Consider the following 97290-nt stretch of genomic DNA (forward strand, 5'->3'; position numbering starts at 1 on the left):
TTTGATCGCCATGCCCGGATATCACGTTGGTTCTTTGGTGCACTCCTGAGGCAGGCCTTGCACTCCGCTTCCGGGGGCTCACCGCAATAGCTATGACCCGTACGGGTGAGGTTCACTCTCGGACAAATCGGGAAATAGTCATGGACCGTGAAATCGTAAACAACCCCCAGCGCCTGAGGCAGTCCATCGATTTGAGGGGGCACGTCCCTTAAGTGATGGAAGTGAATTCGGGTCACTTGCGCAAGTCGCAGAAAGTCGACCAGTTCTTGCCAATCATTTGGAAGTTGGAAATACAACCGAAGCGATTCACCATCCCTGTACCAGGAAACATCGACCTGGCCGTTGAGGCCAGGCGTCAGGCGAAGAAAGTTGGCTTCTTCCCTGAACAAGCGCGACAGTTCCTGCTCATGCTTGACCACCCCGCCACCGAGCCGGTGGCTGACCAGCAAAATGACCGGTTTCCCGTTGTCTACCAGGCGCAGCAGGTCAACGCGATGACGAAAATGCCTAGCGGGGTCTTGCGAAATATGCCGCTGAACTATGGCGGAGTACTTGGGGTAGCGCTCGATCACCAGCTTGAGGGCATTTGTCGTGAGTGCCTCCCTCTCACTGGAAAAACTGACTGAGCCCGCATGAAACACAAACGTATCCATGCATAACACATGACGCCATCCCTTGGCCGCGGCCCTCAGGCAAAAATCGTTTTCCTCGCCATATCCCCTGCCGAAGCGCTCTTCATCAAATGGCCCGGTTTGGTCCAGGCAATCACGCCTGATATACATGCAAAATCCAACCGCCGAAGGTATGTCCACAAACTGATTCGCATTGGCTTTGCCAAACAGTGCATCCAGTGTTGCGACGGAATACCCATGGGGCATCAAATTGTCTGAACAAAATTGGGGATAGCTGCAGATGGTGGCATTGTTGGAAAAGGGCGTGACGGTGCCGATCTCAGGTGCCGCATAGGCGCATCTCTGCAAACGTCCCAGCCAGCGGGCCGGCACTTCGGTATCGCTATTGAGCAGTACCACATCGGCTTGCGGCAGAAGCGCCATGCCGCGGTTGACTGTCGCGACAAAGCCAAGATTGACCGGGTTGTGCAATAAGGTGACCAAGGGCATCCCGGCGTACTGCTCGAGCAGCGGAAGCATTTCCGGCTCGGGAGAGGCGTCATTGATCAGTGTGACAAAAACATCTTCACCGAGTTCTGAGGCCAGAACACTTTCCAAACATCGACGTGTTTCATCAATGCCGCGGTAAATGGGGATGATGACGTTGACGCGTGGGCGACTTTCGTCGCTGTTCCCAGGCGCGGGCTGGCCATTCTTGTTTGCGTTAATGAGAGGTGGGCGGCTCACAATCGGGGCTCTTGGCAAATAGGAGTTTGGATAATATTTCAGGAAATACAAGAGGACGCCGTAAAGTCTTGGTCATCACGTCGCCTTGACCCGCATATCCTTTCCTTATCCGGCTGATCGGTGCCGAAAGCCGTTACTTGGCGCTTCGAGAAAGCCTGTTCCAGATAAACCGTAAGGGCTTGGTAATGCGCCAGGAGACGGTCGACTTCACGCGCGATAGTTCCTTGCTGAGTTCCGCTTCTCGAGCACTGAAGAACTTCGCGAGCCGGATGTATTGCCTATGTTGCATCAAAAGCTGATTGACGCCATTGGCAGGCTCCTTTTCAGAGGGCAAGATTCGGGGGTGAGCAAAGAGCGATATCAGATTTTCCCGTAGGTTAAGAAAACGTTCGGCAAAATTCAGGTGCACATCAAGTCTGTCAAGTGACTCGCGATATCCCTTGACAATCTCCTCCGCAATGGTTTCGGGTGTCTTTTTGAAAAACCCTCGGCCGGAGAAATTGTTCTGGCCGGCAAGGACGAAGTCTTCCTCACGTAGCCAGCCAGGCCCGCCAAAGTGATCGTAGCAATAAACAGGTACCTTCAAGGCAAAACAATACGGGACGGTCTTGCCAATGCTTATCACCACATCGTAGTTCAGCAGCAGACCGGGATTTATCAATACAGGGGTACCCCCTACGCCGATATGGGTGACGGCAATGCCTTGTTTCTTAAGAAGAGCTGTTGCTTCCAGCACTTCGGGAGGGGGGTGATTGCTGATGATCGCCACATGCTTCGCGGCAGAATTGTGAGACTTTTTGCGAGAGTCCCAGTAATTGCTGGGAACGGCATTGGGAAAAACGATAACCTGGCCGGCATCCAGTCCCAGTTCTCCTTGAATGTGATTTCCGTTCTCAAAGGAGTTGGCGAGCAGTAGATCGACCTTGGCTCTGTACTGAGGAACCACTTCAAGTGGATCAAAGTGGGAAAGGCTGGAGAAAACAATCGTGTCGGCTTCAATCTTCTGGACCAGAAAAAGCTCATACAAGACCGGGGCGTGATGAATCCACGCCAAGTCGAACTTGAGGCTGCCGACGGCAGATGGCTCCCCAAGCAAGTCAACAATTCGGAATCCATGCTTCCCAAATTCAGATGCCATAGGCTCACCCGTCAATAGGGCGGCAACCGAAACTTCCCAGCCCATGTCGCGCAACTCAATAGCAAGCTCCAGCGTTAACACCTCCGAGCCTGCATAGCCGACCAAGCTATGGCTGGCGACAATGGCGCGCTTGACGGGAGTAGTTTTCAATTGGAGAAAGGTCCAGCTTTATGGTTCTCTGGCAGGGCAGATGCAGCTTGGTCTATCCGGACTGAATTGTTGAAAAGATCGGCGCCCCATTCGAACAGCGGTCTCGCAAAATCAGATTGCGCATGCACTGCGCGCCCTTTGCGGGCTAGCCATTTCTGCCCATAGGTTTCGGGTGGGAAATGCCTTACATAGTAGTCGCAGGTTTCTTCCCATTGATCGATGGAGATCGCCTTGCCATAGTGCTGGCAGTAAAAATTGGTGATCACGTGATCGACCCCAGTGGGTTCTCTTGAATCTAACCCTGCGTATCGAACGACCGGAAGATTTCTCCATAGCATCAGGATATCTCTTTGTTCGGGACCGAAAAATCGCCGAAAATCTAGTAGGCGTTGTCCATGTACAAATGGGCTATGGTCATCCGCTGTCATATAAGCATCAAACAACCGGACCCGTATGCCATTGCATCTTGCGACGGACTCGCTGCCAATGAATTCGCGGAGATCGCCCGTAATTCGTTCATCTGCATCGAAGCAAAGGGTCCAGTCGAAATTCAGCTTTGAACGTGCAAGCTGAAGCAGAAGTCCTCTGTGCCTTGTTTCGGCTGAGAGGCGCGCAACTGTATCGCTCTCCCACAGGGTATTTCCGATCACCATCGCAACCTTGGGATGATTGAGAAGGATATCGAGCGTACCGTCGGTACTTGCATCGTCATACGCAACAATGGCGTCAACCTGCTCCCCGACATAGTCGAGGGTGTCGCCCAAGATAAGCGATTCGTTACGAACCCGGGTGATTCCCACCAGGCGGTGTTTTCCTGACAGGAGCGCTTTATTGCCAACCGCGAGAACTTCGGTTCTCCGCAAATGCCATTTACCAAAGCCAAGTATGCGCACAGGCAACCTCCCCTTCCCATCGAGGAATGCCCTTGAGGCTGAGCTCATTCACCACTTCGAACGACGCGCATCGCTCAAATTCATCGTAAGCGAACATGGCGTCGCGGTCGCAAACATTGGCTGAAACCCAATAGTGACCTGGTATAAATCCGATGCTAGGAACACAAAGACTAATATGTTGCACTGCTTCCGAGAGAAAGATATCGTCGCGAACGGTGTTGAAAATTGCGATCAATTTGCCCTGATCATTGTGGATCAGTACCCCCAGGCCGAATTTTCCCGGCCCAGGCGCCGATCCAGGAAACTGCAGCGAAAACCGCAGTACCAAACTGCCGCCCACCGCCAGGTGCTCGTTCTCTACGGCGGCCTTTGTAATTGCGATTATCTTGTTTCGCCTTGATGGCTGGCCGCTTTGGGTTCCTTCGTGGAGCGCATGCGAATCTTCCCTGGCTTGGTTTCTCCTGCGGACGTCTTGATGGATGTGTGCTTGGTAGGCGGCACAAACTATGGGTGCGTCGCCGCTTTGCATCACCTCCCCGCCATCCAGCCAGATTGCTCGCTGGCAGAAATTTCTGACTGCGGGCATTGAGTGGGTCACGAGAAGAATGGTTGTTCCGGTACTCTGCAAGCTTCTCATCCGTGTGATGGAGCGCTCCTGGAATTCCATATCCCCCACTGCCAAGGCCTCATCCACAACCAGAACGTCCGGATCGACGTTGACGGCCACAGCGAACGCAAGCCGGACAAACATGCCGCTTGAATAGATCCGCACCGGCTGGTCAATAAATTCGCCGATATCGGCGAAGGCCGCGATTTGGTCGAAACGCTCGTCAATCTCGGCTCTCTTGAGGCCCATCACTGCGCCCTGGAAGTAAACATTCTCCCGGCCCGTGAATTCCGGATTGAAACCCGCACCCAATTCCAGCAATGCCGAAATTCGTCCATTGATCTTCACCGAGCCCGCGCTTGGATTAAGAATGCCGCAAATCAGCTGGAGCAGTGTGCTCTTGCCGGATCCGTTGCGGCCGATGATGCCGACGGTCTCTCCTTTTTTTATCTCAAAAGAGACATCTTTCAGCGCGGTGAATTCGCGGTGAAAGCGTATTCGACCGAGCGTAAATGCTTGCTTGATCCGGTCGCCCGGGTGACCGAAGATGCGATAGGTTTTGGTCAGGTGGTTGGCGGAAATCACGACGTCAGAGTGCATCGGCGAATTCCTCCCGGCTGTGCTGGAAAAAAGCATACCCTAGCACCGACGCACCCAGGCAAACGCCCAGCGCCATGCCCCATGTGCTCCATTCAATCGGCCGGCCGGTGACTGCAGCGCGAGAGGCTTCGATCACTATTCCCAACGGGTTGTATTCGTAGGCGGGGCGCAACGCGGCCGGCACCGCACTGATGGGATAAAACACAGGCGACAGGAACATGAGCATCTGCACGAATACAGGAATAATTTGCGTCATGTCCTTGATAAAAACACCCCATGCCGCGACGAACCATGACAGCCCCAGTGCGAGTAACAACACGGGGAGCAACAAAAGCGGGAAAAGCACAATCTGGCCATGCAATCTCCCCGCCCAAGCCAGCGCGGCCACCAGTATGAGGAAATTGAATGTGCTATGGACCAGGGCTGCCCCCAAGGGAACGACGGGCAGGATGTGCACCGGAAAGATGATTTTTTTTACAAAACTCGAATAGCCGCGCACGGATACCGGGGCGCGGGAAACTGTTTCGGAAAAAATGTTGAAGGTAATCAGACCGCTGTAGAGCAGCAGCCAGAACGGCAGGCCGCTGTCCTGCTGGGGCCAGCGTGTCTGGAAGACCTGGCCGAAGATGAAGGCGAAGATCGCGAGCATCAGCAGCGGGCTGAGGAAAATCCACAACACGCCAAACATGGCGCCTCTGTAACGCAGCAGCACGTCCCGTTTGATAAGCTGGCCAAGGAGATAGCGGTGACGCCAGATATCGGACGCGATCCGAAGAGGGTTTAAAACAACCGCGCTCATGACTTGGCAAGCGCTCCATCGGTTAAGGTCGCAAGCCCGGCTCGAGTGAGCTTGGGTCGCGCTTGTTCGCAGGGGGTGTGCATATTTTTCGGTGATGGATGGCTGTACCGGCGCGAAAAGCCTTGTTCTTACAGGGTTGCAAGGCGTAACGGCACGATGCTAACGCATGGGAGCCTGAAAAGACGATGCTGTTGTGCTTCGAATGTCTTGCCGGTGCGAGCCGGCGGACCGGCGGCTGGGGATTGGCCTGATGGCCGTGCTTGCCATTCGCCTGCGCCGACGCAACCCCCCCCCCCGGCCGCCCGGATCAGTTAATCTCGCAAGCTTCGGTCTTGTTCTCATCGTTTCGGATAAGTGATCGCTTCGAGCCTTCCGGCGTCCTACCTTTATGCAATTGATCGCCATCCTTTTTCTGGCACTCCCCTGGCTTAACCCGCTTGCGCCCGGCCCCTCGCCAGGCGTGGTGCCCTGGCTGGTGTCGCTCGCCGCGGCGGCGGCCCTGGTGTGCCTGGCCCCGCTGCGCGCTGTTTCGGGCCAGCCCTCAAGTGAAGCTTCTTTTGCCCAGCGCTGGGTGGCAGCGGCGGCTTGGGCCTGGCTGCTTGCCGGCCTGCTCAGCAGCCTGGTAGGCTTGTTCCAATACTTCGGCGCCACGGCGGCGCTGGGGGCGTGGGTAAGCCAGACGCCAGTGCCCGGGGAGGCGTTCGCCAACCTTCGCCAGCGCAACCAGTTTGCCAGCCTCACCAATATCGCCCTGGCGGCTCTGATCTGGGTTGCCAGCCGGCGCAGTACAGACGGGCCTCGCCAGTGGCTGGTGTATCTGGGGGCTTGCTTGCTGGCGGCCGGCAATGCCGCATCTTCCTCGCGCGCGGGCTTGCTGGAGCTGGTCGTGCTTTGTGTCCTGGCCGGGTTGTGGGGTGCATGGCGCCAGCCACGCGTTTTGCGCCTTTTGCTCGCGGCGGTGCTGGCCTATGCCGTGGCGACGCTGGCGCTGCCCTGGTTGTTGGGGTTTGACCCGGCGGCGCACGGCATGCTGGCCCGGCTGCGCGGCGGCGAACTGGCATGTGCGAGCCGCAAGGTGTTGTGGTCCAACGTGCTGGACCTGATTGCGCTTAAACCCTGGCTGGGTTGGGGCTGGGGGGAACTGGACTATGCGCATTACGCCACTTTGTATGCCGGGCCGCGGTTCTGCGAGATTCTGGACAATGCCCATAACCTGCCTTTGCATTTGGCGGTTGAGCTGGGCGTCCCGGTGGCGGTGCTGGTTTGCGGCTTTGGCGGGTGGTGGATACTGCGGCGGCGGCCATGGCGCGAAACGGATGCAGCACGCCAGCTGGCCTGGAGCGTGCTGGCGGTGATCCTGCTGCACAGCCTGCTCGAATACCCCCTGTGGTACGGGCCGTTTCAGATTGCTTTTGGCTTGTGCGTAGGCTTGCTGTGGCGCAGCGGCGGCGACGCGCCGGCGTCTGGCGCGCCAGGAGCGCCTGTTTGGAGGCGGCTGCTGGCCGTGGCGGCGATGGTGTGCTGCGCCTACGCCGTATGGGACTACCACCGTGTCAGCCAGATTTACCTGGCTCCTCAGGACCGCGATGCGGCTTACCGTGACGGTACCCTGGCCAAGATCCGGGACTCATGGCTGTTTCGCAACCAGGTCAGTTTTGCCGAGCTGAACCTGACGCCCTTGACGCGTGACAACGCCCGGTGGACCTTTGATACGGCGACGGCCCTGCTGCACTATTCGCCCGAGCCGTCCATGATTGAAAAAGTGATTGAAAGCGCTGTCATGCTGGGGCTTGACGACGAGGCCCTGATGCATTTGGCGCGTTACCGGGCGGCTTTCCCGAAGGAGCACGCGCGCTGGGCAGCGGCAAATGCCGGTTTGCCCGACGGTGTTGAGCGTTTGCCTTAGCTCAGGAATTGGTGAAGCTGCCGGATTTCCCGCCGTGCTTTTCGAGCAGCTTCACGTCAGTGATGGTCATGGCGCGGTCGGCCGCCTTGCACATGTCGTAAATCGTCAGCAAGGCCACCTGTACTGCGGTGAGGGCCTCCATTTCCACTCCCGTGGGGCCGACGGTTTCCACGGTGGCGCGGCAGGCGACGCTGGAATCGCTCTCCTGCGGCAGGAAGTCGATGGCCACGCGGGTCAGGGCCAGCGGATGGCACAGGGGAATCAGCTCGCTGGTTTTTTTGGCGGCCATGATGCCGGCCACACGCGCGATGCCCAGGACGTCTCCTTTTTTGGCGTTGCCTTCAAGAATGATGGACAAGGTCGCCGGATTCATTACGATACGGCCCTGCGCAATGGCGACACGGTGTGTGGCCGCCTTGCCCGCCACGTCAACCATGTGAGCTTGGCCTTGGCCGTCAAAGTGGGTGAGTGCGGGAGGGGAGGCCATGCTTTTACGAAACCTTTACAACGGGCCCTCATCATAAGACCATGTTTGCGAGTCAAAGTCCCCTCAAGAGCCGTTTGCTGGCGGCGGGTGTGCATTTTGGTATCAGCCTGACCATTGCGGCTTTCGCGGCGGCGCTGGTTTTTGTCGTCTGGTATCCCTATCCTTACCGGGAAATCTCAGGCGGCCGCGAGTTGTTCATGATCGTGGTGGCCGTTGACGTGGTCATGGGGCCTTTGTTGACCCTGGCGGTGTTCAACATCAAGAAAGCCCCCAAGGTGCTGAGGCGCGATCTGATGGTGATCGGCCTGTTCCAGCTGGCCGCGCTGGCCTACGGCTTATGGACGGTGGCCGTGGTGCGCCCCGTGCACCTGGTGTTCGAAATAGACCGGTTCAGAGCCGTTCATGCCATTGAGGTACCCAGGGACGAGCTGGCACGGGCGCCGGCGGGTTTGGGTACGCTACCGCTGACGGGACCCACATTGCTCTCGGTGCGCGAGTTCAAGGACGACAAGGAGCGCTCCGATACGACTTTTGAGGCCCTGGCGGGCAAGCCCCTGGGCACGCGTCCCGGGTTCTGGCAGCGCTACGATCAGGGTAAGTCCCAGGTCTTGGCACGTGCCAAGCCACTGGAGGAACTCAAAAAACGTTTTCCGGCCCAGGGGGCCGAAATTGACGCCGCGCTGAAGTCAGCCTCCGGCGGGAGTGACAAGCCCAGGCCCATAGGCTATATCCCCATGGTGGGGCGCAAAACATTCTGGACGGTCTTGCTGGACACCAACACCGCAGAGGTCATCGCTTTTGTACCCATTGATTCGTTCTAGGAAAATCCGGCCGCCGAGGCGAGGCCCTGTTTTGGGCCGGCTGGCGCTGGCTGTGCTCGCATGGGTGGCTTCAGCCAACCTCTCGCTGGCCCAGGCGCCCGCCAGCGTGCCCGGCACCACGGCGGGCTCCTTGCCCTCGCTGGGTGAAACGTCTGAACTGGCGGCTGCCGCGGAGCGCCGGATCGGCGACCGCATCGCCGCGAGCATTTACCGGGACCCGGATTACATCGACGATCCGGTGCTGACCGACTACCTGCAAAGTATCTGGCTGCCGCTGGTGGCCGCCGCGCGCACGCGCGGGGAGCTGCATGCCGAGCTTGAAGAGCGCTTTGCCTGGCAGGTGTTCCTGATCCGGGACCGCAGCATCAATGCGTTTGCCTTGCCCGGCGGGTACTTCGGCGTGCACCTGGGCCTGATCGCCGCGGTCGGCAATGCGGACGAAATGGCCGCCGTGCTCGGCCACGAGCTCAGCCACGTCACGCAGCGGCACATTTCGCGCATGCTGACGCAGCAGTCGCGCCAGACGCCGTGGATGATTGCCGCCATGATCCTGGGCGCCCTGGCGGCCGGGAAAAACGGCGACGCCGCCAGCGCTGCCATCGTCGGCGGCCAGGCGGTCGCGGTGCAAAACCAGCTCAATTTCTCAAGGGACATGGAAAGGGAAGCGGACCGCATCGGCTTCGGCGTGATGACCGATGCCGGTTTTGAAAGCCGCGGCGTGACCACCATGTTCGAAAAGCTGCAGCAGGCCTCGCGCCTGAACGACAATGGCTCCTTTCCCTACCTGCGCTCCCATCCGCTGACCACCGAACGGATTGCCGCGGCGCAGGCGCGCGTGCAGCTGGCCTCCGCCGAGGCCGAGAAGCCTTCGCGTGAAAAGCTGGTCGAGGCCGGCAAGGCCCGTGTGCTGCACGCGATGATGGCCGCGCGCGCGCGCATTCTGGCGGCGCCCGGGGTTGACGCCCTGCGCTCCATGGTGGCGGAGGCCCAGCGCCGCACCGCGCCCCTGGTTTTGCAGTCGCCGGCCTCGGCCGACAACGTGCGCGATGCCGGCGTTGTGTACGCGGGCGCTTATGCGGCGGCGCAGCTGCGCGATTTCGCGGGCGCCCGAAGCCTGCTGGCAAAACTCAGGCCGCTGGTCGCGGAGGTGCCGCAGGCGGCCGGTGCGGCGGATTTGCTGGCCGTCGACATCGACCTGCTGGCCGGCGTGGTCCCGGCCACGGCCGCGAGCTTCGATATTTCAAAGGCGGCGTCGCGCGCGGAGGTCTTGACCCAGGCGCGCTCGCTGCTGGCCGCGCAGCGGGCCCAGGATGTGTCAGGCCGGTTGCAGACCTGGGTGGCCGCGCATCCCAAGGATGCGACGGCCTGGCAGCTGCTTGCGGTCGCCTACGGCAACCAGAACCAGAATGTGCGGGCGATCCGCGCCGACGCGGAAAGCCGGGCGGCGCAGTTGGACTATCCGGCGGCGCTGGACCGGTTCAAGGCGGCGCAGGCCTTGATGCGGAGCAACCCCGGCAGCGCCGATTATGTGGAAGGCTCCATCCTCGACACGCGAACGCGCCAGACGGAATCACTTATCAAGGAACAGGCGCTCCAGGACAAAGTCGATCACTAGCTGCAGCGCTGAATAAATCAGTGAGCCTATCAGCGCGGCGACGAAACCCGTGACGTTCATCAGGTTGCTGGTCAGGCCGGCCGCGGCCCAGAACATGAGCGCGTTGACGACGAAGAGGAACAGCCCCAGCGTCACCAGCGTCACGGGCAGCGTCAGCAGCACGAGGATGGGGCGCACCACCATGTTGAGCGCGCCCAGCACGGCAGCCGCGATCAGCGCGCCGGTAAAGCTGCTCACCACCACGCCCGAATACAGGTAGGTGACCGCGAGCAGGGCGGCCGCGCTGAAAATCCATTTGAGGATGAGTTTCATGCCCGAAGAATACCATCGGGCCGCCCAAAGAAAAATGCGCCCCTGGGGGCGCATTGGCAAGGGGCGGCAGCTCCCGTCAGTCGGTCGCGACCAGCAGGCCGGCGCCCGCCAGCGCGGTGGCGTAACCCAGCACCCCGTGGCTTTCCTGGGCTTGTGAGGCCGTGACCGGCTGCATGTCCTGGCCGAACTTCGGCCGGCGGGCATCCAGCACGCGTGCCGCGCCGTGCTGCTTGATCAGCGACTCGGTCTGGGCGATCAGGGTGGTTTGCGCCAGCTGGGTCAGCACCGTGTCGCCCTCTTGTTCCAGCAGGGGCATCAGCTGGGCGAAGACTTTTTCCGCCCACTTGCCGCGCCAGCTTTCGCGCGCGCTGTGCGTCACCCATTTGCTGACGCGGTGCGTCACGCGGGGTGCGCAGCCGACCACGATCCAGCGGGTGGGGTTGCGGGCGCCGCCCGTGGGCAGCATGGGTTGCAGCATCTGCAGGGCATATGCGGCGTCGTCAACGTACACGATGATGTTGTCCATGAAGTTCTCCTTGAGTTGTCGTCGTTTTAGAAAGCTTGCTGGTTGCGGGTTTCAGTGCGGGATCAGGTCTGCGTCGCGGGTGGAGCGGTTGCGCCGGGTGGCCCACCAGCCCGCGCCTAGCACGCCGGCCACCGCCACCGCGTAGGTGATCCACTGGGCGGCCGTGTGCAGGGTGGCGGCGGAGGGCAAGGCGCCGGGTCCGCCGTAAATCGGGTCGAGCAGCTGTTCGCTCACGATCATCTTGGCGGCGGTGAAGGCCAGCACGGCGGCGCCGATGTTGATGATGACGGGGAAGCGTTCCACCAGCTTGAGCACCAGGGTGCTGCCGAACACCACGATGGGGATGCTCACCAGCAGGCCGATGACGACCAGGTCGAAAGAGCCGTGCGCGGCGCCGGCCACGCCCAGCACGTTGTCAATGCCCATCAGGGCGTCTGCCACCACAATGGTTTTCATCGCGCCCCAGAAAGTGCTGGCGACGGGGCCGTCGTGCTCTTTGTCGCCCTGGTCGGCCAGCAGCTTGTAGGCGATCCACAGCAATCCCAGGCCGCCGACCAGCATCAGGCCGGGGATTTTCAGCAGCCACACCACGCCGACGGTCATGGCGGAGCGGACCACGATGGCGCCCACTGTGCCCCAGACGATGGCTTTTTTCTGCAGGTGGGACGGCAGGTTGCGCGCGGCCAGGGCGATCACGATGGCGTTGTCGCCGGCGAGTACCAGGTCAATGAGGATGATCGCCAGCAGGGCGGACCACCAGGGGGCGGTAAATAGTTCCAAAGCTCACACTCCATGTCAAGTTTCGACTTGGAAATCCGAACGGGCGGATTTCCGGGCTCGTGAAACCGGAACAGGTTTGTGGGTGGTTCGGGTCGGGTAAGGGTGCCGCGAACGCCTCGATCAAACCTGTTCAGGTTTCAATCGAAGGTCTGGCTCGACATGCAGTGTCGCTGCATGCCCAACAAGCCGGAAGTGTGAACTTCGTAATGACGACTTGCTGTTAGCGATTTTGCTGTGGTGTCTGTTATCGAATATTGCAGCAAAACGAGGGAGTTACTCCCCTTCGTCCGGATATTTGACAATAAAAATGGATTTTTTGCAAATCCCCCTGTTCATCCGGGCCTGGCGCGCCCTGCTCCTCCATCCGGGGGGTGACAGCAGCCCGCGCCGGGCTTAAGGTTGCTCCCGTTCCCCCACCCACGGCGAAGGAGCGCGTCCATGAACAGGCAATTGATCATCTGCTGCGACGGCACCAACAACAACCTGACCGGTGGCGCCAGGGACACCAACGTCACCAAGCTGTGCGGCCTGCTGGCGCCGGACGACAACGACCAGTTGCTGTACTACGACCCCGGCGTGGGCAACCCCGGCGAGCTGCCCGGCGCGTCTCTGACCGACAGCCTCAGCCGCATTTTCGAGCGGCTGCACGGCCTGGCCTTCGGCAAGGGCGTGTATGAAAACATCGCCGAGGCTTATGTGTTCCTGATGCGGCACTACCGGCCCGGCGACCAGATTTTCCTGTTCGGCTTTTCGCGCGGCGCCTTCACGGCGCGCAGCATAGGCGGGCTGGTGACGCAGTTCGGCCTGCTGCGCCCTGAGATGGAAGGCCTGGTGCCTACCCTGCTGCACGTCTATTTTTCGGACCGCGAGCGGGGCGCACGCAAATACACCGCGATCCGCGACCAGATCAGCCGGCTCTTTGCCTCCGAGCAGGCCCGCGCGGCGCCGGTCTGGTTTGTCGGTGTCTGGGAAACCGTGTCTTCAGTGGGCGCGCCCTTGCTGAGCCGCACCATCACCGCCTCGCCGACCATTGTTGGCAAGCGCTTTCACCATGTGCGCCAGGCGCTGGCCCTCGACGAATACCGCCGCTCTTTCGAGCCGCGTCCCTACTACGTGGATCCCGCGCACGACTACGCGGCCGGCGGGCAAAGCATTGCCCAGCTGTGGTTTTCGGGCGCGCATTGCGACGTGGGCGGGGGTTACGCCCAGGCCGAGTCACGCCTGTCGCGCGATCCGCTGTTCTGGATGCTGCAGGAAGCGGCGGCCTGCCAGCTGCGCTTGCGCGCCGGCCTGGTGGATGCCGCGAGCCAGCTCGACACACAGGCAGTGCTGGCCGCGCTGGCACCGCCCACCTCCGGCGGACCGCCTCCCCGGCCTCGCATCCACAGCGAGACTTATTCCACGGCCCTATGGGCGCTGGCCGGCCTGCAGCAGCGCAACCCGCATGTGGTGCTCGACGCCGGGAAGCCGCAGCGGGTGGTGCCGGTGGAGCACCCTTCGGTGGCGGCGCTGGGCCTGTCTTTTCCCGCTGATACGGTCTGGGCGCGCCGCCGGCCTGTGGCCGGGCTGCTGGTGGCGCTGGCCCTGGCCGTGGTTTTCTGGCTGCTGGCCGGCGGGCTGTTGAACGGCGGCATCGTGCCGGCCCGCATGACGCTGTGGGAGTGCCTGCTGGCCTTGGGCCGGGATGCCGGCCAGGCGGCGGCCGCCAACCTGGCGCTGGCGCGCTGGCAGATTGGCTGGGTGGCGTCCTGGGCCTATCCGCTGGCCACACTGCCGCAAGCGGCCGGCCGCGTGGCCGGCGCTGCATGGGCCGATTTCGGCCTGGTGGCCGCTTATGCCTTCATTCTTGCCCGCGCCGCGACCTGGGCGTTTGCCCGCATCGTGCGTGTGCAGCGCGCCGGGCACAGGCCGCCGGGCTCGCTCAATGCGCTGGGGCTGGCCGCCATGGTGGCCGTGCTGGGCGACGCGGCGGAAAACCTGCTGACGCTGGCCCTGGTATCGGCCTTTCCCTGGCCCTTGCTGGCCGGGGTGGAGCCGCTGCTGGGGCTGGCCATGACCGTGGCTGCGCTGGCCAAGTGGGTGGGGCTGCTGGGTTGTGGGGCCCTATTTCTCCGGGGGCTGGCCGCCAGATCGCCCTGATGGCGGCCAAACCCGCGCTGGGAAAGCGATTTTGCGGTCTGGCCGATAATGAACGGCCCGGCTCTGCGGCTTCGCGCATCCTTCTTCCTTGGCGCGGCCAGCCACCTAATTTGGTACTTTATTTCCCATGCCCGGCATCCACATCACCGATATCGAAGCCGCCATCAATTACTGGCGCGACAAAAAGCCCTCGCCCGACGGCGTGACCCTGGCGCCCGAACTGCGCGCCCTCGCCGAGGTTTATGCGCTCATGGTTTTCTACCATGAGGACGAGGCCGACGAAAAAACCTTCCCGCCCAAGGCGCTCGCGGCCTGGCGCGCCTGGTACGACACCACGGCCGACACGCCCTGCATCGCGATCTGCTCGACCAGCCAGGGCGACGCTCTGTGCAAGGGCTGCGGCCGCACTTTCGACGAGGTGCAGCGCTGGCCCGAAATGACACCCGGCGAAAAGCGCGCGACCTGGCGGCGCATCACACAGGAGGCCAGTGCCTGGCGCTTTGGCCGCTATGCCGACCGGGCCCTGGAGGGGAAAGCGCCGGCCCCTGCCGACGAGAAGGCCTGAGGCCGTCAGCGATTAATCTGGCAGCGGTGGGCGGCCGGGCGGGCTAAACTGGCTGCATGCTCAGACTGGCCCGCGCCCCCAATATCGCCATCGCCGCGCTATGGGTGGATGCCTTGCAACAGGCCGGTTTTGCGGCCAGTGTGCAGCGTTATTTCCTGGGCAGCGTGGCCGGCGAGTTACCGCCTGACCAGTGCCTGCCCGAAGTCTGGCTCACGCACGACCACGAGGAGGCGCGCGCGAAGGAGTTGCTGCACAGCTTGCAGAACATCCCGCAGCGGCGCTGGCTGTGTGCCTGCGGCGAAATGGTGGAAGGCGGCTTTGAGCAGTGCTGGCAATGCGGCGCCGACATGCCGGCGCCGCCTGCCGCGTCCGCCTAGACGCGTTTGGCGAGCTCGGCCGCCAGGCCGACATAGCTGCCCGGCGTCATGGCCAGCAAGCGGGTTTTCTCGGCTTCGGGAATTTCCAGCGAGCGGATCAGCGCATGCAGGTCTTCGGCCTTCACGGTCTTGCCGCGCGTGACTTCCTTGAGCTTTTCATAGGCGCCCTGCACGCCGTAGCGGCGCATCACGGTCTGTATCGGCTCGGCCAGCACTTCCCAGGAATTGTTGAGGTCGTCGCTGAGCGCTTCACGGTTCAACTCGAGCTTGTTCAGGCCCACGCTCAGGGAGTTGTAGGCCAGCACGGCATAACCCAGCGCCACGCCCATGTTGCGCAGCACGGTGGAGTCGGTCAGGTCGCGCTGCCAGCGGGAGATCGGCAGCTTCTCGCTCAGGTGGCGCAGCAGCGCGTTGGCCAGCCCCAGGTTGCCTTCGGCGTTTTCAAAGTCGATCGGGTTGACCTTGTGCGGCATGGTGGAGGAGCCGATTTCACCGTCCTTCAAGCGCTGCTTGAAGTAGCCCACGCTTACATAGCCCCAGATGTCGCGGGCCAGGTCGATCAGGATGGTGTTGGCGCGCGCCACGGCGTCGAACAGCTCGGCCATGTAGTCGTGCGGCTCGATCTGGATGCTGTAGGGCTGGAAGGTCAGGCCCAGGCCCAGCGGCTCGGGCGTTTCGATGACACTGCGGCTGAAGGCTTCCCAGTCGAAATCGGGCCAGGCCGAGAGGTGGGCGTTGTAGTTGCCCACGGCGCCATTCATTTTGCCCATCAGCTTGACCGCGGCGATCTTCTCGCGCGCATTGGCCAGGCGCACCACGACGTTGGCGATTTCCTTGCCGACCGTGGTCGGGCTGGCGGTCTGGCCGTGCGTGCGGCTGAGCATGGGCTCGGCGGCGAACAGATGGGCCATGTCGCGCAGCTGGGCGATCACCTTGTCGAGCGCCGGCAGCACCACCAGGTCGCGGCCGCTTTTGAGCTGCAGCGCGTGGCTGGTGTTGTTGATGTCTTCGCTGGTGCAGGCAAAGTGCACAAATTCGCTGGCGCCCTTGAGTTCGGGCCTGGCCTCGAATTTGGACTTGATCCAGTACTCGACGGCTTTCACGTCGTGGTTGGTGGTTTTTTCGATGTCCTTGATGGCCGCGGCGTCGCTTTCCGAGAAATTCTTGACCAGGCCCAGCAGATAGGTGCGGGCACCCGGGCTCAGCGGCTTGAATTCGGCGAATTTGGCGTCGGACAGCGCGATGAACCAGGCCACCTCCACCTGGACGCGGCGGTGCATATAGCCCTGCTCGGACATCAGGGGGCGTAACTGGGCAAGCTTGCCGGCGTAGCGGCCGTCCAGCGGGGACAGCGCGTTGATGGTGGAAAACGGGGTGGAAGAGCTCATCCTCCAATTGTAGGGGCGGCCCCGGGGGCCGGCCCGCGGGACTGTCCAGATTTGCGACGTTTGGAGGAGCCTGTCAGCCGGGGCCCGGGCTTACTCGATAGAATGCACTTCCCTCGGACCACGATCTCACACCACCATGAAACTCATCGGATCCGCCACCAGCCCCTATGTGCGCAAAGTGCGCATCGTAATGGCCGAGAAAAAGCTCGACTTCCAGTTCATCCTGGAAGATGTCTGGGCGGCGAACACCACCATCAGCGCGTCCAACCCCCTGGGCAAGGTGCCCTGCCTGGTCATGGAAGGCGGCGAAGCCGTGTTCGACTCCCGCGTGATCGTCGAATACCTGGACACCCTGTCGCCCGTCGGCAAGCTGATCCCGACCCAAGGCCGTGAGCGTGCCGAAGTCAAAACCTGGGAAGCCCTGGCCGACGGCCTTGTTGACGCCGCCATCCTGGCGCGCCTGGAAGCCACCTGGAGCGGCCGCAGCGCCAAGCAGCGCAGCGACGCCTGGATCGACCGCCAGATGGGCAAGATAGAGGCCACCCTCAAGGCCATGAGCACCGGCCTGGGCGACAAGGCCTTTTGCAGCGGCATCCACTTCAGCCTGTCGGACGTGGCGGTCGGCTGCGCGCTGGGTTATCTTGATCTGCGCTTCACGCAGGTCAACTGGCGCGAACTTTATCCCAACCTTGCCAAGCTGCAGGACAAGCTGATGCAGCGCCCCAGTTTCGCGGAAACAATTCCGCCGGGCTGATCAAAAACAGGGAGTAGCTTTCGCCCGGCCATTCGCCGCGGCGGGGCGAGCGCCCGGAGCCAAGGACCGCCACGCGCAAGGGCACGCCGCCTATGGGCGGGGCCTTGCTGGCTGGAATATAAAAATGCTGCGAAGCGCCCCGGCGCGAACGAGGGAGGGAGGGAGGAGGAGGAGCGCCCCGGGATTGCAGCTGAACCTGGACGGCTCAGAAGGCTTCGCAACAATGAAACTGTTTTGTGCCAGCGCTGCTTGCTTGTGACGGCAAATGCGCTTGCGTAAGTATGAGCGCACAAGCCGCCCGGAGTTCCCCCCGGCCGCGCTGCATCAGGTAAATTTTTGTTAACGACGCAGCGGCCGGTATGGCGAGCCGAAATGGCCGCGGATGGCATTGCGCTTCACGGCGCCACTGCCAGCTGTTTTTCGATCTCCTGGATGAAGGCTCGGCCGGCCGGATCAGCCGTGGAGTTGAAACTGGTGACGCTGCTGCCGTCCCGCGCGATCACGTATTTGTAGAAATTCCAGCGCGGCATGGTGCCTGTTTTGGCCGCCAGCTGCTTGAAAAGCGGATTGGCGTCTTTGCCGGTCACACTGGTTTTGGTGAACATGGGAAATTTCACCCCGAAGGTGTTTTCGCAGAAGTCCGCGATTTCCTTGTTGCTGCCGGTTTCCTGCGAAAAGTCGTTGGAGGGAAAGCCCAGTACCACCAGCCCCCGGTCCTTGTACCTGGCGTAGAGCGCTTCCAGCCCCTGGTATTGGGGCGTGAAGCCGCAAAAACTGGCGGTGTTGACCACGACCACCACTTTTCCCCTGTACTGGCACAGCGACTGCGGCTTTTCGTCCTGCAGGCGCAAAAAGTTTTGTTGCAAAAGAGCGGGGCAGGCCGCAGGCGTCGGGCCGGCCGGAGCGGCCGAGGCGAGGGAAGCGGCCAGCAGGGCGCCGCAATAAAACACGGCCCGCAGAGAGTTTCGGGGCTTGAAGGCGGGCATGGTTAAACTCACGGGCAATTGGGTGATGGGTGGACGGCGGCTCATTCTGGCGCTGTTCGGCTAGCGGCACAAATCGCCTGCGCGGGAGACCCCACAGCCGGCGCTGCGGCACTTGCGGAATTCAAGCCGCGTTTTGAGTGAACAATGCGGTCGAAATCGAACTCCACGTAGGCAAACATGCCGGAATAAGCCTGAATTTGCCTGATTTGCCGGTAAATTGCCGACAAATCGCAAGTTGTCACATTAGCCGCCTAAAATCACCCCCTAATACCCAGGATGCGCCCGGCAGCGTCCGAGGCAGATTTATCCGCGAATTCGATCGCGAAGGAGTTCTCAATGCTTTACCCCGAACTGTTCAAACAACTTGAATCCGTCCGTTGGGACATGGATAAGGACATTCCATGGGCCAGTTTTGACCCCGCCAAGCTGACCGATGAGCAGGCCCAGACCATCAAGATGAATGCCATCACCGAATGGTCCGCATTGCCCGCCACGGAAATGTTCCTGCGCGACAACAAGGATGACAGCGACTTCTCGGCCTTCATGTCGATCTGGTTCTTCGAAGAGCAAAAACACTCGCTGGTGCTGATGGAATACCTCAAGCGCTTCCGGCCCGACCTGGCGCCCACCGAAAAAGAGCTGCACGAAGTTCGCTTCGAGTTCGAACCCGCGCCCGCGCTGGAAACCCTGATGCTGCATTTTTGCGGCGAGATCCGCCTGAACCACTGGTACCGCCGTGCCAGCGAGTGGCATACCGAGCCGGTCATCAAGCAGATCTACACCCAGCTGAGCCAGGACGAAGCGCGCCACGGCGGCGCCTACCTGCGCTACATGAAACGCGCCATCAACAACTTCGGCAATGAAGCGAAATCCGCTTTCACCAAGGTTGGCGTGCTGATGGCCAGCGCCCGCCGCACGGCGCAGGCCTTGCACCCCACCAATCTGCACGTGAACAAGAGCCTGTTTCCGCGCGACACCATCCAGAGCCGCTTGCCCAACCCGGAATGGCTGGAGCACTGGCTGGACACGCAGATCAAGTTCGACGCGGTGTGGGAAGGCAAGGTGGTCGAGCGCATCCTGCACAACCTGAGCCTGCTGATGAACCAGAGCTTCAAGACCGTGCAGGAGCTCAACCGTTACCGCAAGGAGATCGGCAAGGAGCTTGCCGATTCCATCAGCGCCAAGCCGTCTCCCGCCGGGGCCTGATGCAGGACCTGCGCTGGCCGAGCAGCGCCGGCGGCCGAAGCCGGGTGGTCGCGCGCGGCGCGCAGGTATTCGCGGTGGCGAACGCCAGCGACCCCCTGCTGGATTTTGATGGCCAGCTTTCGCAGACGCTGGAGATGCTTGATGCCCACCTGGCGCATGTAGGCGCTTCGCGTGCATCGCTGCTGAGCGTGCAGATCTTCCTGCCCGACATGCGGCACAAGAAACAATTGGACGCCGTTTGGCGCGCGTGGGTAGGCGAGGACAGCGCCGCCTGGCCCCAGCGTGCCGTGGTGGGCGCCGAGCTGGACGGTGGCCTGCTGGTCGAGATCGTGGCCCAGGCCTTCCGTTAAAGTCTCGGGATGTCCAGCCATCCCCAGCCCCCCGAATTCCTGAAAAAAATCGTCTCCCGAGAGGAGGCGCCGCGGCGCCTGGCCGCGCTGCCCCGCCCTATCGTCTTTACCAACGGGGTGTTTGACGTGCTGCACCGCGGGCATGCCAGCTACCTGGCCCAGGCGCGCGCGCTGGGCGGTAGCCTGGTGGTTGCCCTGAACACCGACGCCTCGGCCCGGCGGCTCGGCAAGGGGCCTGACCGGCCGCTCAACAACGAGCAGGACCGAGCCGTCATGATGGCCGCGCTGGAGTCGGTGAGCCTGGTCACCTGGTTCGACGAGGACACGCCGCTGGAGCTGATTTCCGAGCTGCGGCCCGACCTGCTGGTCAAGGGTGGCGACTATGACATGGACAAGCTCGCCGAAACGGCGGTGGTCAGGGCCTATGGCGGCGACGCCCGGGCGATCCCGTTTGTGGACGGCTACTCCACCACGGCGCTGGTGAAAAAAATCAGGGCTGCAGGCGGCACTTGAGGCCGGTGCGGCAGCGTCAGGCCGTCTTGGCGATCAGCACGGCATTGGAGCCGCCAAAGGCAAAGGAATTGGACATCACCGCACGCAGGCCCTTGGCGCCGCGCGGCGTCAGCGGGACGTAGTCCAGGTCGCAGCGCGGGTCGGGCTGGTGCAAAAAGGCCGTGGGCGGCAGTTGCCCGGCGCGCAGGGCCATCACGCTCGCGATGAATTCCATGGCGCCGGCCGCGCCCATGGCATGGCCGTGCACGCCCTTGCTGGAACTGATGGGCAGGTCCCAGGCAAGGTCCTGGAAGGCCAGCTTGATGGCGCTGGTTTCCACCACGTCGCCTACGTCGGTCGCGGTGCCGTGGGCATTGAGGTAGCCGATATCGGAGGCCCGCATTCCCGCATCCGCCAGCGCCAACGTCATGGCGCGCGCCTGGCCTTGGGCGTCGGGCTGCGTCAGGTGATGGGCATCGGTGGTGGAGGCGTAGCCGCAGAGCTCGGCCAGGATGGTGGCGCCGCGGCGTTTGGCGCTTTCCCATTCTTCGAGCACCAGCATGGCAGCGCCTTCGGCCAGCACCAGGCCGCTGCGGTCGGAAGAGAACGGGCGGCAGGATGTTTCGGGGCCGTCGGCGTGGGGCTTGGCCAGGGTGTGCATGGCCTGCCAGGCCTTGATGGTGCCGCGGTTGAGCAGCGCTTCCGAGCCGCCGGCCAGCATGGCGTCGGCATAGCCATGGCGGATTTGCCGGAAGGCCTCGCCAATGGAAGCGGCCGAGGAAGCGCAGGCGTTGGAGATGGTGCTGCTCGGCCCCTTCAGGCCGAACTCCATCGATACATGGGCGGCAATCGCGTTATTCATTGCCAGCACCACGGTCATGGGGCGCAGGCGGGCAACCTTTTGCTCGAGCAAGGCCGTGTAAGCCACGTCGGTGGAGCTGGCGCCGCCGCTGCCCGTGCCCAGGGATACGCCAAAGCGCTCGGCGGCAAAGCTGTTGTGCACGGCGGCGGGGTCTCCCAGGCCGGCCTGCGACATGGCTTCGCGGCCCGCCACCAGCGCAAACTGGCTGACGCGGTCCATGGTCAGCAGCCGGGCGCGCGGGAAATGGGGGTCGGGATCAAAATCGATCGCGCCGGCCAGCACGCTTTCGGTGCCGGTGGGAAAGGGAATGTCGACGGCGCGGATGCCGGAGCGGGCGGTCAGCAGGGCGTCAAAAAAAGCCGGGGTGCCGGTCCCCACGGCGGAAATAACGCCCAGACCCGTGATGGCAACGCGACGCATGGATGTCCTGGGGCGCCCGCCAGGGGCTTAAGCGGCGGGCTTGCCCGATGGCAGCAAAGGCTCGATCAGCTGGACCATTTCGGCCAGGGTCCGGGGCGGATTGGCCTGGTCGGGAATCTGGATGCCGAACTGGTCTTCAATCTGGAAGAGGAATTCGATGACCGCCAGGGAGTCCAATCCAAGGCTTTCCAGCGTGGCATCAGGCAGCAGTTTTTCCTCGCTGATGCCAAATGTCTCGGCAAAAAGTTTGATCAAATCAGAATTCATCACCCAACCAGTACGTATATGCAAAGCGTCATTGTCCCACCATCGCCGTGACAGCTGACCTTTGTTCAAACCTCGAGGTTATTTTACAAAAGCGGTGGCGTTGTTTTTGTGCTTCAGGGGGTGTACATCTGCCGGACGGCATCCGACAGGCTGAACGTTCCCAGGAGCTCCCCTAAATAGCTGACAGGCGCCGGTGCAACGGCCGCCGCGCCGATTTCAGCGCGCAAACGGGCGTTGCTGAACACCGCATCGGCTGTCAAAAAAGGCAGGTAGGGTTGCAGTGCCTCGAACATCCAGCGCTGGCGGGCGAATTTGGGTGTCGGCACGAAGTCGCGCCCCCGCATCACCAGCTTGCCTATGCCCGGCATGGTGGCCGTCAACTCGTCGGCCAGCACTTTGAACGTCATGGAGTCTTCGCCGGTTGACACGTGGTAGCAGTCGTGGGCCAGTTCGCCCTTGAGCAGCATTTCGGCGAAAGCGCCGGCGATGAAGTCCACAGGCGCGAAATCGAGCTTGGCCAAGGGATCCAGGGGAACGTCCCCTAACTCGGCCATCACGGGAATCGACCACAGCATATTGCGGGAAAGCTTGGCGTCGTCAATGCCGCGCGACAGCACGATGCCGGGGCGCAGGCTGACAAAGGGGCTGCCGGCGGCGCGCAGCAAGGTTTCGGCGTCGCGCTTGGACCGGATGTAGTCATTGGCGTAGCCGGCGAATGGCATGTCTTCCGTGATCACGCCGCGCGGCTCGGTGGTAACCGCCGCGGTGCCGACAAAAAAGCCGCGCTGCGACGGAGCCAGGTTTTTAAGGATGCCGGAAAACTGCTCGGCGGCCTTGATGTTGATAGGGTAAACCCCTGCGCCGGGCTTGAAGGAGGTGCTGGCCGCCGAGTGCAGGATCACGTCGGCGGACTGCAGCACGGCCGTGCTCAGGCCGAAATTGGGCTCGATGACGTCGCCGGCTTCGGCGGACACCATTTCGGCGAATTCGGGTTTCCACAGAACGCTCTTTTTCAGGCGCTCCAGGAGGCGGTCACGGGCTTGGTTCGAATCGGCGGCGCGCACCACAGCGGTGCTGTAGACGCCGCGCGCGGCCAGAAGAAGCATTAACTCGCCGCCAATCAGGCCGGTTGCGCCCGAAAGCAGTACGCGTTTAGACATGTGAAGAAATGTAAAGCTGAACCAGTGAGTATAAGCCAGCCCATCTCAGGAGGCTACAAAACCCGGCTGGGCGAAACCGTCTAAATCAGCACAATCGCACGCCGGCCGGGCTTTTTTTGGCGAGCAGGCAAGAGCCCCCTCGCCGCACCCGGCTTATTCCCCGGCCTGCGCCGGAGCGGGGGCGTCGCCGTGCCGGCCGCGCAATCGCCTGCTGGTGCGCCGGACGAAGTGCTCCAGGTCGTCGATATAGGTGAACACCGCGGGCACCACCAGCAGGCTGAGCACGGTGGAGGTGATCAGGCCGCCGATCACGGCAATCGACATCGGCGAGCGAAAGCTCGGGTCGGCCGCGCCCAGGCCCAGCGCGATAGGCATCATGCCGGCGCCCATGGCCAGCGTGGTCATGATGATGGGCCGCGCGCGCTTGTGGCAGGCGTCCAGCAGCGCGTCCCAGCGCGACATATTGTGGTCGCGCCGCGCCACGATGGCGTACTCCACCAGCAGGATGGAATTCTTGGTGGCGATGCCCATCAGCATGATCAAGCCGATCAGCGAAGGCATGGAGAAGCTCTTCTGTGCGACCAGCAGGCCGACGAAGGCGCCGCCCAGGGACAGCGGCAGGGCCGCCAGAATGGTGACCGGATGCAGGAAGTCCTTGAACAGCAACACCAGCACGATGTAGATGCACAGCACGCCGGTCAGCATGGCCAGGCCGAAGCTGGCAAACAGCTCTCCCATGACCTCGGCATCGCCGATTTCCACCACCTTGACGCCCGCCGGCAGGTTCTTGATGGCCGGCAACTGCTTGACGGCCTCGGTGATGTCGCCCAGGGCCCGGCCCGAGAGCTCGATCTCGAACTTGACGTTGCGCGACCGGTCGTAGCGGTCTATGACCGCCGGCCCGCCGGTGATTTCCAGCGTGGCCACCTGGCCCAGCATGACCGGGCCGACGCCGGGCTTGACGCTGGGCACGGCCAGACGCTCGAGCACACTCAGGTCCTTGCGGGCCGCATCGTCGAGCTTGACGACGATGGGCACCTGGCGCTGCGAGAGGTTGAGCTTGGGCAGCGATTCCTCGTAGTCGCCGACCGTCGCGATACGCAGTGTCTCGCCCATGGCCGCGCTGGTCACGCCCAGGTCGGCCGCGCGCGCGAAGTCCGGCTTGATGGCGATTTCAGGCCGCACCAGGCTGGCGCTCGATGAAATATTGCCCAGGCCGGGAATGGTGCGCAAATCTTTTTCCACCGCCATTGCGGCGGCCTGCAGGGCGTTGGCGTCTTCGGCCGTCAGCACCAGCATATAGGCTTCGCCGGATCCGCCCAGGCCGACCTTGCTGCGCACGCCGGGCAAAGATTCCAGGGCCGCGCGCATCTTGTTTTCGATGCCCTGCTTGCGCGGGCGTTCGTTGCGCTCATCGAGCAGCACTGTCAGCGTGGCCTTGCGGGTTTCCGCCGCGCCCTGCATGGCAAAGGGGTCGCCGCCGGCCGTGCCTCCGCCTATGGTGGTGTAGACGTTCTTGACGTGCTCGACCTTGCTGATGAGCTGGCGCGCGTGCTCGGCCGAGGCCCTGGTCTGCGCCAGTGTCGCGCCGGGCGGCAGCTCCAGGTAAACCTGGGTCTGCGAGTTGTCGTCGGGTGGGATGAAACCCGTGGGCAGCAGCGGCACCAGCGCCACCGAGCCGAAGAAAAACAGCGTGGCCATGGCCATGGTCTTCACGCGGTGATGCAGGCACCAGGTGGCGGCCCGCATGTACCATCGCATCCAGCCCGGGTCGGTGTGCGTGCCCACCACGGGCTTGAGGATGTAGGCCGCCATCATGGGCGTGAGCACCCGCGCCACCACCAGCGAGGCGAACACGGCCAGCGAGGCGGTCCAGCCGAACTGCTTGAAGAACTTGCCGGCCACGCCGCTCATGAAGGCGGTGGGCAGGAACACAGCGATCAGGGTGAAGGTGGTGGCAATCACCGCCAGGCCGATTTCGTCGGCCGCTTCCATCGCGGCCTCATAAGGCGTTTTCCCCATGCGCAGGTGGCGCACGATGTTTTCCACCTCGACGATGGCGTCGTCCACCAGGATACCTATCACCAGCGAGAGCGCCAGCAGCGTGATCACATTGATGGAAAAGCCCAGCAGGTGCATGCCGATGAAGGCCGGGATCACCGACAGCGGCAGCGCCACCGCGGAGACGAAGGTGGCGCGCCAGTCGCGCAGGAACAGCCACACCACCAGCACGGCCAGGATGCCGCCCTCGTAGAGCAGGTGCATGGAGCCGTCGTATTCCTCTTGCACCGGCTTGACGAAGTTGAAGGCTTCCACAAGTTCCACGTCGGGGTATTGCCGCTTGAGTTCGGCCAGCGCGGCCTGCACGGCGGCGCCCACGGCCACTTCACTTTCCCCGCGGCTGCGCGAGACCTCGAACCCGACCACAGGTTTGCCGTCCAGCAGCGCGGCCGCGCGCGGCTCGGCGGTGGTGTCGGTCACGGTGGCGACCTGGTCCAGCCGTATGCGCCGGCCGTCGCTCAGGGCCAGCTCGATGCCGGCCAGTTCCGCGGCCGACTTCACCGTCGCCAGGGTGCGCATGGGCTGCTCGCTGCCGCCCAGGTCGGCGCGCCCACCGGCGCTTTCCGTCTGCACCTGGCGCAGCTGGCGCGAGATATCGGACGCCGTGGCGCCCAGGGCCTGCAGGCGCGACGGATCCAGCGCCACGCGCACCTCGCGCGAGACGCCGCCCACGCGGTTGACCGCGCCCACGCCGCGCACCGCCAGCAGCTTGCGCGAGACATCGTTGTCGACGAACCAGGACAGTGCCTCCTCGTCCATGCGCGGCGAGCGGATGGTGAAGGCCAGCACGGGCTGGCCGGCCAGGTCCATCTTGGAGACCACCGGTTCGCGCACGTCGGCGGGCAGTTCGCTGCGCACCTTGGACACCGCGGCGCGCACGTCGTCCACGGCTTCCTGCACGGGTTTTTCGAGCCGGAACTCGGCCGTGATGGTGGCGCCGCCGTCCTGCACCTTGGTATAGATGTGCTTGAGGCCCTGCACCGTGGCGATGGAGTTTTCCAGCTTGCGCGCCACTTCGGTTTCAAGCTGGGCGGGCGCCGCGCCCGGCAGCGAGGCCGACACCGTCACCGTGGGCAGGTCGATGTCGGGAAAGTTTTGCACCTTCATCGCCTTGAAGGACAGCATGCCGGCGAAAGTCAGCAGCACAAACAGCATGACCGCCGGAATCGGGTTCTTGATCGACCAGGAGGAGACATTCATGGGCCTGCTCCTTACTTGCTGGCGGCCGTCGCCGGCCTGGCGGTGGCCGGTGCGGCGGGGACGGCATCGCTGACCCTGACCAGGTCGCCGTCGTTCAGGAAGCCCGCGCCGCTGACGATGATGCGCGCGTCCGCGGCCAGGCCGGAGGTAATCTCGACCCTGTCGCCTGCCAGCCGGCCGGTCTGCACCTTGAGCTGGCTGATGCGGTTATCGGCATTGAGGCGAAACAGGTAGTTAAAGCCGTCGCGCACCACCAGCGCCGGCTGGGGCACGGTCAACGCGGGCGTCTCGCCCAGCTCGAACTCCCCGCGCGCGAACATGCCGGCCTTGGCCGGCGAGGCCATGCCGGCGGAAACCGGCAGGTCCACATAGACCAGTGCCGCGCGGGTTTGCGGGTCCACGCTGGGGGCGATCATGCGCACCCGGCCCTTGAGTTCGGCACCGCTGGCGGCCACCACCCTGGCCGTGGTGCCGGCCTTGATACGGCCCAGCTCGGCCGAGGTCACCTCCGCGCGCCACTCGAGGCGCCCGCCCCGTATCAGGCGGAACAACTCGGTGCCCTGGGGCACCACCGAGCCCACCGTCGCGGTGCGCGCGGAGATCACGCCGCTGTCGGGCGCCAGCACCTGGGTGTTCTTGCCGCGCAGCTGCTGCGCGTCGAGCACGGCCTTGGCCGCCTCGACACGCGCCTTGGCGGTCTGCTCGGCGGTGTTGTACTGGTTGATCTGCTGGTCGCTCAGCGCGCCCGAGCTGGCCAGGGTGCGCGCGCGCGCCGCATTGTCGGCCGCGTCGGCCGCGTTGGCCTGCGCCTCGATCAGGCTGGCGCGGGCCTGCGCGGTGTCGGCTTGCACGCTGTCGCCCGAGAACACCGCGAGCACCTGCCCGGCCTTGACCTGGTCGCCGACGTTGGCCTGCACCTGCACCAGCCGCAAGCCGTTGGACTCGGAGCCGATCACGGCTTCCTGCCAGGCCGTGATGTTGCCGTTGGCGCTGAGCTTGACCGGCAGGCTCATCTGCCGCGGCAGCGCCGTGGCGACGGTCAGGGCCGGCTTGGCGGTGGGCGGGGCATCGCCTTTGGCCTCCGAGCGGGAAAGGAAAAAGGCGGCGCCTCCCGCCACCAGCACGGCAGCGGCGATCAAGGCGATGGCAAAAGGGGTGGGCTTGAGTTTGGGCATGGTGTGCAAGGGCTCTGTCAAAGGTGGCGGAGTGATGGCGTGGCGGCCTCAGGGCGCGGTGATGGCGGCGGGGGTGAATGGGGCGGGCACGTCCGACACCAGGGGCGGCACCGGCGGCTCGGCCGTCGTCCAGCCGCCACCCAGCGCGCGGTACAACGCGACCCAGGCGCTGCGGCGCTCGCGCTGCAGCGTGACCACATTGCTTTGCGCCGCCAGCAGCGTGCGGCGCGCGTCCTCGAGTTCGACCAGGCTGGCCAGCCCGCTCTTGTAGCGGGCCTCGGTGCCGGTGAAGGAGGCGCGGTAGCCTTGCGCGGCGACCAGCGCGTCGTCGTTGCGCTCGGCGGTGCTTTGCAGCTTGACCAGCGCTTCCTCCACCTCCTGCACGGCTTTGCGCACGCTGGCACGGTACTGGGCCACGGCGTCCTCGTAGCGGGCCTTGGCAGCCTCCACATTGGCCTCGCTGGCGCCGCCGTCAAACAGCGGAACCGTCAGCTGCAGCGGCCCGACCGTCCAGGTGTCAAAACGCTGCGTGGAGGCGCTGGTGCGCGACTTGGTGGTGAACACCGAGCCGCTCAGGCTGAGCCTCGGGAAGCGTTGCGCGCGCGCGCTGCCCACTTCCAGGTGGGCCGCATCCACCTCGCGCGCCGCGTTGAAGATGTCGGGCCGCTGGGCCAGGACCTCGGCGGGCACGCTGATGATGGGCGCCATCGACTCGCGCGCCAGGTCGGCGGGCGCGGTGGCGAGTTTTTGCCGCAGGGCGGGCTCTTCGAGGGCCGTGAGCGCCACCAGTGACTTGATGTCCAGGTCGCACAGTGTGCGCTGCTGGATGGCGTTGCCGTGCCCTTCCGCGGCGCTGGCGCGGGCCAATGCCGCGGTGGCGGGTGCCTGGAAGCCGGCTTTGGTGCTCAGCTCGGCGAGCCGCGCGGTTTCGGCCCGCGAGGCGGCGTCGGCGCGCGCGACCTCCAGCAGTTTTTCGCAGGCGCGCAAGCTGTAATACTGCGTCGCGACTTCGGCAGCAACCGAGACGCGCGCCGCATGCCACAGGGCCTGCGAACCTTCGAGGCGCTGCTGGTCGGCATCCCGGCTGGCCGCGTACTGGCCGAACAGGTCGATTTCCCAGGACGTCTGCAGGCCCGCCTCCAGCGTCGTGGCGATCGGCGGCGTTGCCCGGTTCACCGGGGCCGAGCGCCCGCGGCTGGCGCTGCCGATGGCGTCCAGCGTGGGCAGCATGGCCGCGCCGGAAGCCACGCGCGAAGCCCGCGCCTGCTCGATGTTGGAGCGCGCCGTCGAGACGCTGGGGCTGGCGGCCTCGGCTGCCATGATCAGTTCCACCAGCAGCGGGTCGTTTTGCTGCTCCCACCAGCGGGACAGCCCGGCCAGGCTGCCGCTGTGGGGCAGTGCCGCGGTGGTGCCCGCCGCCGCAGCCGGCAAGGGCGCCTGCCATTGCGTGGGCACGGGGGCGGCCGGTGTGTTGTGAGGCAGGTCCGTGGCGCAGCCGGCCAGCAGCAGTGCACAGGCGGCCAAAAGCCCCAGCGCCGGCAGGCGGGACGGCGTGCCCCGGGAATCAGGTTTTTTCATGGCTTGCGGTTTTCAGGTGCGGCGTGCCGGCCGCGGGATGGTCGGGAAGGTGTTTGCGCCGGGCCGCTTCGACGGCGACCATGGCTTCGGCATAGGCCACCAGGCTGGCGGCCCACTGCTCAACGGCGTCGGGCGTGCCGAATAGCTGGGGCCGGATCGCATCCACCACCTCGCGGCTGATGAACATGTGGATGGCCAGGCCGGTGATGGAAAAGGCCAGCCTGTGCACCTCGTCGTCGGCCTTGGCGAGCCCCAGGTGGCGGCACAGCACCTTCACCAGGGCCGCGTGCGCGGGCTTGATGCCGTTGTCGATTTCTTCGGCCCACAGGCCCGTGGGCTCCAGCATTTCGCGAAAATGCAGCCGGGTCGACAGCTGCACCAATTCCCCCTGGCGCAAAGGCTCCAGGAAACCCGCGAAAAAACCTTCCAGCGACTGGCGCAGCGTGAAGCTCGGCTGGTCGTACAGCGCGATGTCGTCGCGCGCGCTGCCCAGCGGTTCGGTGAACACGGCGCGGTACAGCCCCGCCTTGTCGCCGAAGTAATAGCTGATGGCCGCCACGTTGGCGCTGGCGGCCTGGGCGATGTCGCGTATCGAGGTCTTGGCAAAACCCTTCTCGGAGAACAGGCGCAGCGCCGCGTGCAGCAGGTGCGCCCTGGCGTGGGCGCCGTCGGAGCGCTGCTTGCGGGTTTCGCCTTCAGTGCCGGCGGAGCGCGAAACTGTTTTGGGGCGTGGATCGGCAGTCATGTGCCCGCATTAGAGCACATGAGTCAAACAATTGATTGAATTAAATCAATCGTTTGATTTGAAGGTGGATATCCACAACTGCCGGATGGCGTCGCACTCGGCCTGCAGTGCCGGCGGGCTGACCTGGGTCGGCTCCTCGTTGAGGCGCGCGCGGTGCTGCACGCGCCGCAGTTCGCGGTAGGCGGCGGCCGCGCGCTGGCCCACGCCGGGCGGCAACAGGCCGGCGGCCTCGGCGCGCTGCAGCAGGGAGATGTTGCCCACGTTGGCGATCAGCTCCGGGTGCCGCGCGGATTCGGACAGTACCAGGAATTGCACGGCGAACTCGGCGTCCACCATGCCGCCGGGGCTGTGTTTCACGTCGAATTTGTCGCCCCGCACCGGGCGCGCGCTGCGCACCTTCTCGCGCATGGCGACGATTTCCCCGCGCAGCGCCGCGGTGTCGCGCGGGGCGGTGATGACGGTCTCGCGCACCTGGTCAAAGCGCTGGCGCAACGAATCGCCGCCGAGCACGCAGCGCGCGCGCGTCATGGCCTGGTGTTCCCAGGTCCAGGCGGTGTTGCTGCCGCGCTGCTGCTGGTAGCGGGTGTAGGCCTCGAAGCTGGTGACCAGCAGGCCCGAATTGCCATTGGGGCGCAGGGCCGTGTCGATCTCGAACAGGTCGCCTTCGCCGGTCTTGATGGTCAGCCAGTTGATCAGCTTGCGCACAAAGGCCGCATAGACCTCGGGCGCGCGTTCGTCCTCGTCCTCGTAGACGAAGACGATGTCCAGGTCGCTGCCGTAGCCGAGTTCCTTGCCGCCCAGCTTGCCGTAGGCAATGATGGCGAACTGCGGCGTTTCGCGGTGGCGGTTTTTCAGGCGCTGCCAGCACCAGCGCGCGGTGATGTCCAGAATCGCCTCGGCCAGCGCGCTCAGGTCGTCGGCCACCTGCTCGACCGTGAGCACGCCTTCGAGGTCGCGCGCCAGCGTACGAAAGACCTCGGCATGGTGGGCGCGGCGCAGCAGGTTCAGGCAGGTTTCCTCGTCGTCCTCGCCGGTGCTGCGCAGGGCCGCCAGCCGCTGCTCAACGTCGCGGGCGAAAGCCGCGCCGTCAAAGCGTTCCTTGAGCAGCTCATCGCTGGCCAACTCGTCAATCACGCCGGGGTGCTGCAGCAGGTAGCGCGCGGGCCATTTGGCCGCGCCCAGCAGGCGCAGCAGGCGTTCATGCACGGCCGGGCGTTCCAGCAGCAGCGCCAGGTAGCTTTCGCGCCTGAGCAGGGGTTCTATCCAGTCGATGATGCGCACCGCGGCTTCTTCCGTCACCGTGCCCTCGGCCAGCCAGGCGGCGGTGCGCTGCACCAGCCGCGTCAGGCGCGCGCGCGAATCCTCGCGCAGGCCCAGCACGCGGGGATGCTGGCGCCACAGCGCCAGGCGGGCGCGGAACTGTTCGGGCCATTGTTCCGAGAGCTGCTCCAGCAGGTCGTCAAGCTGCTGCGGCGCGGCCTTGGCCTTGCCGCTGCAGCCCTTGCAGTCGGCCTTGCCGCCCAGCAGCTTGTCGAACTCGCCGGCCACCAGTTCGCGGTGCGCGTCGAGCTCGCTGAGAAAGGGGCAGCAGTTGCCGTAGCCCAGTGTTTCCGCGATCCAGGCCAGGTCGTCGTCGCGTGTGGGCAGCACGTGGGTCTGCTGGTCGTCCAGGTACTGGATGCGGTGCTCTACCCGGCGCAGGAAATCGTAGGCCCGCGCCAGCGCGTCGGCCGTTTCCTGCGGCATCAGGCCCGCGCGGGCCACGCGCTGCAGGGCGTCCACCGTGGGGCGGGTGCGCAGCTCCGGAAACTGCCCGCCGCGCACCACCTGCAGCAGTTGCACGGTGAATTCGATTTCGCGTATACCGCCGCGCGACATCTTGACGTCGTTGGCGCGTTCGGGATGGCCGGCGCAACGTTTGGCCGCATGCTCGCGAATCTGCCGGTGCAGGGTGCGCAGCGCGTCGAACACGTTGTAGTCGAGGTAGCGCCTGAACACAAAGGGCAGCACCGGGCCGCGCAGCGCCTGCGCGGCGCCGCTTTGCACGCACGCCAGCGGTGCCACCACACGGCTCTTGAGCCAGGCAAAACGCTCCCATTCGCGGCCCTGCGCCTGGAAATATTCCTCCAGCGCGCTGAGCGAGACGGCGGCGGGGCCGGAATTGCCGTTGGGCCTGAGCGCCAGGTCCACCCGGAAAACAAAGCCGTGCTCGGTGGCGTCGCCGATCAGGCTGAAGACGGCCTTGACCTGGTGCGCGAAGTATTCGTGGTTCGAGATCTGCCCGCGGCCGTCGCTGCGCCCGGCGGTTTCGCCGTGGTGGTCGTAGACATAGATCAGGTCGATGTCGCTGGAGACATTGAGTTCGCGCGCGCCCAGCTTGCCCATGCCGACCACCCACATCCGGGCGCGCTCCCCACCGGGGGCTTGCGGCGCGCCGTGCTGGGCGTCTAGCATGCGCGCCGACTCCCGCATGGCCACATCGAGCGCCAGTTCCGCCAGCTCGGTCATGGCGCAGGTCACGACTTTCAGCGGCGCCTGGTCTTCGCTGGCGCCGTCGCAATCGAGCACCACCAGCCTTTCCATCACGAGCTGGCGCAGCACCCGCAGCGCGGCGCCGGTTTCCAGCCCCTGCGCCAGCAGGGCATCCAGGGCGGTCTGCATGCTTGCCCGAACTGGTGCGCCGGGGGGTAGCAGCGGGAGCCATTCGGCGTAGCGGCGGCGCACGCGCTGGACAAAGCGGGAATAACCTGACGCGGCCGGCCCGGCGGCGGAGGGAGAGTCAGGGCTGGCGGTCAGGGCAACGGTCATCACACTACTTCACAAAACTTCATGGTCCCCCGCCGGGCGGATAAGCGCCCCGGCGGTCATAATTCTCTGGTCAATGGAGCCAACGATTCCCAGCCTGTCCACCCTGCCGCCGCGCCGCCTGCACTGGCTTGCCTTGATCCTGCGCATCCTGTTGTGGCTTGTCGCCGCGGCCTGGCTGCTCTTTGGCCTGAGCTGGTTCGTGCTGCATGGCTGGATTGTGCCGCGAATCGGCGAATTCCGTCCGCGCCTGGAAATAGAGGCCAGCAAGGCCTTGGGGGTGCCTGTGCGCATAGGCGGCATCACCGCGCATTCCCAGGGCATGATCCCTTCCTTCGAGTTGAGCGACGTCACCTTGCTGGACGCGCAGGGCCGCGAAGCCCTGAGGCTGCCGCGCGTGCTGGGCGCCCTGTCGCCTTCCTCGATCTGGGGGCTGGGCTTTGAGCAGATCTACATCGACAAGCCCGAATTGGACATACGCCGCGCCGCGGACGGGAAAATCTATGTGGGCGGGCTGGACGTCTCGCAGGACCGGGCCGGCGGCCAGAGCGCCGCGGCCGACTGGTTTTTTTCGCAAACCGAATTCGCCATACGCGGCGGCACCGTGCGCTGGACCGACGAATTGCAGCGGGCGCCGCCGCTGGCGCTCACGCAGGTCGATTGGGTCATGCGCAACGCGCGTCGCCGCCACCTCTTGCGCCTGGACGCCACGCCGCCCCCCGAATGGGGCGACCGCTTCACCGTCAGGGGCATATTCCGCCAATCCCTGCTGTCCGGCAGCGCCGGCGACTTCGACGCCTGGACCGGGCAGCTGTTTGCCGAATTCGTCCGTGTGGACGCGTCGCGCATCCGCCAATACCTGAACATGGACACACTGGGCGTGGAGCTGGCGCGCGGCAACGGCGCGCTGCGCGCCTGGGCCGACGTGAGCAAGGGCCGTATCACCGGCGGCACCGCCGACGTGGCGTTGCAGGACGTGGATGCGCGCTTCGGCGCCAAGCTCCAGCCGCTGGCCTTCGAATCCGTCGCGGGGCGCATAGGCGGCGGCCAGCGCGCCAACGGCTTTGACTTCAGCACCGAGGGCCTGCGCTTTCGCACCCGTGACGGCCTGCAGTGGCCGGGCGGCAATGTGGCCCTGGCGCACACCGGCGACGAGGCCGGCGTGCCGCAGCACACCGAGCTCAAGGCCGACAAGCTCGACCTGGCCGCGCTCGCGCAGATTGCCAACCGCCTGCCGCTCGATGCCGCCACGCACGGTTTCATCGCCTCCTTCGCGCCCAAGGGGCTGGTCGAGACCGTCGAGGCGCGCTGGCAAGGGCCCATCGCCGCGCCCAGCACCTATGCCGCGAAAGGCCGGGTGGCCGGCCTGAGTGTTGCGGCGCTGCCGGCACCCCAGCCGCCGGCGGCGGCGGCTCCCGCACCCGCTGCGCCGCATGCCGCGGTGCATCCCAAGACCGGCAGGCCGGGCATCAGCGGCGCCGCGATTGACTTTGACCTCACCCACGAAGGCGGGCAGGCCAAGGTCAAGATCGCCAACGGCGCGCTCGACCTGCCCGGCGTTTTTGAGGATTCCCTGGTGCCCTTCGACCAGCTGGCTGTCGAGGCCCAATGGAAGTTCTCGGGCCGCAAAATCGAGGCGCAGCTGCGCAACCTGCAGTTCGCCAATGCCGACGCGCAGGGCCAGGCGCAGGCCAGCTGGCGCACGGAGGACGTGGCCGGCCCGGCGCCCGCCGCGGGCGCGCCCGACCTGCGTTTTCCCGGCGTGCTCGACCTGCAGGGCAGCCTGAGCCGGGGCGACGGCGCGCGGGTGCACCGCTACTTGCCGCTGGTGTTGCCCGAGCAGGTTCGCCACTACGTGCGCGACGCGGTGGTGCAGGGCCAGGTCAGCGACGTGAAGTTCAAGGTCAAGGGCCCGCTCGAGCACCTGCCCTTCACCAACCCGGCGCAGGGGGATTTCCGGGTGTCCGCCAAAATTCACGGCGGCCACTTCGCCTATGTACCCAAAACCATACAGCCGGCCGGCACGGCGCCCTGGCCGGCCCTGGCCGAGCTGGGCGGCGAACTGGTCTTCGATCGCGCCTCGCTGGAAGTGAATGGCGCCAGCGGCAAGGTCGCCGGCCTGCCGGGCCTGCAGCTGGCCAAGGGCGAGGCGCGTATTCCGGACCTGACCCATGATTCGACGGTCCACGTGAATGTCGAACTCAAGGGGGCGCTGGCCGACGCGCTGGGCTTCGTCAACCAGTCGCCGGTGGGCAGCATGACCGGCCACGCGCTGGCCGGGGCCAAGGCCGGCGGCACGGGCGACTACCGCTTTCGCCTGGAGCTGCCCATTCATTCGATCGACAAATCGCGCGTCGAAGGCACGGTCACCCTGCCCGGCAATGACGTGCAGTTCGCGGCGGCCGTGCCCATGCTGGCAAAACTCAAGGGCGTGGTGAACGTCAGCGAAAAGGGTTTCTCCGTCGCTGGCGGCCAGGCCAAACTGCTGGGCGGCGATGTACGCTTTGACGGCGGCCTGAGTTCGCAGCCGCGTGCCACGGGCAGCGCCGAGACGGAAACCGTCGCGACCTTCAAGGCGCAAGGCAGCGTGAGCGCCGAAGGCATGCGCCAGGCCAGGGAGCTGGGCCCGCTGGCGCGCATGGCGCAAAACGCCAGCGGCAGCACGGCCTACACCGCGACGCTCGGGTTTCGCCGCGGCGTGCCGGAGCTGGCGATTTCCAGCAACCTGCAGGGCATGGCGCTGAACCTGCCCGCGCCCTTGAACAAAACTGCCGACGCGATGCTGCCGCTGCGCTTTGAAAATGCCTTGCTGCAGGCTTCCATGGGCCCCGGGCAAAAACTTGAAGACCAGCTGTCGGTCTCGATAGGGCGCACGGCCTCGGTGGTCTACGTACGCGACCTGAGCGGCAGCGAGCCGCGCGTGATTCGCGGCGGCATCGCCGTGGGCCTGGAGCCCGGCGAAGCCGCGCCCATGCAGGAGACCGGCGTGGCGGCCAACATCAACCTGGCCCATGTGGACCTCGACGCCTGGCAGAGGCTGCTGGGCGACTCCACGGTCGGCGGAACCTTGCAGGCGGCCCCGCCGGCGGCGTCCGCGGCGCTCAACCGCTCGGCCGCGAACGCCGCCATGAGCTACCTGCCGACCACCATGGCCATACGCGCCCGCGAACTGGTGGTGGAAGGGCGCAAGCTCAACAACGTGGTGGTGGGCGGCTCGCGCGAAGGCTTCACCTGGCGCGCCAACATCGACGCCAGCGAGCTCAATGGTTATGTTGAATTCCGCCAGCCCGGCGGCTTGGGCGCCGGGCGCGTCTATGCGCGGCTCTCGCGCCTGAGCCTGGAACCCGGCGCGGCCAACGAGGTGGAAGCCATCCTGAACGAGCAGCCGGCCAGCATCCCGGCCCTGGACATCGTCGTGGAAGACCTGGAACTGCGCGGCAAGAAACTGGGACGGGTCGAGATCGACGCCGTCAACCGCGGGGCCTCCAGCGCGGCGCGCGACGGCGTGCGCGAATGGCGGCTGAACAAACTCAACGTGATCCTCCCCGAGGCCGTGCTGACGGCCAACGGCAACTGGGTGGCCCTGAACGCGCAGGCCGTCGCTGCCGCGGGCGGCAACCGCGCCGCGCGTGCGGTCGCCGAACGCCGCCGCACGGTGATGAATTTCAAGCTCGAAGTCGCCGACTCGGGAGCCCTGCTCAAGCGTTTCGGCATGGGCGAGGTGATTCGCCGCGGCAAGGGCAAGCTCGAAGGCCAGGTGGCCTGGGTGGGCTCGCCGCTGAGCTTTGACTATCCGTCCATGAGCGGGCAATTCAACGTCAATGTCGAATCGGGGCAGTTCGTCAAGGCCGACCCCGGCATCGCCAAGTTGCTGGGCGTGCTGAGCCTGCAATCCCTGCCGCGCCGGCTGGCGCTGGATTTCCGCGACGTTTTCTCCGAAGGCTTCGCCTTCGACTTCGTGCGCGGCGACGTCAACATCAACCAGGGCGTGGCCTATACCAACAACCTGCAGATGCGCGGCGTCAATGCCGCCGTGCTCATGGAGGGCTCGGCCGACATCGCCAGGGAGACGCAGGACATCAAGGTCGTGGTGGTGCCCGAGATCAACGCTGGCACGGCTTCGCTGATCGCCACCGCCATCAACCCGGCCATAGGGCTGGGCAGCTTCCTGGCGCAGATGTTTTTGCGCCGGCCCCTGATACAGGCGGCCACCCAGGAGTTCCACATCGACGGCACCTGGTCCGACCCCCGGGTCACCAAGCTGGACCGCAAGGCCCAGGCCGACAGCAAGCCCAGCCAGGCTTCCACGGAGACGCGCTGACCATGAAAGTAGCCGCTATTCAAATGGTGTCGGGCACCCGCATCGAGGACAACCTCGAGGTGGCGCGCCAGTTGCTCGGGCAAGCCGCGGCGCAGGGCGCCGAACTCGCGGTGCTTCCCGAGTACTTCTGCATCATGGGCCGCAAGGACACCGACAAGCTGCAGTTCCAGGAGTCTCCGGGGCAGGGGCCCATCCAGGATTTCCTGGGCCGCTCGGCGCGCGAACTGGGACTCTGGATCGTGGGTGGCACCCTGCCCATGGCCACGGAGGATCCTGCCCGCGCGCGCAACTGCTCGCTGGCCTACGCGCCTTCGGGGGAAAGCGCGGCCCGCTACGACAAGATCCACCTGTTTCGCTTCGCCCAGGGCCAGGAAGACTACGACGAAAGGCGCGTGCTGGAACCCGGCGCGCAGCCCGTGCGTTTCGAGCTTGCGTCGCGCGACGGCCAGGTCTACACCATAGGCATGAGCGTCTGCTACGACCTGCGCTTTCCCGAGCTGTACCGAGCCCTGCAGGCCGACGTGCTGCTGGTGCCCAGCGCCTTCACCTACACCACCGGCCAGGCGCACTGGGAAGTCCTGCTGCGCGCGCGGGCCATCGAAAACCAGGCCTATGTGCTGGCGGCGGCCCAGGGCGGTGTCCATGAAAACGGGCGCCATACCTGGGGCCACACCATGGCCGTCGATCCCTGGGGGCAGATCCTCGCCGAGCGCGAGGAGGGCGCGGGGGTGGTGATGGCCGAAGTCCAGGCCGCCAACCTGCGCGGCGTGCGCGAGCGCCTGCCGGCCTTGGGCCACCGCGTCCTGTAAGGAGCCGCAGGGCGTGAAGTTTGCGCGCATCAACGTGAGCCGGGCCAGCCGGCGATGGGCGCTGTGGGGCCTGCTGGTGGCGCTGGTCGTCGCCTTGCTGGGCATCCTGGTGTGGCTGGCGGGGCGCTATGAATCCAGCATGGTGCAAAGCCGGCTCGAGCACGACGCCGCTGAAACCGTCACCGACATCCGCTCGGGCCTCACGCGCAACATCCAGACTTTCCAGGCGCTGCAGTCCGGCGAGCGCACCCCCGGGGCCTGGCATGCGCCGGCCGCCGAAGTGCTGCGCGAGCACCGCGAGATCATGCGGCTCGAATGGCGCAGCGAGTCGCTGGACGTGCTGGCCTTTGTCGAGACTCCCTACCGCACTTCGGTGTTCGAGCGGCTGGGCAGGGCCAGCATGCAGGCCGACGTGGCCCTGACCTGCACCACGGCCCGGCGCCTGAGCGGCTCGGCCTATTCCACCAGCTATTTCATGCCGCAGCCCGACGGCCTGGGCCTGGAGGTGCTGGACATGTGCCTGCCCATCGTGGTGGGCGGCCGCCTCGCGGGCTACACCGTGGCCACCTATTCGCTGCAGGACATTCTGGGCGAGCTGGTGGGCCGGCAGCTGGCGCGCGGCGTCGGCCTGTCCTTCACCGAGGCCGACGGCACGCGGCTGGCGCTGCACGGCGTGCCCTCGCGCGGCAACCGCATCTACATCGCGCAGCAGCTGCTGGACCTGCCGGGCAACACGCTGGTCGTGCGCATGGAGAGCCGGCTGGGCACGCCGGCCCTGTTTCCCAACGTGCTGACCGCGCTGGTGACCGCCATGTCGCTGGCGCTGATGGCGGTGCTCTTCCTGCTGGCCAGGGACATGCGGCGCAGGCTCAAGGTCGAACACGACCTGGGCGAGGCGCTGGCCTTTCGCAAGGCCATGGAGGACTCGGTGCTCACCGGGCTGCGCGCGCGCGACCTGCAGGGCCGCATCACCTATGTGAACCCGGCTTTTTGCAAGATGGTGGGCGTGGAAGCCAAGGATTTGCTGAACCAGAGTTTTCCCTCGCCCTACTGGCCGCCGGAGCTCGCCGGTGTCTACCAGCAGCGCCAGGAAATCCGGCTGGCGGGCAGCAACCTGCCGCGCGAAGGCCATGAGTCGGTGTTCATGCGGCGCGACGGCACGCGCTTTCCGGTGCTGATCATGGAGGCCCCGCTGATCAACGCCGTGGGCAAGCACACCGGCTGGATGAGCGCCATCCTGGACGTGAGCGAGCAGCGCCGCGTCGAGGAGCTCTCGCGCGCCAGCCAGGACCGCCTGCAGGCCACGGCCAGGCTGGCCATGGTCGGTGAAATGGCCTCGCTGCTGAGCCACGAACTGAACCAGCCGCTGGCGGCGATTTCGAGTTACGCCACCGGATCGCTCAACCTGCTGCAGGAGGAAACCGGCGCGGCTGCCCCGACGCCGGCTCCGCTGTCCGAAGACCTGCAGTTGGCCATGCGCCGCATCGCCGAGCAGGCCGAGCGCGCCGGCAAGGTCATCAAGAGCGTGCACGACTTCGTGCGCCGGCGCGACCAGGTGCGCGAGGCGGTCCAGCCGCGCGCGCTGCTCGACGCCATCATGCCGCTGGTGAGCCTGCAAGCCCGCAAGCTAGGCGTGCGCGTCGTCATCGAGGTCGATGAAGCCTGCGAGCCCGTGCTGTGCGACCGCACCATGGTCGAGCAGGTGCTGCTCAACCTCTCGCGCAACGGCATGCAGGCCATGCAGGCCCTGGCCGAAGGCGCGCAGCCGGCCGGCGGCGCGGCGCAGGCTGAAAAGGTGCTGACCCTGCGCATACGCCCGGCCGCTTCCAACGCGCACAGCCGCTGGGTCGAGTTCGCGGTGATCGATCGCGGCGAGGGCATTGCCGGGGACGTCGCGGAGCGGCTGTTCACGCCCTTTTTCACCACCAAGGAAGAAGGCATGGGCCTGGGGCTCAGCCTGTGCCGCACCGTGATAGAACAGCACGGCGGTTTCCTCGGATTTGAAGCCGCCGAACCGCAGGGTACGATTTTCAGTTTCACCCTGCCCGCGGCGCCGCCCCGGGACGGCGATCCACCGCAAGCCTGAAGGACAGCCATGGAACCGATTCACAATGCCACGGTCTACATCGTCGACGACGACGCCAGCGTGCGCGACGCACTGGCCTGGCTGCTGCGTTCGCGCCGCCTGCTGAGCGAGACCTTCGACAGTGCCGAGGCCTTTGACGCCCGGGTGTCCAAGGGCTTCGAGGTGCGCTCGCCCTCCTGCCTGCTGCTGGATGTGCGCATGGCCGGCCTGAGCGGCCTGGCCATGTTTGAAAAACTGATCGGCTATGGCTTGCTGCCGACCTTGCCGGTGATTTTTCTCACGGGCCATGCCGACGTCCCCACCGCCGTCGACGCCGTCAAGCGCGGGGCCTTTGATTTTTGCGAAAAACCGTTTTCGGACAATGCGCTGGTGGACCGCATCGAGCAGGCGCTCAAACATTCCGCCGCGGCGCTGGCGCAGCACAGCGAGTCCACCGGCCTGCAGTCCCGCATCGACGGCCTCACCGACCGCGAGCGCGACGTGATGCGGCTGGTCGTGGGCGGCCTGCCCAACAAGCTGGTCGCGGACCAGCTGGATATCAGCGTGCGCACCGTGGAAGTCCACCGCGCGCGGGTGTTTGACAAAATGGGTGTCAAATCGGCGGTGGAGCTCGCCAACCTGCTGCGCAATCTGTAGTGCCGCAGGCCGGATTTAATCCTTGCGGGGCTGTGCGGCGGGCGCCGGCGGTTCCGGCTCCTTCAGTTCGCCGTTCTTGCGGCCTGAAAACATCGTCCACCACACAATGAACACCAGCAGCAGCAATGCCCCCAGGGCTTCCAGCAAAAGTAAGGCCATGACATTTCCTTGGATTCCGTCGATACGCGCCAGGCATGAAAGGCGTCCCATGCGCTCCATGCGGATGGGGACGATTATCGCCATCGCGGCTTTGCTGGCCTCCTGCGCCAGCCCGCCGCTGCCGCCTTCATCGGTACCGGGAGAGCCCACCGCAGCCGGCAGCCGCCCCGGCGATTCCGGCCCCTTGCCCGCGCCCATGTTGCAGGGCAAAAGCCGCTGGGTCGCGGTGCGCTGGGCCGAACTGCCGGGCTTTGAGGAGGACGCGCTGTTCGAGGGCTGGAACGCCTGGCTCAAGAGCTGCGAGCGGCCGGGCCCGGTGTTTGCGCCCCTGTGCGCCGAGGTCAGGCGCCTGAGCATCGCCTCGGCCGAAGCGCAGCGCAACTGGATGGTGAGCCGGCTGCAGCCCTACCGGGTCGAGAACCTGCAGGGCGCGGCCGACGGGCTGCTGACCAGTTATTACGAACCCGTGCTCAAGGCCAGCCGCCAGGCCGGCGCCGGCTACGAAGTGCCGCTGTACCGCCCGCCGGCCTCGCTGGCCAGCCGCAAGCCCTGGTACTCGCGCCAGGAAATCGACACCCTGCCCGAAGCCAGGGCGGCGCTGCGCGGCCGCGAGATCGCCTGGCTGGCCGACCCGGTCGAGGCCATGTCGCTGCACATCCAGGGCTCGGGCCGGCTCAGCCTGACCGAGGCCGACGGCTCGCAGCGCATGGTGCGCGTGGCCTATGCCGGCTCCAACGAGCAGCCCTTTCGCAGCGTCACCCAATGGCTGCTGGACCAGGGCGAAGGCCGCATGACGGCGCCCTGGGTCGAATCCACCAAGGCCTGGGCCGCGAGAAACCCGCCGCAGCGCGTGCAGCAGATGCTCTGGAGCAACCCGCGCTACACCTTTTTCCAGGAGCAGCCCCTGAGCGAGCTCGACGCCGCATTCGGCCCCAAGGGCGCGCAGGGCGTAGCGCTCACGCCGGGTCGCTCCATCGCGGTCGATCCGGGCAGCATTCCCTACGGCACGCCCGTGTGGCTGGCCTCGCGCGGCGGGGCCGGCAGCCTGCAAAAACTGGTGCTGGCCCAGGACACCGGCAGCGCCATCGTGGGCGCGGTGCGGGCCGACTATTTCGCCGGCACCGGGCCCGAGGCCGGCCAGCTCGCCGCGCGCATGAACCAGCCGCTGCGGCTGTGGGTGCTCTGGCCCCGCTGAACCTTCCAGGAGCCATCAATGAACAAGCCATGGAACCTCTGTGCGGCGCTGCTGGCCGCGGTGGCATTGGGCGGCTGCGCCGGCGGCAACTGGCAGGCCGACGGCCCGCTGTACCGCTGCGAGCACGGCATAACGTTCCGCGTCAAATTCATCGACGACACCGCGCTGCTGGAAGGACCCGGCGGCCAGGACCTGCTGCAGCGCGATGCCGGCGGCGAGGGCCCGCGGCAGACGGTGTACAGCAACCCGCGCATGCGCGCCGAATTCGGCCTGGGCGCCAGCGGGCGCGAGGCGGTGCTGCGCTATCCCTTGCTGCCTCTCGTCGCGCGCTGCGTGCGCGACTGAATTCTTTTCTAACGTACGGAGAGGCGGACTTCGACCCGCATTCCATCCCGCCGGGTGGATTGCCGGCTGTCGGCGATGCCGCTGCTGCTGCCGGCGCTCGCGTCGTCGGACTCCGCCACGGTCACCCATTCCCCGAGGCGCACGCTCAGCGACGTGCTGGTGGACGATGAGGACAAGGGCGCCATCGGCGACGAGCCGGTGCGGCTGGCCTGCCCCGCGGCCAGTTCCAGCTCCACGCTGTCGCCGCCGTACCAGAGCGGCCGGGCCGAAAAACCGCTGTTGGCATCGATGAACACGGTGGCGGCCTGGCGTCCCTGCACCAGCCGCAGCGGCTGGCTGTTGCCCAGGTTGATGTTGGCGGGGCGGCCGTTGAGCACCAGCACACGCTGCACCAGATCGCGCGTGTCGCTGCGTTGGCTATCCTGGGCCGTGATATGGCCATTGGCGCCCGAGCGGCCCGGCTGCAGCACGATCCCGCCCTGCGCGCCCAGGGCACTCTGCGAGCGCAGGCTGCTGCCGGCTTGCCGCACTTCGATCTGCAGGTTGCGCATGGGCAGCGCCTCGGGGCCGGCCGGCTGCGCCATCAGGCTGCCTGGTGCCAGCATGAAGGTCATCAGGGACAGCGCGCAAATGGCATTGCGGAATTTCGTCATGGCGGGCTCCGGGGTGGCAAAGAGGAAAAACGAAAAGGGCGGCCTCACGGGGAGATAAAGTACCCGCTTGCGTCAAGGCAAGCTAACATCGTACTGAAGTCAGCCGGGCAATTGCCGTTTCACGCCATTGAGGCCATGAGCGCCGCGCCCAAACCTGTGTTCCCCATGAGCCCGAAAACAAAAGTCATCGCCTGGATTTTTGGCATTGTTGCCGCGTATGCCGCCAGCGTCGGCATCGGTGCCTATCGCATCGTTTCCTCGGAAATGTTTCCGCCGGCCAAAAAAGGCGTGGCGGCGTATCTGGTTGCCACGAACTCAAATGAAGCCAATAAGCCTGTCTACTTTAAGTGGTGGTCTTCCTGGTATTTCAAAAATAGCGCCTCGGACGGGCTGGCCCAGTTTTTACTTTGCACTTCCTCGGCAAATTGCCACTCCGTCGTCGCCTATATGGAGTTGGGCAAATGGCAAATCAACGTGGACGGCAATATGATCAATACCGACAAGTGGGTAATCCTGCCGGACGGCAGAATGGTGAATGCCGAGAAACCGTCCCGGAAATGAAGACCTGGGCGATCTCCAGCCATACAAGCACCTCACTTTTGCAAGCGCTTGGCCGCGTGCATCTAGGCTAAATGCCCCAGCGGCAGCGCGCTGCTGGCCTTGACCTCCCCCAGTGAAAAACTGGTGTGCAGGTCCTTCACATTGGGCAGGTTGATCAGGTTCTGCAGCGCAAACTTGCTGAAGGCCTCCAGGTCCTGCGCCACCACCTGCAGTTCAAACGTGCCGGTGCCGCTGATGTAGTGGCAGGACACAATTTCCGGCAGCTTTTTGATAGCCTCCTCCAGCTGGCGCGTGGCGTCGCCGCTGTTGCGGTCGGCGTCCAGCCGCACAAAAGCCAGCACGCCCAGCCCTATCTTGTGGCGATTGATCTCGGCCCGGTAGCCGGTGATGAAACCGCTTTCTTCCAGCGCCCGCACACGCCGCCAGCAGGGCGCGGCCGACAGCCCCACGCGCGAAGCCAGTTCGGTGTTGGTCAGCCGTGCGTCGCGCTGCAACTCATTCAGGATGGCGATGTCAAACTTGTCTAATGTTTCCATATTTGCCATTTTGCAGCAAGATTCTTTCTGGAAGTGGGCTAAATAGGGCAAACAAAGCAAAGACATATCAGGGCCGGCGGCATACACTTTGCATGCATATAGAGGGCCCGCCCTAAGCGGGCGGCGGCCCTTTTGCAGCTGCCCACAAGGCGGTATCAAAAACAGTCCTGGAGACCCACGAACATGAACGCGCCCCTACCTGAACACATCCGCAAGGCCCTGGAAACGGTCACGCTTGACGATAAATATTCTTTAGGGCACGGCCGCGCTTTCATGAGCGGCGTGCAGGCGCTGGTCCGCCTGCCCATGCTGCAGCGCACGCGCGATGCCATGGTGGGCCTGAACACGGCGGGTTTTGTCAGCGGCTACCGCGGCTCGCCGCTGGGCGGCTACGACCAGGCGCTGTGGGCCGCCAAAAAGCACCTGGCCGCGCAGAACATCGTGTTCCAGCCCGGCGTCAACGAGGAGCTGGGCGCCACCGCCGTCTGGGGCACCCAGCAACTGGACCTGTACCCGCAAAGCAAAAAATTCGACGGCGTGTTCGGCATCTGGTACGGCAAGGGCCCGGGCGTGGACCGTTGCTCGGACGTCTTCAAGCACGCCAACATGGCGGGCACCGCCAAACACGGCGGGGTGATCGCGATTGCCGGCGACGACCATGTCTCCAAGAGTTCCACCGCCGCCCACCAGAGCGACCACATCTTCAAGGCCTGCGGCCTGCCGGTGTTCTTCCCGTCCAATGTGCAGGACATCCTGGACATGGGGCTGCATGCCTTTGCCATGAGCCGTTTTTCGGGCGTCTGGTCGGGCATGAAAACCATCCAGGAAGTCGTGGAGTCGTCGAGCTCCATCCTGGTCGACCCCGACCGCGTGAAGATCATCCTGCCCGAAGACTTCGAAATGCCGCCCGGCGGCCTGCACATCCGCTGGCCGGACGCGCCGCTGGAGCAGGAAGCCCGGCTGATGGACTACAAATGGTATGCGGCGCTCGCGTACATCCGCGCCAACAAGCTCAATTACAACGTCATCGCGGGCCCCAAGGACCGTTTCGGCCTGATCGCCAGCGGCAAGGCCTTCAATGACACGCGCCAGGCGCTGGCCGACCTCGGGCTGGATGAGCCCACCTGCCACCAGCTGGGCATACGCCTGCACAAGGTCAATGTGGTCTGGCCGCTGGAGGCGACCATCACGCGAGACTTCGCCGAAGGCCTGCAGGAAATCCTGGTGGTGGAGGAAAAACGCCAGGTCATCGAATACCAGCTCAAGGAAGAGCTCTACAACTGGCGCGCCGACGTGCGGCCCAATGTGCTGGGCAAGTTCGACGAGCCCGAAGGCGACCAGTCCGGCGGTGAATGGGGCCGCTCCAACCCGAGCGACAACTGGCTGCTGCGCGCCAAGGCCGACCTGACGCCGGCCATCATCGCCAAGGCGATCGCCAAGCGCCTGAAAAAACTCGGCGTGCCGGCCGATGTGGTCTCGCGCATGGACGAGCGCCTGGCCGTGATCGAGGCGCGCGAGCGCGCGCTGGCCGAAGCCAAGGCCGACACCGGCGAGCGCGCGCCCTGGTTTTGCAGCGGCTGCCCGCACAACACCAGCACGCGCGTGCCCGAGGGCTCGCGCGCCGTCGCCGGCATAGGCTGCCACTACATGGCGACCTGGATGGACCGCTCCACCTCCACCTTCACGCAGATGGGCGGCGAAGGCGTGACCTGGGTGGGCCAGGCGGCCTTCACGACCGACCAGCACATTTTTGCCAACCTCGGCGACGGCACCTACTTCCACAGCGGGCTGCTGGCGATACGCCAGGCCATCGCCTCGGGGGTGAACATCACCTACAAAATCCTCTACAACGATGCGGTCGCCATGACGGGCGGCCAGCAGGTCGGCGAGCGGCCCGAGGGCCACTCGGTGCTGCAGATCATGCAAAGCCTGCGCGCCGAAGGCGTGGCCAAGCTGGTGATTGTGACCGACGAACCGCAGAAATACGACGGCGCGCCGCTGCTTGAGGGCGTGACGGTGCACCACCGCGACGAGCTGGACCGCATCCAGCGCGAGTTCCGCGAGATCAAGGGCACGACCGCCATCATTTACGATCAGACCTGCGCGACGGAAAAGCGCCGGCGCCGCAAACGCGGCACCCTGGTGGACCCGGAAAAGCGCGTGGTGATCAACGAGCTGGTCTGCGAGGGCTGCGGCGACTGCTCGGTGCAGTCCAACTGCCTGTCGGTCGAGCCGCTGGAAACCGAATTCGGCCGCAAGCGCCGCATCAACCAGAACACCTGCAACAAGGACTATTCCTGCGTGAAGGGCTTCTGCCCCAGCTTCATCACCGTCGAGGGCGGGCAGCTGAAGAAACCGAAGAAAGAAAAGAAGGGTGGCGTCTCCGGCCTGCCGCCGGTTCCCGAGCCGGTATTGCCCGTGGCGGAAAACGCCTGGGGCATTGTCGTGGGCGGCGTGGGCGGCACCGGCGTCATCACCATAGGCCAGTTGCTGGGCATGGCGGCCCATATGGAAGGCAAGGGCGTGGTCACGCAGGATGCGGGCGGCCTGGCGCAAAAAGGCGGCGCCACCTGGAGCCACATCCAGATCGCCAACCGCCCCGAGGCGATCTACACCACCAAGGTGGACACCGCCAAGGCCGACCTGGTCATAGGCTGCGACCCGATCGTGGCCGCCAGCAAATACACCCTCACCGTCATGCAGCCGGGCCGCACCTATGTGGCCATGAATTCGCACGGCACGCCGACGGCGGCCTTTGTGAAGAACCCGGGCTGGCAGTTCCCCGGCGGCAATTGCGAAAGCGCCGTAACTTCCGCAGTGGGCGCTGACTTGTTGGGCAGCTTCGATGCCGAGGAGGTGGCGGTGCAGCTGGTGGGCGACTCGATTTACACCAACCCGTTGATGCTGGGCTTTGCCTGGCAAAAGGGACGCGTGCCGCTGTCGCATGCCGCGCTGATGCGGGCCATCGAGCTCAACGGCGTGCAGGTCGACAACAACAAGGCGGCTTTTGAATGGGGCCGTCGCTGCGCGCACGACCTGGCCTCGGTGCGGGCGCTGTTCAAGGCGGCGCAGGTCATCGAATTCGTGAAGAAGCCGGCCCTGGCCGAAATGCTGGCCAAGCGGGTGGACTTCCTCACGGCCTACCAGAGCGCCGCCTACGCCCAGGCCTACCAGTCCTTTGTCGAACAGGTGCGGGGTGCCGAGGCGGTGCTGGGCAAAACGACGCTGACCGAAGCCGTGGCGCGCTACCTGTTCAAGCTGATGGCCTACAAGGACGAGTATGAAGTGGCGCGCCTGCACACCGACACGGCCTTCCTGGGCAAGGTCAACGCCATGTTTGAAGGCGACTTCAAGCTGCATTACCACCTGGCGCCGCCCCTGATCGCCGCCAAAAACGACAAGGGCGAGCTGCAGAAGAAGCAATTTGGCCCCTGGATGCTGGGAGCGTTCAAGCTGCTGGCCCGCCTGAAGGGCTTGCGCGGCACGCCGCTGGATGTGTTCGGCCGCACCGAAGAGCGGCGCACCGAGCGCGCCCTGATCGAGGAATACAAGGCCAGCCTTTCGGAAGTGCTGGCGGGGCTGACGGCCGAAAACCATGCCACGGCGCTGGAAATCGCCCGGATTCCCGAAATGATCAAGGGTTATGGCCATGTCAAGGCGCGCCATCTGGCCGCCGCGCGGCCGCAGTGGGCCGCCTTGATGCAAGCCTTTCGTAGCCCCGGATCTACCGTCCAGCGGAAAGCGGCCTGAGCCCGCCCGGGCCTTTCCCTCCCGATGAGGGCCGCCGCGGCCATGCCCGCGGCGGCCCTTTGCGCGTAAAGCCGGCTTGAAAAGCCCCTGGCGCGCGCCAGTTACCCCTTGGGGCGCTTGCCCCGCCGCATACAATCGTGGACTCCGTGCACCGTCCGTGCCGGACGGCGCGCGCGCCAGTGTGTTTTTATTATGTTGTGGAGTTAGCCGTGTTCATTTCTTCCGCCTTTGCCCAAACCGCTCCCGCTGCAGCCGCCGGTGGTGACATGATGTCCTCGCTGACGGGCATGCTGCCCCTGGTGCTGATGTTTGTGGTGCTGTATTTCGTCATGATCCGCCCGCAGATGAAGAAGCAAAAAGAGCACCGCGCCATGATCGACGCGCTGGCCAAGGGCGATGAAGTCGCGACGGCCGGCGGCCTGCTCGGCAAGGTGACCAAGCTGGGCGATGCTTACCTGACCCTGGAACTGGCCCCCGGCGTTGAAGTGCAGCTGCAGCGCAGCGCCATCATCCAGGTCCTGCCCAAGGGCGCGATCAGCACGGCCAAGTAAGTCTTCAAGGCCCCGTGAAGCTTCACGGGGCTTTTCGGTATATCGGGGCTGCTGCGGCTTGATGCGGGCGCCCCTTTTGTTCATTTGTCCACCAGGAACAGCCCTCCCATGAATCGTTATCCGGCCTGGAAGTACGCCATCATCGTGGTCGCGCTGCTGATCGCGGCTTTGTATACGCTGCCCAATTTCTTCGGCGAAGCGCCCGCGGTACAGGTATCCAGCAGCAAATCCACCATCAAGGTCGACAGCACGACGCTGGCCAAGGTCGAGCAGGCTCTGAAGGACACCGGCATCGCGGCCGACGCCATCACGCTCGAGGGCAGTTCGATCAAGGCGCGTTTCGGCGACACCGACACGCAGCTCAAGGCCAAGGACGCCATCCAGAAAGCCCTGGCGCCCGACGCGAACGACCCGGCCTACGTGGTCGCGCTCAACCTGCTGTCGCGCTCGCCCGCCTGGCTGACCTCGCTGCACGCTTTCCCGATGTACCTGGGGCTGGACCTGCGCGGCGGCGTCCACTTCATGCTGCAGGTGGACATGCAGGCGGCGCTGACCAAACGCGCCGAGTCCCTGGCCGGCGACATCCGCCTGTCCCTGCGCGAAAAGAACGTCCGACACGGCGGCATCAGCCGCAACGGCCAGGCCATTGAGATCAGGCTGCGCGACTCCGCCACCCTGGCCTCGGCCAAGGGGCTGATCCAGGACCAGTTCGCCGACCTGCAGACTGTCGATGTGCCGGACGGCACGGAGTACAAGCTGACGGCGTCCATCAAGCCCGAAGCCGCGCGCCGCATCCAGGACCAGGCGCTCAAGCAGAACATCGTGACCCTGCACAACCGCATCAACGAGCTGGGCGTTGCCGAGCCGGTGATCCAGCAGCAGGGCATAGACCGCATCGTGGTGCAACTGCCCGGCGTGCAGGACACGGCCAAGGCCAAGGACATTCTGGGCCGCACCGCCACGCTGGAAATGCGCCTGGTGGACGACAGTGCCGAAGCCCGGGCCGCCGCCAGCAATACCGGCGCGGTTCCTTTCGGCGACGAGCGCTTCTTCGAGCGCAACGGCCAGGCGGTGATCGTCAAGAAACAGGTGATCCTGACCGGTGAGAGCCTGACGGACGCGCAGCCCGGCTTTGATTCGCAGAACCAGCAGCCCAAGGTGGACCTCACGGTCGACGCCAAGGGCGGGCGCATCATGCGCGACACCAGCCGCGAGAACCTCAAGAAGCGCATGGCCATTTTGCTGTTCGAAAAAGGCAAGGGCGAGGTGCTGACCGCGCCCGTCATCCAGGGCGAACTCGGCAACCGCTTCCAGATTTCCGGCTCCATGAGCGTGACCGAGGCCAATGACCTGGCGCTGCTGCTGCGCGCCGGCTCGCTGGCCGCGCCCATGGAAATCATCGAGGAGCGCACCATAGGCCCGACCCTGGGCGCCGACAACATCTCCAAGGGCTTTCACAGCGTGTCCTGGGGGTTTGTCGTGATTGTCGCCTTCATGGCGGCCTATTACATGCTGTTTGGCTTGTTCTCCGGCCTGGCCCTGGCCGTCAACCTGCTGCTGCTGGTGGCGGTGCTGTCCATGCTGCAGGCGACCCTGACATTGCCCGGCATGGCGGCCATGGCGCTGGCGCTGGGCATGGCCATCGACTCCAACGTGCTGATCAACGAACGCGTGCGTGAGGAGCTGCGCAACGGGTCGTCGCCGCAGGCGGCCATCCACGCCGGCTACGAACGGGCCTGGGCCACCATCCTGGACTCCAACATCTCGACGCTGATCGCCGGTCTGGCATTGCTGGCCTTCGGCTCAGGCCCGGTGCGCGGCTTTGCGGTGGTGCACTGCATAGGCATTCTGACCAGCATGTTCTCGGCGGTGTTTTTCTCGCGCGGCCTGGTCAACCTCTGGTACGGCCGCCAGAAAAAGCTCAAGTCGGTCTCCATTGGCACCGTGTGGCGGCCCGCCGCCTCCGGCGCCGTGGCGACCAAATAATCCCGGCCTTTTTCTCGAGTTTCCCCAAGGACCCCAGATGGAATTCTTCAAAATCCGGCGCGACATCCCGTTCATGCGGCATGCCCTGATTTTTAATGTCATCAGTTTTGCCACCTTCGCGCTGGCCGTCTTCTTCCTGATCACGCGCGGCCTGCACCTGTCGGTCGAGTTCACCGGCGGCACCTTGATGGAGGTGAACTACACCCAGGCGGCTGACGTCGGCAAAATCCGCGACACCGTGGCCGGCCTGGGATTCACCGACGTGCAGGTGCAGAACTTCGGCACCTCGCGCGATGTCATGATCCGCTTGCCGGCCCAGAAGGGGGTAAGCACCGCCCAGCAAAGCGACAAGGTGCTGGCGGCCCTGAAGGCGGCCAGCCCCGAGGTGACGCTGCGCCGCACGGAATTTGTCGGCCCGCAGGTCGGTGAGGAATTGGCCCACGACGGGCTCAAGGCGCTGGCCATGGTGGTGTTCGGCATCATGGTCTACTTGGCCTTCCGTTTTGAATGGAAATACGCGGTGGCGGCCATCATCGCCAACCTGCACGACGTCGTCATCATCCTGGGCTTCTTCGCGTTCTTCCAGTGGGAGTTTTCGCTGGCCGTGCTGGCCGCCGTGCTGGCGGTGCTGGGCTATTCCGTCAATGAGTCGGTGGTGATCTTCGACCGGATCCGCGAGAACTTCCGCCGTTACCGCAAGATGAACACCATAGAGATCATCGACAACGCGATCACTTCCACCATCAGCCGCACCATCATCACCCACGGCTCGACCCAGATCATGGTGTTGTCGATGTTGCTGTTCGGCGGCCCGACGCTGTTCTACTTCGCCCTGGCGCTGACCATAGGCATTCTGTTCGGTATTTATTCCTCGGTTTTTGTGGCCGCCGCGATCGCGATGTGGCTGGGCATCAAGCGGGAAGACCTGGTCAAGGCGCCGGCCAAAAAAGGCGAAGATCCGAATGACCCCAACGCAGGGGCTACGGTGTAAGCTATAGGTTAATCACCCAGGGCGGTCGTGCCAAGCAACAAAAATAACAGTCTTCTGGTCGAGCAGGCTCGCGCGCTGTTTACGGAGCGTGCCGCACGGATATTGCCCGCGCTGGCCAAAACCATTCAAGACAAGCTGTCCGCGCTGGTCGACCAGCCGGGCAGCGCCCGCGACATGCAGGAAAGGCGCGACGGCTGGCTGGCCTTCCAGAAAAGCGGCGATGCCTGGGTCCGCGGCACGACCGCCGCCTGGGCCAATGCGCGGACCATCCCCGCCGCCAATTCGCCGGCCCGCTTCCTGGACAGCGGAAAATTCGAATTGATGGACAACGACGTGATGGAGGACAAGATCCTCGCCTCACGCTTGGCCTTGCGCCTGCTCGATTTCACGAGCTGGGAACTCAACGACCTTCGTTTGCGCATCCAGAACCTGGAGGGGATCACCGAGCTCCACAAGCAGGACATCCTGCGCCCCGAAGTGCTCGCCCAGCACCTGGTGGAGCAATGGGGCAAGGCCGGCCTGCCGCGCGAGGTCTGGCTGGCGGTCCAGAGCGGCATCCAGAAGGACATGGGCGAGCACCTGCTCGAAACCTACCATGCCACCAACGAATTCCTGGTGCAGCAGGGTGTGATGGCCGAGATCGACCTGAGGCCGCTGGTCAAGCGCACGCCCTCGGCCGCCGGCACCGGCGTCCCGGCCAAAACGGCACCCGAAGCGCAAAGGGGAAGAGATCCGCAGGGTGAGGGCGGTCCGGCCGGCTCCGGCATGGGGGGCGGCGGGGCTTACGGCGGCGCCGGCGGCGGCAATGCCTCCCCTTCTTATGGTGAATCCACCGGAAGCGCAGGCCCGTCCTTATCCGGCGGCCGCGGCCAGGCTTCCATGGGTGGCGTCCGTGGCGGCGTCGCCCGGGGAGGCGCTTCCGGCGCGGCTTCGTCCAGGGCCGGCGGCGCTGAATCCGCCTACGGCGGCACCGGCGCTGGTGCCGGCAGTGCTGCGCGGGGCGCAGCAGGTGCCGCGGCCGGTGGCGGTGCGCGAGGCGGGCAGGGTGGCGGGCAGGGTGGCGGCCGCTTCATGGGCGCCGGCGCGGCCGGTCCGGGCTTCCAGGGCGGCCCAGGCAACGGTGCCGTACACGCCGGCCAGCACCAAGCGGCAAAAGGCCCGGAAGCCACCACGGGCCCCGGCCAGGGGGTGTACGACGAAACCCGCCTGCAGACCGCCACCACGCCCCTGGCCCGGGCGCGCATGCGCGCCCAGGGCGTGATGGGGCAACTCAAGCGCCTGCTGTCAAACCAGGCGGCGGGCTTCGACGATACGCGGCCCAGCCAGGCCTCGCCGCAGCTGGCGCAGGCCATGGCCAGCGTGGAGCGCGTGCAGGAAACCGGCGGGGAGCGTACGCTGCTGGTGGATGCGCCGGGACAAGTCTACGGCCAGGCGCAGGTGGACCACGCCGTGGGCGTCCTGCGCGAACGTACCACCAAGCTCAAGGAGGCCGCGTCCACTTCCTCCGAGAAGGCGACGATTGAAATCGTGGCCCTGATGTTCCAGAGCATCCTCGCGGAAGACCGGATTCCCGCGGTGATCCGTGTCTGGTTCGCGCGCCTGCAAATGCCGGTGCTGCGCGTGGCGATCTCGGAGCCCGAGTTCTTCGAGTCGCTGCAGCATCCCGCGCGCCGGCTGATAGACCGCATGGGCTCGTGCGTGCTCGGCTTCGACGTCACGGTGGCGGGCGGCGTGCTGGAAGCCGAGATCAAGCGCGTCGTGCAGGTGATCGAGCAATACCCCGAAACCGGTCGCCGGGTGTTCCAGCTCGTCTACGATGAATTCGACAAATTCCTGTCCCGGTTTCTTTCGGAGCACGGCAACGCCGCCCGCGTGGTGAGCGTGGCCCAGCAGGTCGAGCAAAAAGAGACCATGACCATCCAGTACACCATTGAGATGCGCAACATGCTCAATGACATGTCGGTGCGCGATGAAATCCGCGAGTTCCTGTTCAAGGTGTGGGCCGAGGTGCTGGCGATCGCCGCCATGAAGAACGGCCCGCAGCATGAAGAGACCCTGACGCTCAAGCGGGCCGCCGTCGACCTGGTGTGGGCGGCGAGCGCCAAACCCAACCGCAATGACCGCGCGCGCGTCATCGCCGACCTGCCCAAGCTGCTGCAGCTGCTGCGCCTGGGGATGTCCATGCTGGGCCTGAGTGTCGCCGACCAGGACGGGCACCTGAAAGTCATCAGCGATACGCTGGCCGATGCTTTCATGTCCAAAACCGAGGCCATTCCCGTGGAGAAGGTGGAGGCCATGGCCAAGCGCCTGACCAACCTCGAGGATTACCTGTCCGATGAAGATGTCGGGGACCTGCCCCTGGACACCGACAGCCTTGTGACCATGATCGGCATAGATGCCACCGACATCGAGGTGATCGCCGACGGCGGCAGCCACCCCACCGAGGCCATGCGCGCCTGGGCCAAGGAATTGCAGTTGGGTTCCTGGTTCAGCCTGGACCACAACGGCAAGGTCAGCCATGTGCAGTTCGCCTGGTGCAGCGGCCGCAAGCAGCTGCACCTGTTCGCCTCCGCCGACGGCCGCAATTTCCTGATCCAGGCGCGCCGCCTTGCGGCCTACCTGCAGGCGGGCTTGCTGGTGCCGACGGAAGAAGAAGCGCTGACGGTGCGCGCCACGCGCGATGCGCTGGCCAAGCTGGACGCCAATCCCGAGCGCCTGCTGGGCTAGGCCTTTAATTTACGTATTTGGGGGAGCGGCCCCTGGCGCTCAGTGGGCCAGGCGGAACTCCGTGTCGTCGCACAGTTCATCGAGCACCAGCGCGTCGGGCTCTTCGCCAAAGCTCCAATACACCATGAGGACGATGATTTTGAGGTCGTCCAGCGTCACCGGGTCGCCGGGGGCCGCCATGGCGCGGTCTATGACGATCTCGCGCATGTGCGGCGGCAGCACGCCGGAGGACTCAAGAAAGCTCACAAAACCCAGGCTTTGCGCGCCCAGGTGCACCTGCTCGGCGACGGAGTACACGCGCAGACTGGCGGCCGATTGCGGCTGGATGGCGGGAGAGATTGCGGGGGATTCATCGCCTGCCTGCGGGGTTTTGGCCGGCAGGCTGATCTGCGTGCCCTGGGCCGCGACATTCAGGCCGTCGAGCCAGACAAGGGCCGCCTGGATTTCCTCGGCGTCGAATCCCGCCGCGGTGAGTTTGCGGCTCAGTCGGTGGAGTTCGGGGCAAGCGTCACCTTGCCAGTAATTCTCGTAGACGTACACCAGTACTTCAAACATGCACCCAATATAACGCAGATGCCGCCGGCCGTGTCAAACCCCCGGCGAGGTTCGCCGCGTGCGGGAAATCCCCGGGCCTCAACCGGTGGCCAGGCGCTGGAACAGTCCGCCCGGCAGGCGCACCACCTGCCCGCACAGCTCAAGCTCCAGCAGCCCGGCCTGCAGCCGCGGGGTGTCCAGCCCGGTGCGCGCCTGCAAGGCGTCCAGGCTCACAGGGTCAAAGCCCAGGGCCGCGACCAGCGGATCAGCGGCGTGTGGCCCCGCCGCCGCGTCGTCGCCGCCGGGCGCGGGGACTGCGGCGGAGAGATTCAGCTCTTCCAGGACATCCTGCGCCACTTCCACCAGTTTGGCGCCCTGTTTGATCAGCGCGTGGCAGCCGCGCGACTGGGGTGAGTGGATGGAGCCGGGAATCGCAAAGACCTCTTTGCCCTGCTCGGCCGCCAGCCGCGCCGTGATCAGCGAGCCCGATTGCAGCGCGGCCTCCACGACCAGGGTGCCGCGGGACAGGCCCGAAATAATGCGGTTGCGCCGCGGGAAATTGGCCGCCAGCGGCGGCGTACCGAGGGGAAATTCGCTGACGATCATGCCCTGCTGCGTGATCCGGTGCGCCAGCGCGAGATGTTTTTTGGGATAGACCCTGTCCAGGCCGGTGCCCACCACCGCAATCGTCTCGCCGCCGCCCAGCAAGGCGCCGTCATGTGCCGCACCGTCAACGCCGAGGGCCAGACCCGACACCACACAAAGTCCGGCAGCGCCGAAGGCCTTGGCGAACTGCCGGGCGTTGGCTTCACCCTGCGGCGTCGGGTTGCGGCTGCCCACGATGGCAATATGGGGCGCCGTTGCCGGCTTCCCGGCCAGCGTGCCCAGCATGTAAAGCATCAGGGGCGGGTCTTCGATGTCGAGCAAGGCCGCCGGGTAGGCGGCATCGCCCAGCGTGGCGAGCTGCCTGTCGTCGCCGGCCCGCAGCCATTCGAGGGTGAGCCGCAACTGGGCCGCCAGCGCCGGCGGCTCCTCCAGGATGGCTTTGGCCAGCTTTTCGGTGCCGAGTTGCCTGAGGGCGGCCGGGCTCTGGCCAAAGACGGCTTGCGCCGAGCCAAAAGCGGCCAGCAATTTGCGCGCGGTGTCGTTTCCCACACCGGGGGAAAGCGTCAGCCGCAGCCAGGCCTGAAGCTCTTGGGTATCCACGTCGATCTGGACGGGCGGGGAAGCCGCTGCCGGTGGGCCGCGCCACGGCGCGCCCGGCCGCAGGCAGCGCCCTTAGTTCGGGTTGGTGAAGCGGTCGCCGACTTTCACGCCGTCGGTGATCTGCAGGATCAGCGCGTAAGAAAGCTTGTCGAAGGTGCGGAACACCATCATCAGGCCGTTGCGCTCATTGGGCAGCTTGATTTGCGGCCGTGCGCTGTCGGTTTTGTCGGCCAGCCGTTCGCCGTCCTTGAGGATGGCCATGACATGGCCGCGCTCCAGGCCGTCTTTGGCGCCCCGGTTGATCACCACAACCTGGTTTTCCGCCGCATTCGCCACGGCGCTGCCGTAAATCGACACGATCTGGCCCGTGACCGGGGTGGCGGGTGCATGCGGAACGTAGCTGACCATCTCCCGAGGCGGGTCGGGAAGCAGGCGGTCTCCGACCCGCATTTCTTCCTTGGTGGAGACGATATCAATCGTGGCGGGCACGATTTCCGGGTGCGGATTGCCGTCCTTGCCCGGCACCTGCATGACGGACTCGCCGCGCATCAACTCGGCCTTGCCGATGTATTGCGCCTCGTAGCCCAGGATCTGCTGGGTGGTCGGGTCTTTCAGGGGGGTGGCATTGCGGTAGACGCGGTAGTCCAGCGGCTGGTCTTTGGCATCGCTCAAAGGGGTGCCGGTGGCCACACCGCCCACGTATTCGCCGCGCGCATAGGCGCGGTCGCCACGGCTGAGCAGCACGCGGCCTTCCTGGGCGGCGACGATGCGGGGCGCCCTGGAGAAAGTCGCGTCGTCCACCAGGACGGCTTCCGAGAGGAAGGGTTCGATGACGTTGGGCGACAGTGTGGGAATGGAGTTGTCGGCCAGGGACTCATAGCGGGTGCGGGGCGAAACGCGCACCGTGTCGGTCGGTGGGCCGTCGCTGGAGGCCTGGCGCGTGCGCAGGGTGGCGCGGCCGCCGGTTTTGTCCAGGTACAGGTGCTGGCCCGGGTAGATACGGTGCGGGTTGCGGATGTCCTGCAGGTTCATGCCCCACAGTTCCGGCCAGCGCCACGGGCTTTTGAGGAACAGGCCGGAGATGGCCCACAGCGTGTCGCCGCGCTTGACCGTGTATTCGTCCGGTGCATTGGGCGCCAGCTCACTGAGAGGGACCCCGGCCTGGGCCACCTGGGCGGCTGTTGCTTTTTGGCCCGGTGTGATGGGGAAATTCTGGGCATGCAGGCCGCCGGCGAGGCCCAGAAGGGCGGTGGCGGCTATTGAAATTTGACTGAAACGACCAAAAATTGTTTGCATCTTTGTAGGCCTTCGGCGCTTTTAGGGGATTGGCACGGCGCGATCCGCAGCGGAATCAGGCGGAAATGGTCGTGTCATATCTTGATAAATTACTAACGATTTTGTACCTAAGCCCTTGATTAAGCAACGAATACACGATTCTGGGAATATCAGGATGCCGAAAAACCGAGAAAAGTGGCGAAAATAGCGACATCTCCCCCTCGGGCCTTCATTTCCCCTTGCTTTCCCCCATGAGCCAGCTGACCATTCTTCGTTACCCCGACCCCCGCCTGCACACGGTGGCCAAACCCGTGGCTGCCGTTGATGCACGCCTGCGCAAGCTGGCCGACGACATGTTTGAAACCATGTACGAGGCCTCCGGCATAGGCCTGGCCGCCACCCAGGTCAATGTGCATGAGCGCCTGATCGTCATCGACGTGAGCGAAGAGCGCGACCAGCCCATGGTGCTGATCAACCCCGAAATCCTCTGGGCCAGCGAGGAAAAGCGTGTTGGCGACGAAGGCTGCCTGTCGGTGCCCGGTATTTATGACGGGGTCGAACGCTCCATCGCCATCAAGGTCCAGGCCCTGGACCTGGACGGCAAGTCCCAGGTCTATGAAGCCGAAGGCATGCTGGCGGTCTGCATCCAGCATGAAATGGACCATCTGCTGGGCAAGGTGTTTGTGGAATACCTCTCACCCTTGAAGCGCAACCGCATCAAGACCAAGATGATCAAGCAGAAAAAGGACGAGGAGCGCGAGTCCGCCGGCTGAGCGTTCGTTCACGGCCGGCTTGCGTGATACGCGGGGCTTTGCCGCCGCTACCCCGGGATTTCCCCAGGGGTCTTTAGAATCGGACGCCATGCGCGTCATATTTGCCGGTACCCCTGAGTTCGCCCGCGTGGCCCTTGAAAGATTGCACGCAGCCGGTTTTGAAATCCCCCTGGTCCTGACCCAGCCCGACCGCCCCGCCGGCCGCGGCATGAAACTGCAGGCTTCCCCCGTCAAACAATGGGCGGCAAGCGCCCACATCCCCGTCGCCCAGCCGCGCAGCCTGCGGCTGGACGGCAAATTTCCCGACGACGCGGCTTCAGCCCGTGAGGCCATCCTGGCGGCCAAAGCGGACCTCATGGTGGTTGCCGCCTACGGGCTGATCCTTCCCCAATGGGTGCTGGACACCCCCCGGCTGGGCTGCCTCAATATCCATGCCTCCTTGCTGCCGCGCTGGCGCGGCGCCGCGCCCATACACCGCGCCATCGAGGCCGGCGACGCGGAAACCGGCATCACCATCATGCAAATGGATGCCGGGCTTGATACCGGCGACATGCTGCTGGTGGACAAGCTGCGCATTGCCGCGGATGACACCACCGCCTCCCTGCACGACAGGCTGGCCGGCCTCGGCGGGCGGCTCATTGTTGAGGCGCTCGAACTGGCGGCCTGCGGCGGCCTCACGGCCACGCCCCAGCCGGCCGAGGGCGTGACCTATGCCCACAAGATAGAAAAGCACGAGGCCATGATGGACTGGGCGCAACGCGCCGCCGTGCTGGAGCGCCGCATACGCGCCTTCAACCCCTTTCCGGGCGCGGCCGGCGTGCTGGAGGGCCAGACCCTCAAGTTCTGGCGCGCCGAAATCGTCGCCGGCGCGGCCCGGCCTGCCGGTGCGGAGGTCGGCCAGGTGCTGGCCGCCGGCGCTGAAGGCATAGACATCGCGGCCGCCGACGGTGTGCTGCGTGTGAGCCGCCTGCAAAAAGCCGGCGGCAAGGCGCTGGATGCGGCCGATTTTTTGCGCGGTTTCGACATCCGGCCCGGCATGGTGTTCAGCCAGGCGCCGGCAGATCAACAGGAATGAGGGTTTTGTGAAGACATTGTTCAAGCATCCGGAGTTCCGCATCGGAGCCAGCGAACTCGCGGCGGTGGCGCCCGGCATTGCCGCCTGGGGCCTGATGACCGGCGTGGCCATGGCCAAGTCGGGCATGAGCCTGATCGAGGTGCTGCTGATGGCGATACTGGTATTTGCCGGCAGCTCCCAGCTGGCGGCCCTTCCGCTCATCGTGGCCGGCGCTCCCATGTGGGTGATCCTGGCCACCTCGTTTTGCGTGAACCTGCGCTTCATGGTCTTCAGCGCCCACCTGCGTCCTTATGTGATGCACCAGAGCCTGTGGCGGCGCCTGTTTTACGGCTATGCCATGGCCGACCTCAACTACGTGCTGTTCACCAAGCGTTTTCCGCACCCATCCAGCGACCCGCTGGTGATCAAGGGGCAGGAGGCCTACTGGGCCGGCAGCTGCGGCGTCAGCTGGGTCAGCTGGGTGGGCGCCAGCCTGCTGGGCATCGCGCTGGCCAATTCCATCCCGCTGTCCTGGGGCCTGGGCTTCGCCGGCATCCTGGCCTTGTTGGGCATCATGTGCTCGCTGGCCACCACGCGGCTGCGCGTGGTGTCGGCCGGCATCGCCGGCGCGGCGGCGGTCGCCGCTTTTGCCCTGCCGCTCAAGCTCAACATCCTGGTGGCCATCGCCGCGGCGGTGGCCGTCTGCCTGCTGCTGGAAAAGCCGGTGGCCAAATCCGCAGCACCCGCCCCCGGTACCGGAGACGCCGCATGAACCAGACCGATCTCTGGACCGTGGCCACCATACTCGGCATGACGGCGATCACCGTCATCACGCGCTGCTTCTTTTTCCTGTCGGACAAGCCCTGGACCCTGCCGGCCTGGGCCCAGCGCGGCCTGCATTACGCGCCCATTGCCGCGCTGGCGGCGGTCATCATCCCCGAAATGGTGATGAGCCAGGGCCACCTGATCGCCACCTGGAAGGACGCGCGCCTCTTTGCCGTCGTCGCGGGCACGGCCTGGTATTACTGGCGCCATGGCGTGCTGGGTACCATCCTGGCCGGCATGGCCGTGTATCTGCCGCTGCATATCTGCCTGGGATGGTAGGCAGGTAAGCAAACGCAAAGGCGCCTCGCAGCCGGGCTTGCAGGAAAAACGCCCGCCTACAATTGCGGCAGCTCAGGCCGGCACCGGCCTGAAACTTCACTTCCCTTGCGAGCCTTCCCATGAATTTCATCCGTTTTTCCGACCTGTGCGCCAGCGGCAAAGTTGCCGGCAAGCGCGTCTTCATCCGTGCCGACCTCAATGTGCCGCAGGACGATGCCGGCAACATCACCGAAGACACGCGCGTGCGCGCCTCGATTCCCTGCATACAGATGGCGCTGGATGCCGGTGCCGCGGTCATGGTGACCTCCCACCTCGGGCGCCCCGTCGAGGGCGAGTTCAAGCCCGCCGATTCGCTGGCGCCCGTGGCCAAGCGCCTGGGCGAGCTCATGGGCCGCGACGTGGCCCTGGTGCCCAACTGGGTGGACGGCGTCGACGTCAAACCTGGCCAGCTGGCGCTGCTCGAGAACTGCCGCCTCAACAAGGGCGAGAAGAAAAACAGCGAAGAACTCGCGCGCAAGATGGCCGCGCTCTGCGACATCTTTGTGCATGACGCCTTCGGCACCGCCCATCGCGCCGAGGCCTCCACCTACGGCATCGCGCAGTACGCGCCCGTGGCCAGCGCCGGCCCGCTGCTGGCCGCCGAAATGGACGCGATCTCCAAGGCGCTGTCCAGCCCGCGCCGGCCGCTGGTCGCCATCGTGGCCGGCAGCAAGGTGTCCACCAAGCTGACCATCCTCAAGTCGCTGGCCGCCAATGTGGACCAGCTCATCGTGGGCGGCGGCATCGCCAACACCTTTATGCTGGCCGCCGGCCTCAAGATTGGCAAAAGCCTGGCCGAAGCCGATTTGCTGGCCGAAGCCAAGGCCGTGATCGACGCCATGAAGGCGCGCGGCGCCGAAGTGCCGATCCCGACCGACGTGGTCACCGCCAAGACTTTTGCCGCCGATGCGCCGGCCACCGTCAAGGCCGCCACCGACGTGGCCGATGACGACCTGATCCTCGACATAGGCCCGCAAACCACGGCGCGGCTGGCCGCGCAGCTCAAGGCCGCCGGCACCATCGTCTGGAACGGCCCGGTCGGCGTGTTCGAATTCGACGCCTTCGCCAAGGGCACCGAAGGCATTGCGCGCGCCATCGCCGAAAGCAGCGCATTTTCCATTGCCGGCGGCGGCGACACGCTGGCCGCGATCGCCAAGTACGGCATCGAAAAGCAGGTCGGTTATATCTCCACCGGCGGCGGCGCTTTCCTTGAAGTGCTGGAAGGCAAGACCTTGCCGGCCTTCGAGATTTTGCAAAAACGCGCCGCGGGCTGAACGTCCTCTTTTCCTGCCGCTCGGGCTCCGGTATGACCACGGGCGCCGAATTGGTAACGCCTTTGTAACTATTTCCGTGTGAAAATCGGAAACTAAATTACATGGAGACATTCACTATGCCGCGTCGCGCCACCAAGATCGTTGCCACCCTCGGACCCGCCTCCAGCGACCCTGCACTGCTGGAGAAAATGATCCGTGCCGGCGTCAACGTGGTGCGCCTCAATTTCAGCCACGGTACTGCCCAGGATCATGTGGACCGGGCCCAGCTGGTGCGCGAAGCCGCCCAGCGCGCCGGCCGCGAAGTCGCCATCATGGCCGACCTGCAGGGCCCCAAGATACGCGTCGGCAAGTTCGCCGAAGGCAAGGTCCAGCTCGAGCCCGGCGAGAAATTCATCCTCGATGCCTCGCGCACCGAACCCGGCGATCTCAAGGGCGTGGGCCTGGACTACAAGGAACTGCCGCGCGACGTGAAAGCCGGCGACGTGCTGCTGCTCAATGACGGCCTGATCGTGCTCACCGTCGACATGGTGCGCGGCGAAGAAGTGCACACCACCGTCAAGCTGGGCGGCGAGCTGTCCAACAACAAGGGCATCAACAAGCAGGGCGGTGGCCTCACCGCCCCGGCGCTGACCGCCAAGGACATGGAAGACATCAAGACGGCCATGAGCTTCCAGGCCGACTATGTGGCCGTGAGCTTTCCCAAGAACGCCACCGACATGGAAATGGCGCGCCAGCTGTGCAACGTGGCCGCCGCGCCCTATAAACACAAGCCCGGCCTGATCGCCAAGATCGAACGCGCCGAAGCGATCCCCAAGCTCGAGGAAATCCTGCAGGTCAGCGACGGCATCATGGTGGCCCGCGGCGACCTGGCCGTGGAAGTCGGCAACGCCGCCGTGCCAGCCCTGCAAAAACGCATGATCAAGATGGCGCGAGCCGGCGACAAGGTCGTCATCACCGCCACGCAGATGATGGAGTCCATGATCGTGAATCCGGTGCCCACGCGCGCCGAGGTCAGCGACGTCGCCAACGCGGTGCTGGACGGCACCGACGCGGTGATGCTCAGCGCCGAAACCGCCGCCGGCAAGTACCCGCTGGAGACCGTCGAGGAGATGGCCAAGATCTGCGAGGAAGCCGAGAAAGCCGAATACAAGGAACTGGAAGGCGATTTTTCCGGCAAGACCTTCAGCCGCATCGACCAGTCCATCGCCATGGGTGCGCTGTTCACCGCCCACCACCTGGGCGCCAAGGCCATCGTGGCGCTGACCGACAGCGGCTCCACCCCCTTGTGGATGAGCCGCCACGATATCCGCGTGCCGATCTACGCGCTCACGCCGCGCCTGGCCACGCAGCGCAAGATGGCGCTGTACCGCAACGTGCGCCCCCTGCTGATGGACACCAGCGCCGATCGCGACACCGCGCTCGAGCAGGCCGAAGGCCACCTGCTGCGCCGCAATATCGTGCAAAGCGGCGACGTCTACGCCATCACCTGCGGCGAGCCCATGGGCGCGCCCGGTGGCACCAACATGCTGAAAATTTGCAGAGTAGCCTGAACCTTACTGCTGCGGACTAGCGTCCCGGTGCGAGCATGGGCACCTGCGCCCGGGCCGGTGACGGCTTTTGCGAAAGCATCTGGGTGACGATGTTGTCGACCAGCGCCGCCGAGGCCCAGCACAGCCAGGCGGTCCAGAGCGTGTGGCTCATGTAATGGGCGCCGCGCACCTGCTGCGCCAGCCCCAGTGCCAGACCCGCCGCCAGGGCACCTGCCAGCCAGCGCCGCGCCGCCCGGGGCAGGGTATGGCGCAGCGCAAAAAAGCCGCCGATAAACGCAAAACCCGCCGAGGCGTGGCCGGCCGGAAAGCAGCCGCCGCTGCCGCCGTCGCGCAGGCCCCAGGCCCAGTGCGACACATAGGCCACCGTGCCGCCGAACTCGCGCAGCTCCCAGGGGCAACTCGTGAGGCTGTGCAGCTTGAGGGTGGACACCACCAGCAGCGAGACCAGCGTGCTCAGCGCCAGCTGCACCCGGCGCTCTACGGCCAACCCTCGCAGGGCGCCGAAAGGCCGCGCCACGGCCGCCAGCAGCGCCAGTTCGACCGTCCATGGCAGCCAGCGTATGTCGTCGTGCAGCGTGCCGCGCCAGAACCAGTGGTCTTCATAGGCAAAGCCGGTGGCGGAGCCGAACCAGTGCGCCATCCACAGGTCCAGGCCTGAATGGTCCCAGGCCAGCAGCAGCGCCAGGCCGAGCAGGCTTGCCAGGAACACTTGGGATGAAACAGGGGCGCTGTCGTGAAGGGAGCGGGAAGCGGTCATGGGCATGTCGCGCAAGCGGGTGGGCAGGGGATGCCGCAAGATAGGTTGAGCGTCTTAACTCACCCTTAAGGCCCTGCGGCGGGCGGTGAAACGCCCCCCGCCGCGGCCCGCAACGCCGACAATGGCCCCCATGCGAATCCTGGTGGTCGAAGACGATGCGGGCATCGCCCTGGGCCTGCGGACCAATCTGCAGCAGCGGGGCTATGCGGTCGATGTCTGCGCCAGTCTGGGATCGGCCTGGGCCGCCCTGTCCAGCGAGCCGTTTGACCTGGTGCTGCTGGACCTGGGGCTGGCCGACGGCGACGGTGGCGACCTGCTGCTGCGGCTGCGCCAGGCCCGTGCGGGCGCGCCCGGGGCGTTGCCCGACCCGCTGACACCGGTGCTCATCATGACCGCGCGCGACCAGGTCGCAGACCGCATCTCGGGCCTGAACCTGGGCGCCGACGACTACCTGGTCAAGCCTTTTGACCTCGACGAGCTCGAGGCGCGCATGCGCGCGCTGCTGCGGCGCGCGGCGGGCCGGGCCCATCCGCTGCTGGTTCACGGCGACCTGGTGATAGACCCGGCGGCCCGCACGGTGCTGCGCGCGGGTGAGGGCGTGGAGCTGGCGCCGCGCGAATTCGCCCTGCTGCTCCTGCTGCTGGAGTCGCGCGGCCGGGTGCTGTCGCGCCAGCAGCTCGAAGCGCGCCTCTACAACTGGCAGGATGCCGTCGGCAGCAATGCGGTGGAGGTCCACGTTCACCATCTGCGGCGCAAGCTGGGCGAGGGCCTGATCCAGACCTTGCGCGGCGTCGGCTACTTCATACCGCGGGAGGACGGCGCATGAAGCCCGCGCTGCCTGCGCAGGCTTCGCTCACGCGCCGCCTGCTGCTGTGGGTGCTGGCGGCGCTGCTGCTGGTGTGGGCCGGCTTTGTGGCGGTGGGTTACCGCACCGGTATCCATGAGGCGGGCGAACTGACCGACGGGCACCTGGCCGGTACCGCGGCCCTGATGCTCAACCTGGACTTGCCGCCCTTCGTCGACGCGGCGAGGGAAACCGTCCGTCCCGCCATTCCCACGCTCAAGAGCCATGACTACCAGCCTTCCCTCAGCGTGCTGGTGCGCGGCGCCGACGGCCGGCTGCTGGCCCGCTCGGGCGACGCACCTGTGCCGCCTTTCAGCGAACGCTCCGGTTTCGCCGACCTCGAACTGGGCACGCCACCGGCCACCTGGCGCAGCTTTTCACAGTGGGACGCCTCGCACGCGCGGCAGGTCACCGTGCTGGTGCGTGCCGACGAGCGCGACGAGATGGCCGCCGACGTTGCCGGGCAGCTGGCGGAGCCGGGCCTGTGGCTGCTGCCCGTGGTGGCGCTCGCGCTGGGCGCGGCCATCTGGCGCGGCTTGCGCCCCCTGCAGGCGCTGTCGCGCGACGTGGCCGAGCTTGAAGTGGACAAGGCCGAGCGCCTGGAGGCCCGCCATCCCTACCGCGAATTCAATTCGGTCGTGCGTTCCATCAACACGCTGGTGGGCCAGCAGCAGGCGTCGCTGGAGCGCGAGCGGCAGCTGGCCAGCGAGGTGGCCCATGAATTGCGCACCCCACTGTCTTCCATCGCGCTGCAGGCGGCCTCGCTGCGCGGCGAGCTTTCGCCCGCCGCGCGCGAGCAGGCGCTGGCGCAAATCGGTGCCGACGCGATGCGTGCCGGGCACGTCATCACCCAGCTGCTTTCACTGGCGCGGGCCAGCCGCGCGGACTTGCAGCAGCAGATGCAGCGCCTGGACCTGGGGACCCTGGCCGGGCGGGTGGTGGCGGGGTACGCGCAGGCTTCCTGGGAAAGCGGGCATACGCTCAGCGTGCAGGGCGAGGAGGGGCTTGAGGTCCTGGCCCATCCGCTGCTGCTGGAACTGGCCCTGCGCAACCTCGTCGACAACGCCCTGCAGCATACGGCCCGGGGCACTTTCGTCTGTGTCCAGTGGGGCCGCGACGCCGACGCGGCGTGGCTGCAGGTCTGCGATGACGGCCAGGCCCGTCCCGGCGCCGTGGCGCCTTCCGCCGAAAGGCTGGGCCTGGGCCATAAAATCGTCGGCCGCGTGATGGACGTGCACGGCGGCCGATTTACCCAGCCAGCCGCGCCCGCGCCTTTTACACGCTGTTACCGCATGGTTCTGCCGCTAACTCCCTAAATAAGTGGTCTTTACGCAGCCGGTAGAATGAAGGCCTCGGTTACTTGGCGGTTACGGCCCATGCAGGCAGCCCTCGTGCTGCGCGGCCCTCCGCGGGGACCTCGCCTTTTTCGGCAGCGTTTTTAACTTTCTGGGGATTCTGATCATGGCACTCGTTTCGATGCGCGAGCTGCTGGACCATGCGGCAGTCAACGGCTACGGCATTCCGGCTTTTAACGTCAACAACCTCGAGCAGGTGCAAGCCGTCATGGAAGCGGCCAAGGAAACCGGCGCGCCCGTGATCCTGCAGGCCAGCGCCGGCGCGCGCAAATATGCCGGTGAGCCCTTCATCAAGCACCTGATCCAGGCGGCCATCGAGATGTATCCCAACATCCCCCTGGTCATGCACCAGGACCACGGCCAGAACCCCGACGTCTGCCAGGGCGCCATCGACCTCGGCTTTTCGTCGGTGATGATGGACGGCTCGCTGGAAGCCGACGGCAAGACCATTGCCAGCTACGACTACAACGTCGAGGTGACAAAAAAGGTCTCGCAGCTGGCCCACAAGTACGGCGTCACCGTCGAAGGCGAGCTCGGCTGCCTGGGTTCGCTGGAAACCATGAAGGGCGACAAGGAAGACGGCCACGGCACCGACGCGACCATGACGCGCGAGCAGCTGCTGACCGACCCCGAGCAGGCCGCCGATTTCGTCAAACGCACGCAGATCGATGCGCTGGCGATCGCCATAGGCACCAGCCACGGCGCCTACAAATTCACGCGCAAGCCCACCGGCGACATCCTGGCGATTGACCGCATCAAGGAAATCCACAAGCGCATTCCCAGCACCCACCTGGTGATGCACGGCTCCTCCTCGGTGCCGCAGGAGCTGCTGGCCCTGATCCGCCAGTACGGCGGCAACATGAAGGAAACCTACGGCGTGCCCGTCGAGGAAATCCAGGAAGCCATCAAGCACGGCGTGCGCAAGATCAACATTGACACCGACATCCGCCTGGCCATGACGGCCGCGGTGCGCAAGTTCCTGGCCGAAAACCCCGAAAAGTTCGATGCCCGCGAATGGCTCAAGCCCGCCCGCGAAGCCGCCAAGCAGATCTGCAAGCAGCGCTACATCCAGTTCGGCTGCGAAGGCCAGGGCGCCAAGATCAAGGGCGACACCCTGCAGGCCGTGGCCGCCAAATATGCCAAGGGTGAACTGGCTCAAGTGGTGCATTGAAAATTCCCGCCGTCCACCCGCGCGGATTGGCGATAATTCAAAGCCCGCGGCTCTTGCGAGTCGCGGGCTTTTTACGTTGACTCCCCCTCCCACGCCTGCACCATGACCCAAGCACTCCATACCTCCGCCCTGACCTCCCTGCCCCTGCTTGCACGCGGCAAGGTGCGCGACAACTACGCCGTGGGCAAGGACAGGCTGCTGATGGTGGCCAGCGACCGGCTCAGCGCCTTCGACGTCATCCTCGGCGAGCCGATTCCCGGCAAGGGCGCGCTGCTCACGCAGATGGCGCTGTTCTGGTTCGGCAAGCTGGGCCACATCTGCCCCAACCACCTGACCGGCGAGGCGCCCGAAAGCGTGGTCACGCCGGCCGAAGTGCCGCAGGTGGTGAACCGCTCCATGCTGGTCAAGCGCCTCAAGCCCCTCCCGGTCGAGGCGGTGGTGCGCGGCTACCTGGCCGGCAGCGGCTGGAAGGAATACCAGGAGAGCCAGGCCGTCTGCGGCGTGCCGCTGCCCGCGGGCCTGAAGAACGCCGGCAAGCTGCCCGAGCCCATCTTCACGCCGGCCGCCAAAGCCGAAGCCGGCGAGCACGACGAGAACATCAGCTACGAGCAGGTGGTCAAGGTTGTCGGCCCTGAACTCGCCGCGCAGATCAAAAAAATCAGCATAGAGATTTACAGCACGGCCGCGGCCTTCGCGCTGACCAAAGGCATCATCATTGCCGACACCAAGTTTGAGTTCGGCCTCGACGAAAACGGCACGCTGACCTTGATGGACGAAGTGCTGACGCCCGACTCCTCGCGCTACTGGCCCATAGAAGGCTATGAAGCCGCCTACGCTCTAGGTGCGAACCCGCCCAGCTACGACAAACAGTTCGTGCGCGACTGGCTCGAAGCCGTGCGCATCAACGGCAAGCCCTGGGACAAAACCCCCCCCTCGCCGCACCTGCCGGCCGATGTGGTCGCCAAAACGGCGGCCAAATACCAGGAAGCGCTGACCCGGTTGACGGCCTGAAGCCCAGGCCCAGCCCGGCGCCGCGATGGAATTCCTGCTGGAACTGCTGTTCGAGTTTTTCGGCGAGCTGTTTCTGCAGCTTTTTGGCGAGATGTTCGGCGGGGCGTTCAAGGCCGCCTGGTACAAGCTGCGCGGGCGCGACCACGAACTGACGGCGACGCAGGAAGCGGCGTGGTCCGTCATGACCGGCATTGGCGCCGGCATCCTGACCGTGCTGGTCGTGCCCCACCTGGCGATACGCCTGCACTGGCTGCAAATCCTCAACCTGCTGCTGGCGCCCGTGGTGGCGGGCCTGCTGGTCGAGCGGCTGCGCGCCTGGCGCGAATCGCGCCGCGAATTCAGCCTGGAGGTTGCCGGCTACGCCGCGCTCTTCGGTTTTGCCTTTGCCCTGACCCGCTGGCTTTTTGGTTCGTGAGCGGGACTTAGCTCAACACCACGCTGCTGAGGCGGCGGCGGTAGGTCGCCACGACCGGGTCTTCCGGCGGAATCTGCCCGTCGGCGACCTTGGGTTTGGGCGCTTCCATGATGTCGAGGATGGCGATGTAGGTCTTGCGCGCGAGCTCCTCGTTCCAGGCCTTGTCGCGCATCAGGATTTCCAGCAACTCGTCAAGGGCGTCGGTCCAGCGTTGCTGCACCATCAGCCCGCGCGCCTTGTCAAAACGCGCCTCGAAATCGCGCTTGTTGGCCGCGATCCTGGCGTCCAGGCCGGCAGCGCCGCCCGCGCCCTGCGTGGCGGCAAAATCCATGGCGTCCATCCAGCGCTTGAGCGAGTCAAAACGCCGCACCACTGTGGTTTGAGCGATCACCGGCGCAAACGCCACCTTGGCGTCGTCCTCGCGGCCCATCTGCAGCAGCAGCTTCACGTAGTCAAAGCGCGCGTTGTCGTCGGCCGGGTTGGCGGCCACGGCGTGCTGCAGTTTTTCGAGCACGTCGGCCGGGTCGGTGCTTTCTTCCTCGAGCGCCAGTTCGGCTTCCTCGGGCTCGCCGGCCGGCGGCAGGTGCTTGTCCAGGAACTCCTTGACCTTGCCTTCGGGCAGGGCGCCGGCAAAGCCGTCCACCGGCTGGCCGTTCATCATCAGGATGCAGGTCGGGATGCTGCGTATGCCGAAGGCCGCGCCCAGCTGCTGCTCCTGGTCGGAGTCGATTTTCACGAGCTTGAAGCGCCCGGCGTACTCGGCCTCGACTTTTTCCAGGATAGGGCCCAGCGACTTGCAGGGGCCGCACCAGGGCGCCCAGAAATCGATCAGCACGGGAGTGGTCATGGAAGCGGCAACGACTTCCGCTTCGAAATTGGCAATGGTGACGTCTATCATGATTCAGTGAAAAGTGGGGCTGGAAAGAGAGGTTTCAACCGTCGCGGCGCGGGGCGGCGGCAGCCCGGCGGGGCCCGGGCGCAAGCCCAAACGATAGCATGCAGGCCCTAGCCCTTAAAATCAGGGGTTACGGGCGCGCAGCCTGCAAACCCCAAGACCCAGAAGGTCCCAATGACGACGACAAACAATCCGGCCGCCCCCCTGGTGGGCGTGGTGATGGGCTCCAGCAGCGACTGGGAGACCATGCAGCACGCGGTGCAGATCCTCACGCAGTTCGGCGTGGCGCATGAAGCGCGCGTGGTGTCGGCCCACCGCATGCCCGACGAGCTGTTCGCCTATGCCGAAGCCGCCGCGGGCCGCGGCCTGCAGGCCATCATCGCCGGCGCCGGCGGCGCGGCCCACCTGCCCGGCATGCTGGCCGCCAAGACCGTTGTGCCGGTGTTGGGCGTGCCGGTGGCCAGCAAGCACCTGCAAGGCGTCGACTCGCTGCACAGCATCGTGCAGATGCCCAAGGGCATTCCCGTCGCGACCTTCGCCATCGGCAATGCCGGCGCGGCCAATGCGGCCCTGTTCGCCGTCGCCATGCTGGCCCTGCACGACAAGGCGCTGGCCGCCCAACTGCAGGCCTTCCGCGCCGAGCAGACCGCCGCCGCCCACGCCATGACCCTGCCGCCCGCATGAGCCTTCCTTCCGGCCTCCCTGTTTTCCCCGGCACCGTTTCCGACTCCGGCCGGCCCGCCACGCTGGGCGTGATGGGCGGCGGCCAGCTGGGCCGCATGTTTGTGCATGCCGCGCAGCGCCTGGGTTATTTCACCGCCGTGCTGGATCCCGACGCGCAAAGCCCGGCCGGCCTGGTCAGCCACCACCACATCCAGACCGGTTACGCCGACGAGCAAGGCCTCAAGCAACTGGCCGCGCTGTGTGCCGCCATCACCACCGAATTTGAAAACGTGCCCGCGGGCGCGCTGCAGGCCCTGGCCGCCAGCCGGCCCGTGGCGCCGGGGGCGGCCGCCGTCGCCATCGCGCAAAACCGCATCGAGGAAAAATCCCACTTCACCGCCAGCGCCGCCGAGTCGGGCGCGCTGGCCGGCGTCAGCTGCGCGCCTTATGCGGTCATAGAAACCGAGGCGCAGCTCGCTGCCGTGCCGGCCGGCTTGCTGCCCGGGATTTTAAAAACCGCGCGCATGGGCTACGACGGCAAGGGCCAGGTCCGCGTCAAGAACGCGGCCGAACTCGCCGCCGCCTGGGCCGGCCTCAAGCAAGCGCCCTGCGTGCTCGAAAAAATGCTGCCACTCAAGGCCGAATGCTCGGTCATCGTGGCGCGCGGCTGGGACGGCCGCATCGTGAGCTTCGCGCCGCAGCGCAATGTGCATGTGGACGGTATCCTGGCCGTCACCCAGGCCTATGAAGGCAATATGCCCGCCGCCCTGGCGCAGCGCGCGCTGGCGGCCACCCACACCATCGCGAACCATGTCGGCTATGTGGGCGTGCTCTGCGTCGAATTTTTCCTGGTCGACGACGGCAGCGCCGACGGCGCGCTGGTGGTGAACGAGATGGCACCGCGCCCGCACAACAGCGGCCACTACACGATGGATGCCTGCGATGTTTCGCAGTTCGACCTGCAGGTGCACGCCATGGCCGGCTTGCCGCTGCCGCAGCCGCGCCAGCATTCGCCGGCCGTCATGCTCAACCTGCTCGGCGACGTCTGGCTCGATGCCGATGGCCGTTCGCGCACGCCCGACTGGCAGGCCGCGCTGGCGCTGCCCGGCACGCATTTGCACCTTTACGGCAAGACCGAAGCGCGCGCCGGCCGCAAGATGGGCCACCTCAACATCACCGGCGCCGATATCGCCACGGTCAAGGCCACGGCGCGCCAGGCGGCCGCCATCCTGGGCTTGCCCGGGCTTGAAGACATCTGATCGACTTCCGATGATTTTGTCCGGCACCGATCCACAGGCCATTGCTGAGGCCGCCCGCCGTATCCAGGCCGGCGAACTGGTCGGCTTCCCGACAGAAACGGTGTACGGCCTGGGTGCCGACGCGTCCAGCGACAGCGCCGTCGCCGGCATTTTTGCGGCCAAGGGCCGGCCGGCGGACCATCCGCTCATCGTGCATGTGGCCGACGCCGCGCATGTAGAGGCTTATGCGAGCGGCGTGCCGCCGTTTGCGGCGCGCCTGATGCAAGCCTTCTGGCCCGGGCCGCTCACGGTCATCCTGCCGCGCAAGCCCGGCGTCGCCGCGGCCGCCGCCGGCGGCCAGGATTCCATTGGCCTGCGCTGTCCCGCACACCCTGTCGCGCTGGCCTTCCTGAAGGCCTGCGACACCGGCGTGGCCGGCCCCAGCGCCAACCGCTTTGGCCGCGTCAGCCCCACCACCGCGCAGCATGTGCGCCAGGAGTTCGGCGACGGCCTGCTGGTGCTGGACGGCGGCCCCTGCGACGTCGGCATAGAGTCCAGCATCGTCGACTGCACGCGCGGCCGGCCCGTGCTGCTGCGCCCCGGCGTGCTCACGCGCGCGCAGCTCGAGGCAGCTTGCGGTGAGGCCGTACTTGGTAAGGATGAATTCGAGCAGCAGGCCCTGGGCGATGCGCCGCGCGCCTCCGGCACGCTGGAAGCGCACTACGCCCCCAATGCCAAGCTGCGCCTGATGGACGCCGGGGCCATACAAACCGCGCTGGACCTGCTGGGCGCCGACGCGGCCCACATCGCGGTGTATGCCCGCAGCATTGTGCGCATCAAGTCCGAAAAAGTGCTGTACCGCCGGATGCCCGACGACGCGCTGGCTACCGCGCAGCAGCTGTTCGCCGTGCTGCGCGACTTCGACGCCAAGGGCGTCAAGCTGATCTGGGTCGAGAACCCGCCCCGCGATGCCGAATGGGACGGCGTGCGCGACCGGCTGGGGCGCGCGGCCGCGAGTTGAGGGCATGCCTGAACGCGCTGCGGTATAAACGAAACTCCGCCGGCAGGGGCGGCGGCTGCGTGGAACGCGGAGCAGGCGAACTTCTGGTCGCGCCCTGTCTGAGCCGCAGGCTGCAGATATGAGGCCGAAAACCGCCCGAGCGAAGAATCGACATCGACATGGAAGGCTCGCATTTTGAAACCCTATGAGTTAGGTGAGTCTTTAAGCACCGCGTCCGCGAACACCCTGCAAGCCGGTTCTTGGTTGAAGCTCTGGCGTATTTCAGCTTTGGTGACCATCATCGTTGCGTTGATTTTCATCAGCGTCATGCCCCAAGTGGCCAATGACTTCTGGCTGCAGGCAAAAGTGGGGGAACTTATCGCCCGGGATCACACCATCCCGAAGACCATTCTGTTTCCGTTCACGGAGATACGTGACGCCCATTTCAATGCGCACGAGTGGTTGCCGTCCCTGATGTTTTACTGGTTGATCCAGCTCGTTGGCGAGGATGGTCTGCCCCTGGTCATGGGCGTCGCCGGTGTCGCGCTGTTCTGCCTCATGGCATGGCTTGCCTACAGGCGTAGCGAAAAGAATTTGCCGGTTGCCTTGCTGTTGGGCTTTCTGGCCGTGGGTGTGGAGAATCAACGCCACTTCCTGCGCCCTGAGCTGGTTTCGCTATTTCTCCTTGGTTTTTACTGGCTTTTGCTGGAGGCCTGCCGTCAGAGGCCTCGGCCCCTGACATGGGCGGGTGCCTTGCTCGTGGTGATTCTTTGGGCCAACACACATGGGTCTTTTATCCTGGCACCCGTCATCGCGGCGATTTATGCCGTGGGCCTGTGGCTGGACGCACTTCGTTTAGGTGCCGCGGGTGACCCGCGTCAAAAGCGAATCTCCAAGGCATTCGCCCTTTTCTCCATAGCCGCCCTGGCTGCATCCCTGGTCAACCCCGCCGGCCTGGAACTCTTGCAGTTTGTCGTGAACTTTGCGCACGCCGATGCGGACAAGGTGATGATCAATGAATGGATGCCAACTTTTATGCCGGGGTGGCGTGAAATCCCGGCTATATGGATAGGGCTTGGCTGTGCCGCCTTCACCGGGGCGGTGATGCTGCTTCAATGGCGCAGGCTCAGCGCCGTGGACCTGCTGTTGTTTTTGATGTTCCTGATCCTGGCGCTCAATACTGTCCGATTTCTCGTTTATATGGGCATGGTCGGGGCGTTTGTGCTTTCAGCTCTGGCACCGACAGGGTCTCAGAACGCAAAGTCGCGCGTCTGGGGCTACGCGATCTGCACCCTTGCGGCCGCGTTGGTGTTGGGCCTGGCTTCGCAATTCGGCAATACTTCCGGTGCTTTTCCTCATTCCGCGAAAGGGATGAATTCGAGCTACACCAGCTTCATGGTCAAAAAGTTGAATGCCCCTGATTTGCAAGGGAACGTGATCAACTCTTACGAACTGGGAGCTGAGCTGGTCTATCGAGCCTATCCGCGGCTCCGTCCCTCCATCGATTCGCGGGTCGACTCCTACGGAGCCGAGTACACGCGGCGAAATGCGCAGCTGGTCCGCGACGATGCGTTGCTCACGGAATTTTTGAAGAAATACGATGTGCGCTACATGCTGTTGAACCATCAGGATTTCCGGTCCCTCGAGAAATTGCCAAGCTGGACCAGCGGTCGCTGGACCATCCGGGCCATGGACCAGCGGGCCGTGCTGCTGCAAAGAAGCGACCTGCCCGCGGCGCCTTGACCGGAAGGCGCCCGCGCTGTCGACATCACTGCCTATAGGACGACCATGCTCTCCATCCTCCTCACCATCTGGTTTCTCCACGTCGCGGCCATGATGAGTCCCGGCGCCAACGTGCTGCTGGTCTCGCAGCTCGCGGCCAGCGACCGTGCGCGCAGCGCGGTGTTCGCGGCCCTGGGTGTGACGGCGGGGGCGGCTATCTGGGCGCTCTGCGCGGTGCTGGGCGTCAATGCGGTCTTTCAGGTCTTTCCGGGGCTGCGCCTGGCGCTCCAGGTAGCCGGCGGCCTGTACCTGCTGTATGTGGCGAGCCGGCTCTGGCGCTCCGGCGGCGTGGCGCTGGGCAATAGCGGCCCCACGGTGTCTTCGCCGGCGGCTTTCCGGCTTGGCTTTTTGACCAACATCACCAACCCCAAGTCAGCGCTGTTTTTCGGCAGCGTGTTTGCCGCATCATTCCCGGCATCGCCCAGTCCGGCGCTGCAGGCAGCGGCGGTCGCCATGATCGTGGCCAATGCGCTGTGCTGGCATACCTTGCTGGCTTACCTGTTCTCGCGGGAGCGGGTGCGGCTGGCCTATGCCCGCACGCGTGGGACGGCCGACCGTATCGCCTCGGTGGCTGTGGGCGCATTGGGCCTGGGGCTGTTGGCAGCCTCCTTGCGCGAGGCGCGGTCTTAAACGGTTTTTAAGGCAGCGCGAACTGCCCCTCGGGCTCAGGCTCGTCCGGCCCGCCCTGCGTTTCTTCATCGAGCCATTGCAAATAGGCCGCGGAACCCGCGGTGATCGGTATCTGCACAATCTCCGGTGTTTCGTAGCCGTGGTGCGCGCTGATGAAGCGCTCCAGCGCCGCGTAGCGCGCCAGCGGCGTTTTGACCGACAGGCGAAACTCCGTTTCGTCGCAAAGCCTGCCCTGCCAGCGGTAAATGCTCTGGATGGGCTGGATCTGCACGCAGGCGGCCAATCGGGCTTCGACAATGGCTTGGGCCAGGCTTTGTGCTTCCTGCGCCGTGGCCGTTGTGGTCAGCACGAGGCAGTACGCCTTGTTACTGTTGGGGGAGGGGCTGGCTGCTTGCATGGTGAGGCTCCGGTTCAGCCTGCCGCGCCGGGCAGGCGGCTGCCCAAATTTCAGGCATTGTGGCGCAAGCCGCGCCGGATGGGGTTTTGGCCCTCAAGCCCCGGGGTCATCAACAGCTTTGTCCACACCCCCCAGGGATAACTTGCACGCTCCGGGGCCGAAAAATTCCCTAGCGGGCCGCTTCTTTCACGGTCCATTCCAGCAGCGCGTCCAGCGCCGGGCGCGCGGCGCCGGCGTTCGGGTGGTTGATGAGCCCCACCACGATATACCGCGTGCCGCTGTGGCCGTTGGCGTAACCCGCGATCGCGCTCACGTCGCGCAGCGAGCCGGTCTTCAGGAAGGCCAGCCCCGCCACGTTTTTGCCGCGCTCGCGCAGCGTGCCGTCCACACCCGCCACGGGCAGCGAATCGGCAAAGTCCGCGGCCAGCGGGCTTCTGGCGGCATGCAGCAGCAGGGCCGACAGGGCCGCCGCCGTCACGCGCTCCTGGCGGCTCAGGCCTGAGCCGTTGTCCATCAAGGGCGGCGCCGTGCCTGGCAGGTTTTTTTTCCACCAGGCGGCCAGCGCCGCATGCGCCGAATCGAGCGTGCCGCTTTTGGGCTGGCCCAGGCCGGCATGCAGGCCCAGCGTCAAAAAGACGTGTTGGGCCATCACGTTGTTCGAATATTTGTTGATGTCGCGCACCACTTCCAGCAGCGGCGGCGACTGGTGCTCAAACCGTATCGAGGCTTTTTCGCCCGAGAGCGTGCCGGTGCTGCGCAGCATGGCCAGTTCCTGCGGCGTGGCGTCGCGCGCGGTGCCGGTCAGCAGCCCGCCCAGCTGGCGCCATGAGCCCTCGATGGCGCGCGCGGCAAAGCTGGCCGGGTCGGCATAGGCGCTGGGCCAGACTTTTTCGCCGCAGGCCGATGAATAGGTGCCGAGGAATTCGATGTTGAGCGGGTTTTCGACGCTGGCGCGCAACTCGCTGCGCCAGTCGCCGCAGCGCGCCACGCGCACCAGGGGCACGCTGGCGCCCACCTGCACGCCCGCCAGCGGCGGCTCGTAGCGCACCAGCGCGCGGCCGCTGGGCAGGTCCGGCGTGAACGTCATCACGATGGACTTGAAGTTGATGAGCAGCGCGTCGGGCCGCGCGTTGTAGGGCCGCAGCGGCTCGCCGTCGAATTCGCCCGGGTCGGTGGCGGGCACGCTGAAGGCGCTGCGGTCCAGCACGATGTCGCCGCGAACCACCCGCGCGCCGCCGGCCTGCACCTGGGCCAGCAGGGCCTGCAGGCGCTCCACGACGAGTTTGGGGTCTCCTCCGCCCTGCACCACCAGGTTGCCGCTCAGCAGGCCGCCCGAGGTGCTGCCGTCCAGTATCACCCTGGTTTTCCAGGTGAAGTCGCGCCCCAGCGCGTCCAGCGCCGAGTAGGTGGTGACCAGCTTCATGACCGAAGCCGGGTTCATCGGCGTGTCTATGCGCCAGCTCAGGCGCGGCACCGGCTTGCCGCTGGCCGCTTCGACCACCAGCATGGACACCGCGTCGCGCGGCACCTTGGCGCGCGCCAGGGCTTTTTCGATCGGGGCGGGCAGGCGCGGGGCTTGCGCCAGGGCGGTACGGGGAATGCAGGGCAGGGCGGCGATCAGCGCGGCGGCCAGCAGGCCCCGCGCGAGGGCATGCGGCGCGCGCGGGCGCGGCGGGTCTTGGGTCATGCGGGGATTATCGCGGCAGCGCGCCGGCCATTGGCGGGGATAATCGAGGTGCACCTGCCCGCCAGCCCCTTTAATCAAGCGCTGCCGGCCCTCGATACACCCGACCGACCGCATGCCTCCATTCCTCAAATTCCTCGCCTTTGACACCAGCACCGACCGCATGTCGGTGGCCGTGACCGACGGCGCGCGGACCTGGCAGCACAGCGGACCGGGCGGCGCGCAGGCCTCGACCACGCTGATCCCGGCCGTCCTCGCGTTGCTGGCCGAAGCCGGGCTGGCGCTGGGCGAGCTGGACGCCATCGCCTTCGGGCGCGGCCCGGGCTCGTTTACCGGCCTGCGCACCGCCTGCGCCGTGGCCCAGGGCCTGGCCTTGGGCGCCAGGAACGGCGCCGGCATGCCGGTACTGCCCATAGACACGCTGATGGCGGTGGCCGAGGAAGCGCGCTCGCAGCAGGCCGGCGCCAAGCCGTCCACCATCACGGCGCTGCTCGACGCGCGCATGGACGAGATGTATGTGCAAAGCTTTGAATTCAGCGATGGCCAGTGCCGCGCGCTGGGCGAATGCGAGCTGCTGCGGCCCGAGGACTTTGTGCCCGATGCGGCGGCCGGGCTGCTGGCCGGCAATGTGTTTGCCGTCTACGCCGGGCGCCTGCCGGCCGCCATGCCCGCGCAGGCCGAGGCCCTGCCCACGGCCGCTGCCTTGCTGCGTCTGGCGCCCATGCTGGCCGCCGCCGGGCACTGCGTGAGCGCAGAGCTTGCCCTGCCGCTTTACGTTCGCGATAAAGTAGCGCTCACCACCGAGGAGCGCGAGCAGGTCAAGGCCGCCAAGCTCCTCGCTGAGGCCCCGCCCCTTTCACCATGAACGCCATCCTCAAACCCCTGGAAGCCCAGTTCGAAGCCATGACGTCCGCCTGGCTGGACGCGGTGCTGCGGGTGGAGCAAAGCGCCTACAGCCAGCCCTGGACCCAGGGCAACTTCCTCGATTCGCTCAATGCCGGCTACCAGGCGCAGCTGCTGACCGCCGGCAACGCCCCCGACGCCCGGCTGCTGGGCTACTTCGTGGCCATGAAGGGCGTGGACGAGGTGCACCTGCTCAACATCACTGTCGCACCTGAACACCAGCGCCAGGGCTGGGCCCGCATCATGCTCGACGGCTTGGCCATCTGGTCGCGCGCCCAGGGCGCGCAGTGGCTGTGGCTGGAAGTGCGTGTGAGCAATGCGCGCGCCAAGGCGGTGTACGAGAGCTACGGCTTTCGCCATGTCGGCACGCGCCGCAATTACTACCCGGCCGGCGCCTCCGCGCGCGAAGATGCCGTGGTCATGAGCCTGGCCCTATGAGCCTGGACCTCGACAAACGGCACCGCGCCATGCTGCGCGAGATGGGTGTGCGCGTGTGGCTGCCGCAGGCGGCGCCCGCGGCTGAAGCGGTGATGGACGCGGCTGTTGCCCGCGCCGGCGCAGTGGCAAGCCCCGCGGCAGCCCTGCCGCAAGCCACGCCGGCGGCGGCCCCCGTGGCGCGCGAAGCGCCGCCGCCGCTGCGCACCCCGCCCCCTCGCGCGCCGGTGGCCGCGCCGACCGCCGAAGCGCGTGAAGCCGCCGCACCCAATATCTCAGGCGCCTGGAGCATGGGCGCGGCCCAGGCTTTGTATGCCGAGGCCGCCCATGACCAGGGTGCGCGCTGGCTGGTGCTGGCCGAAACACCGGCGGCCGCGCTGCAACGCGAACCCTTCAACCCTTTCGAGGGCGATGCCGGCAAGCTGCTCGACAACATGCTGCGCGCCGCCCGCCTGCACAAGGCCGGCGTGGTGCTTCTCGCGCCGCTGGTGCGCGGCGCGGCGGCCGGTGTGGGTGCTGCCCTGCCCGAGGCGCTGCCGGCCCTGCTGGCCAGCGCGCAGCCCGACATCGTGCTGGTCATGGGCCGCTTGGCCGCGCAGGCCTTGCTGCAATCGAGTGAGCCCTTCGGCAGGTTGCGCGGCCAGGTGCACGCCCTGCACGGCGCACAGGCGGTGGTGACTTATGACGCCACCTATTTGCTGCGCAACCCCTCTGACAAGGCCAAGGCCTGGGATGACCTGTGCCTGGCCATGAGCTTGGTACTGTCCGGCTGATTTTTGTCAGGTTTTGGTGCTGCCGTCCCGGCTGGGCGCCAGCACCGAGGCGATCGCCGCCACCATCAGCAGCACCGCGGCCCAGTCCTGCCAGTGCAGCACCTCGCCCAGGCCCAGCGCGCCTGAAAACACCCCCAGGATGGGAATCATCATCACGCTCAGCGTCGAGGCCACGGGCGGCAGTGCGCGCGCCAGCGTGAACCAGGCCGCGTGGGCAAAACCGAAGATCAGCACCGCGTTGTAGACAATCGCCGCCCAGGCCGTGGGCGAAGGCGCTTTCCACTGCGGCAGCTCGAACGCCATGCCCAGCCCGCTCATCACCACGGCCGTCATGACCGTCATCCAGAACGAGATCGTCAAGGTTGCGGCCTCAATCGTGGTCTTGCGCAGCAGCTGCGTGCCCAGCGCCCACACGGCGGCCGCCACCAGCGCGCACAGCACGCCCAGCGGCCGGCCCGTCAGGTTGGTCAGCTCATACCAGAGCAGCAGGGCCACGCCCAGCGCCGCGGCGGCCACGCCCAGCCAGTTGCGCGGTTTGAGCTTGGCGCCGAAAAACCAGGCGCCCAGCAGCGCCGAAAAAATCGGCATGGTGTAACCCAGGATGGCGGCGCGCCCGCTGCTCAGGTTTTTCACCGCCAGGATGATGAGCGCATGCCAGACAAACATGTTCGCCGCCGCCAGCCAGAACAACTCGCGCCATTTGTCGCGCGGCACCAAAAACGGCACCTTGAGCAGCACCATGGCCAGGCCCAGCACCGGAATGCCCAGCCAGATCGAGATCGCGCGAAAGGTCAGCGGCGGGTAGTCCGCGACGCCCATCTTCATCACCGGCCAGTTCAGGCCCCAGACCAGGGTGAGCAGGACCAGGAGGACGAGTTGGCGTTGGGAGAGTTGCATGCAGGGTGGTCTGATGGTTTGCGCGATTGTCCCGTTTTGAGGCAAAACCTGCTGAAGAGCCACCTTCTTACAATATGGGGTATGACTTTCCTCGACATGCTGGGCGCCGCAGAACGCCAAAACAACTCCATGCTCTGCGTCGGCCTGGACCCGGAGCCGACCAAATTCCCCGGCAAGCTCAAGGGCGACGCCAACAAGATTTACGATTTCTGCGCCGCGATCGTCGACGCCACCGCCGACCTGGTGATTTCCTTCAAGCCGCAAATCGCCTACTTCGCGGCCCACCGCGCCGAAGGCCAGCTCGAACGCCTGATGGAGCACATGCGCCGCGTCGCACCCCAGGTGCCCATCATCCTGGATGCCAAACGCGGCGACATAGGCTCCACCGCCGAGCAGTACGCCAAGGAAGCGTTTGAGCGCTACGGCGCCGATGCGGTGACGCTTTCCCCCTTCATGGGTTTTGACTCGGTCGCGCCTTATCTGAAATACCAAGGCAAGGGCGCATTTTTGCTGTGCCGCACCTCCAACCCGGGTGGCGATGATTTGCAGAACCAGCGCTTTGCCTCCATTGAGGGGCAGCCGCTGCTGTATGAGCACGTGGCGCGCCTGGCGCAAGGGCCGTGGAACCTGAACGGCCAGCTCGGCCTGGTGGTGGGGGCGACTTACCCGGCGGAGATTGAGCGTGTGCGCGCTGTTGCGCCCACCTTGCCCTTGTTGATTCCCGGCGTAGGTGCGCAGGGGGGGGACGCCGTGGCCACGGTGCGTGCAGGCTGGAAACCCGGCGCTCCCATCATCGTCAACTCGTCACGCGCGATTATTTATGCGTCGTCCAATGACGATTTCGCTGAAGCCGCGCGGCGTGAGGCCTTGAAGACGCGCGACATGCTGCAGGCCGCACGCGGCTAGCGCGCTGATAGAGCATGGAAGATCCCCATCAGAAAAAGCCTTTCTGGGATCCTTCCTACGCCAAACCTATCGCCTATACCAGCCTGCTGGCGCTGGCGGTGTTTGTTGGCCTCACCGTGGCCGTGAAATCCATTGCGCTTCCTGCGGAGACGAAGTTACAACGCGGTTGGCAGGTTTCAGGCAAATACATCGATGAGAGTTCCAAGCGCGCCCGGGTAAGCAGAATCGGGGAAGCGTATGTGATTTGCTCTGCCTCTGCTTATGGTTCAAGAGGGGGCTGCGACCCTGCCTACAAGGGGAAAGAGGTCGTCGCCGAAATTGTGAGCATGCCTAGTTTCTATGGCGACGTGCTTGTCGTTGCCGAGATTCGCGAGGGTTACCGAACGATCTATTCAGTGTCGGATGCCGAGCTATTGAAGCGATGGGAGGAGCATTCTTCTTTCCTCACGAGAATCACGGCATTTTTTCTCATAGGCATCGCCGGAGCGTTCTTCTCGGTACTTGCCGAGCCCAAAGCACCTGGCAAAGCTCCAGGGTCCGGCAAGACCGGGGCAAGCACCCGTTAATCTGCCTATACGCCTGGTTGCTATTAAGCCAGGAGCAATGGTCTTCGCAGTCATTAGTCTAGAGCTATAAAACCCTGAAACTCACCGAAACCCGTACAGTCCCGCCGGGTTGTCGACAAGAACCTTCCGCCGGACAGCATCCGACGGCACCCAGGAAAACAGCAAGTCATAGAGGTCGACCTCGGAAGGCGGCGGATTGCGCCCCGGATGCGGCCAGTTGCTGGCCCACAGACAACGTTCTGGAAATTTTTCGGCCAGCGTGCGCGCGATCAGGCTCACATCGTCATAGCCGGGTGCGCCGATCTTCGAGGTCTCATACGGCGCCGACAGCTTGATCCACACATTGCCCGTGTCCAGTACACGCAGCAGCGACTGGAAGGCGGGATGCTCGGGCTTGACGGGTTCGAGGAACTTGCCGTTGTGGTCTATCACCAGCTTGCAGGGCAGGCGCTTGAGCATTTCTTCATGCTCAGGGAAATTGCGCCCGTCGAGTTGCAGGTTGACCATCCAGTCCATGGCGGCCAGGCGCGCCGCCATGGGCTCGAGCGAACTCCATTCCAGCACCGGGTTGATCATCATGTAGCGCACGCCGCAGATGCCGCCGTCGTGCAGGCGCCGCAGTTCGGCATCCGTCACCTCGGGCGCCACCAGCGCGATGCCGCGGCCGCCCTCGCCGAGCTGCGCCACGGCGTCCAGCGTGCAGCTGTTGTCAAAGCCGTAGGCCGAGGGCTGGACGATGACGGCGCGGCTCAGGCCCAGGGCTTGTTGCACTTCGCGGTAAGTGGCCACCGGCAAATGCGGCGGCACCCAGGCCACGTTGGGCACCATGGGGTATTTGTCTTCGTAGATATGTACGTGGCAGTCGCAGGCGCCGGCATAGGTTTTGTTCTGGGTGGCTTGCATGATGAAAGGAAGGGCTTTCGCAAAAAGAGGGGAAGTAAGGACGGTACTCAGGCCGGCTGCGGCGCCTGGGTTGCCTGCTGCCATCGGTGGGCTTGCGCCGCGTTCACCGCGCCCTGCGGCGCGCGCCCTTGCAGCAGTTCAGCCACCTGGGCCACGGTTTCCATGGCCTGGTGCTCCACCGCGGGCGGCGTGAGGCCGCCTATATGGGGCGAGGCGATCACGCGCGGGTGCGCGGCCACGCGCGGCGAGGGCATCTGGTCGGGCGCGCGGCCCACGTCGACGGCGCAGCCGGCAATCGTGCCGGCGTCCAGCGCGGCGATCAGCGCGTCATCATCGACCAGGTTGCCGCGCGAGGCGTTGATGAAAAACGCGCCGGGCTTCATGGCCGCGAAGGTGGCGGCGTTCATCAAATTCTCGGTGGCTTCCGTCGCGGCGGCCAGGCAGACCACGTAGTCGGAACGCTGCAGCAAGGGCAGCAGCTCGACCTGTTCAAGCTCCTTGCGGCCGGTCGGCGTATAGGGGTCGTGCACCACGATGCGCATGCCCAGCGCCAGCGCCACGTCGCAGAGGTAGCGGCTGATCTGCCCGTAACCGATCACGCCCAGCGTGGCGCCGCGCAGCTCGCGGCCCATGGCGGGCAGCACGGGCCGGCCCGCGTGGTAGTCGGCCGCGGCCCTGCTGATGTGGCGGCTCAAATCAATCATCACGCCGACAATCCATTCGCTGACCGAGGGGATAAAACCCGCGCTGGCCTGGGTGACCAGCACGCCGTGGCGGCTGGCGGCCGGCACGTCGATGTTGCGGATGTCGATGGCGCAGCGTACAAAGGCCAGCAGGCGCGGCAGGCCGGCGAACAGCGCCTCGTCGCCCACCGTCTGGCGGTAGGAAATGATGACCTCGCTGCCGGCGGCCAGCGCGGCCAGTTCGCTGGAGGAAAGGTCGGTGTCGCCCGGGTTGAAGCGCACCTCGGCGAAGGCCCGCAGCGCGGCGATCGCGCGGTCGCCGAAGTAGTGCCCGAGCTTGCTTTGGGGGTGGCTGACAAAAACCGTTGCCATTCAAAAACCTTGTGTTCAGTTCGTACCAAAAATCAGCGCCCGCGGGCCTGGTATCTCACGGCGGAATCGCGCGCCACCAGCGTGGGCTGGAAGATGTATTCCCGGGTCTCTATGGAAGGGTCGGCCAGCCGGCTCATCACGCGTTCGACCATGACCTGCGCCATCTCGGGCACCGGCAGGCGCACGCTGGTCATGGCCGGGTGCATCAGGGTGGAGAGGAACACGTTGTCGATGCCGATCACCGACACGTCTTCGGGCACGGCCAGGCCCGTGTCGCGAAAACCCGCCATCAGGCCGAAAGCCATCAGGTCGTTGACGCCTATCACGCCGGTGGGCCGCTCGGGCCCTTGGGCCAGCAGGCCGGCCTGGGCGCGGCCGACTTCGCTCATCATGGAGTCCCCGTACTCGTCGACCGGCGTGCCTTCGACGACGCGGGCGCTGCCCTCCAGCCCCGCGTTTTTGGCGGCTGCCATAAAGCCGGCGATTTTTTCGTTACGGCTCATGGTGCGGCCGGCCGGCGTGACAAACGCCAGGCGGTGGTGGCCCAGGTCTATCAGGTGCTGCGTGGCGATGCGCGCCGACTCGAAGCTGTCCACCGTGACGTGGTCGACGATGGAGCGCCTGTTCGGCGTGGCGCGCCTGTCGTAGCTCACCATCACCATGCCGCGTTCGGCCGCGGCCTCCACGTGCTGCTCGTCGATCAGCGAGGAGATGATGATCACGCCGCGCACGCCGTGGGCCAGCAGGTCGTCGAAGAAGCGCGTCTCCTTGTCCCTGTCGCGGTAGGTGTTGCCTATCATGATGCGAAAGCCGTAGCGCTCCTGCGCCAGGGTTTCGATCTCGCGCGCGATGAAGCCGTACATGGGGTTGGCCATGGACGGCACCAACAGGCCTATCAGCGGCGTGTAGCCGGTCTTGAGCTGGCGCGCCGTGGAGTTGGGCCGGTACTTGAGCTCGGCGATCGCGGCTTCCACGCGTGCCAGCGTCTCGGCGGCCATGCGGTTGGCACGGCCGTTGAGCACGTTGGACACGGTACTGGTGGAAACCCCGGCCAGGCTGGCGACATCTCGGATCTTGCTCACGGCGTTTGTCTTTTCATCAAGGTTTGAAGGCGGTCACAGCCCCATGCGGGTCGGGAGCCACAGCGAAAATTGCGGCACCAGCACCAGCAGGATAAGCGTGACGAACAGCACCGCCAGGTATTTCATCATGGGCCGGGCCACGTCCTTGACGTGCGTGCCGGTGATGGCGCAGGTGGCGAACAAGCCCAACCCGACCGGCGGCGCGAACAAGCCCAATCCCATGGCAATCACCATGACGGTCCCAAAATGTAATGGATTGACGCCCAGCTGGGAGGCAATCGGCGTCAGCAGGGGGCCGAAAATGATCAGCGCGGGCGCGCCCTCCAGCACGGCGCCGAAGACGATCATGATGAGCACCGAAAGAATCACGAACATGGTGCTGCCGTAGGCATGCGCAAAACCGATCATGAAAGTCGACAGGTATTGCGGGATCTGCTGTATGGTCAGCGCAAACGACACGCTGGACGCCGCCGCCACGATAAAGAGGATGCCGCCGGCCATGGAGGCCGAGCGCACAAAGAGCTGCGCCACCGACCTCGCCGTGAGCTCGCGAAACGCCATCCAGCCCACCACCAGCGCATAGACCACGGCAAAGGCCGAGACCTCGGTGGAGGTTGCCACGCCCGAGGTCACGCCCTTGCCGATCATGGCCACCATGATGAGCGCCACCATGGCGCCGCCCAGCAGGCGCAGCATCGGCGTGCGCACGTCAAAGGCCTCGTCGGGGTTGATGCGCGTGCCCACGTAAACCGTCACCGCCGCCAGCGACAGCGCCAGCACGGCCGCCGGCACCAGCCCGGCCATGAAGAGGCCGGCAATCGAGATGTTGGCGACAAAGCCCATGATGATCATGTTGATGCAGGGCGGGATGGTCTCAGCCATCACGGCGGTGCAAGCCAAGAGGCCCGCGGTCTCGTTCGGGTCCTGTTTGGTCTTGCGCACGGCCGGCATGATGATGCCGCCCACTGCCGCGATGTCGGCCAGCTTGGAGCCCGACACGCCCGAGAAGAAGGCGGTCGCCGTGATGGTGATCAGCCCCAGTCCGCCGCGCACCCGGCCGAACATGCGCAGCAGCAGTTCAATGAGGCGGGACGACATGCCGTTGGACTCCATCAGCAGCCCGGCCAGCACAAAAAAGGGAATCGCCAGCAGCACATAGTGGTCGGTGCCCGCCATCACCTGCTGCGAATACACCAGCATGGGCAGGGACGGGTCGGCCATGAAGAACACCAGGGAGGACAGGCCCAGCACAAAGGCAATCGGCACGCCCAGCAGCAGCCCGCCCAGGAAGCCGGCGGTCAGCAGCATCCAGGGTTTGACGGCCAGGCCGGGCAGCAGCATGTTCCAGCCCACCACCGCCGCCACCATGGCGATGCCGATTCCCAGCGTGGACCAGACCACGCGCGAAGGCCCGTTGACCGCGTTGGCGATGCCGAACAGGGTCATGAACAGGCTGCCGATCACGACGGGGAAGGTGTAGATCCATTGGGGCAGGCCTATGGGCGTGGTGCTGGACCAGGAGTCCACCAGCAGGCCGACCGAGGAGACGAAGAGGCTGGCCGAAACCCCCACGATGATCCAGCTCGCGAACTGGACCAGCGCCGGCTGCCAGCGCGCGGGCAACAGGCCGCGGAAGATGTCCACGCCCACATGCTGGCTGCGCGCCAGGACGGTTGCCGCGCCGAAAAACACCAGCACGATCATCAGCGCGCGCGCCACTTCCTCGGCCCAGTCAAAGGGCTCGTGCAGGAAGTAACGAAACACCACCGAGGCAAACACCACCAGCACGTCGACGGCCAGCACCGCGCCCGCGACGTACTCGGTCATGCGCATCAGCCAGGCCAGCCAGCGGCCCGGCGAATGGCCGACGCTGAAGCCGGGCGCCGAGGCCTGCGCCGGGTTGTGGGACGGGGCTGGGGGGCTGGCGGCCGCGGTACCGGGCAGGGCCGCCGACAGGCTGGCTTCCATGCTCAGCCCCGTGCCGCGCTGATGGCCGTGAACAGCGGCGCGGTTTCAGGGTATTGCTTGGCAAAGCCGGCCCAGAGTTTGGTTTCCATTTCCTTGCGCACCTGGTCGCGCTCGTTTTTGGCCATGGGCGTGAAAGTGATGCCGAGTTTCTTCAGGTCTTCTATGCCCTGCAGGCCTTTTTCGGTGCCGGTCTTGCGCAGCTGCACCGTCGAATCGGCGGCGGCCTTCATGAAGGCCGGGCGCAGCTCGGCCGGGATCCGCTCTATGCCGCGCTTGCCCATGATGCAGACCATGGGGCTGAACAGGTGCTCCGTCATCCAGCAATGCTTGACCACCTCGTTGAGCTTGCTGGCCAGCACCGTACCCGAATCGTGTTCAAAGCCGTCGACCACGCCGGTCTGCGCGGCCATGTAGAGCTCGCCGAAGGAAATCGGCGTGGGGATGGCGCCCATGATCTTGAAGGTCTCGATAAAGGCCGGCGTCGGCAGCACGCGCAGCTTGACGTTCTTGATGTCGGCCAGCGACTTGACCGGCTGCTTGGTGTAGACATTGCGGGCGCCGTAGTGCGCGCTCCAGGTGATGACCTGGCAGCCGGTGCTTTTTTGCAGCATCTCGTTGAGCTTGGCGCCCACGCCGCTGTCCAGCGCCTTGGCCACATGCTCGTAGCTGTCGAAGAGGTAGCCCAGGTCCAGCATGCCCAGCTGCGGCGTCACCGTGGCCCAGATGGACGAGCCGGTCAGCATCATGTCGATGGAGCCGACCTTGACCTGCTGCACCACGTCGCTTTCCTTGCCGAGCTGGTTGTTGGGAAAGTAGTCGATGCGTATCTTGTCGCCCACGGCCTTCTTGAGGTTGGCCTCCATGAGCTGCTGCCAGGCGAAGTGCGAGGAATTGAGGTCGGGCAGGTGCGCGGACGACAGGCGTAGCGCGACGGCGGACTGGGCCTTGGCCAGGCCCGAAAACCCCGTCGCCATGGCAACGGAGGCGGCAGAAGTGGCCTGGACAAAGCGGCGGCGTGAAAGTGAACCCATTTTTTGTCTCCTGATGTGTTTTACGGTGCGCTGGGGAATTTCGGCGTTCTTTGTAGAACGATTTACTGTATCGTTACACCAAATTGGCCGTCAAGCCGGGTGGGCGCGGTTTTGCTAGGTGTTTTCCTCCGTAAACCGGTGTTTGGGCGCAGCTTTGCCGCCGGCGGCAAAAGCGCCATGAAATCCCTGGAGACAGACCCGACGCCCCTTTTTGGTTCGTTCGGCAATCGCGGAAAACCCGGGTCTTGACGCGAGCGGGCAGCGGCGCAGAATGCATCAGCTGCCGAGCTTGTATGTACAAGTTACGAGCGGCAACCAGCGGGGCATATGGGCACGGTTCGTGCTCTCCTCTAAAGCCTCCCAGGGCCAGGGCGCAGCCGCCACAAGCGGCCCAGCGCATTCTTTTTGAACCGTCCAACAGAAGGAAACCATCTTGAACCACATGCTCCCCCTCATCAGCCGCCGCGTGCTCTGCGCCACGGCCGCGGCCGCCATGCTGGCCTGCGGCGCCGGCGCCGCGCTGGCCGCCACGCCCAAGGACACGCTGGTGCTGGCATTCGGCTTTGACGACATCATCACCATGGACCCGGCCGAGGCCTTCGAGCTGTCCGCCGGTGAAGTCATGGGAAACACCTACGACCGCCTGCTGCGCCTGGACGTGAACGACCCGTCCAAGCTGGTGGGCGACGTGGCCAAGTCCTGGAATGTTTCGGCCGACGGCAAGACCTATACCTTCGAGATCAAGCCCGGCCTCAAATTCGCCTCGGGCAATCCGCTGACGGCGGAAGAAGTGGCCTACTCGCTGCAGCGCGCCGTGATGCTGGACAAATCGCCGGCCTTCATCCTCACGCAGTTCGGCTTTTCCAAGGCCAACGTCAAGGACAAGATCAAGGCCACCAGCCCGACCGTGCTGACCATGGAGACCGACAAAGCCTACGCGCCGACCTTCGTCTTCAACTGCCTGACGGCCAATGTGGCCGGCATTGTCGACATGAAGCTGGTGCAGTCCAAGGAGGTCAACGGCGACTGGGGTTATGCCTGGCTCAAGACCAACTATGCCGGCTCCGGCCCGCTCAAGCTGCGCGAGTGGCGCGCCAATGAAATCGTGGCGCTGGAGCGCAACGACAACTACTACGGCACCAAATCCAAACTCGCGCGCGTGATCTACCGCCACGTGAAGGAATCGGCCACGCAGCGCCTGCTGCTGGAAAAAGGCGATATCGACATCGCCCGCAACCTGAGCCCGCAGGACATCGCGGCGCTCTCGGCCAACAAGGACGTGAAGCTCACCTCCACACCCAAGGGCACGGTCTACTACATCAGCCTGAACCAGAAGAATCCCAACCTGGCCAAGCCCGAAGTGCGCGAAGCCATGAAATACCTGGTCGACTACGGCGCCATCGGCGACACGCTGATCAAAAACATCGGCGTGGTCAACCAGAACTTCCTGCCGCAGGGCCTGCTGGGCGCCAGCACCGAAAAGCCCTACAAACTCGACGTGGCCAAGGCGAAACAGCTGCTGGCCAAGGCCGGCCTGCCCAACGGCTTCAAGGTGACCATCGACATGCGCACCATACAGCCGGTGCAGGGCATCACCGAAGCCTTCCAGCAGACGGCCAAGCAGGCCGGCATAGACATCGAGATCATTCCCGGCGACGGCAAGCAGACGCTGACCAAGTACCGCGCGCGCACCCACGACATGTACATAGGCCAGTGGGGCGCCGACTACTGGGACCCGCATTCGAACGCCGACACCTTCACGCGCAACCCCGACAACGCCGATGACGCCAAGGCCAAGCCCCTGGCATGGCGCAATGCCTGGGCGATTCCCGAGCTGACCAAGCAGTCGGACGCCGCCGTGCTGGAGCGCGACGCCGGCAAGCGCAAGAAGATGTACGAGGAGCTGCAGGCCGAGTTCCGCAAGACCAGCCCCTTCATCATGCTGTACCAGCAGACCGAGGTGGCGGCCTACCGCAGCAACGTCGACGGCCTGAAGCTGGGCCCGACCTTCGACAGCAACTACGTGTTCAACGTGTCCAAGCACTGACGGCTCCACCGACTTTGGCCATCCCCGATCCCACGGCCGCCGGCGTGGCGCCGCTCAGCGCGGTGAGCACGCGCACGGCCGGCCAACGCCTTGCACCCCACGCCAGGAGCTTTGGCAACTTCCTGGTGGTGATACTGCTCACCTACCTGGGCCTGCTCGCGGTGACCTTTTTCATAGGCCGGGTGATCCCGATAGACCCGGTGCTGGCCATCGTGGGCGACCGGGCGCCGGCCCATGTGATCGCGCGCGTGCGTGAAGAGCTGGGGCTGGACAGGCCGCTCTACCAGCAGTTCTACATCTACCTGGGCAAGGTGCTCAAGGGCGACTTCGGCACCTCGGTGCTGACCGCCAACCCGGTGATGACGGACATCAAGCGCGCTTTTCCGGCAACGCTGGAGCTGGCCAGCCTGGGCATCTTGATAGGCGCGGGCCTGGGCGTGCCGCTGGGCGTGTGGGCGGCGGTGCGGCGCGGCAAGCTGGTGGACCAGGTGGTGCGCGTGATAGGCCTGGTCGGTTATTCGGTGCCCATCTTCTGGCTGGGGCTGATGGCACTGGTGGTGTTTTATGCGCGCCTGGGCTGGGTCTCGGGGCCGGGCCGCATCGACGTCAGCTATGAATACACGCTCACGCCCGTCACCGGCCTGTTGCTGCTGGACACCGCCATGGCCGGCGAGTGGGAGGCTTTTCGCAATGTGTTTTCGCACCTGATACTGCCGGCCTCGCTGCTCGGTTATTTCGCGCTGGCCTACATCAGCCGCATGACGCGTTCCTTCATGCTCAACGAACTCGCGCAGGAATACGTGATCGCCGCGCGCGCCAAGGGTTTGTCGGAGTCGCGCATCATCTGGCGCCACGCGCTGCGCAATGCCATGGTGCCGCTGGTGACGGTGATCGCGCTGTCCTATGCCGGCCTGCTCGAAGGCTCGGTGCTGACCGAGACCGTGTTCGCCTGGCCGGGCCTGGGCCTGTACATCACCAACTCGCTGCAGAACGCCGACATGAATGCGGTGCTGGGCGGCACCATCATCGTGGGCTCGATTTTTGTGGGGCTGAACCTGCTCTCCGACGTGCTCTACAAGCTGCTCGATCCAAGGACCCGCATTCGATGACTTCCAAAGCCGCATCCTTGCGCAGCTGGCTGGACACCGACAGGCCCACCTCGCGCCGCCAGGCCTTTATGGGCCGGGTCTACCACGGCTGCCGCGATTTTTCGCGCAACCGGCTGGCCATGCTGGGCCTCTTTATCGTGCTGGGCCTGGTGGGGGTGGCGATCTTTGCCGAGCTGCTGGCGCCTTATTCGGCCTATACCGGCGACCTGCGGACCACACGCCTGCTGCCGCCCTCGTGGACGCACTGGTTCGGCACCGACGACCAGGGGCGCGACATCTTTTCGCGCATCATCATCGGCTCGCGCATCACGCTGATGGTGGTGATCCTGGTGGCGGTGCTGGCCGCGCCGCTGGGCCTGATCGTCGGCACCGTGGCCGGTTATGCCGGCGGCTGGGTCGATGCGGTGCTGATGCGCATCACCGACATATTTCTCGCGTTTCCGCGCCTCATCCTGGCACTGGCCTTTGTTGCGGCGCTGGGCCCCGGCATACAGAACGCGGTGATCGCGATTGCCATCACCTCCTGGCCGCCTTATGCGCGCATGGCGCGCGCCGAGACGCTGACGATTCGCCAGACCGACTACATCGCCGCCGTGCAGCTGCTGGGCGCCTCGCCCTGGCGCATCGTGCTGGGCCACATCATGCCGCTGTGCCTGTCCTCGGTGATCGTGCGCGTCACGCTGGACATGGCCGGCATCATCCTGACGGCCGCCGGCCTGGGCTTTCTGGGCCTGGGCGCGCAGCCGCCCATGCCGGAGTGGGGCGCGATGATCGCCAACGGCCGCCTGTATGTGCTGGACCAGTGGTGGGTGGCGGCCGCGCCCGGCGCCGCGATTTTTATCGTGAGCCTGGCTTTCAACCTGCTGGGCGACGGCTTGCGCGACGCGCTGGACCCCAAGGCGGCCAAATGACGGACGCCAACGTTCCTCTGCTGGTGGTTGACGATCTGTGCGTCAGCTTTCCGCGCCGCGGCGGCGGCATGACCGAAGCGGTGCGCGGCGTGTCTTTCAGCCTGGGCCGCGAGCGCCTGGGCATCGTCGGGGAATCAGGGTCGGGCAAGTCGCAGACCGGCCGCGCCATCATGGGGCTGACCGCACCGGAGGGCCGCATCAGCGCCAGGCGCCTGGAGTTTTCCGGCACGGACCTGCTTAACTGCGCGCCGGCGCAACGCCGCGCGCTGCGCGGCGGCCGCATCGCCATGGTGTTGCAGGACCCGAAGTTTTCGCTGAACCCGGTCATGACGATTGGCGCGCAGATCGTGGAGACGTTGCAGGCCCACACCCGCGTGTCGCCCGCGGAAGCCAAAAAACGCGCGCTCGCCGCGCTGGAGTCGGTGCGCATTGACGACCCGGCGCGCGTCTTCAGGCTCTACCCGCATGAGGTCTCGGGCGGCATGGGCCAGCGCGCGATGATCGCCATGATGCTGATCGCCGACCCCGACCTGCTGATCGCCGACGAGCCCACCTCGGCGCTGGACGTCACGGTGCAGCTGCAGGTGCTGTCCATACTCGACACCCTGGTGGCCGAGCGCGGCATGGGCCTGATATTGGTCTCGCACGACCTGCGGCTGGTGTCCACCTTCTGCGACCGCATTCTCGTGATGTATGCCGGCCGTGTGGTGGAAGAACTCGCTGCCGGCGGCCTGGCCCAGGCCAAACATCCCTACACGCGCGGCCTGATGGCCTGCCTGCCCAGGCTGGGCGCGTCCACCCATCCGCTGGCCACGCTGGACCGGAAACCGGAGTGGGCGCTGTGAGCGCGGCGAGCAGAGCCAAAGCGCTGGGCTTGGAGGCCAGCGGCCTGCGCGTCGAATACGACGGTTTTGTCGCGGTGGTCGGCACCACCTTTACCGTGAACCCCGGCGAGAGCTTCGGCATCGTCGGTGAATCGGGTTCGGGCAAGTCCACGGTGCTGCGCGCCATCTGCGGGCTGGCGCCGCGCACGGCCGGCACGGTGCGGTTGCTGGGCCAGGACAGCGCGCCCGGCAGCAAGGCCTTCAGGCGCCAGGTGCAGATGGTGTTCCAGGACCCTTATGGTTCGCTGCACCCGCGCCACACGGTGGACCGCATCCTGGCCGAGCCGCTGGCCATCCACGGCATCCTCGATGCGGAGGCGCGCATAGAGCGCGCGCTCGAGGAAGTCGGTTTGGGCACGGGCTTTCGTTTTCGCTATCCGCACCAGCTTTCGGGTGGGCAACGCCAGCGCATCGCGATCGCGCGGGCCTTGATCCTGGAGCCGCAAATCCTGCTGTTGGACGAGCCCACTTCGGCGCTGGACGCCTCGGTGCAGGCCGAGGTGCTCAACCTGCTCGAGGAGCTGCGGCGCCGGCGCGGCCTGACTTTCATCATGGTGAGCCATGACCTGGCCGTCGTCACCCATCTGTGTGAGCGGCTCATGGTGATGCAGCGCGGCCAGACGGTGGAGATGCTGCCTTCGGCCGACCTGGCGGCGCACAAGGTCACCAATGCCTACACACTGAGCCTGATGGAAGCTTCCACCGGTTTCAAGCGCCGCGCCGCGGCCGGGGTGGCCACCACGGCATAGTGGTGGCTATTCTTGACTGGCGCATCGGGCGTGCGCGTGTTTTAATTTCTTTTCACCCACGGAGGCCTCCGACATGATCAACTGGGAAGCCCATGCCTGCCTGCCGCTGCACCCGGCGGCCGACTTTTCGCCCATGGACGCCTTGCGCGCCGCCGGCGTCAACTATGTGTCCATCAACGTTGGCATGGACATGAACCCGGTGTCGCAAATCATGGCGGTGATCGCCGCCTTCCGCACCAGGATCGCGGCGAACCCGGATCGCTACCGACTGGTCTCCAGCGTGGAGGAGATCCGCGAAGCCGCCGCGGCGGGCGTACTCGCCATCGGCTTTGACCTCGAAGGCGCGATGCCCTTGCAGGAGCACACCGAGATGGTGGCGCTGTACCGCGAGCTCGGCGTGCGGCAAATCCACTTTGCCTACAACCGCAACAACAGCGTGGCCGACGGCTGCCATGACGAGGCGCGCGGCCTCACACCGCTGGGCCTGCGCATGGTGCGGGCCGTCAACAAGGCCGGCCTGCTCATGGACTGTTCGCACACCGGCCGGCGCTGCAGCCTGGACATCATGGCGGCTTCGTCAAAGCCGGTGATCTTCAGCCACGCCAACCCGCTGGCGCTGGTGGAGCACGGCCGCAATATCACTGACGAGCAGATACGCGCCTGCGCGGCCACCGGCGGCGTGGTTTGTATCTCGGGCGTGTCGGCCTTTCTCGGCACCCCCACGCCCGACGCAGGCGACATGGCGCGGCATGTGGCCTATGTGGCCGGCCTGGTGGGCGCGCAGCATGTGGGCATAGGCCTGGACATCAGCTTCCGCCAGGACGAGCTCAACGACAACCCGCCCGGCGACTACGACCCGGACTACTGGTGGCCCAAGGCTGCCGGTTATGACCGCAGCGTGCAGCGCATGACTTACACGCCGGTCGAAACCTGGCGGCTGTTGCCGGAGGCGCTGCGCCAGGTGGGCCTGGGCGCGGCCGAAATCGAGGGCGTGATGGGCGACAATATGATGCGTGTGGCCGGCATCGCCTGGCAGCACGCCTGAACATCCCGCAACCCACCGGCAGCTTCCCATGTCCTCCATCACGCTTCGTTTCCTGGCCGAACCCAGCACCGTCAACTTCGGCGGCAAAGTCCATGGCGGCACCGTCATGAAATGGATTGACGAGGCCGGTTATGCCTGCGCCACCAGCTGGGCCAAGCGCTACTGCGTGACCGTCTCGGTGGGCAGCATACGTTTTCAGCGCCCCATCATGATCGGCGACCTGGTCGAAGTCGAAGCCCGGCTGGCCTACACCGGCAAGACCAGCCTGAACATCTCGGTGGAAGTGCGCGCCGGCGACATGAAAGTCGGCCAGATGGCGGTGATCACCGAATGCCTGGTGGTATTTGTCGCGGTGGACCTGGACGGCAAGGCCCTGCCCGCCCAGGAATGGCGGCCCGAGACCCCCGGCGACGTCGCGCTGGCCCAGCGCGTCAAGGCGCACCTGGACGCCGCGCGCAGCATGCAGCTGTCCTGAGCCGCGCCTGTCTCGTTCCACTGATGCAAAGTAACTCCCTGACGAGCCGCGACCTGGCGGCCGCCCTGACCGTGGTCGTGCTGTGGGGCGTCAATTTTGTGGTCATGAAATTCGCGCTGCGCGACTTCACGCCGTTTCAGCTCGGCACGGCGCGGTATGTGTTTGCCGCGCTGCCCTTGGTGCTGCTGATACGCCCGCCCAAGATCGCGTGGAAGTGGATTGTGTTCTATGGCCTCTTCCAGGGTGTGGGGCAATTCGGCATCTTGTTTCTCGCACTCAAGGTCGGCATGACGGCGGCGCTGGCCTCGGTGCTGCAGCAGACCCAGGTGTTCTGGACGGCGCTGTTTGGTTTTGTGCTGTTGCATGAGCGCGCCAGCCGCCCGCTGCAGGCCGGCCTGGCGCTCGCGGCCCTGGGCCTGGCCTGCTTCGCGCTCAACTACGTGGGCACGGACGGCAGCAGCGCCACCACGCCGCTGGGTTTTGTGCTCACGCTTTGCGCGGCGGCCATGTGGGCCATGTCCAACATCGTGGCGCGCCGCGTGCAGCAGACTTACAAGGACTATTCGCCGCTGGCTTTTGTGGTGTGGAGCAGCCTGGTCGCGGTGCTGCCCTTTGCCGCGCTGTCCTGGGCTTTTGACCCCGAGCCCCTACGCTGGCATTGGCTGGAGGCACGCGCGTCGAGCTGGGCCGCCGTGGCTTACCTGGGCTGGGCCGCCACCATCCTGGGCTACGGCCTGTGGACCAACCTGCTCAAGCGCCACCCCGCGAACCGCGTTGCGCCTTTCAGCCTGGGTGTGCCCGTCGTCGGTCTGGCCACCGGCATGCTGGTGCTGGGCGAGGTCGTCACGGCCTGGCAATGGGCCGGTGTGGCTTTCGTGGTGGCCGCGCTGGCCTGTGTGATGCTGGGCGGGCTGGTGCTCAGGCCGCGCTCGCAGCAGGCTTGAGGTTGGCGGCCTGCGCCTCGCCAAACCAGGCTGCCAGCAGCTCCAGCGTGTAGCGCACCTTGGCCGGTTGCTCGCCGCGGCGCGGCGTGACGGCATACACCGGCACATCCGTCATGCGCCAGCCCGGAAGTATCGGCAGCAAACGGCCCTCGGCCAGCGCCGTGCGATCGTCCTCGCTCACCGCCATGCCTATGCCCCAGCCCGCGAGGTATAGCGCATGCAGCGCCGATACCTGCGATGCCTGCACGCGCGGCTCCAGCCGCAGGGTTTGCCGCTCCCCCTCCGGCCCCGTGAGTTCCAGCATGTCGACGCCGGCGGTTTGCGGCTTGCTCGCCAGCCAGTCGTGCTGCAGCAGGTCTCTTGGATGCGCGGGCCAGCCGCGTTCAGCCAGGTAGGCCGGGGAAGCGCAAAGCTGGCGCTTCATGACGCCGAGCTTGCGTGCCACCAGGGATGAGTCCGCCAACGAGCCGACGCGCAAAGCGATGTCTATGCGCTCTTCAACCAGGTCGATCAGCGTGTCGTCCAGCAGCAGGCACAGTGTGAGTTTGGGATGCCCGCGCAGCGGCGCCAGCGCTGCTGCCAGCAGGCTGCCAAAGCCGACAGGCGCTGTCAGGCGCAGTTCGCCCTCGGGTTCGTCGCGCAGGCGCACCAGGGCCTGCTCGGCCTCGCGCGCGGCGCCCACCATGGCCGCGCAACCGGCGTGGTAGCGCTCGCCGGCCTCGGTCAAGGTGATGCGCCGCGTCGAGCGATGCAGCAGCGCCAGGCCCAGCGCCTGCTCGAGCTGGCGCAAATGCTGGCTCACGGCCGAGGGCGTCATGCCCAGGCGGCGCGCCGCCGCAGTGAGTGAGCCCGCCGCCACCACCTCGGCAAAGACGGCCATGCGCTTGAGCTGGTCCAGGGATTTGTCACTCATTGATTAGTTGTACTTCACAGTGTTGTTGAATTTTGCCGTCTATTCAGCTGCTTGTGAAGCAACCAAACTAACAGCTTCTTTCAACCACAGGGCAATTTCCATCATGAACATCGCACTCATAGGCGCCACCGGTTTTGTAGGCGCACCGATTCTTTCCGAACTGCTGGGCCGCGGCCACAAGGTCACGGTGCTGGCCCGCAACCCCGGCAAAGTCGCGCCGCAAACCGGCCTCAAGGTCGTCGCCGCGGACGCGCTGGACGCCGGCCAGGTCGCCAGGGCCGTGGCCGGCCATGACGCTGTCATCAGCGCCTACAACCCCGGCTGGGGCGAGCCGAAGATTTACGACCTGCACCTGCAGGCCAGCCAGGCCATCGTGACCGGCGTCAAGCAGGCCGGCGTGAAGCGCCTGCTGGTGGTGGGCGGCGCGGGCAGCCTGTATGTGGCGCCCGGCCTGCAACTGGTGGACACGCCGCAGTTCCCCGCCGAATACAAACAGGGCGCGCTGGCCGCGCGCGAGGCGCTCAACCAGCTCAAGCTCGAAACCTCGCTGGACTGGAGTTTTGTCTCGCCTCCCATTGGGTTGGCGCCCGGCGAACGCAGCGGCAAATACCGGCTGGGGGGTGATGAGTTGCTGCCTGGCCAGGGCGACAAGCCGGCCGGAATCTCTGTGGCCGACCTGGCCGTGGCGATTGTGGATGAGGTGGAGACGCCGCGGCACATACGGCGCCGGTTTACGGCGGCCAATTAAGGCTGATTGGCCATGCAGCGGGGGGCTTGCCGGGTCTTGCTCCGGCTTGCGCGCCTGCTCCCTTTGCTGAGAGCTGCTGGCCGGGGGTTGCCCGGCGGCAACTCACTTTTCTTTTGCTTCGCCAAAAGAAAAGTAAGCAAAAGAAAAGGCGACCCTGGTGTCTGCGTCCCTTCGCTTCGCTACGGGCAACCTGCGGTGCTCGGTTCAGCCGGGGTCTCGCTAAACTCGCTACGTTTCACTTCGCTCAAACAACGCGATCCCTTATCCCCCAGACCCTGCGCACCTCGGCGCATACACAACGGGTGGGGAGAAAAAATACCAAGACAGACACCCACAAGCACTCGCAATGGCGAGTCCTTGTTAGTATTTGTCTTCTTGGTATTTCGGTATTCGGTTCCCGATCCCGATTGCCCCGTCCTGGCTGGGCCGAGGAGCGCAGAGACAAGCGGATCAGGGCCGGCGTTGTC

At 65.4% G+C, this 97290-nt stretch carries 88 protein-coding genes (1 of these 88 only partly in view); 52 read left to right on the top strand and 36 right to left on the bottom strand.

Features of this window, described 5'->3' with window-relative positions:
• From AC1D09_RS18105 to AC1D09_RS18125, 5 genes are all read right to left on the bottom strand, one after another.
• Window positions 1-1409: the 5' portion of a glycosyltransferase gene (locus tag AC1D09_RS18105; protein WP_477662129.1), read on the bottom strand. 907 nt of this gene lie to the left of the window's left edge; 1409 of the gene's 2316 nt are visible here — the first part of the coding sequence; its start codon is at window positions 1407-1409; its stop codon lies off the left edge, out of view.
• A gap of 82 nt (window positions 1410-1491) precedes the next feature.
• Entirely contained in the window at window positions 1492-2646 is a 1155-nt protein-coding gene (locus AC1D09_RS18110; RefSeq protein ID WP_477662128.1) for a glycosyltransferase family protein, read from the bottom strand.
• On the bottom strand, window positions 2643-3587 hold the full coding sequence (locus tag AC1D09_RS18115) for a glycosyltransferase family 2 protein (RefSeq protein WP_477701159.1): 945 nt from the start codon (window positions 3585-3587) through the stop codon (window positions 2643-2645). The genes AC1D09_RS18110 and AC1D09_RS18115 overlap by 4 nt, the downstream gene beginning before the upstream one ends.
• A complete protein-coding gene (locus AC1D09_RS18120) occupies window positions 3517-4746 on the bottom strand; it encodes an ABC transporter ATP-binding protein (protein WP_477662126.1) in 1230 nt (409 codons plus the stop codon). The genes AC1D09_RS18115 and AC1D09_RS18120 overlap by 71 nt, the downstream gene beginning before the upstream one ends.
• Complete coding sequence (locus AC1D09_RS18125) at window positions 4736-5545, bottom strand: ABC transporter permease (protein ID WP_477662125.1); 810 nt, start codon at window positions 5543-5545, stop codon at window positions 4736-4738. The genes AC1D09_RS18120 and AC1D09_RS18125 overlap by 11 nt, the downstream gene beginning before the upstream one ends.
• A 388-nt stretch (window positions 5546-5933) precedes the next feature.
• Between AC1D09_RS18125 and AC1D09_RS18130 the strand changes: the two genes are divergently transcribed.
• Window positions 5934-7451, top strand: a complete 1518-nt coding sequence (locus AC1D09_RS18130; protein ID WP_477662124.1) for a PglL family O-oligosaccharyltransferase — start codon at window positions 5934-5936, stop codon at window positions 7449-7451.
• A gap of 1 nt (window position 7452) precedes the next feature.
• Here the strand turns inward: AC1D09_RS18130 and moaC are convergent, their stop codons facing one another.
• Window positions 7453-7938, bottom strand: coding sequence for a cyclic pyranopterin monophosphate synthase MoaC (gene moaC / locus AC1D09_RS18135; protein WP_477662123.1), 486 nt, complete (start codon window positions 7936-7938; stop codon window positions 7453-7455).
• 41 nt (window positions 7939-7979) lie between these two features.
• Between moaC and tfpZ the strand changes: the two genes are divergently transcribed.
• Together tfpZ and AC1D09_RS18145 are read left to right on the top strand one after the other, a co-directional pair.
• On the top strand, window positions 7980-8759 hold the full coding sequence (gene tfpZ, locus AC1D09_RS18140) for a TfpX/TfpZ family type IV pilin accessory protein (RefSeq protein WP_477662122.1): 780 nt from the start codon (window positions 7980-7982) through the stop codon (window positions 8757-8759).
• A gap of 31 nt (window positions 8760-8790) precedes the next feature.
• The gene (locus tag AC1D09_RS18145) at window positions 8791-10374 is read left to right on the top strand and encodes a M48 family metalloprotease (protein ID WP_477662121.1); all 1584 of its coding nucleotides are present in this window, start codon (window positions 8791-8793) and stop codon (window positions 10372-10374) included.
• Here the strand turns inward: AC1D09_RS18145 and AC1D09_RS18150 are convergent.
• From AC1D09_RS18150 to AC1D09_RS18160, 3 genes are all read right to left on the bottom strand, one after another.
• On the bottom strand, window positions 10330-10686 hold the full coding sequence (locus tag AC1D09_RS18150) for a phage holin family protein (protein ID WP_477662120.1): 357 nt from the start codon (window positions 10684-10686) through the stop codon (window positions 10330-10332). The two genes, AC1D09_RS18145 and AC1D09_RS18150, sit on opposite strands and share 45 nt — an antisense overlap.
• 76 nt (window positions 10687-10762) lie before the next feature.
• Complete coding sequence (locus AC1D09_RS18155) at window positions 10763-11212, bottom strand: hypothetical protein (protein WP_477662119.1); 450 nt, start codon at window positions 11210-11212, stop codon at window positions 10763-10765.
• A gap of 51 nt (window positions 11213-11263) precedes the next feature.
• Complete coding sequence (locus AC1D09_RS18160; RefSeq protein WP_477662118.1) at window positions 11264-11992, bottom strand: TerC family protein; 729 nt, start codon at window positions 11990-11992, stop codon at window positions 11264-11266.
• 438 nt (window positions 11993-12430) lie between these two features.
• Here AC1D09_RS18160 and AC1D09_RS18165 point away from each other — a divergent pair, with 438 nt between their 5' ends.
• The 3 genes from AC1D09_RS18165 (at window position 12431) to AC1D09_RS18175 (ending at window position 15073) form a co-directional block, all read left to right on the top strand.
• Window positions 12431-14131 (top strand): T6SS phospholipase effector Tle1-like catalytic domain-containing protein, encoded by a 1701-nt coding sequence (locus AC1D09_RS18165; RefSeq protein ID WP_477662117.1) that lies wholly within the window; start codon window positions 12431-12433, stop codon window positions 14129-14131.
• A gap of 127 nt (window positions 14132-14258) precedes the next feature.
• Complete coding sequence (locus AC1D09_RS18170; RefSeq protein WP_477662116.1) at window positions 14259-14696, top strand: DUF3717 domain-containing protein; 438 nt, start codon at window positions 14259-14261, stop codon at window positions 14694-14696.
• 56 nt (window positions 14697-14752) lie between these two features.
• Window positions 14753-15073, top strand: a complete 321-nt coding sequence (locus AC1D09_RS18175) for a DUF2007 domain-containing protein (protein WP_477662115.1) — start codon at window positions 14753-14755, stop codon at window positions 15071-15073.
• On the opposite strand, the gene purB is transcribed toward AC1D09_RS18175, so the two are convergent.
• On the bottom strand, window positions 15070-16461 hold the full coding sequence (purB, locus tag AC1D09_RS18180) for an adenylosuccinate lyase (protein ID WP_477701160.1): 1392 nt from the start codon (window positions 16459-16461) through the stop codon (window positions 15070-15072). The genes AC1D09_RS18175 and purB overlap by 4 nt on opposite strands.
• A gap of 136 nt (window positions 16462-16597) precedes the next feature.
• Between purB and AC1D09_RS18185 the strand changes: the two genes are divergently transcribed.
• Window positions 16598-17215, top strand: a complete 618-nt coding sequence (locus AC1D09_RS18185) for a glutathione S-transferase family protein (protein WP_477662113.1) — start codon at window positions 16598-16600, stop codon at window positions 17213-17215.
• A gap of 395 nt (window positions 17216-17610) precedes the next feature.
• Here the strand turns inward: AC1D09_RS18185 and AC1D09_RS18190 are convergent, their stop codons facing one another.
• Window positions 17611-18201, bottom strand: a complete 591-nt coding sequence (locus AC1D09_RS18190) for a glutathione peroxidase (RefSeq protein ID WP_477662170.1) — start codon at window positions 18199-18201, stop codon at window positions 17611-17613.
• A 336-nt stretch (window positions 18202-18537) separates the two neighbouring features.
• On the opposite strand from AC1D09_RS18190, the gene AC1D09_RS18195 reads away from it, so the two are divergent.
• The 3 genes from AC1D09_RS18195 to rfaE2 are packed head-to-tail and all read left to right on the top strand — an operon-like array spanning window position 18538 to window position 20270.
• On the top strand, window positions 18538-19407 hold the full coding sequence (locus AC1D09_RS18195; protein ID WP_477662112.1) for a ferritin family protein: 870 nt from the start codon (window positions 18538-18540) through the stop codon (window positions 19405-19407).
• Complete coding sequence (locus AC1D09_RS18200) at window positions 19407-19757, top strand: Rid family hydrolase (protein ID WP_477662111.1); 351 nt, start codon at window positions 19407-19409, stop codon at window positions 19755-19757. Before AC1D09_RS18195 ends, AC1D09_RS18200 begins: the two co-directional genes overlap by 1 nt.
• A 9-nt stretch (window positions 19758-19766) precedes the next feature.
• Entirely contained in the window at window positions 19767-20270 is a 504-nt protein-coding gene (gene rfaE2, locus AC1D09_RS18205; RefSeq protein WP_477662110.1) for a D-glycero-beta-D-manno-heptose 1-phosphate adenylyltransferase, read from the top strand.
• Between the two features lie 16 nt (window positions 20271-20286).
• Here the strand turns inward: rfaE2 and AC1D09_RS18210 are convergent, their stop codons facing one another.
• The 8 genes from AC1D09_RS18210 to glnE form a co-directional block, all read right to left on the bottom strand.
• Window positions 20287-21531, bottom strand: a complete 1245-nt coding sequence (locus tag AC1D09_RS18210) for a beta-ketoacyl-[acyl-carrier-protein] synthase family protein (RefSeq protein ID WP_477662109.1) — start codon at window positions 21529-21531, stop codon at window positions 20287-20289.
• Between the two features lie 27 nt (window positions 21532-21558).
• Window positions 21559-21798 carry an acyl carrier protein gene (locus AC1D09_RS18215; protein WP_007870140.1) on the bottom strand — a complete coding sequence of 80 codons (240 nt, stop codon included), beginning with the start codon at window positions 21796-21798 and terminating at the stop codon, window positions 21559-21561.
• A 113-nt stretch (window positions 21799-21911) separates the two neighbouring features.
• Window positions 21912-22958 carry an SDR family oxidoreductase gene (locus AC1D09_RS18220; RefSeq protein ID WP_477701161.1) on the bottom strand — a complete coding sequence of 349 codons (1047 nt, stop codon included), beginning with the start codon at window positions 22956-22958 and terminating at the stop codon, window positions 21912-21914.
• A 153-nt stretch (window positions 22959-23111) separates the two neighbouring features.
• Window positions 23112-26219 carry an efflux RND transporter permease subunit gene (locus AC1D09_RS18225; RefSeq protein ID WP_477662107.1) on the bottom strand — a complete coding sequence of 1036 codons (3108 nt, stop codon included), beginning with the start codon at window positions 26217-26219 and terminating at the stop codon, window positions 23112-23114.
• Between the two features lie 11 nt (window positions 26220-26230).
• Window positions 26231-27394, bottom strand: coding sequence for an efflux RND transporter periplasmic adaptor subunit (locus AC1D09_RS18230; protein ID WP_477662106.1), 1164 nt, complete (start codon window positions 27392-27394; stop codon window positions 26231-26233).
• 48 nt (window positions 27395-27442) lie between these two features.
• Window positions 27443-28972 carry an efflux transporter outer membrane subunit gene (locus AC1D09_RS18235; RefSeq protein ID WP_477662105.1) on the bottom strand — a complete coding sequence of 510 codons (1530 nt, stop codon included), beginning with the start codon at window positions 28970-28972 and terminating at the stop codon, window positions 27443-27445.
• The gene (locus AC1D09_RS18240; RefSeq protein ID WP_477662104.1) at window positions 28959-29717 is read right to left on the bottom strand and encodes a CerR family C-terminal domain-containing protein; all 759 of its coding nucleotides are present in this window, start codon (window positions 29715-29717) and stop codon (window positions 28959-28961) included. Before AC1D09_RS18240 ends, AC1D09_RS18235 begins: the two co-directional genes overlap by 14 nt.
• A gap of 45 nt (window positions 29718-29762) precedes the next feature.
• The gene (gene glnE, locus AC1D09_RS18245) at window positions 29763-32525 is read right to left on the bottom strand and encodes a bifunctional [glutamate--ammonia ligase]-adenylyl-L-tyrosine phosphorylase/[glutamate--ammonia-ligase] adenylyltransferase (protein ID WP_477662103.1); all 2763 of its coding nucleotides are present in this window, start codon (window positions 32523-32525) and stop codon (window positions 29763-29765) included.
• 73 nt (window positions 32526-32598) lie between these two features.
• Between glnE and AC1D09_RS18250 the strand changes: the two genes are divergently transcribed.
• From AC1D09_RS18250 to AC1D09_RS18265, 4 genes are read left to right on the top strand one after another with little or no spacing between them, the layout of a single operon-like run.
• On the top strand, window positions 32599-36843 hold the full coding sequence (locus AC1D09_RS18250; RefSeq protein WP_477662102.1) for a YhdP family protein: 4245 nt from the start codon (window positions 32599-32601) through the stop codon (window positions 36841-36843).
• Window positions 36844-36845: 2 nt separating this feature from the next.
• Complete coding sequence (locus tag AC1D09_RS18255) at window positions 36846-37652, top strand: carbon-nitrogen hydrolase family protein (protein ID WP_477662101.1); 807 nt, start codon at window positions 36846-36848, stop codon at window positions 37650-37652.
• A 13-nt stretch (window positions 37653-37665) separates the two neighbouring features.
• Window positions 37666-39738: a two-component system sensor histidine kinase NtrB gene (locus tag AC1D09_RS18260; RefSeq protein WP_477662100.1), complete on the top strand. Its 2073-nt coding sequence runs from the start codon at window positions 37666-37668 to the stop codon at window positions 39736-39738.
• Window positions 39739-39747: 9 nt separating this feature from the next.
• Complete coding sequence (locus AC1D09_RS18265) at window positions 39748-40374, top strand: response regulator transcription factor (protein WP_007870111.1); 627 nt, start codon at window positions 39748-39750, stop codon at window positions 40372-40374.
• A 15-nt stretch (window positions 40375-40389) separates the two neighbouring features.
• Here the strand turns inward: AC1D09_RS18265 and AC1D09_RS18270 are convergent, their stop codons facing one another.
• Window positions 40390-40533: a hypothetical protein gene (locus AC1D09_RS18270; protein ID WP_477662099.1), complete on the bottom strand. Its 144-nt coding sequence runs from the start codon at window positions 40531-40533 to the stop codon at window positions 40390-40392.
• On the opposite strand from AC1D09_RS18270, the gene mltA reads away from it, so the two are divergent.
• Complete coding sequence (mltA, locus tag AC1D09_RS18275; RefSeq protein WP_477662098.1) at window positions 40481-41728, top strand: murein transglycosylase A; 1248 nt, start codon at window positions 40481-40483, stop codon at window positions 41726-41728. The two genes, AC1D09_RS18270 and mltA, sit on opposite strands and share 53 nt — an antisense overlap.
• Window positions 41729-41746: 18 nt before the next feature.
• Window positions 41747-42073, top strand: a complete 327-nt coding sequence (locus tag AC1D09_RS18280; protein WP_477662097.1) for a hypothetical protein — start codon at window positions 41747-41749, stop codon at window positions 42071-42073.
• An 8-nt stretch (window positions 42074-42081) separates the two neighbouring features.
• Here the strand turns inward: AC1D09_RS18280 and AC1D09_RS18285 are convergent, their stop codons facing one another.
• A complete protein-coding gene (locus tag AC1D09_RS18285) occupies window positions 42082-42726 on the bottom strand; it encodes a hypothetical protein (RefSeq protein ID WP_477662096.1) in 645 nt (214 codons plus the stop codon).
• 135 nt (window positions 42727-42861) lie between these two features.
• Between AC1D09_RS18285 and AC1D09_RS18290 the strand changes: the two genes are divergently transcribed.
• Window positions 42862-43287, top strand: a complete 426-nt coding sequence (locus tag AC1D09_RS18290; protein ID WP_477662095.1) for a hypothetical protein — start codon at window positions 42862-42864, stop codon at window positions 43285-43287.
• Window positions 43288-43349: 62 nt separating this feature from the next.
• Here AC1D09_RS18290 and AC1D09_RS18295 read toward each other — a convergent pair whose 3' ends face one another.
• Window positions 43350-43823 (bottom strand): Lrp/AsnC family transcriptional regulator, encoded by a 474-nt coding sequence (locus AC1D09_RS18295; RefSeq protein ID WP_007870093.1) that lies wholly within the window; start codon window positions 43821-43823, stop codon window positions 43350-43352.
• 183 nt (window positions 43824-44006) lie between these two features.
• Here AC1D09_RS18295 and AC1D09_RS18300 point away from each other — a divergent pair, with 183 nt between their 5' ends.
• The 5 genes from AC1D09_RS18300 to AC1D09_RS18320 all read left to right on the top strand — a co-directional run bounded on the left by AC1D09_RS18300 (window position 44007) and on the right by AC1D09_RS18320 (window position 53828).
• Complete coding sequence (locus AC1D09_RS18300; RefSeq protein ID WP_477701162.1) at window positions 44007-47573, top strand: indolepyruvate ferredoxin oxidoreductase family protein; 3567 nt, start codon at window positions 44007-44009, stop codon at window positions 47571-47573.
• Window positions 47574-47782: 209 nt separating this feature from the next.
• Window positions 47783-48124, top strand: a complete 342-nt coding sequence (gene yajC / locus AC1D09_RS18305; protein WP_036839126.1) for a preprotein translocase subunit YajC — start codon at window positions 47783-47785, stop codon at window positions 48122-48124.
• 108 nt (window positions 48125-48232) lie between these two features.
• On the top strand, window positions 48233-50110 hold the full coding sequence (secD, locus tag AC1D09_RS18310; RefSeq protein WP_477662093.1) for a protein translocase subunit SecD: 1878 nt from the start codon (window positions 48233-48235) through the stop codon (window positions 50108-50110).
• Between the two features lie 37 nt (window positions 50111-50147).
• Entirely contained in the window at window positions 50148-51101 is a 954-nt protein-coding gene (gene secF, locus AC1D09_RS18315) for a protein translocase subunit SecF (protein WP_477662092.1), read from the top strand.
• Between the two features lie 27 nt (window positions 51102-51128).
• The gene (locus AC1D09_RS18320) at window positions 51129-53828 is read left to right on the top strand and encodes a DUF1631 family protein (protein WP_477662091.1); all 2700 of its coding nucleotides are present in this window, start codon (window positions 51129-51131) and stop codon (window positions 53826-53828) included.
• Window positions 53829-53867: 39 nt separating this feature from the next.
• On the opposite strand, the gene AC1D09_RS18325 is transcribed toward AC1D09_RS18320, so the two are convergent.
• The 3 genes from AC1D09_RS18325 to AC1D09_RS18335 all read right to left on the bottom strand — a co-directional run bounded on the left by AC1D09_RS18325 (window position 53868) and on the right by AC1D09_RS18335 (window position 56864).
• Window positions 53868-54383 carry a Smg family protein gene (locus AC1D09_RS18325; protein ID WP_477662090.1) on the bottom strand — a complete coding sequence of 172 codons (516 nt, stop codon included), beginning with the start codon at window positions 54381-54383 and terminating at the stop codon, window positions 53868-53870.
• A 78-nt stretch (window positions 54384-54461) separates the two neighbouring features.
• The gene (gene dprA, locus AC1D09_RS18330; RefSeq protein ID WP_477662089.1) at window positions 54462-55568 is read right to left on the bottom strand and encodes a DNA-processing protein DprA; all 1107 of its coding nucleotides are present in this window, start codon (window positions 55566-55568) and stop codon (window positions 54462-54464) included.
• A gap of 72 nt (window positions 55569-55640) precedes the next feature.
• The gene (locus AC1D09_RS18335) at window positions 55641-56864 is read right to left on the bottom strand and encodes a LysM peptidoglycan-binding domain-containing protein (protein ID WP_477662088.1); all 1224 of its coding nucleotides are present in this window, start codon (window positions 56862-56864) and stop codon (window positions 55641-55643) included.
• Between the two features lie 230 nt (window positions 56865-57094).
• On the opposite strand from AC1D09_RS18335, the gene def reads away from it, so the two are divergent.
• The 6 genes from def (at window position 57095) to pyk (ending at window position 62637) form a co-directional block, all read left to right on the top strand.
• Window positions 57095-57616 carry a peptide deformylase gene (gene def / locus AC1D09_RS18340; protein ID WP_477662087.1) on the top strand — a complete coding sequence of 174 codons (522 nt, stop codon included), beginning with the start codon at window positions 57095-57097 and terminating at the stop codon, window positions 57614-57616.
• Window positions 57617-57704: 88 nt separating this feature from the next.
• Window positions 57705-58691, top strand: coding sequence for a methionyl-tRNA formyltransferase (gene fmt / locus AC1D09_RS18345; protein WP_477701163.1), 987 nt, complete (start codon window positions 57705-57707; stop codon window positions 58689-58691).
• Window positions 58692-58698: 7 nt separating this feature from the next.
• Entirely contained in the window at window positions 58699-59442 is a 744-nt protein-coding gene (locus tag AC1D09_RS18350; protein ID WP_477662085.1) for an AzlC family ABC transporter permease, read from the top strand.
• Window positions 59439-59774, top strand: a complete 336-nt coding sequence (locus tag AC1D09_RS18355) for an AzlD domain-containing protein (RefSeq protein WP_477662084.1) — start codon at window positions 59439-59441, stop codon at window positions 59772-59774. Before AC1D09_RS18350 ends, AC1D09_RS18355 begins: the two co-directional genes overlap by 4 nt.
• A gap of 119 nt (window positions 59775-59893) precedes the next feature.
• Window positions 59894-61087 carry a phosphoglycerate kinase gene (locus AC1D09_RS18360; protein WP_477662083.1) on the top strand — a complete coding sequence of 398 codons (1194 nt, stop codon included), beginning with the start codon at window positions 59894-59896 and terminating at the stop codon, window positions 61085-61087.
• Window positions 61088-61203: 116 nt separating this feature from the next.
• A complete protein-coding gene (pyk, locus tag AC1D09_RS18365) occupies window positions 61204-62637 on the top strand; it encodes a pyruvate kinase (protein WP_074579120.1) in 1434 nt (477 codons plus the stop codon).
• A gap of 16 nt (window positions 62638-62653) precedes the next feature.
• Here pyk and AC1D09_RS18370 read toward each other — a convergent pair whose 3' ends face one another.
• Entirely contained in the window at window positions 62654-63394 is a 741-nt protein-coding gene (locus tag AC1D09_RS18370; RefSeq protein ID WP_477662082.1) for a phosphatase PAP2 family protein, read from the bottom strand.
• 130 nt (window positions 63395-63524) lie between these two features.
• On the opposite strand from AC1D09_RS18370, the gene AC1D09_RS18375 reads away from it, so the two are divergent.
• The 5 genes from AC1D09_RS18375 (at window position 63525) to AC1D09_RS18395 (ending at window position 68190) form a co-directional block, all read left to right on the top strand.
• Window positions 63525-64220, top strand: a complete 696-nt coding sequence (locus tag AC1D09_RS18375) for a response regulator (RefSeq protein ID WP_477662081.1) — start codon at window positions 63525-63527, stop codon at window positions 64218-64220.
• Window positions 64217-65554, top strand: coding sequence for a histidine kinase dimerization/phospho-acceptor domain-containing protein (locus AC1D09_RS18380; RefSeq protein WP_477662080.1), 1338 nt, complete (start codon window positions 64217-64219; stop codon window positions 65552-65554). Before AC1D09_RS18375 ends, AC1D09_RS18380 begins: the two co-directional genes overlap by 4 nt.
• 145 nt (window positions 65555-65699) lie before the next feature.
• Window positions 65700-66764, top strand: a complete 1065-nt coding sequence (gene fba, locus AC1D09_RS18385) for a class II fructose-bisphosphate aldolase (RefSeq protein WP_477662079.1) — start codon at window positions 65700-65702, stop codon at window positions 66762-66764.
• 102 nt (window positions 66765-66866) lie between these two features.
• Window positions 66867-67775: a phosphoribosylaminoimidazolesuccinocarboxamide synthase gene (locus AC1D09_RS18390; protein ID WP_477662078.1), complete on the top strand. Its 909-nt coding sequence runs from the start codon at window positions 66867-66869 to the stop codon at window positions 67773-67775.
• Window positions 67776-67800: 25 nt separating this feature from the next.
• The gene (locus AC1D09_RS18395; RefSeq protein ID WP_477662077.1) at window positions 67801-68190 is read left to right on the top strand and encodes a hypothetical protein; all 390 of its coding nucleotides are present in this window, start codon (window positions 67801-67803) and stop codon (window positions 68188-68190) included.
• Window positions 68191-68197: 7 nt separating this feature from the next.
• On the opposite strand, the gene trxA is transcribed toward AC1D09_RS18395, so the two are convergent.
• Window positions 68198-69088, bottom strand: coding sequence for a thioredoxin (gene trxA / locus AC1D09_RS18400; protein WP_477662076.1), 891 nt, complete (start codon window positions 69086-69088; stop codon window positions 68198-68200).
• 171 nt (window positions 69089-69259) lie between these two features.
• Between trxA and purE the strand changes: the two genes are divergently transcribed.
• The 5 genes from purE (at window position 69260) to AC1D09_RS18425 (ending at window position 74398) form a co-directional block, all read left to right on the top strand.
• On the top strand, window positions 69260-69769 hold the full coding sequence (gene purE / locus AC1D09_RS18405) for a 5-(carboxyamino)imidazole ribonucleotide mutase (protein ID WP_477662075.1): 510 nt from the start codon (window positions 69260-69262) through the stop codon (window positions 69767-69769).
• Entirely contained in the window at window positions 69766-71007 is a 1242-nt protein-coding gene (locus AC1D09_RS18410; RefSeq protein WP_477662074.1) for a 5-(carboxyamino)imidazole ribonucleotide synthase, read from the top strand. Before purE ends, AC1D09_RS18410 begins: the two co-directional genes overlap by 4 nt.
• Window positions 71008-71017: 10 nt before the next feature.
• Window positions 71018-72007, top strand: a complete 990-nt coding sequence (locus AC1D09_RS18415; RefSeq protein WP_477662073.1) for an L-threonylcarbamoyladenylate synthase — start codon at window positions 71018-71020, stop codon at window positions 72005-72007.
• Window positions 72008-72181: 174 nt separating this feature from the next.
• Window positions 72182-73729, top strand: coding sequence for a hypothetical protein (locus AC1D09_RS18420; protein WP_477662072.1), 1548 nt, complete (start codon window positions 72182-72184; stop codon window positions 73727-73729).
• Between the two features lie 45 nt (window positions 73730-73774).
• Complete coding sequence (locus tag AC1D09_RS18425) at window positions 73775-74398, top strand: LysE family translocator (protein WP_477662071.1); 624 nt, start codon at window positions 73775-73777, stop codon at window positions 74396-74398.
• A 7-nt stretch (window positions 74399-74405) separates the two neighbouring features.
• On the opposite strand, the gene cutA is transcribed toward AC1D09_RS18425, so the two are convergent.
• Together cutA and dacB are read right to left on the bottom strand one after the other, a co-directional pair.
• Entirely contained in the window at window positions 74406-74795 is a 390-nt protein-coding gene (gene cutA / locus AC1D09_RS18430; RefSeq protein WP_477662070.1) for a divalent-cation tolerance protein CutA, read from the bottom strand.
• A gap of 169 nt (window positions 74796-74964) precedes the next feature.
• Entirely contained in the window at window positions 74965-76482 is a 1518-nt protein-coding gene (dacB, locus tag AC1D09_RS18435) for a D-alanyl-D-alanine carboxypeptidase/D-alanyl-D-alanine endopeptidase (RefSeq protein ID WP_477662069.1), read from the bottom strand.
• Window positions 76483-76594: 112 nt separating this feature from the next.
• Between dacB and tsaB the strand changes: the two genes are divergently transcribed.
• From tsaB to AC1D09_RS18450, 3 genes are read left to right on the top strand one after another with little or no spacing between them, the layout of a single operon-like run.
• Window positions 76595-77344 carry a tRNA (adenosine(37)-N6)-threonylcarbamoyltransferase complex dimerization subunit type 1 TsaB gene (gene tsaB / locus AC1D09_RS18440; protein ID WP_477662068.1) on the top strand — a complete coding sequence of 250 codons (750 nt, stop codon included), beginning with the start codon at window positions 76595-76597 and terminating at the stop codon, window positions 77342-77344.
• Window positions 77341-77820 carry a ribosomal protein S18-alanine N-acetyltransferase gene (rimI, locus tag AC1D09_RS18445; protein ID WP_477662067.1) on the top strand — a complete coding sequence of 160 codons (480 nt, stop codon included), beginning with the start codon at window positions 77341-77343 and terminating at the stop codon, window positions 77818-77820. Before tsaB ends, rimI begins: the two co-directional genes overlap by 4 nt.
• On the top strand, window positions 77817-78590 hold the full coding sequence (locus tag AC1D09_RS18450; protein ID WP_477701164.1) for a uracil-DNA glycosylase family protein: 774 nt from the start codon (window positions 77817-77819) through the stop codon (window positions 78588-78590). The genes rimI and AC1D09_RS18450 overlap by 4 nt, the downstream gene beginning before the upstream one ends.
• 6 nt (window positions 78591-78596) lie before the next feature.
• Here AC1D09_RS18450 and AC1D09_RS18455 read toward each other — a convergent pair whose 3' ends face one another.
• Window positions 78597-79487, bottom strand: a complete 891-nt coding sequence (locus AC1D09_RS18455) for a DMT family transporter (protein ID WP_477662935.1) — start codon at window positions 79485-79487, stop codon at window positions 78597-78599.
• 81 nt (window positions 79488-79568) lie between these two features.
• Between AC1D09_RS18455 and pyrF the strand changes: the two genes are divergently transcribed.
• A complete protein-coding gene (gene pyrF, locus AC1D09_RS18460) occupies window positions 79569-80393 on the top strand; it encodes an orotidine-5'-phosphate decarboxylase (protein WP_477662934.1) in 825 nt (274 codons plus the stop codon).
• Between the two features lie 14 nt (window positions 80394-80407).
• Window positions 80408-80959, top strand: coding sequence for a hypothetical protein (locus AC1D09_RS18465; RefSeq protein ID WP_477662933.1), 552 nt, complete (start codon window positions 80408-80410; stop codon window positions 80957-80959).
• Between the two features lie 81 nt (window positions 80960-81040).
• On the opposite strand, the gene AC1D09_RS18470 is transcribed toward AC1D09_RS18465, so the two are convergent.
• Genes AC1D09_RS18470 through AC1D09_RS18490 form a run of 5 tightly spaced genes read right to left on the bottom strand, consistent with a single transcriptional unit; the run spans window position 81041 to window position 86998 of the window.
• The gene (locus AC1D09_RS18470; protein ID WP_477662932.1) at window positions 81041-81862 is read right to left on the bottom strand and encodes an amidohydrolase family protein; all 822 of its coding nucleotides are present in this window, start codon (window positions 81860-81862) and stop codon (window positions 81041-81043) included.
• A 47-nt stretch (window positions 81863-81909) separates the two neighbouring features.
• Window positions 81910-82917, bottom strand: a complete 1008-nt coding sequence (locus AC1D09_RS18475) for an NAD(P)-dependent oxidoreductase (RefSeq protein WP_477662931.1) — start codon at window positions 82915-82917, stop codon at window positions 81910-81912.
• A gap of 32 nt (window positions 82918-82949) precedes the next feature.
• Window positions 82950-83999, bottom strand: a complete 1050-nt coding sequence (locus AC1D09_RS18480) for a LacI family DNA-binding transcriptional regulator (protein ID WP_477662930.1) — start codon at window positions 83997-83999, stop codon at window positions 82950-82952.
• A gap of 33 nt (window positions 84000-84032) precedes the next feature.
• The gene (locus AC1D09_RS18485) at window positions 84033-85967 is read right to left on the bottom strand and encodes a TRAP transporter large permease (protein WP_477701165.1); all 1935 of its coding nucleotides are present in this window, start codon (window positions 85965-85967) and stop codon (window positions 84033-84035) included.
• A 2-nt stretch (window positions 85968-85969) separates the two neighbouring features.
• Window positions 85970-86998 (bottom strand): TRAP transporter substrate-binding protein, encoded by a 1029-nt coding sequence (locus AC1D09_RS18490; RefSeq protein ID WP_477662928.1) that lies wholly within the window; start codon window positions 86996-86998, stop codon window positions 85970-85972.
• A gap of 442 nt (window positions 86999-87440) precedes the next feature.
• Between AC1D09_RS18490 and AC1D09_RS18495 the strand changes: the two genes are divergently transcribed.
• The 8 genes from AC1D09_RS18495 (at window position 87441) to AC1D09_RS18530 (ending at window position 95162) form a co-directional block, all read left to right on the top strand.
• Window positions 87441-89045, top strand: coding sequence for an ABC transporter substrate-binding protein (locus AC1D09_RS18495; protein ID WP_477701168.1), 1605 nt, complete (start codon window positions 87441-87443; stop codon window positions 89043-89045).
• Window positions 89046-89059: 14 nt separating this feature from the next.
• Window positions 89060-90154: an ABC transporter permease gene (locus tag AC1D09_RS18500; protein ID WP_477662927.1), complete on the top strand. Its 1095-nt coding sequence runs from the start codon at window positions 89060-89062 to the stop codon at window positions 90152-90154.
• Window positions 90151-91065 carry a nickel transporter permease gene (gene nikC, locus AC1D09_RS18505; RefSeq protein WP_477662926.1) on the top strand — a complete coding sequence of 305 codons (915 nt, stop codon included), beginning with the start codon at window positions 90151-90153 and terminating at the stop codon, window positions 91063-91065. The genes AC1D09_RS18500 and nikC overlap by 4 nt, the downstream gene beginning before the upstream one ends.
• A complete protein-coding gene (locus AC1D09_RS18510; protein ID WP_477662925.1) occupies window positions 91062-91910 on the top strand; it encodes an ABC transporter ATP-binding protein in 849 nt (282 codons plus the stop codon). The genes nikC and AC1D09_RS18510 overlap by 4 nt, the downstream gene beginning before the upstream one ends.
• Window positions 91911-91939: 29 nt before the next feature.
• Window positions 91940-92698, top strand: coding sequence for an ABC transporter ATP-binding protein (locus tag AC1D09_RS18515; RefSeq protein WP_477662941.1), 759 nt, complete (start codon window positions 91940-91942; stop codon window positions 92696-92698).
• A 73-nt stretch (window positions 92699-92771) separates the two neighbouring features.
• Window positions 92772-93743: a dipeptidase gene (locus AC1D09_RS18520; protein ID WP_477662924.1), complete on the top strand. Its 972-nt coding sequence runs from the start codon at window positions 92772-92774 to the stop codon at window positions 93741-93743.
• Window positions 93744-93771: 28 nt separating this feature from the next.
• Window positions 93772-94218, top strand: coding sequence for an acyl-CoA thioesterase (locus tag AC1D09_RS18525; RefSeq protein WP_477662923.1), 447 nt, complete (start codon window positions 93772-93774; stop codon window positions 94216-94218).
• A gap of 23 nt (window positions 94219-94241) precedes the next feature.
• Window positions 94242-95162: an EamA family transporter gene (locus AC1D09_RS18530; protein ID WP_477662922.1), complete on the top strand. Its 921-nt coding sequence runs from the start codon at window positions 94242-94244 to the stop codon at window positions 95160-95162.
• Here AC1D09_RS18530 and AC1D09_RS18535 read toward each other — a convergent pair.
• Window positions 95137-96075: a LysR family transcriptional regulator gene (locus AC1D09_RS18535; RefSeq protein ID WP_477662921.1), complete on the bottom strand. Its 939-nt coding sequence runs from the start codon at window positions 96073-96075 to the stop codon at window positions 95137-95139. The genes AC1D09_RS18530 and AC1D09_RS18535 overlap by 26 nt on opposite strands.
• A 103-nt stretch (window positions 96076-96178) precedes the next feature.
• Between AC1D09_RS18535 and AC1D09_RS18540 the strand changes: the two genes are divergently transcribed.
• Window positions 96179-96823, top strand: coding sequence for an NAD(P)-dependent oxidoreductase (locus AC1D09_RS18540; protein WP_477662920.1), 645 nt, complete (start codon window positions 96179-96181; stop codon window positions 96821-96823).
• Window positions 96824-97290: the final 467 nt, after the last annotated feature.

This window comes from Polaromonas sp. P1_A2, assembly GCF_056406895.1.

Coding starts and splice junctions, on each gene's coding strand:
- secD (WP_477662093.1), top strand. CDS start 48,233: ATGAATCGTTATCCGGCCTGGAAGTACGCCATCATCGTGGTCGCGCTG.
- AC1D09_RS18210 (WP_477662109.1), bottom strand. CDS start 21,531: ATGCGTCGCGTTGCCATCACGGGTCTGGGCGTTATTTCCGCCGTGGGG.
- AC1D09_RS18165 (WP_477662117.1), top strand. CDS start 12,431: ATGAACAGGCAATTGATCATCTGCTGCGACGGCACCAACAACAACCTG.
- moaC (WP_477662123.1), bottom strand. CDS start 7,938: ATGGCCTCCCCTCCCGCACTCACCCACTTTGACGGCCAAGGCCAAGCT.
- purE (WP_477662075.1), top strand. CDS start 69,260: ATGACGACGACAAACAATCCGGCCGCCCCCCTGGTGGGCGTGGTGATG.
- pyk (WP_074579120.1), top strand. CDS start 61,204: ATGCCGCGTCGCGCCACCAAGATCGTTGCCACCCTCGGACCCGCCTCC.
- AC1D09_RS18475 (WP_477662931.1), bottom strand. CDS start 82,917: ATGGCAACGGTTTTTGTCAGCCACCCCCAAAGCAAGCTCGGGCACTAC.
- glnE (WP_477662103.1), bottom strand. CDS start 32,525: ATGACCGTTGCCCTGACCGCCAGCCCTGACTCTCCCTCCGCCGCCGGG.
- pyrF (WP_477662934.1), top strand. CDS start 79,569: ATGACTTTCCTCGACATGCTGGGCGCCGCAGAACGCCAAAACAACTCC.
- AC1D09_RS18190 (WP_477662170.1), bottom strand. CDS start 18,201: ATGCCCGCCTTCAAGCCCCGAAACTCTCTGCGGGCCGTGTTTTATTGC.
- AC1D09_RS18455 (WP_477662935.1), bottom strand. CDS start 79,487: ATGCAACTCTCCCAACGCCAACTCGTCCTCCTGGTCCTGCTCACCCTG.
- AC1D09_RS18525 (WP_477662923.1), top strand. CDS start 93,772: ATGTCCTCCATCACGCTTCGTTTCCTGGCCGAACCCAGCACCGTCAAC.
- dacB (WP_477662069.1), bottom strand. CDS start 76,482: ATGACCCAAGACCCGCCGCGCCCGCGCGCGCCGCATGCCCTCGCGCGG.
- AC1D09_RS18225 (WP_477662107.1), bottom strand. CDS start 26,219: ATGAATGTCTCCTCCTGGTCGATCAAGAACCCGATTCCGGCGGTCATG.
- AC1D09_RS18285 (WP_477662096.1), bottom strand. CDS start 42,726: ATGACGAAATTCCGCAATGCCATTTGCGCGCTGTCCCTGATGACCTTC.
- AC1D09_RS18175 (WP_477662115.1), top strand. CDS start 14,753: ATGCTCAGACTGGCCCGCGCCCCCAATATCGCCATCGCCGCGCTATGG.
- AC1D09_RS18240 (WP_477662104.1), bottom strand. CDS start 29,717: ATGACTGCCGATCCACGCCCCAAAACAGTTTCGCGCTCCGCCGGCACT.
- def (WP_477662087.1), top strand. CDS start 57,095: ATGAGCCAGCTGACCATTCTTCGTTACCCCGACCCCCGCCTGCACACG.
- AC1D09_RS18255 (WP_477662101.1), top strand. CDS start 36,846: ATGAAAGTAGCCGCTATTCAAATGGTGTCGGGCACCCGCATCGAGGAC.
- AC1D09_RS18300 (WP_477701162.1), top strand. CDS start 44,007: ATGAACGCGCCCCTACCTGAACACATCCGCAAGGCCCTGGAAACGGTC.
- AC1D09_RS18470 (WP_477662932.1), bottom strand. CDS start 81,862: ATGCAAGCCACCCAGAACAAAACCTATGCCGGCGCCTGCGACTGCCAC.
- AC1D09_RS18185 (WP_477662113.1), top strand. CDS start 16,598: ATGAAACTCATCGGATCCGCCACCAGCCCCTATGTGCGCAAAGTGCGC.
- AC1D09_RS18195 (WP_477662112.1), top strand. CDS start 18,538: ATGCTTTACCCCGAACTGTTCAAACAACTTGAATCCGTCCGTTGGGAC.
- AC1D09_RS18415 (WP_477662073.1), top strand. CDS start 71,018: ATGATTTTGTCCGGCACCGATCCACAGGCCATTGCTGAGGCCGCCCGC.
- AC1D09_RS18520 (WP_477662924.1), top strand. CDS start 92,772: ATGATCAACTGGGAAGCCCATGCCTGCCTGCCGCTGCACCCGGCGGCC.
- AC1D09_RS18220 (WP_477701161.1), bottom strand. CDS start 22,958: ATGTCTAAACGCGTACTGCTTTCGGGCGCAACCGGCCTGATTGGCGGC.
- AC1D09_RS18465 (WP_477662933.1), top strand. CDS start 80,408: ATGGAAGATCCCCATCAGAAAAAGCCTTTCTGGGATCCTTCCTACGCC.
- AC1D09_RS18425 (WP_477662071.1), top strand. CDS start 73,775: ATGCTCTCCATCCTCCTCACCATCTGGTTTCTCCACGTCGCGGCCATG.
- AC1D09_RS18490 (WP_477662928.1), bottom strand. CDS start 86,998: ATGGGTTCACTTTCACGCCGCCGCTTTGTCCAGGCCACTTCTGCCGCC.
- AC1D09_RS18130 (WP_477662124.1), top strand. CDS start 5,934: ATGCAATTGATCGCCATCCTTTTTCTGGCACTCCCCTGGCTTAACCCG.
- AC1D09_RS18535 (WP_477662921.1), bottom strand. CDS start 96,075: ATGAGTGACAAATCCCTGGACCAGCTCAAGCGCATGGCCGTCTTTGCC.
- AC1D09_RS18155 (WP_477662119.1), bottom strand. CDS start 11,212: ATGGACAACATCATCGTGTACGTTGACGACGCCGCATATGCCCTGCAG.
- AC1D09_RS18410 (WP_477662074.1), top strand. CDS start 69,766: ATGAGCCTTCCTTCCGGCCTCCCTGTTTTCCCCGGCACCGTTTCCGAC.
- fba (WP_477662079.1), top strand. CDS start 65,700: ATGGCACTCGTTTCGATGCGCGAGCTGCTGGACCATGCGGCAGTCAAC.
- AC1D09_RS18270 (WP_477662099.1), bottom strand. CDS start 40,533: ATGGCCTTACTTTTGCTGGAAGCCCTGGGGGCATTGCTGCTGCTGGTG.
- AC1D09_RS18325 (WP_477662090.1), bottom strand. CDS start 54,383: ATGTTTGAAGTACTGGTGTACGTCTACGAGAATTACTGGCAAGGTGAC.
- purB (WP_477701160.1), bottom strand. CDS start 16,461: ATGAGCTCTTCCACCCCGTTTTCCACCATCAACGCGCTGTCCCCGCTG.
- AC1D09_RS18510 (WP_477662925.1), top strand. CDS start 91,062: ATGACGGACGCCAACGTTCCTCTGCTGGTGGTTGACGATCTGTGCGTC.
- AC1D09_RS18530 (WP_477662922.1), top strand. CDS start 94,242: ATGCAAAGTAACTCCCTGACGAGCCGCGACCTGGCGGCCGCCCTGACC.
- AC1D09_RS18115 (WP_477701159.1), bottom strand. CDS start 3,587: ATGAGCTCAGCCTCAAGGGCATTCCTCGATGGGAAGGGGAGGTTGCCT.
- AC1D09_RS18170 (WP_477662116.1), top strand. CDS start 14,259: ATGCCCGGCATCCACATCACCGATATCGAAGCCGCCATCAATTACTGG.
- mltA (WP_477662098.1), top strand. CDS start 40,481: ATGAACACCAGCAGCAGCAATGCCCCCAGGGCTTCCAGCAAAAGTAAG.
- AC1D09_RS18390 (WP_477662078.1), top strand. CDS start 66,867: ATGACCCAAGCACTCCATACCTCCGCCCTGACCTCCCTGCCCCTGCTT.
- AC1D09_RS18265 (WP_007870111.1), top strand. CDS start 39,748: ATGGAACCGATTCACAATGCCACGGTCTACATCGTCGACGACGACGCC.
- AC1D09_RS18495 (WP_477701168.1), top strand. CDS start 87,441: ATGCTCCCCCTCATCAGCCGCCGCGTGCTCTGCGCCACGGCCGCGGCC.
- AC1D09_RS18230 (WP_477662106.1), bottom strand. CDS start 27,394: ATGCCCAAACTCAAGCCCACCCCTTTTGCCATCGCCTTGATCGCCGCT.
- AC1D09_RS18375 (WP_477662081.1), top strand. CDS start 63,525: ATGCGAATCCTGGTGGTCGAAGACGATGCGGGCATCGCCCTGGGCCTG.
- AC1D09_RS18360 (WP_477662083.1), top strand. CDS start 59,894: ATGAATTTCATCCGTTTTTCCGACCTGTGCGCCAGCGGCAAAGTTGCC.
- tsaB (WP_477662068.1), top strand. CDS start 76,595: ATGCCTCCATTCCTCAAATTCCTCGCCTTTGACACCAGCACCGACCGC.
- AC1D09_RS18370 (WP_477662082.1), bottom strand. CDS start 63,394: ATGACCGCTTCCCGCTCCCTTCACGACAGCGCCCCTGTTTCATCCCAA.
- AC1D09_RS18295 (WP_007870093.1), bottom strand. CDS start 43,823: ATGGAAACATTAGACAAGTTTGACATCGCCATCCTGAATGAGTTGCAG.
- AC1D09_RS18280 (WP_477662097.1), top strand. CDS start 41,747: ATGAACAAGCCATGGAACCTCTGTGCGGCGCTGCTGGCCGCGGTGGCA.
- AC1D09_RS18450 (WP_477701164.1), top strand. CDS start 77,817: ATGAGCCTGGACCTCGACAAACGGCACCGCGCCATGCTGCGCGAGATG.
- AC1D09_RS18125 (WP_477662125.1), bottom strand. CDS start 5,545: ATGAGCGCGGTTGTTTTAAACCCTCTTCGGATCGCGTCCGATATCTGG.
- AC1D09_RS18395 (WP_477662077.1), top strand. CDS start 67,801: ATGGAATTCCTGCTGGAACTGCTGTTCGAGTTTTTCGGCGAGCTGTTT.
- trxA (WP_477662076.1), bottom strand. CDS start 69,088: ATGATAGACGTCACCATTGCCAATTTCGAAGCGGAAGTCGTTGCCGCT.
- AC1D09_RS18290 (WP_477662095.1), top strand. CDS start 42,862: ATGAGCGCCGCGCCCAAACCTGTGTTCCCCATGAGCCCGAAAACAAAA.
- nikC (WP_477662926.1), top strand. CDS start 90,151: ATGACTTCCAAAGCCGCATCCTTGCGCAGCTGGCTGGACACCGACAGG.
- AC1D09_RS18120 (WP_477662126.1), bottom strand. CDS start 4,746: ATGCACTCTGACGTCGTGATTTCCGCCAACCACCTGACCAAAACCTAT.
- AC1D09_RS18235 (WP_477662105.1), bottom strand. CDS start 28,972: ATGAAAAAACCTGATTCCCGGGGCACGCCGTCCCGCCTGCCGGCGCTG.
- tfpZ (WP_477662122.1), top strand. CDS start 7,980: ATGTTTGCGAGTCAAAGTCCCCTCAAGAGCCGTTTGCTGGCGGCGGGT.
- AC1D09_RS18215 (WP_007870140.1), bottom strand. CDS start 21,798: ATGAATTCTGATTTGATCAAACTTTTTGCCGAGACATTTGGCATCAGC.
- AC1D09_RS18380 (WP_477662080.1), top strand. CDS start 64,217: ATGAAGCCCGCGCTGCCTGCGCAGGCTTCGCTCACGCGCCGCCTGCTG.
- secF (WP_477662092.1), top strand. CDS start 50,148: ATGGAATTCTTCAAAATCCGGCGCGACATCCCGTTCATGCGGCATGCC.
- AC1D09_RS18150 (WP_477662120.1), bottom strand. CDS start 10,686: ATGAAACTCATCCTCAAATGGATTTTCAGCGCGGCCGCCCTGCTCGCG.
- rfaE2 (WP_477662110.1), top strand. CDS start 19,767: ATGTCCAGCCATCCCCAGCCCCCCGAATTCCTGAAAAAAATCGTCTCC.
- AC1D09_RS18335 (WP_477662088.1), bottom strand. CDS start 56,864: ATGCAAACAATTTTTGGTCGTTTCAGTCAAATTTCAATAGCCGCCACC.
- cutA (WP_477662070.1), bottom strand. CDS start 74,795: ATGCAAGCAGCCAGCCCCTCCCCCAACAGTAACAAGGCGTACTGCCTC.
- AC1D09_RS18485 (WP_477701165.1), bottom strand. CDS start 85,967: ATGGAAGCCAGCCTGTCGGCGGCCCTGCCCGGTACCGCGGCCGCCAGC.
- AC1D09_RS18250 (WP_477662102.1), top strand. CDS start 32,599: ATGGAGCCAACGATTCCCAGCCTGTCCACCCTGCCGCCGCGCCGCCTG.
- AC1D09_RS18200 (WP_477662111.1), top strand. CDS start 19,407: ATGCAGGACCTGCGCTGGCCGAGCAGCGCCGGCGGCCGAAGCCGGGTG.
- AC1D09_RS18355 (WP_477662084.1), top strand. CDS start 59,439: ATGAACCAGACCGATCTCTGGACCGTGGCCACCATACTCGGCATGACG.
- rimI (WP_477662067.1), top strand. CDS start 77,341: ATGAACGCCATCCTCAAACCCCTGGAAGCCCAGTTCGAAGCCATGACG.
- fmt (WP_477701163.1), top strand. CDS start 57,705: ATGCGCGTCATATTTGCCGGTACCCCTGAGTTCGCCCGCGTGGCCCTT.
- AC1D09_RS18540 (WP_477662920.1), top strand. CDS start 96,179: ATGAACATCGCACTCATAGGCGCCACCGGTTTTGTAGGCGCACCGATT.